90 protein-coding genes and 4 pseudogenes are annotated in these 90,295 nt (G+C 66.8%); 39 read left to right on the forward strand and 55 right to left on the reverse strand.

Translation table 11 applies throughout. The features are described from left to right. From ACIF83_RS10060 to ACIF83_RS10070, 3 genes are all read left to right on the forward strand, one after another. Window positions 1–132: Hsp20/alpha crystallin family protein (locus tag ACIF83_RS10060; RefSeq protein WP_399726269.1), on the forward strand; the 132-nt coding region annotated here is incomplete at its 5' end. Between the two features lie 106 nt (window positions 133–238). Continuing rightward, on the forward strand, window positions 239–634 hold the full coding sequence (locus ACIF83_RS10065) for a DUF2267 domain-containing protein (protein ID WP_390774530.1): 396 nt from the start codon (window positions 239–241) through the stop codon (window positions 632–634). A gap of 70 nt (window positions 635–704) precedes the next feature. Then, a complete protein-coding gene (locus tag ACIF83_RS10070) occupies window positions 705–1,142 on the forward strand; it encodes a DUF2267 domain-containing protein (RefSeq protein ID WP_399725240.1) in 438 nt (145 codons plus the stop codon). Between the two features lie 630 nt (window positions 1,143–1,772). Here ACIF83_RS10070 and ACIF83_RS10075 read toward each other — a convergent pair. The 3 genes from ACIF83_RS10075 to ACIF83_RS10085 all read right to left on the reverse strand — a co-directional run bounded on the left by ACIF83_RS10075 (window position 1,773) and on the right by ACIF83_RS10085 (window position 4,392). After that, window positions 1,773–2,213 carry a GNAT family N-acetyltransferase gene (locus ACIF83_RS10075; protein ID WP_393472764.1) on the reverse strand — a complete coding sequence of 147 codons (441 nt, stop codon included), beginning with the start codon at window positions 2,211–2,213 and terminating at the stop codon, window positions 1,773–1,775. 514 nt (window positions 2,214–2,727) lie between these two features. After that, on the reverse strand, window positions 2,728–3,654 hold the full coding sequence (locus ACIF83_RS10080) for a recombinase family protein (RefSeq protein WP_399725244.1): 927 nt from the start codon (window positions 3,652–3,654) through the stop codon (window positions 2,728–2,730). A gap of 366 nt (window positions 3,655–4,020) precedes the next feature. After that, a complete protein-coding gene (locus ACIF83_RS10085) occupies window positions 4,021–4,392 on the reverse strand; it encodes a hypothetical protein (RefSeq protein WP_393472772.1) in 372 nt (123 codons plus the stop codon). Between the two features lie 85 nt (window positions 4,393–4,477). Between ACIF83_RS10085 and ACIF83_RS10090 the strand changes: the two genes are divergently transcribed. Further along, entirely contained in the window at window positions 4,478–5,155 is a 678-nt protein-coding gene (locus tag ACIF83_RS10090) for a helix-turn-helix domain-containing protein (protein WP_399725247.1), read from the forward strand. 488 nt (window positions 5,156–5,643) lie between these two features. Here the strand turns inward: ACIF83_RS10090 and ACIF83_RS10095 are convergent. Beyond that, window positions 5,644–6,654 (reverse strand): annotated as a pseudogene (locus ACIF83_RS10095) (ABC transporter ATP-binding protein); the annotation flags it as partial. Between the two features lie 74 nt (window positions 6,655–6,728). On the opposite strand from ACIF83_RS10095, the gene ACIF83_RS10100 reads away from it, so the two are divergent. Then, window positions 6,729–7,769, forward strand: a complete 1,041-nt coding sequence (locus tag ACIF83_RS10100) for a tyrosine-type recombinase/integrase (protein ID WP_399725250.1) — start codon at window positions 6,729–6,731, stop codon at window positions 7,767–7,769. 281 nt (window positions 7,770–8,050) lie between these two features. Here the strand turns inward: ACIF83_RS10100 and ACIF83_RS10105 are convergent, their stop codons facing one another. From ACIF83_RS10105 to ACIF83_RS10115, 3 genes are all read right to left on the reverse strand, one after another. Further along, window positions 8,051–8,698 (reverse strand): hypothetical protein, encoded by a 648-nt coding sequence (locus ACIF83_RS10105; RefSeq protein ID WP_399725253.1) that lies wholly within the window; start codon window positions 8,696–8,698, stop codon window positions 8,051–8,053. Further along, complete coding sequence (locus tag ACIF83_RS10110) at window positions 8,673–9,164, reverse strand: DNA (cytosine-5-)-methyltransferase (RefSeq protein WP_399725256.1); 492 nt, start codon at window positions 9,162–9,164, stop codon at window positions 8,673–8,675. Before ACIF83_RS10110 ends, ACIF83_RS10105 begins: the two co-directional genes overlap by 26 nt. Window positions 9,165–9,234: 70 nt before the next feature. Further along, the gene (locus ACIF83_RS10115; RefSeq protein WP_399725259.1) at window positions 9,235–9,696 is read right to left on the reverse strand and encodes a DNA cytosine methyltransferase; all 462 of its coding nucleotides are present in this window, start codon (window positions 9,694–9,696) and stop codon (window positions 9,235–9,237) included. Between the two features lie 1,085 nt (window positions 9,697–10,781). Here ACIF83_RS10115 and ACIF83_RS10120 point away from each other — a divergent pair. From ACIF83_RS10120 to ACIF83_RS10225, 22 genes are all read left to right on the forward strand, one after another. After that, window positions 10,782–11,096, forward strand: a complete 315-nt coding sequence (locus tag ACIF83_RS10120; protein WP_399726272.1) for an HNH endonuclease — start codon at window positions 10,782–10,784, stop codon at window positions 11,094–11,096. Window positions 11,097–11,497: 401 nt separating this feature from the next. Continuing rightward, window positions 11,498–11,941, forward strand: coding sequence for a phage terminase small subunit P27 family (locus tag ACIF83_RS10125; protein WP_399725263.1), 444 nt, complete (start codon window positions 11,498–11,500; stop codon window positions 11,939–11,941). Window positions 11,942–11,966: 25 nt separating this feature from the next. Beyond that, window positions 11,967–12,182, forward strand: coding sequence for a hypothetical protein (locus ACIF83_RS10130; protein ID WP_399725266.1), 216 nt, complete (start codon window positions 11,967–11,969; stop codon window positions 12,180–12,182). A 171-nt stretch (window positions 12,183–12,353) separates the two neighbouring features. Next, window positions 12,354–12,602, forward strand: a complete 249-nt coding sequence (locus ACIF83_RS10135) for a hypothetical protein (protein WP_399725269.1) — start codon at window positions 12,354–12,356, stop codon at window positions 12,600–12,602. 120 nt (window positions 12,603–12,722) lie between these two features. Then, window positions 12,723–12,899: a hypothetical protein gene (locus ACIF83_RS10140; protein ID WP_399725272.1), complete on the forward strand. Its 177-nt coding sequence runs from the start codon at window positions 12,723–12,725 to the stop codon at window positions 12,897–12,899. Between the two features lie 101 nt (window positions 12,900–13,000). Further along, entirely contained in the window at window positions 13,001–13,213 is a 213-nt protein-coding gene (locus ACIF83_RS10145) for an HNH endonuclease (RefSeq protein ID WP_399725275.1), read from the forward strand. Between the two features lie 61 nt (window positions 13,214–13,274). Next, a complete protein-coding gene (locus ACIF83_RS10150; protein WP_399725278.1) occupies window positions 13,275–15,020 on the forward strand; it encodes a terminase large subunit in 1,746 nt (581 codons plus the stop codon). Between the two features lie 195 nt (window positions 15,021–15,215). Beyond that, window positions 15,216–16,538 carry a phage portal protein gene (locus ACIF83_RS10155; protein WP_399725281.1) on the forward strand — a complete coding sequence of 441 codons (1,323 nt, stop codon included), beginning with the start codon at window positions 15,216–15,218 and terminating at the stop codon, window positions 16,536–16,538. Further along, window positions 16,528–17,211 (forward strand): HK97 family phage prohead protease, encoded by a 684-nt coding sequence (locus ACIF83_RS10160; protein WP_399725284.1) that lies wholly within the window; start codon window positions 16,528–16,530, stop codon window positions 17,209–17,211. The genes ACIF83_RS10155 and ACIF83_RS10160 overlap by 11 nt, the downstream gene beginning before the upstream one ends. Before the next feature lie 26 nt (window positions 17,212–17,237). Beyond that, window positions 17,238–18,425 carry a phage major capsid protein gene (locus tag ACIF83_RS10165; protein WP_399725287.1) on the forward strand — a complete coding sequence of 396 codons (1,188 nt, stop codon included), beginning with the start codon at window positions 17,238–17,240 and terminating at the stop codon, window positions 18,423–18,425. Window positions 18,426–18,709: 284 nt separating this feature from the next. Then, window positions 18,710–19,543, forward strand: coding sequence for a hypothetical protein (locus tag ACIF83_RS10170; RefSeq protein WP_399725289.1), 834 nt, complete (start codon window positions 18,710–18,712; stop codon window positions 19,541–19,543). After that, window positions 19,540–19,962 (forward strand): hypothetical protein, encoded by a 423-nt coding sequence (locus ACIF83_RS10175; protein WP_399725292.1) that lies wholly within the window; start codon window positions 19,540–19,542, stop codon window positions 19,960–19,962. Before ACIF83_RS10170 ends, ACIF83_RS10175 begins: the two co-directional genes overlap by 4 nt. 167 nt (window positions 19,963–20,129) lie before the next feature. Then, on the forward strand, window positions 20,130–21,098 hold the full coding sequence (locus ACIF83_RS10180) for a phage tail tube protein (RefSeq protein WP_399725295.1): 969 nt from the start codon (window positions 20,130–20,132) through the stop codon (window positions 21,096–21,098). A 36-nt stretch (window positions 21,099–21,134) separates the two neighbouring features. Beyond that, window positions 21,135–21,599: a hypothetical protein gene (locus tag ACIF83_RS10185; protein WP_399725298.1), complete on the forward strand. Its 465-nt coding sequence runs from the start codon at window positions 21,135–21,137 to the stop codon at window positions 21,597–21,599. Continuing rightward, window positions 21,596–21,931, forward strand: coding sequence for a hypothetical protein (locus ACIF83_RS10190; RefSeq protein ID WP_399725301.1), 336 nt, complete (start codon window positions 21,596–21,598; stop codon window positions 21,929–21,931). The genes ACIF83_RS10185 and ACIF83_RS10190 overlap by 4 nt, the downstream gene beginning before the upstream one ends. A 127-nt stretch (window positions 21,932–22,058) precedes the next feature. After that, entirely contained in the window at window positions 22,059–25,133 is a 3,075-nt protein-coding gene (locus ACIF83_RS10195; RefSeq protein ID WP_399725304.1) for a tape measure protein, read from the forward strand. Further along, on the forward strand, window positions 25,133–28,150 hold the full coding sequence (locus ACIF83_RS10200) for a hypothetical protein (protein WP_399725307.1): 3,018 nt from the start codon (window positions 25,133–25,135) through the stop codon (window positions 28,148–28,150). Before ACIF83_RS10195 ends, ACIF83_RS10200 begins: the two co-directional genes overlap by 1 nt. Window positions 28,151–28,227: 77 nt before the next feature. Then, window positions 28,228–28,767, forward strand: coding sequence for a hypothetical protein (locus ACIF83_RS10205; protein ID WP_399725310.1), 540 nt, complete (start codon window positions 28,228–28,230; stop codon window positions 28,765–28,767). Between the two features lie 13 nt (window positions 28,768–28,780). Continuing rightward, window positions 28,781–29,104 (forward strand): hypothetical protein, encoded by a 324-nt coding sequence (locus tag ACIF83_RS10210; RefSeq protein ID WP_399725313.1) that lies wholly within the window; start codon window positions 28,781–28,783, stop codon window positions 29,102–29,104. Beyond that, window positions 29,101–29,919, forward strand: a complete 819-nt coding sequence (locus ACIF83_RS10215; protein WP_399725316.1) for a C1 family peptidase — start codon at window positions 29,101–29,103, stop codon at window positions 29,917–29,919. Before ACIF83_RS10210 ends, ACIF83_RS10215 begins: the two co-directional genes overlap by 4 nt. Further along, entirely contained in the window at window positions 29,919–30,797 is an 879-nt protein-coding gene (locus ACIF83_RS10220; protein ID WP_399725319.1) for an N-acetylmuramoyl-L-alanine amidase, read from the forward strand. The genes ACIF83_RS10215 and ACIF83_RS10220 overlap by 1 nt, the downstream gene beginning before the upstream one ends. A gap of 7 nt (window positions 30,798–30,804) precedes the next feature. Continuing rightward, window positions 30,805–31,035, forward strand: a complete 231-nt coding sequence (locus tag ACIF83_RS10225) for a hypothetical protein (RefSeq protein WP_399725321.1) — start codon at window positions 30,805–30,807, stop codon at window positions 31,033–31,035. Window positions 31,036–31,160: 125 nt separating this feature from the next. Here the strand turns inward: ACIF83_RS10225 and ACIF83_RS10230 are convergent, their stop codons facing one another. Continuing rightward, on the reverse strand, window positions 31,161–31,373 hold the full coding sequence (locus ACIF83_RS10230) for a hypothetical protein (protein WP_399725324.1): 213 nt from the start codon (window positions 31,371–31,373) through the stop codon (window positions 31,161–31,163). Window positions 31,374–31,741: 368 nt separating this feature from the next. Here ACIF83_RS10230 and ACIF83_RS10235 point away from each other — a divergent pair, with 368 nt between their 5' ends. Beyond that, window positions 31,742–31,969, forward strand: a complete 228-nt coding sequence (locus ACIF83_RS10235) for a GntR family transcriptional regulator (RefSeq protein ID WP_399725327.1) — start codon at window positions 31,742–31,744, stop codon at window positions 31,967–31,969. Window positions 31,970–32,013: 44 nt separating this feature from the next. Here ACIF83_RS10235 and ACIF83_RS10240 read toward each other — a convergent pair whose 3' ends face one another. The 24 genes and pseudogenes from ACIF83_RS10240 to ACIF83_RS10355 form a co-directional block, all read right to left on the reverse strand. Continuing rightward, a complete protein-coding gene (locus tag ACIF83_RS10240) occupies window positions 32,014–32,361 on the reverse strand; it encodes a hypothetical protein (protein ID WP_399725330.1) in 348 nt (115 codons plus the stop codon). Window positions 32,362–32,521: 160 nt separating this feature from the next. Then, window positions 32,522–32,830, reverse strand: a complete 309-nt coding sequence (locus tag ACIF83_RS10245; protein ID WP_399725333.1) for a hypothetical protein — start codon at window positions 32,828–32,830, stop codon at window positions 32,522–32,524. A 90-nt stretch (window positions 32,831–32,920) separates the two neighbouring features. After that, entirely contained in the window at window positions 32,921–33,223 is a 303-nt protein-coding gene (locus ACIF83_RS10250) for a hypothetical protein (RefSeq protein ID WP_399725336.1), read from the reverse strand. Window positions 33,224–34,648: 1,425 nt separating this feature from the next. Further along, entirely contained in the window at window positions 34,649–34,981 is a 333-nt protein-coding gene (locus ACIF83_RS10255; protein ID WP_399725339.1) for an Lsr2 family protein, read from the reverse strand. Between the two features lie 137 nt (window positions 34,982–35,118). Then, window positions 35,119–35,760 (reverse strand): histone-like nucleoid-structuring protein Lsr2, encoded by a 642-nt coding sequence (locus ACIF83_RS10260; protein WP_399725342.1) that lies wholly within the window; start codon window positions 35,758–35,760, stop codon window positions 35,119–35,121. Between the two features lie 372 nt (window positions 35,761–36,132). Next, window positions 36,133–36,294, reverse strand: a complete 162-nt coding sequence (locus ACIF83_RS10265) for a hypothetical protein (RefSeq protein ID WP_399725344.1) — start codon at window positions 36,292–36,294, stop codon at window positions 36,133–36,135. 164 nt (window positions 36,295–36,458) lie between these two features. Continuing rightward, window positions 36,459–37,121: a hypothetical protein gene (locus tag ACIF83_RS10270; RefSeq protein ID WP_399725347.1), complete on the reverse strand. Its 663-nt coding sequence runs from the start codon at window positions 37,119–37,121 to the stop codon at window positions 36,459–36,461. 227 nt (window positions 37,122–37,348) lie between these two features. Continuing rightward, the gene (locus ACIF83_RS10275; RefSeq protein WP_399725350.1) at window positions 37,349–37,804 is read right to left on the reverse strand and encodes a deoxycytidylate deaminase; all 456 of its coding nucleotides are present in this window, start codon (window positions 37,802–37,804) and stop codon (window positions 37,349–37,351) included. After that, entirely contained in the window at window positions 37,770–38,135 is a 366-nt protein-coding gene (locus ACIF83_RS10280; RefSeq protein WP_399725353.1) for an SLOG family protein, read from the reverse strand. The genes ACIF83_RS10275 and ACIF83_RS10280 overlap by 35 nt, the downstream gene beginning before the upstream one ends. A 694-nt stretch (window positions 38,136–38,829) precedes the next feature. Continuing rightward, window positions 38,830–39,531 carry an FAD-dependent thymidylate synthase gene (gene thyX / locus ACIF83_RS10285; RefSeq protein WP_399725355.1) on the reverse strand — a complete coding sequence of 234 codons (702 nt, stop codon included), beginning with the start codon at window positions 39,529–39,531 and terminating at the stop codon, window positions 38,830–38,832. Between the two features lie 99 nt (window positions 39,532–39,630). Then, complete coding sequence (gene nrdJ / locus ACIF83_RS10290; protein WP_399725358.1) at window positions 39,631–41,685, reverse strand: ribonucleoside-triphosphate reductase, adenosylcobalamin-dependent; 2,055 nt, start codon at window positions 41,683–41,685, stop codon at window positions 39,631–39,633. Between the two features lie 10 nt (window positions 41,686–41,695). Beyond that, on the reverse strand, window positions 41,696–42,286 hold the full coding sequence (locus ACIF83_RS10295; RefSeq protein ID WP_399725361.1) for a hypothetical protein: 591 nt from the start codon (window positions 42,284–42,286) through the stop codon (window positions 41,696–41,698). 10 nt (window positions 42,287–42,296) lie between these two features. Beyond that, window positions 42,297–43,064, reverse strand: coding sequence for a hypothetical protein (locus tag ACIF83_RS10300; RefSeq protein ID WP_399725364.1), 768 nt, complete (start codon window positions 43,062–43,064; stop codon window positions 42,297–42,299). Next, a complete protein-coding gene (locus ACIF83_RS10305) occupies window positions 43,064–43,306 on the reverse strand; it encodes a hypothetical protein (protein WP_399725366.1) in 243 nt (80 codons plus the stop codon). The genes ACIF83_RS10300 and ACIF83_RS10305 overlap by 1 nt, the downstream gene beginning before the upstream one ends. Beyond that, on the reverse strand, window positions 43,303–43,950 hold the full coding sequence (locus ACIF83_RS10310; protein WP_399725369.1) for a toprim domain-containing protein: 648 nt from the start codon (window positions 43,948–43,950) through the stop codon (window positions 43,303–43,305). Before ACIF83_RS10310 ends, ACIF83_RS10305 begins: the two co-directional genes overlap by 4 nt. A gap of 13 nt (window positions 43,951–43,963) precedes the next feature. Next, window positions 43,964–44,158, reverse strand: a pseudogene (locus tag ACIF83_RS10315) (CHC2 zinc finger domain-containing protein); the annotation flags it as partial. 385 nt (window positions 44,159–44,543) lie between these two features. Then, entirely contained in the window at window positions 44,544–44,732 is a 189-nt protein-coding gene (locus tag ACIF83_RS10320) for a hypothetical protein (RefSeq protein WP_399725372.1), read from the reverse strand. Continuing rightward, window positions 44,725–45,519: a DnaB-like helicase C-terminal domain-containing protein gene (locus ACIF83_RS10325; RefSeq protein WP_399725375.1), complete on the reverse strand. Its 795-nt coding sequence runs from the start codon at window positions 45,517–45,519 to the stop codon at window positions 44,725–44,727. Before ACIF83_RS10325 ends, ACIF83_RS10320 begins: the two co-directional genes overlap by 8 nt. 14 nt (window positions 45,520–45,533) lie before the next feature. Beyond that, complete coding sequence (locus ACIF83_RS10330) at window positions 45,534–45,815, reverse strand: hypothetical protein (protein ID WP_399725378.1); 282 nt, start codon at window positions 45,813–45,815, stop codon at window positions 45,534–45,536. A gap of 526 nt (window positions 45,816–46,341) precedes the next feature. Continuing rightward, window positions 46,342–47,169 carry a RecB family exonuclease gene (locus ACIF83_RS10335; protein ID WP_399725380.1) on the reverse strand — a complete coding sequence of 276 codons (828 nt, stop codon included), beginning with the start codon at window positions 47,167–47,169 and terminating at the stop codon, window positions 46,342–46,344. Between the two features lie 3 nt (window positions 47,170–47,172). Continuing rightward, on the reverse strand, window positions 47,173–47,421 hold the full coding sequence (locus ACIF83_RS10340) for a hypothetical protein (protein WP_399725383.1): 249 nt from the start codon (window positions 47,419–47,421) through the stop codon (window positions 47,173–47,175). A 574-nt stretch (window positions 47,422–47,995) separates the two neighbouring features. Next, window positions 47,996–48,340 (reverse strand): WhiB family transcriptional regulator, encoded by a 345-nt coding sequence (locus tag ACIF83_RS10345; RefSeq protein WP_399725385.1) that lies wholly within the window; start codon window positions 48,338–48,340, stop codon window positions 47,996–47,998. Window positions 48,341–48,512: 172 nt separating this feature from the next. Continuing rightward, window positions 48,513–48,941: a hypothetical protein gene (locus tag ACIF83_RS10350; protein ID WP_399725388.1), complete on the reverse strand. Its 429-nt coding sequence runs from the start codon at window positions 48,939–48,941 to the stop codon at window positions 48,513–48,515. 339 nt (window positions 48,942–49,280) lie between these two features. After that, a pseudogene (locus ACIF83_RS10355) lies at window positions 49,281–50,222 on the reverse strand (ABC transporter transmembrane domain-containing protein); the annotation flags it as partial. 183 nt (window positions 50,223–50,405) lie between these two features. Here ACIF83_RS10355 and ACIF83_RS10360 point away from each other — a divergent pair. The 3 genes from ACIF83_RS10360 to ACIF83_RS10370 are packed head-to-tail and all read left to right on the forward strand — an operon-like array spanning window position 50,406 to window position 53,678. Then, complete coding sequence (locus ACIF83_RS10360) at window positions 50,406–51,287, forward strand: radical SAM protein (protein WP_399725391.1); 882 nt, start codon at window positions 50,406–50,408, stop codon at window positions 51,285–51,287. A gap of 26 nt (window positions 51,288–51,313) precedes the next feature. Further along, window positions 51,314–51,898 (forward strand): DUF5825 family protein, encoded by a 585-nt coding sequence (locus ACIF83_RS10365; RefSeq protein ID WP_399725394.1) that lies wholly within the window; start codon window positions 51,314–51,316, stop codon window positions 51,896–51,898. 40 nt (window positions 51,899–51,938) lie between these two features. Beyond that, on the forward strand, window positions 51,939–53,678 hold the full coding sequence (locus ACIF83_RS10370) for a hypothetical protein (RefSeq protein ID WP_399725397.1): 1,740 nt from the start codon (window positions 51,939–51,941) through the stop codon (window positions 53,676–53,678). Window positions 53,679–53,825: 147 nt separating this feature from the next. On the opposite strand, the gene ACIF83_RS10375 is transcribed toward ACIF83_RS10370, so the two are convergent. The 8 genes from ACIF83_RS10375 to ACIF83_RS10410 all read right to left on the reverse strand — a co-directional run bounded on the left by ACIF83_RS10375 (window position 53,826) and on the right by ACIF83_RS10410 (window position 64,772). Then, window positions 53,826–55,478: an SWIM zinc finger family protein gene (locus tag ACIF83_RS10375; RefSeq protein WP_399725400.1), complete on the reverse strand. Its 1,653-nt coding sequence runs from the start codon at window positions 55,476–55,478 to the stop codon at window positions 53,826–53,828. A gap of 800 nt (window positions 55,479–56,278) precedes the next feature. After that, window positions 56,279–59,125, reverse strand: a complete 2,847-nt coding sequence (locus tag ACIF83_RS10380; RefSeq protein WP_399725403.1) for a DEAD/DEAH box helicase — start codon at window positions 59,123–59,125, stop codon at window positions 56,279–56,281. A 96-nt stretch (window positions 59,126–59,221) separates the two neighbouring features. Continuing rightward, window positions 59,222–59,803 (reverse strand): sugar kinase, encoded by a 582-nt coding sequence (locus ACIF83_RS10385; RefSeq protein ID WP_393472799.1) that lies wholly within the window; start codon window positions 59,801–59,803, stop codon window positions 59,222–59,224. Next, window positions 59,800–60,945, reverse strand: coding sequence for an ROK family glucokinase (locus tag ACIF83_RS10390; RefSeq protein ID WP_393472802.1), 1,146 nt, complete (start codon window positions 60,943–60,945; stop codon window positions 59,800–59,802). The genes ACIF83_RS10385 and ACIF83_RS10390 overlap by 4 nt, the downstream gene beginning before the upstream one ends. Window positions 60,946–61,062: 117 nt before the next feature. After that, window positions 61,063–61,833 carry an ATP-binding cassette domain-containing protein gene (locus ACIF83_RS10395; RefSeq protein ID WP_393472805.1) on the reverse strand — a complete coding sequence of 257 codons (771 nt, stop codon included), beginning with the start codon at window positions 61,831–61,833 and terminating at the stop codon, window positions 61,063–61,065. Further along, a complete protein-coding gene (locus ACIF83_RS10400) occupies window positions 61,830–62,858 on the reverse strand; it encodes an ABC transporter permease (RefSeq protein ID WP_399725408.1) in 1,029 nt (342 codons plus the stop codon). Before ACIF83_RS10400 ends, ACIF83_RS10395 begins: the two co-directional genes overlap by 4 nt. 8 nt (window positions 62,859–62,866) lie before the next feature. Next, window positions 62,867–63,871 (reverse strand): sugar ABC transporter substrate-binding protein, encoded by a 1,005-nt coding sequence (locus ACIF83_RS10405; protein ID WP_393472811.1) that lies wholly within the window; start codon window positions 63,869–63,871, stop codon window positions 62,867–62,869. 163 nt (window positions 63,872–64,034) lie between these two features. Continuing rightward, window positions 64,035–64,772, reverse strand: a complete 738-nt coding sequence (locus tag ACIF83_RS10410; RefSeq protein WP_393474071.1) for a GntR family transcriptional regulator — start codon at window positions 64,770–64,772, stop codon at window positions 64,035–64,037. A 138-nt stretch (window positions 64,773–64,910) separates the two neighbouring features. Between ACIF83_RS10410 and ACIF83_RS10415 the strand changes: the two genes are divergently transcribed. After that, a complete protein-coding gene (locus tag ACIF83_RS10415; protein WP_398138278.1) occupies window positions 64,911–65,933 on the forward strand; it encodes a Gfo/Idh/MocA family oxidoreductase in 1,023 nt (340 codons plus the stop codon). An 11-nt stretch (window positions 65,934–65,944) separates the two neighbouring features. On the opposite strand, the gene ACIF83_RS10420 is transcribed toward ACIF83_RS10415, so the two are convergent. The 3 genes from ACIF83_RS10420 to ACIF83_RS10430 all read right to left on the reverse strand — a co-directional run bounded on the left by ACIF83_RS10420 (window position 65,945) and on the right by ACIF83_RS10430 (window position 69,219). Beyond that, window positions 65,945–67,135, reverse strand: coding sequence for a cytochrome P450 (locus tag ACIF83_RS10420; RefSeq protein ID WP_393472817.1), 1,191 nt, complete (start codon window positions 67,133–67,135; stop codon window positions 65,945–65,947). Between the two features lie 72 nt (window positions 67,136–67,207). After that, window positions 67,208–67,885, reverse strand: coding sequence for a response regulator (locus tag ACIF83_RS10425; protein WP_393472820.1), 678 nt, complete (start codon window positions 67,883–67,885; stop codon window positions 67,208–67,210). 71 nt (window positions 67,886–67,956) lie between these two features. Then, window positions 67,957–69,219: a sensor histidine kinase gene (locus tag ACIF83_RS10430; protein ID WP_399725414.1), complete on the reverse strand. Its 1,263-nt coding sequence runs from the start codon at window positions 69,217–69,219 to the stop codon at window positions 67,957–67,959. Window positions 69,220–69,398: 179 nt separating this feature from the next. On the opposite strand from ACIF83_RS10430, the gene ACIF83_RS10435 reads away from it, so the two are divergent. Then, the gene (locus ACIF83_RS10435) at window positions 69,399–69,599 is read left to right on the forward strand and encodes a hypothetical protein (protein WP_393472823.1); all 201 of its coding nucleotides are present in this window, start codon (window positions 69,399–69,401) and stop codon (window positions 69,597–69,599) included. Between the two features lie 55 nt (window positions 69,600–69,654). Here ACIF83_RS10435 and ACIF83_RS10440 read toward each other — a convergent pair whose 3' ends face one another. Both ACIF83_RS10440 and ACIF83_RS10445 read right to left on the reverse strand, forming a co-directional pair. After that, window positions 69,655–70,047: a ribonuclease domain-containing protein gene (locus ACIF83_RS10440; protein WP_393472826.1), complete on the reverse strand. Its 393-nt coding sequence runs from the start codon at window positions 70,045–70,047 to the stop codon at window positions 69,655–69,657. Between the two features lie 306 nt (window positions 70,048–70,353). Further along, complete coding sequence (locus ACIF83_RS10445) at window positions 70,354–71,172, reverse strand: AIM24 family protein (protein ID WP_393472829.1); 819 nt, start codon at window positions 71,170–71,172, stop codon at window positions 70,354–70,356. A gap of 100 nt (window positions 71,173–71,272) precedes the next feature. Here ACIF83_RS10445 and ACIF83_RS10450 point away from each other — a divergent pair, with 100 nt between their 5' ends. Next, window positions 71,273–72,022, forward strand: coding sequence for an SDR family oxidoreductase (locus ACIF83_RS10450; RefSeq protein ID WP_399725419.1), 750 nt, complete (start codon window positions 71,273–71,275; stop codon window positions 72,020–72,022). 90 nt (window positions 72,023–72,112) lie between these two features. On the opposite strand, the gene alc is transcribed toward ACIF83_RS10450, so the two are convergent. Both alc and allB read right to left on the reverse strand, forming a co-directional pair. Further along, window positions 72,113–73,243 (reverse strand): allantoicase, encoded by a 1,131-nt coding sequence (alc, locus tag ACIF83_RS10455; RefSeq protein WP_399725422.1) that lies wholly within the window; start codon window positions 73,241–73,243, stop codon window positions 72,113–72,115. Between the two features lie 53 nt (window positions 73,244–73,296). Further along, window positions 73,297–74,634: an allantoinase AllB gene (gene allB / locus ACIF83_RS10460; RefSeq protein ID WP_393472837.1), complete on the reverse strand. Its 1,338-nt coding sequence runs from the start codon at window positions 74,632–74,634 to the stop codon at window positions 73,297–73,299. Between the two features lie 274 nt (window positions 74,635–74,908). Here allB and ACIF83_RS10465 point away from each other — a divergent pair, with 274 nt between their 5' ends. Together ACIF83_RS10465 and ACIF83_RS10470 are read left to right on the forward strand one after the other, a co-directional pair. After that, entirely contained in the window at window positions 74,909–75,703 is a 795-nt protein-coding gene (locus ACIF83_RS10465) for an IclR family transcriptional regulator (protein ID WP_393472840.1), read from the forward strand. Window positions 75,704–75,809: 106 nt separating this feature from the next. Further along, on the forward strand, window positions 75,810–75,944 hold the full coding sequence (locus ACIF83_RS10470) for a hypothetical protein (RefSeq protein WP_398138283.1): 135 nt from the start codon (window positions 75,810–75,812) through the stop codon (window positions 75,942–75,944). Between the two features lie 93 nt (window positions 75,945–76,037). Here the strand turns inward: ACIF83_RS10470 and ACIF83_RS10475 are convergent, their stop codons facing one another. Beyond that, the gene (locus ACIF83_RS10475; protein WP_398138284.1) at window positions 76,038–76,364 is read right to left on the reverse strand and encodes a DUF5955 family protein; all 327 of its coding nucleotides are present in this window, start codon (window positions 76,362–76,364) and stop codon (window positions 76,038–76,040) included. Window positions 76,365–76,494: 130 nt separating this feature from the next. Between ACIF83_RS10475 and ACIF83_RS10480 the strand changes: the two genes are divergently transcribed. Together ACIF83_RS10480 and aceB are read left to right on the forward strand one after the other, a co-directional pair. Next, window positions 76,495–77,103 (forward strand): NTP transferase domain-containing protein, encoded by a 609-nt coding sequence (locus ACIF83_RS10480; RefSeq protein WP_393472846.1) that lies wholly within the window; start codon window positions 76,495–76,497, stop codon window positions 77,101–77,103. Between the two features lie 184 nt (window positions 77,104–77,287). Next, complete coding sequence (gene aceB, locus ACIF83_RS10485; protein WP_398138286.1) at window positions 77,288–78,913, forward strand: malate synthase A; 1,626 nt, start codon at window positions 77,288–77,290, stop codon at window positions 78,911–78,913. Between the two features lie 40 nt (window positions 78,914–78,953). On the opposite strand, the gene ACIF83_RS10490 is transcribed toward aceB, so the two are convergent. The 3 genes from ACIF83_RS10490 to ACIF83_RS10500 are packed head-to-tail and all read right to left on the reverse strand — an operon-like array spanning window position 78,954 to window position 83,768. Next, on the reverse strand, window positions 78,954–82,526 hold the full coding sequence (locus tag ACIF83_RS10490) for an NACHT and WD repeat domain-containing protein (RefSeq protein WP_399725427.1): 3,573 nt from the start codon (window positions 82,524–82,526) through the stop codon (window positions 78,954–78,956). A 52-nt stretch (window positions 82,527–82,578) separates the two neighbouring features. Further along, window positions 82,579–82,857, reverse strand: a complete 279-nt coding sequence (locus tag ACIF83_RS10495) for a SelT/SelW/SelH family protein (RefSeq protein ID WP_399725430.1) — start codon at window positions 82,855–82,857, stop codon at window positions 82,579–82,581. Next, the gene (locus ACIF83_RS10500; protein ID WP_393472858.1) at window positions 82,854–83,768 is read right to left on the reverse strand and encodes a HipA family kinase; all 915 of its coding nucleotides are present in this window, start codon (window positions 83,766–83,768) and stop codon (window positions 82,854–82,856) included. The genes ACIF83_RS10495 and ACIF83_RS10500 overlap by 4 nt, the downstream gene beginning before the upstream one ends. A 272-nt stretch (window positions 83,769–84,040) precedes the next feature. Between ACIF83_RS10500 and ACIF83_RS10505 the strand changes: the two genes are divergently transcribed. Continuing rightward, a complete protein-coding gene (locus ACIF83_RS10505) occupies window positions 84,041–85,255 on the forward strand; it encodes an FAD-dependent monooxygenase (RefSeq protein WP_399725434.1) in 1,215 nt (404 codons plus the stop codon). Here ACIF83_RS10505 and ACIF83_RS10510 read toward each other — a convergent pair. The 4 genes and pseudogenes from ACIF83_RS10510 to ACIF83_RS10525 form a co-directional block, all read right to left on the reverse strand. Further along, window positions 85,252–86,757, reverse strand: coding sequence for an IucA/IucC family protein (locus tag ACIF83_RS10510; RefSeq protein ID WP_399725437.1), 1,506 nt, complete (start codon window positions 86,755–86,757; stop codon window positions 85,252–85,254). The genes ACIF83_RS10505 and ACIF83_RS10510 overlap by 4 nt on opposite strands. Window positions 86,758–86,874: 117 nt before the next feature. Next, the gene (locus ACIF83_RS10515; RefSeq protein WP_399725440.1) at window positions 86,875–87,675 is read right to left on the reverse strand and encodes a CHAT domain-containing protein; all 801 of its coding nucleotides are present in this window, start codon (window positions 87,673–87,675) and stop codon (window positions 86,875–86,877) included. Beyond that, window positions 87,672–90,143: a tetratricopeptide repeat protein gene (locus ACIF83_RS10520; RefSeq protein ID WP_399726276.1), complete on the reverse strand. Its 2,472-nt coding sequence runs from the start codon at window positions 90,141–90,143 to the stop codon at window positions 87,672–87,674. Before ACIF83_RS10520 ends, ACIF83_RS10515 begins: the two co-directional genes overlap by 4 nt. A gap of 45 nt (window positions 90,144–90,188) precedes the next feature. Further along, window positions 90,189–90,275 (reverse strand): annotated as a pseudogene (locus ACIF83_RS10525) (hypothetical protein); the annotation flags it as partial. Between the last annotated feature and the right edge of the window lie 20 nt (window positions 90,276–90,295).

Below are 90,295 nucleotides of genomic sequence, written 5' to 3' on the forward strand. Positions count from 1 at the left end.
CTGGACACCGAGCACATCCAGGCCGACTACGACGCCGGGGTGCTCACCCTGCGCATCCCGATCGCCGAGCGCGCCAAGCCCCGCAAGATCTCCATTGGCGCCGGACCCGGCCGCAAGGAGATCTCCGGCTGAGCCGGACGATGCGGGCCGAACGGCGGAGGAGGACGGGCACCTGATCTCCCCCTCACCCCGTCCTCCGCACCCGACGGGACGGACTCGAAGAAGGGTGGCGATGGACGTGACCCTGCGACAGGAAGCGTTCCTGGAACATGTGAGGGAACGCGGCGAGTACGACAGCCTGCCAGAAGCAGAACGCGCGGCCCGCGTGGTGCTCGCCCTGCTCGGCGCACACCTGGTCGGCGAGGTACGCGCCGAGCTGGCGGCGCGCCTGCCGGAAGACTTTGCCCTGATCCTCCTCAACCCGCTGCAAAGCAGAGAGCCCCTGCCACCGGAGCGGTTCCTGCGCGCGACCGCCGCCTGGATCGAAGGGGCCACCGAGCAGACCGCCGCCTGGGACGTCAGCGCCGTCCTCAGCACCGTCGCCGACGCGGCCGGCGACGACCTGCTGGGCCAGATCCTGCTCCAGCTCCCCGCCGGCTACGACCTCCTCTTCGGCCACCCCCAGCCCGCCTGACCACCCACACCCCGGTGCCCCCCCCGCACAGGCACCACGACCTTCGGCGACAGAAAGGGCAACGACCACAGTGATGACCGACCGGCGTGCACCACTCCAGCACACACCCGTGATGACGTACGAGCAGCTGCTGGAGAAGGTCCGCTACGAAGGCGCCTACCCCACCCGGGAAAGAGCCGAGGAAGCCGTCCGCCTGGTCCTCGCAGGACTCGGACGCCAGCTGACGGGCGACGAACGCGTCGAACTCGCCGCCCGCCTCCCCTTCGAAGCCGCAACGATCCTCACCGTGCAGATCCCCGACACCCAGCCCCTGACCGGCTGGGCCTTCGTCAAAGACCTCGCTACCCGCACCGGCGACAACCTGGGCACCACCCGCTGGGACACCGGATCCGTCCTCTGCGCCGTCGCAGCCCTGGCCGGCCCCGACCTCCTCACCCGCATCCTGCACCAGCTCCCCTCCGGCTACGCCCTGTTGTTCGGCCGCGCCGAACTCACCCAAGCCGCATAGACGGCCAACGTGCTGCTGAACATGCTGAAGTCGGTGGGCCTGTAGGGGCCCTGAGCCTTTACGCTGGGCGGAACCGTCCCGGTGGCGTCCCCCGTGCCACCGGGACGGCTTGCGTGTCCGGGCAACGATAGGGGTCACTTCCTCATCTACGGCCTTGGTGCATCGGTACAGCCGTTGGCGCTGAGATTGATCATGGTCCCGAGCTGAGGGTTCTTACCAGGGTGGCCGAGATCCGCGTTAAAGGGGCATTGGGATGATCTTGTCCTGTGAGTGATCAGCTGAATTCTGGTGTGCGCGGTGGTCGGCTGGCCCGCTTCCTTGAGCGTCGGCGGGAGGTTCGCCGTGAGCGTGGGCCGCGGCGGCGGCCGTTGGATGAGGCGGCACGGCGGGCCGTCGAGGACCTGAGCGGCGTGGGCTGGAGAGCTCGGCCGCCGGCCCGGCGGCGGACTCTCGATGAGGCTGCCGAGCGCGCTGCCGACTGGAGGGCCGGTAGTTACCCAGGTCGGGCGGTGGATGCGTGACCTCTTGGTGTTAAGCGCGTTGAGCCGGGGGACACGTGCTCGTCCCCGCGGCACTCGTGCGAGCGGGCCCCGATCCACCCGGTACTCGGGGCCCGCTGATCAACTGCCGTCAGTGGCGGGGGCGCCAGCGGGTGAAGACGCACTGGTCATCGCCTGCCCCGAGCCGGAACGGCAGGGCGATGCGGTCCAGGGGGAAGGTCTCGCCGGGGGCGTGGACGGTGTAGCCGCACCGCGTGTAGAAGGCGGCCAGATCGCGGTCGGCCTCGTAGGAGCCGTACAGCAGGAAGTAGCCGAGCTGCTGGTGGACCCTGCCAGGCCCCTTGAGCAGGGTGGCGGCGATGCCCTGGCCGCGGGCGTGTTCGGCGACGGCCGGGCCGTGGATCTTCGCGACGAACAGGCTCAAGGCCATGGCCTGCTCGGCCGTGTAGCCGTTGTTCATGGCCATGTCGATGAGGGCGCCGGGCGCGGTGGCGGAGAGCACGCCCACGGTGCGGTCCTGTTCGTCGGCGGCGACCAGCGTCAGGGAGACGGTGGTCAAAACCTCGTTCATGGGCCGGTCTGTGAAGGTGGGAGGCGGCGTCGTGGTACGCCTTCATGCCGCGGCCGAGCCCGGCGAGAATGGCGGAGGACGCCGAGCCGTCCTCGATGGCGGCCCGCAGGACCGGGATGATCCTGACGCCGTCGCCGGTGATGGCCATCAGGGCGTTCGCCGCCTCGACGTCCTGGCCGCGGGCCAGCCGGATGCGGGTGCCGACCGGGCCCTGCCAGCCGGTGCGGACGCGGTCGGCGGACAGCGGCGGCGTTTGCCTGGCCTTCTTGGTCGTCTTGCCCATGGTCTTCGTTCCCCCCTGGTGGTGCCGGCGGCGTACGGCCGCCTGCGCCGAGATGGATCTTGTCCCTGTGGCCGGGCGGCTTACCGCCGGTTTTCGGCTGGATGTTCCTCGTCGGGCTCGTCCTGGTCCTCGTCCTCGCCGGGCTGGGCCAGCGGCCGAACGGCCCGATGGGCTACTCAGGGGTGGCGCCGAGCACGCCGGGGCCCTTCGTACGGTGCGGTGGCAGCGGGATCACGCGTCCTCCCCTTCGTGTCGGGCCTGCGCCAGCAACACCGTCACGACGTCGTTCGTCCTGTCCTCGGTCTGTGCAACGAGCGTGTCCACCACGCCGTTGGTGGCGGGGCCGAGAACCTGCCACTGGAGGCGTTCCATCAGCTCGGGGTCGGTGCCGCTGCCGGGCCCGGTGAGGTCGACCCGGGTCGGCCGGCGCGAGGCGATGATCTCCGGCCCGGCCGGGGCCTGGTTCGCCTCGGCTTCGGCGAGCGCGCGGTAGACGGAGGCGACCGCGGGGTGCTGTCCGGCGTTCTTGCCAGTCTTGATGGTCAGCTTCTTCGCGATGTTTGGGACGGGGACGCCCTTGTCCTTCAGCGCGCGGGCGAAGGTGAGCATGTCGTCGTCGATGACCTTCGGCCGTCCGCCGTGGTTGCCCTTGGCCGCGGCGGTCACCTGCCCCTCCAGGGTCTTCTCCCGGATGTAGTTGCGCTCGAGCTGGGCGGCGGCCAGGACGGCGAAGAACATCGCGCCCATGCCGTTGGGGTCGTAGATGCCGCTGAGCGGGCCGGTGAGGAGTTCGAGCTGGACGCCGGCGGCCTGGAGCTGCCCGGACAGCGTCATCAGCTCGGCGGCGTTGCGGGCGAGGCGCTTGAGCTCGTGGACGGTGAGGATGACCTCCTGGTCAGGGGCTGCCTCCTTGATGTCGTACGCCAGCTTCAGCGCCTTCTCCAGCTCCGGCCGGGTCTTCACCCGGGTGCTGATCTTCTCGGAGAAGATCCGCTTGCAGACCGGCCTGAGCGCGTCGAGCTGGGAGGCGAGTTCCTGCTGCGCGGTCGAGCATCGCGCGTACCCGATCCGGATCGGCTTGGACGCTTCGGCGGCCGGCGCGGCCTCGACGGGCGGGCCCGGCTTCCAGGTGCGTCCCGGCCCCCGGTCCTCGGGCACGAGGACCGGTCCATCGCCCGACCGCGGCGGTCGGGCCGGTTCACGTCCAACACTTCCACGCCACGGGCCGGCAGGTAGCGGGAAAGGGCCGCCCCGAAGGAGCCGGTCCCCTCCCCTCCGGCCCGTCGCACCGTGCCCAGCCCCCTGGCCCACTCCAGCAGTTCGCGGTATCCAGCAGGGGTGGCCGGGAACACCTCGGTGCCCATCACTGCCCCCACCATGGAGAGCACAGCAGCTACGTGAGCGTCCCGGTGCGAGTCCACTCCAGGGGACGTACCGGCCATGCTCGTTCACGCCCGTGCAGGGCGCCTGGCGGGCCGAGCGGCGCCAACATGCGTTGAACATCGGAACGCCCGCTCGAGCCTCTCAGGCGGCCGCCCGTGCGACCGCGACCGCCCAACCGATGTAGACGAGGTTGACCGCCAGCCGGACCGCCGCGCCGACGGGACGTTCCAGCAGGCGCGGCCGATCACCGGATGCCCGCCACAGGGCGTCCAGATGGCAGACCAGATAGCCCGTGATCAGTGCGGCCGCGGCCCAGCCGCCGACCGCCCGGCCTGCCGGTGTCAGGATCCCGGCTCCGACGACGATCTCCGCCGCCCCGCTCGCGGCGACGAGAAGTGGGGCCCGGCCCAGCCAGGACGGCACCAGAGTGCGGAAGTATCCGGGAAACAGGAAGTGACCTATCCCCACGGCGATCAGGAAGACCGCCAGTGCGATGGCAGCGGTAGCATTCATGAACGTGATCGTGGTCCCAACCCGCGCGTGGACGCTTGAACGAAACGATCGCCGACTCCACTTCGCATCCGGTCCAGACGCGACGATGTTCGCCGAGTCCGGCCCGTTCCACGTCACCCTCCACCGCCACCCGGCGTGGAAGGTCGTGCTGCCCCTCGGCGGCCATGTCGAGGTCGGATACGGCACAGGCCGCACCGTCGCGGCGACCGGAGTGATCGTGCCCCCGCAGCTGGCCCACACCTGCGCCGCGTCCGCCGGCTACGTGGCCCTCTTCCTCGACCCCTGGGTGCTGGACCCCGGCCTGGGCCTGGCGCGGCTCGGGGACGGCGCCGCCCGGCGCGTCCTCGCCGTTCTGGGGCACACCGGAACCCCCGGCCTCGGCCCAGGGCCGAACAGCGACCTGGCCGCGGCGCGCGCCGAACTCCTCACCCTCACCAGAGCGGGCCGCCCCTTGGATCCCCGGGTGGCCCACGCGGTGCGGGAAAGTTCACGGGCCGGCTCCGACGTTCCCATCAGCGCCATCGCCGCCGACGTCGGGCTCTCACCGCCGCGGTTGCGCGCGCTCGTTCGCGTCTCGGCCGGCGTCCCGCTCACACGGCTGCGGCGATGGGCCCGGCTGCGGGTGGCCATCGCCGACCTGCCGCGCGAGTCCGCGGCCTCGGCCGCAGCCGGCGCGGGCTTCGCCGACCAAGCCCACTTCACCCGCACCGCCCGGAGCCTTCTCGGGCGCACGCCTGCGTCGATCGGACGTTCCCCCGCCTGATCGACCCCTCCTGGTCACCGCAGGGCCCAGTGTGAACGTGTCTACTCGCTGTGCGACGCGGGGTGACACCTCGTACGCCCGCGAGGCGCGCTTGTCGCGCTCGTGCGATCCCCGTATACCTGGAAGTGGCTGATATCGCCCGGCAATTGCCCGCCGCAGGACCCGACAAAGCACTGGTCAAGGTACCTACCGCTGGGTTGTCGAGCAGACGTTGCCTGGCTGTATGACTCCGGGCGCCTGCGGATCCGTTGGAGCATCGAGTCGGCAACCACGAAGTCTTCTTGTAATTGGTGGGAGCGGCAAACGGGGCGGGCGTTTCGGATCGGTGAGCACCCGCATCATCGTCGACAGCTCCCTCGTTCTCCCGGACCGCGTCAGCCGGTCCAAGAGCAGCGGTCGTTTTCCCCTGGCGCTTCGCGGTTTTCCGCATGCGACGGCCGTATCAGCATGACACCGCCGGCAGGCGAGGATGTCCGTGACCGACTCGGTCACGTGGACCCGGTGCTCGTACGAGCGTGCGACGACATCCTGCGGTTCCCGTCCGGCGCCGGCTCGGCCGGTCCGGGCAGCCCGCCGGGACCGGCTCCTGGGACCGGACGTCCGAGGGCCGACTCGGTGCTCTCGCCGAGGAAGCCGCCCGACTGGTGCTGCCACAGCTTGGCGTAGGCACCGTTCGCCGCGAGCAGCTCCTCGTGGGTGCCCTGCTCGACGACGCTTCCGCGGTCGAGGACGACGAGACGGTCCATGCCGGCGACGGTGCTCAGCCGGTGGGCGACCACGAGTGCCGTCCGTCCGTCCATCAGCCGCCACAGGGCGTCCTGAACGAGGAGCTCGCTCTCCGAGTCCAGCGCGCTGGTCGCCTCGTCGAGCAGCAGGATCGGGGCGTCGCGCAGGATGGCCCTGGCGAGGGCGACACGCTGGCGCTGGCCGCCCGAGAGTTTCACCCCCCGCTCCCCCACCAGAGTGCCGAAGCCGTCGGGGAGTTGGCCGACGAACTCCGTGACGTGAGCTGCCGCGGCCGCGGCGTGGATCTCCTCGTCGGTGGCGCTGGGCCGGGCGAAGGCGATGTTGTCCCGCAGGCTGCGGTGGAACATGGCGGGTTCCTGCGGAACGTAGGCGATCAGTGAGCGCAGGTCGGTCTGGCGCAGCCGGCTGATGTCCTGCCCGCCGATCAGGATGCGTCCGTCGTCGATGTCCGACATCCGCAGCAGGAGCCGGGTGAGTGTGGTCTTGCCGCCGCCGGACCTGCCGACCAGACCGATACGTGCGCCTGCGGGCACGTCCAGGTCGAGTCCCTGGAAAATCGGCTTGGCGCCCGTGTGAGCGAAGGTCACCGCCTCGAAGCGGATGCCGGTGTCCCCCGGTGCGAGCGGTTCGGGTTCCGTCGGGTCGAGCACGGTGGGCGGATCCAGCAGCAGCTCGGTGAACTGCGCGGCCTCGGTCATCGAGCTTTCCAGACGCCGGTAGATCTGGTTGAACTCAAACATAGGTTCAGTGCTAGTATCGCCCCCAGTGAGGGGCCGCTGATCTGTGGTTTCGCGGCAAGCTGCTATTGAACACGGAGAGTCAACAGATGCCGCGTACGGCCACACCCAAACTGAGCTTCGCGAAGGACAGCTTCATACGGCAGCGGGCCGCCGCTTCGCGGTCCCGAGACGTCGGATACGCCTACAAGAGCCTTCTGAGGCGGTTTGAGGCCAACGTGAAGGACTGCCACACGGGCAGTCTCCGACCTCACCACTTCGAAGATTTCTGGTACGGCGAAGGTGGCCTGTCGGACACCTGTAGCTCTCAGACGCTCGGGAAGTACCGCAACGACATGAAGCAATTCCTGAGCTTCGTCTACCGTCGCGAATGGACCACGTACGCCCCTGACTTCCTGCTCGACGGCATACGCGAGAAGACGACCAGGGTCAACCGGAACCGCTACCGCATGACGCGGGCCGAGCTGCGAAGCCTGATCGCCGCGGCCGAGGACCCCCGAGACGTGGCCCTGATCTGTTTCGTGGCCTGTACGGGCGTACGCATCTCGGAAGCCCTCGGCATGCGCATACGAGACGTGAGCTTCAGCAAGTCCGAGCTTTACGTCTACCTGCCGAAGACGAAGCAAGAGGTCACGTACCCGCTCGCGTCCGACCTCGAAGCGGCCCTTCGCGAGTGGCTGACTGCCTACGCGGCGCAGGTGGGGAAGCTCAGTAAGTCGTTCCATCTCTTCCCCGCCTACCACCGGCAACGGTGGATCGAGGGCGGCGGGCGTCTGCCGGCCAACCAGTACAACCCCGAGAACCACATCACCGGGCCCCGGGTACTTCTCGCCCCGATCGCCGAGCGTGCCGGAATCGAGCTAGAAGAGGGTGACGGGTGGCACACCATCCGGCGCAGCTTCGCGCGCATCCTCTATGACGACTGTGTGGCCATGGGTCACGATGCGGCCCTTCGGGTCGTACAGGCGGCCCTCAATCACGCGTCCGTGAAGACGACCGAGCACTATCTAGGCTTGAACCTTGAACGGCAACAGTTCCACCGGCTCATGAAGGGACACGCGTTCCTCACGGCCGATATTGAGCCCGGTAAGATCGTGACCCTTGACGAACGGAGGGCGGCCCGTGGCTAGAGAAGTGATCTTGCGCTGTGACAAGTGCGGCGAGACTGAAGGGGTCGCTACCTTCCTGGTCGCGGTCGACGGGGACGCGCGAGAAGTCGACCTGTGCCCGAAGGACGCTCGGCCTCTGGTGAAGCTCCATGAGCTAGGCCGACCGGCCGAGGCGGCCCCGAAGAGGGGCCGGAAGCGGGCCGTTCACTCCGTGGTCCCCATCGAAGACCTCGGCATCGAAGAGCCGAAGTAGCCCAGGAACGCAAAGAACCCCCGAACCCTGATGGGTCGGGGGTTTCTTGCTACCAAAGGCCATCCGGACCGACGTTCTCGGCATGAACGTCACGATCAATCGGCATGATCACCCCTCGGAACGTGGGGCCGATCTTCACTAGAATCGGTTCCTTGCTGTTGAAGATGCACATGTCTAGGGCCCGATCTAGGTTGCCCTTCCCCTTCGGGACCTTGACTTTTGAGAAGCGCATGAGTAGGGCAGGATCGAACGCGACCAGCTCGGGCAGGGCCAGGGGCCGCCCTTCGAGCCGTGTAAACAGGGTGTCGACCATGCCCCATAGGGCGTCATCGGCCGAGGCCGCAGCGTCCTGCCCAACGGTGGGCGTGTCGTTGTTGCCAGGGCGGAAGATCAGGCCGTCACCGGGGCGAATCTCTAGCTTCCCGAAGCCCTTCTTATCCTTGCGTCCGGCCGTGTCGAGGTCGGCCAGGACGGACCGGTCTACGTGAAGCGTCACACCATCCGCGGGGCCTTCGTAGTCCTCAACGGGCCCTGAATCCTGGCCGATTGCGTACCCGTCCGTTCCCGTGGCCCGTAGGCCGGCGGGGCCCACTTCTATTCGTGCGGTCTTCACCATGGCACGGGCAGGAAGGAAGGCCAGGGCGTTATACGCGGCCCTGGCCATCTCTTCACTAGGCAGCGTCATCGACGCGTGCACTGTCTCTCCTTTCCAGCTCTCCGAGGCAGTGAGCGAACGCGGCGAACGCCTGTTGCGGCACAACTCCGTCCCCAACGGCCTTCAGTTGGTCACCGCGGGTGAGACCTTCAACCTTGCTGATCCATCCGGGCACGATGCCCATAAGCCACTCGGCGAACCGAGGGGCCAGGCGGAGGCCGCCACGCGGCCCGTACTCGACCGGAACGGGCGCAGGTTGCCCGGTGAGGACTTCCCAACGGCGGATGGCGGGGGCGAAGTCTCCCCACCATTCCGAGGGGCTGAAATCTCCGTCGTAGTCGCCCGTAGGGTCGACGTTCAGCAGGAAGCACACTTCGTCTTCGAGGGTCGGCCCGTGGCCGCCCTGTTTCCGCTTCTCCGGATGCTGCGGGGCGCCATTGCGGCCCAGGTTGGCCGTAGGGGTCTTGAGTAGCTTCTCGGTCTTGTCTCGGGGCCATAGTCGGGCCATGGCGGTTACTAGGTCGTCGCCCCCGGCCTCGGGCCGGGCGGCCTTCGCATAGTCCGGTCCTCGGCGGCCGTCAGCAGCCGTAGGGGTCGGCAGGAGCCGCAACGAGAAACCACCTATCGCGGTGGTGGGGGGCACCAGCGGCGGAAGCTCGATAGCACGTCCAGACCGCGTCATACCCGCTCTCGGCCAGGTCCCCGAGTACGCGGTCGATTCCTCGGCTTCGGATTGCAGAGACGTTTTCCAGGAAGACGAGTTTCGGTCGAAGGACGCGAACGGCTTCCGAGACGTTCGCCCAGATACCCGAGCGCGACCCTTCGATACCAACTCTTCTCCCTGCATTGCTGATGTCCTGGCACGGGAAACCGGCCGTGATGATGTCTACGCCCTGGCCTTCGAGCGTCGCCCAATCGATTTGGGTGATGTCCCCGAGGTTCGGCACCCCGGGGAATCGGCGTTCAAGGATCAGGGACTTCTTCGGGTCGTTGTCGGCCACCCATGTAACCCGGCCACCTGTAAGAGCCTCCACGGCCATCCCGAGGCCGCCATAACCGGCGCAGAGTTCCAAGATTCGGGGGGCCGTAGAAGGCCACTTACTCACAGTCGCTCTCGTCTCCCCTGAACAGGTCGGCGAGAATACGCTCTCGTTCCTCGGCGTCGAGCTGGTCGAGGTCTATCGGCTCAGACACAGCCCTTCCATTCCGACCAGAGGTCTTCGAGGGCCAGGGCGATGAACGCGCAAAGCGTCATCAGCCCAGCTATGCACAATCCGGCGAGAATCACGCGACCTCGGCCTTCCGGTAGTTCACGGCGTAGTCGTAAGCCACGTAGGCATCACGAATTCGGTAAGCGGCGGAGCGAAGCTCACGCTTTCCCGTGGCCGAAGCAAGGTGAAGTTGCGTAACGGCTTCTTCGTAGTGGGGAAGCCCCGAGAAAGGGGCGATCATCTGAAGGGCCTTAGCGAGAGTCACTTACTCGCCTTCGCAATCCGAGCCATGGCCGAAACAGCAGGGTTCTTCTTCACCGGAACGGGACTGGTGGTCGAGTAGCGAAGGATTCCGTCCTTCACGTCCACTCGGCCGGCGAAGTCGTACTTGAACGAAGGGGCCCGGTCCTCGGGACCGTTCTTCACGTAGGCATTGGTCGCAGCAACACGCTTCGGGTGAAGGAACATCGAGACTCTCCAGGGCGGTTTAAACGGCTTCCCTCGGCCCCCCTCGGGGCCGGATCAACTGACAGGTTCAATGCTAGGTTGCCTACCCTGACGGAATCAAAGATGCCCAGGTCAGAGGCCAGGGTGTGAGGCCCTGGCCGTCGTAACACCTCTATAGAGAGTGCTAGGGGGTAAGGGGGTCCGGTTGAGTGAGCGGAGCGAGCGAAACCGGGGGGGATCGGGGGACAGAGCATCGGCCTAGGCCGATGAGTACAGAGCGGCCCCTTCAAGGGCCGCTAGTAGAGAGAGCTACTGCGAACAGCCGCGAGAGCGGTGAGAGCAGTAGTAGAAGGGCGCCCCTCGAAGGGCGCCCTATATGGAAGGCTTCTGTAGAAGGAAACTTCTACAGCCAAGGCCCATACAGGGGATGCCCCCTCAGGAAGGGGGTAGCCCCCATGCCTTACACCATGTGCCCTAGGCACAAGAGGCTGCACCCCCTTGGGAAAGGGTGCCCCCTCTGTCAGGGTGCACCCCGTAGAAAGCACCCTTCTAAGAACACCCGTAAAGCGGGTGCCTATGACTATCAGTGGCAGAAGGTAAGGGCTGAAGCTATCGCCCTTCAGCCCTGGTGTTTGTTCTGCGGTAAGACTACTGACCTAACCGGAGATCATATCGTTCCGCTCAAAGAAGGCGGAACGAATAGCCTCGATAACATCAGAGTTCTCTGCCGATCGTGTAACACACGAAGAGAGAACGATTACCGAAAAGGTAAAAGGTACTGACCGTACCTTGCCCTTTCTCGGACGGTCGAGCTTCACGACCAGGCCGTGACAGGCCGAGCCAAACAGGCTCGGCCCTCGGCCTACCCCCTGACTTGTTCGGGCTTGCTTCACCAGACTAATTCGCAAAGACGTTTGCTGGATCAAAGCAAATTCGGACATCTCTTCCATAGGGGGAGATCAAAACTTTTCCGGGCTCCATCCCCGCACCCGCGCCCTTCCCTCGGAAAGAACGCGCGGGGGTTCGTCTGAGTCCGTGGGATTCCGGCTGTCGCCGGATGGCTGCAAATCCACCCGCCTAGGCCGTTGATCAGTGCGGATCGCTCCGCACGGAATACGGAACCGTTTCCCAGCGAAGGGAATTCAAGCTCGAAAGAGGTCACGTCATGTCCGGTCCCCCGCCTATGCCCTCGAAGCTGGTCGAGCTGAAGGGCAATCCTTCGAAGAAGAAGCTCAATGGCGCTGAGCCTGAGCCGACCAGGGGCGCCCCGCGGCCCCCTGCTGACCTGAAGGGCGAGGCTCTGGCCGAGTGGGGCCGGATCGTTCCCGAGCTTGACCGGCTCGGGCTTCTGACGAAGGTTGACCGGGCTTACCTGGTGGCCTACTGCGAGGCTTGGGCGTCCTTCAATGCGGCCCGGGAAGCCGTGGCCGAGTATGGGCCGCTGGTGGCCGGCAGGGACGGTGGAATGGTCAAGAATCCAGCCGCTCAGGTCATGCGTGATGCGGCGGACATGATGTTGAAGTTTGGTTCTCGGTTCGGTCTGTCTCCTAGCGACCGTACGCGGCTGTCTGTGGCCCCGGAATCCGAGGACGGCCCGGACGCACAGGTTTTGTCTTTGCTGTCTTGACAGCTAGCGAGAAGAAATAGGGACCATGGCTCTTACTTACGATGAAGATAAGTTTCAGTGGGCGCAGAATGCGGCCGTTGCCGATCTGACTCACACTGTGGGCACTGCTGACGGCACGGTCGATGATGTGGGCGCCTCTTTCAATCAGACGACCCTGAACAACAACTTCAAGGAACTGTCCGCGAAGGTGAACGCGATTCTTCTCGCGCTGCGGGATTCGTCTGTTCTGGCTCTTGACTGATTAAGCCGGGGGTTGAGTGCACGGGTTGAGCGAAGGGCGGTCGCTCCCCGTGTCGCTCCCCCCTACGGGTACGGAAGGTTTCGACAGTGCGTAAGGCCGCATGCGGAAGCGCACTGGACCACGGTTCGATTCCGTGCGTATCCACAAGACGTTTAAACGAAGGGCATCACAGTGCCGACTCAGCTTGACCAGCGTTACTCGTTTACTTTTGATGATCAGGTGTCGAGTTTCGACATTTTCGTCAACCAGGGAAATCGGACCGCTGACACGGACGCTAAGGCCGTGGCGCTAATGAACGCGTTCTCTGACCTGTTCATCGCGATTATCGGCCGTACGCCGATGATTCAGGTCAGGTTTCAAGACTCGACCTACAGCTACGACACGACCGATATCGGCGTTGTCGGACAGCCTGAAGCGTAAGGAATCTCGTTGTCCAACATTTCCGGCGACGAGCCGTGCGCGGTTCATAAGAACCACACGCCGAGGCCGTACGGCACAGACCTTCACCATGTGTGGCCGAGGGGTATGGGCGGCCCTGACGTGGCCGAGAACAAGGTTCCGGTATGCGCGACCGGTCACCAAAACATTCACCGGCTTCTCTCGAAGCTGGTCGACGGTGACGGCGTCGTGCCGTGGCCGGTCGAGCGGGCTTTTCATCCGGGTGAACGGAAGTATGCCCGGCTTGGCTTCGAGCGGTTCAAGCGCGGTTCTCTGTGAGTGGCCGGCGCCCTCGGCGGCGTCGCCCGGATGGTTGGTTGTCGCGTCGCGAGTACGCGATAAAGCTTCGCTGCGAAGAGTGGGGCGTTCCCTATACGAAGGTGAGTCGCGCGGCGGTCTTCCGCCGTGACGGCTGGGTTTGCCAACTCTGCGGCGAACCTATCGACCGGGGGCTTCGCTTCCCGAACCCCCGCAGTAAGAGCGTTGACCATAAGGTGCCGCTTTCGCACGGCCCGGGAACACCGGGGCATGTCTTCGAGAATTGCCAGGCTTCGCACCTCGGCTGTAATTCCTCGAAGGGCAACCGTGTGTGACTGATTCGTGTTTGTAACACCTCTTTATCTGGCGTAATGACCGGAGCGAAGAGGGGCGAGCGTGAGCGACATTATCCGTTCGCCCTTCGGGCCGATCGATCCCCGTGAGGGCTTCTTTCACTACGACGAGAAGCGTGCAACGCACGCAATCAACTTCATTGAGAAGCTGATCGTCCACACGAAGGGCCGCCATGCCGGCGCGCCCTTCCTTCTCGACCCCTGGCAGAAAACCGAGATCGTTCAGCCGCTCTTCGGCACGGTCATGTGGGATGACCAGTACGAGGAATACGTTCGTCAGTACCGCATTGCGTGGCTCGAAATGGCGCGCAAGAACGGGAAGAGCGAACTACTCTCGGCGTTCGCTCTTCTCGGCCTGGTGGGCGACGGTGAAGAGTCCGCAGAGGTCTACTCGGTAGCGGTCGACCGCGACCAGGCCGGTTTGGTCTACAACACGGCTAAGCGCATGGTCGAGCTGAATCCGATTCTCTCGAAGCGGCTAGAGATCATCGACAGTCGTAAGCGGATCATCGACCGAAAGACGAATTCCTTCTATCAGGTGTTGCCCGGTGACGCTGCGGGCGCCCTCGGAACGAACCCCTCGATGGTTCTCTTCGATGAGGTTCTGACTCAGAAGGACCGGCATCTTTGGGACTCAATGCGTCAGGGCTTCGGTACCCGTCGACAGCCGATCATGATCGCTGCGACCACCGCGGCCTACCGCACGGCGGCTTTCGCCCTTGAAGAGCACGAACACTCGCTTCGTGTTCGCGAGGATCAGAACCTTGACCCTGCCCGTTTCGTGTTCGCGCGGAACGTTCCCGATGACTGGGACTGGAAAGACGAAGGCTCTCCGCCCTCGGCCGAGAACCCGAAGGGTACGGGCTGGTATCTCGCTAACCCTGCTCTCGGTTCCTTCCTGAACATCAACAATCTTCGGGCCGAGGCAATGGAGGCGGCCGAGAAGCCTACGGCTCAGAACAGCTTCCGAGTGTTCCGTCTGAATCAGTGGGTGTCTCAGGCTAACCGGTGGCTCGACATGCACCTTTGGGACGAGAACGGGGCGGCGAAGGTCGAGCGTTCTCGCCTGTTGGGCCGCCCTTGCTTCGGTGGTATCGACCTGGCCGCTACGGGCGACTTCAACGCGTGGCTTCTCCTGTTCCCAGGGTCCCCTACGGACCCTGACGCGGACGGCTTCACGGTGCTTCCCCATTTCTGGGTGCCTCGGCCGGCTGTCGAGAAGCGGTCGAACATGAAGAGCCACTTCGAGGTTTGGGAGCGAGAAGGCTTCCTGACTGTCACTGAGGGGCCTACGACCGACTTCAAGGCCATCTTCCGGCACATTGCGAAGGATGCCGAGGACTTCCGGATTCGGTTCTTCGGCTATGACCCGTGGAACGCTACGCAGCTCGTGAACGAGCTTGAAGAGCAGGGTCTAGCGGCCGTGAAGGTGCCGCAGAGTGCCGCACGGCTCAACGATCCCTGTAAGGCCATAGAAAGCCACCTGGCGGCCCGGGGCCTGTATCACGGCGGCCACCCTGTCTTGCGTTGGATGGCGGATAACGTCGAGCTTGACGTGACCGGTGATGGCCTGGTGAAGCCTTCTAAGGCGAAGTCTGGCGAGAAGATCGACGGTATAGCCGCTCTCGCTAACGCGTTCTTCCTGACGGCCCTTCCGGCCGATGAAGAAGCGCATGTGACCTTCTTCAACTTCAATGAAGAGTATTCCGAGGCCGAGCTAGAGGCCCTTTTGACTCCTGCGAGTAGGCAGGACCGGGAAGAGCGTTTCTTTCCGGATGACGACGATTAGGAGATTCATGGATCGGCCCAATTGGGGCCGCTCTCTCCGTTCTGTCGCGTCTTCCTTTGTCCCGAACGTCTTTCAGGTCGGCAGTCTCGGTTTCCTGGCCGCTTCCGCCTATGACGTTGCGCGCCCTCTTGGGCATCTCGCTATGGCCGTGTGCCTCGGGCTGGTCGGCTACGCGACGGACGGGGGCAAGCGGTCGTGAGTCTGTTTACACGCATCGGTGAGCTTCGGGCTTCGCTCTCGGGTTTCGCTTCGGATTGGGAACGGGACGTTGAACCGCTCGGTTCTCGTACGTCCTCGGGCCGCCGAGTCGGTCGGCGTTCTGCCCTTCAGATGGTTGCCGTATACGCCTGTCAGTCGCTTATTGCGGATGCTGTCGCGTCGCTTCCGGTTGACCACTACACGACGATCAGTGGCCGGAAGGAAACCTTCGACCGGTCCCCGAAGTGGGTTACGCAACCGAACCCCTATCAGACCTCTTACGAGTTTTGGTTCCGGGTGGTCGTCAGTCTCCTGACTGACGGAAACGCGTTCCTCTACACGCTTCGGAATGATCGCGGGGAGGTTCAGGCCCTCTACTGCCTGCACCCCGGTTACGTGTCAATCCTTGACGGCCCCCTAGGGGATAACCGGTACGAGGTGACAGACGACCACGGCGCGGTTCAGGGCGTCTTCGATCGGACTCAGGTTCTCCACATTCCGGCATTCACGGTTCCCGGCATGAGTCGGGGCCTGTCCCCGGTCGACGTGGCGAAGGAAGCTATCGGCCTCGGCCTTACGGCCGAAGAGTTCGGTTCTCGGTTCTTCGAACAGGGAACGACGATGGCCGGCGTCATTGAGCATCCGGGAAGTCCTCGGCCGGACGAAGCGAAGCTTCTTCGCGACATGTTCCGGAAGACCCATGCGGGCGTGAAGAACAGTCACTCGGTCGGTGTTCTGACCGGTGGTGCTCAGTTCAAGCCGATCACGCTTTCCCCGGAACAGGCTCAGTTCCTCGAAACGCGAAGGTTCCAGAAGGCGGAGATTGCCCTTCTCTACAGGGTGCCCGCGTATCTGGTCGATTCCGCGGTCACGTCAACCTGGGGAAGTGGCGTCGAGGAACAGAACAAGTTCTTCGTAGATCAGACGCTCATGCCATGGATTGTTCGTATCGAACAGTCGATATCGACCTTCCTTCTTCCGGGGCTTCAGTACATCCGCTTTAACGTCGACGCTCGACTTCGAGCGAAGACGAAGGAACGCTTCGAGTCGTATCAGATGGCCCTTAACAACGGCTTCATGAACGCGGATGAGATTCGCGCTCTCGAAGACCTCGGGCCGCTCCCGAAGAAGCTCGGTCAGCGGTATTACCGGCCGCTGAATCTCGGCGTTGTCGGCGAAGAGGACAAGAACAAGGTTCAGGCCGGCACCGCTCCCCCGGCACCGCAAGCCCCGACTGATCCGAATGCGGATCCCAACCAAAACCCGAATCCGCAACCCAATCAGTCGGACCAATCCCAGGGGAGCAGTAATGGAGCTTGAGCGTAGGGCGGTCCCTACGGAGTTTGAGGTTCGTTCCGAGGGAAGCTCGTTCAACTTCTACGGCTACGCCTTGAAGTGGGATGCGCGTTCTCAGAATCTCGGCGGTTTTCGCGAGCTGGTCGCACAGGGCGCGACCTCGGACAGTATCCAGCGCGACGATATCCGTGCGCTCTTCAACCATGACCCGAATCTGATTCTCGGCCGGAACCGAAGCAACACGCTTCGGCTGTCCGAGGACAGTACCGGGCTTCACTACGAAGTGGATATGCCGGATACCACGTATGCGCGTGACCTGGCTACCGCTATGGAGCGGGGCGACGTGTCGCAAAGCTCTTTCGGCTTCAAGGTTGCCCCTGGTGGCGATTCTTGGGCCGAGGACGGCGACGGCTTCCCCCTTCGCACGCTGAACAGTATTTCGCTGTTCGATGTTTCGCCGGTTACTTACCCGGCTTATACCGACTCCACTTCTGGTGTTGGTTCTCGCGCGCTTCAGCTTCTCGCTGAGGAGCGCGGCATTCCTGTTGGGCGGCTGGATTCGCCGGATGCGATCCGGGCCGCTATTCGGGGCGAGATCGATGTTCCGGCGCTAAGCGAAGCGCGGACTGTCTTTCCCCGTTACGAGCTTCCTGCCGATCCGGTGGCGGCTCGTGCGGCCCTTTCCGGCCTTCTGTAACCCCTGTAACTAGCATTGGATTAGCAATGGATTTTGCCGCTGTGGCGAATGCTGCGCTCGAAGAGCGCGCGAAGCTGATTGGTGAGCTGCGCTCTATCGAGTCGGACACCGTTCTTTCCGAGGCCGAGAAGCGCGAGCGTGTCGAGAAGATCGACCGTGACGTGACTCGGCTGGAGGCCGAGGCCCGCGACGCGGTTGAGCGTGGCGAGCGTGAGGCCGAGGTTCGTTCCCTGGCGGAGCGTGCGGGCGGCCTGGTCATTCCTGGCCAGACTCCGGAGGCCCGTGGCGGCCAGGTCGACGAGGCGGCCGAGCTGCGCGCCCTGGCTCGTGGTGACCGTCAGGCTGTCGAGTTTGACCTTCGTACCGCGACTTCTGGTACCGCCTCGAATGCCGGTAACACCTTCGCGACTACCTTCGTGGCGCAGGTCATCGAGGCTATGCGTGTGCGTTCGGACTTCTTCAATAAGGCCCGAGTCCTGACCACTTCGAGTGGTGAGACGCTTCAGTACCCGGTGAAGAACGGTCGTCCGACCGCCACTCAGCAGACGGAAAACGTCGCGTACGGCAAGAGTGACGAGTCGTGGACCACCACGAGCATTGGCGCCTATAAGTACGGCATCATTGTTGAGGCTACTAACGAGATCATCGATGACTCTCAGCTCGACATTCTCGGCATTCTCGCGAATGACGCGGGCGAGGCTGTCGCCGATAAGGTGATGGCTGATCTTCTGGTCGGTAACGGCACTTCGAAGCCTTACGGCTGGATCACCCGTTCCACGGGTGCGGTGAACGCGTCGAGCCTGTCGGCGATTACGACTGACAACCTGATCGATCTTCAGCACTCGATTCTGCGCCCGTACCGCAAGGGTGCGGTCTTCATGACCTCGGACACTGCCGTTCAGACGCTTCGCAAGCTGAAGGACAGCACGGGCCGCTACCTCTGGGAGCCGTCCCTTACGGCCGGCGCCAATGACATGCTTCTTGGCACTCCGGTCCTCACTGATCCGAACGTCGTCACTTCGGGTTCCGGCGCGAAGGTCCTGGTGTACGGCGACCCCTCGAAGTACCTGATTCGCCAGGTGAAGAACCTTCGGGTTGTCCGTTCCGACGAGTACGGCTATGACCGTGACGTCGTCGCCTTCAAGGTCACGTGGCGTGGTTCTGGCGACCTGTTCGACACGGCTTCCGTCAAGGCTCTGACCGTTACCGCGTAATGGTCCTCGGCTCGGCCCCTTCGGGGGCCGGGCCGGTCCTGTCTTGAAGGGGTGTCATGAAGGTTCGAATCCTTGTAGGTAACTCGGGTCAGCTCGACGGTAAGCCGTTCCCGAGTGTGGGGGATGTGGTCGACCTGCCTTCAGGTCTGGCCGTGTCTCTCTTGAACGACAAGCGGGCCGAGGTTGTATCCGACAAGCCCGCAGAGACGCGCGAGACGCGCGCTGTAGCGGCCCCCGAGAAGCGGGGCCCGGGTAGGCCGCGGAAGGCCGCGTAAGGGGGCACTGTGCGGTTTCTGAGCGGCAGGGCAGTCAACCTGTCACACGTCTTCCTAGACGACGAGACACCCATGGTCGTCTCTGCCGTGACGGTGACCGTAAAGGACGCTACCGGAGCGACCGTTTACACGGGGTCGGCGACCAGCTCGGGCACGACGTGGTCAGTCACGGTGCCCGTGCAGCCTCAGGGCGTTTACACGGCCTCTTGGGTGGCCGGCACAACGGCCACGGACACGACGAGCTTCGAGGTTGTCGGGGGCTTCCTGTTCACGATCCCCGAGGCCCGGGGCAGTGACGTTGACCTGACGGACACGGCACGCTTCACCACGGCTGACGTGAAGTATTACCGGGGAGTCGTTGAAGACGAGTTTGAGCGGATCACCGGTCGGTCGTTCGTGTCGCGTACGGCCCGTGTCGAGGTCGAGGCCGACGACAGCTCGACTCTACTTCTCGGGTACTTCGACGTGACCGCCCTGGTGGCCATCACCGGCCCCCTCGGGGTCGTTGACCTTACGGGCTGGTCTGTCGACCGCATGGGCATGGTCCGGTCCCCTGCCGAGCTGGTCGACGGTGACCGGTACACGGTCACCTTCACATACGGGCATGACCAGGCCCCCGAGGACGTCAAGCGCGCGGGGTTGCTTCGGCTTCGCTCTCTGCTGACTGCCGAACGATCCGGCATCCCTGACCGGGCTACGGCCTTCGTCGCGGCCGAGGGAGGCAACTTCACGTTGGCGACCCCGGGCCGGAACGGCTATGAGACAGGGATTCCCGAGGTCGACGCGACGCTGAAGCGGTACAAGTTCAGCGTCCTCTATGACGTATTCGGGACGGCCCGGTGAGCACGAACGCGTTTGCCTTTAAGGGTGCCCTTCGGGACATGATCAGGGCTCTTCCAGCTCTCGCCGGTTATCAGGTGACGTGGGGCTATCCGACCCGTTCCCCGGAACGGCGTTGGGTGTTCGTCGGTGAGGTTCAGTGGCCGGACTCGCAATGGGCTACCAATCGGAGTCGCGAAGAGGTCTTTGAGATCAGCGTCGTTGTGAACGCTCAGATATCCGGGGCCACGGCCGAAGAGGTCGAGAACGAGCTTCAGGTGATGGCTGCGGGTATCGAGGACGGCATGAAGTCGAACCCTTCGCTAGGGATTCACTCTGTTGTGTCCTCGGACTTTGTTCCGAAGAAGGTTTCTAGCTTCCCTTCCGATCAGGTCTATGAAGGCCAACTAGAGAGCGTTGTTCGCGTGAAGGCGAGACTTTAAGTGAAGACCCTTGTTTACGAAGGGCCGGAATCCGCTATTGAGGTTCCGGCCCTCGGCATTACTGCCCTGAGGGGTGAGCCTGTCGAGGTCGCTGATACGCGGATAGCGGCGGCGCTTCTTCGCCAGGGATGGCAGGAAGTCAAGGCGAAGAAGGAGACGGCTAAGTAATGGCCACGATCTTTGATCAGTATTTCGGTGTTGCCGACGAGTCGGTTTACGGCACGGCGGTTGCCCCGACGAAGTTCTATGCTTTCGAGTCGGAGGGCATCGAAGGCAAGTATGAGCGGATCGATTCCGATGCGATCCGTACCGGTGCCAGGGTTCTTCGGTCCGACCGTTTCGCGGTTAACCCGAAGGGCGCCGAAGGTGACGTGAAGCTCGAAGTCCTGTCGGCTGGATTCGACTTCTGGCTGAAGCACATGCTTGGGACCGTATCCGCGGGTGCCCCCTCGGGTGGCTTCACTACGTACACGGCAACCCTCGGCGACCTGAACGGCAAGAGCTTTACGGCTCAGGTTGGCCGAGTCGACAACGCCGGCACCCTGACCCCGTTCACCTACGAGGGTGGCAAGGTCAAGGAATGGGAGATTTCGAACGCGGTCGATGAGCTTCTGAAGCTCTCGCTTACCTGCGACTTCGCCAAGGAAACCATTGGGGCCGGCACGGGGGCTTACGCAACCGCGACGCCTACCTTCGTGGCGAACACGAAGCTTTACAGCTTCAACAGCGGCACGGTGACCGTGGGCGGTTCTTCCTTCGACATCTCCGACTTCTCTCTGAAGGGCACTTCGGGGCTGAAGGATGACCGGTACTTCATTCGGAACACCGGTAAGAAGAGTGAGCCGCTCGAATCCGAGCTTCGCAAGTATGAGTGGTCACTGAAGGGCGAGTTTTCCGGTACGACTCAGATCAACCGGGTTGCGTCGGCTATCGCTTCCGGTGCCGTGGCTCAGATCACGGTTCTCTGGGATGGTCCGGACAGCTCTCAGTTCAAGGTCGATATGCCGTTGGCTCGGTTCGATGAAGGCCCGGTCACGGCCGGTGGCTTCGAGGTCAACGGCCAGGATCTTTCCGGTATCGCACTGACTGATGGCACGGTTTCGCCGGTCACGATCACTTACAAGGCTCTTCAGTAAGCCTTGTAACTAGCATTGAACTAGGGGGGCTGGGTTATGCCTGTTAACGGCTATGGAGCCAATGTTGAGGGGCTAGCCCAGTTCTCCCGCGCTCTAGCGCAAATCGGTGCTGACGGTTTGCGTGATGAGGTGAAGGCAGCGAATTACGACGTTGCCGACAAACTCGCCGAGGCGGCCAAAGAGAAGGCCACGGGCCTTAGCAGGCAGCAGAGGGCGGCGGCCCTTTCATTGAGGGCAACTAGGACACAGAACTATGCGGCCGTTCGGCTCGGTTCTCGTCGTGTGCCTTACGCCCTTGGTGCCGAGTTTGGCGCCGTGAAGCGGACCCGTTCGGGGCGCATTGCCCGAGGTTTCCGCCCGTGGCGAGGAAATCAGTTCAGTGGTTGGGCCGGTGGCCCCGGTTACTTCCTTCATCCTGCTATTCGGGAGAAGGGTCCTGAGCTGATCAACGAATACATGACTCACATTGACCGCATTATGTCGGAGGCATTCCCACAATGAGCACCACCCCTGAGACTGTCGCGCTTCGTATCGACCCGGATTCTCTCACCATCGGTGACCTCGAAGACTTTGAAGAGGTTGTCGGCGCCCCGCTCTATGACGTGCTTCAGCCGAAGCCGGTCTTCGAGGACGGGAAGAAGGTTCTCGATGATGACGGCCGGCCGGTCCTCGAAACGAAGATTTCGAGCAAGGCCCTGAAGGCTCTCATCTGGATTTCTCAGCGGGCCGAGAAGCCCGATTTCACGCTTCAGGATGCGCGCAGTGTTCGCGTGTCCGCTCTTGAACTGGTCGGGGTGGACGACCAGGGAAACGACGGAAAGCCGACCGCCTGAAAGAGCGGGCGGCCTTCTGCCACTTCTACCGCATGAACCCGTTTGAGGTTCGGAAGCTTACGGCTTCCGAGTATCGGGCTTTTGCGGAGTACATGAACGAGTATCACGCGAGTCGGGAGCATCTGTAATGGCGGGCGATCAGAGGACGCTTCGCGTTGTCATTGTGGGCAATGCTTCTCAGGCTCAGCGTGCCCTTCGCGACCTCGGTCGAGACGCTGACAACTTGGGCCGCCGCGCGGGCGGCCTAGGGGGCGTGTTCGGCGGCCTCGGGAGCCGTCTGGCGGCCTTCGGTGCGACGGCGGCGGCGGGTTTCGGTATGGCGGCGGGGGCCGCCGCTGTTTGGGGTATCAAGACTGCCTCGAATATGGAACAGGCACAGATTGCCTTTACGACCATGCTTGGGTCGGCGAAGAAGGCAACTGACTTCCTGGCCCAGTTGAAGAACTTCGCGATTAAGACCCCGTTCGCTACCGAGGACGTAATCAAGTATTCGCAATCCCTGATGGCTATGGGATTCAGCGCGAAGGACGTTATCCCGATCCTGACGCATGCCGGTGACGCGGTCGCCGGCCTCGGTGGTTCCCCTGAGAAGCTTCAGCGTGTCCTTCTTGCCATTGGCCAGATTAAGGCTAAGGGCAAGGTTATGGCCGGTGAAATGCTTCAGCTCACCGAAAACGGCATCGCTGGTTGGCAGATGATTGCCGACCATCTCCATAAGACCGTTCCCGAGGTCATGAAGATGTCCGAGAAGGGGGCTATCTCTGCCGATACCGCTATCGCCGGGCTTATGTCCGGCATGGATAAGCGGTTTGGCGGCATGATGAAGAATCAGTCGACCACGGTTGCGGGTATGTGGTCGACGCTGAAGGACACGGCACAGCTTGCCCTCGGCGACATGATGAAGGCATTTTTTCCGCTGATTAAGGGTGTCCTTCCTAAGATCACTTCGGGGGCTCAGGCTTTCTCGAAGGCTGCGGTTCCCGCGTTTCAGCGAATAGGGGCCGCGGTGGGCCCCGTGGTCGCTGCGCTGAAGGCCGGTTTCCAGGGCAACGTTATGCCGGTGCTTCAGCAGGTCGGCACGTTCGTACGGACTTCGATCATTCCGGCTTTTCAGCAGATAGCCGCGAACGCTATCCCGATTTTCGGGATGATCGGGGGCTTCATACGCGGCTCGCTCATCCCGCTCTTCAAGGATCTAATCCGGATTGCCCTTCCTGTCTGGCAGACGATCGCCACCACGGTAAGCGGTACGGTAATGCCCGCGCTGCGAAACCTTGTGGCAACGGTTATGCCGTACTTTCAGCAGTTCGTTAGCTTCCTGAGAACGCAGATCGTCCCTGTCCTTCAGGGCATGTTTAAACAGGCTCAGCCTGTCATTCAGAAATTCGGCGCGGTTCTCTCGACGGTCTTTCAGGGTATCGGCGTTGCCGTTAAGGTCCTGGCCCCGATCCTGGCCTTCCTTTGGAAGTTCCTCGGGCCCATTGTGATCTCAACCCTTCAAGGACTCTGGTCGGGCATCCTCGGCGTGATCACGGGCGCCCTTGACGTGATTCAGGGTGTCGTGAATGTCTTCATCGGTATCTTCACCGGTAACTGGTCGAAGGCATGGGGCGGCATTAAGTCGATTTTCGTCGGCATCTGGGAATTCATCGTTGGCGCCTTCAAGGTCTACATCTTCGGTCGAGTCTTCTCGATCCTCCGAGGTGGCCTGGCGAAGATTGCGGGCCTTTGGCGGGCCGGATGGACCGGAATCCGTGCTGTGTTCACGGGAATCGTGAACTTTATCAAGGGCGGCGTTTCTGGATGGGTCGGCGGTATCGGCCGGATCATATCGGGCGGCATTAGCCGTGTCCGCTCGGTTTGGTCGGGCGGCTGGTCGGCCATTCGAACCACGGTTTCCGAATACGGTGGCCGAATACTGTCTTACGTCCGGGGTCTCCCCGGGAAGATCAGCGGCTTCTTCCGGGGTCTGCCCGGAAAGCTGGCCGAGATCGGTAAGAACATCATTCAGGGCCTGATCCGAGGCATTAAGGGAGCATGGGGCGCCGTGACCGGCGTTGTCTCGTCGCTGGTCGACAAGATTCCTGGCCCGATTCGAAAGATGCTGGGCATTCACTCGCCTTCTCGGGTTATGGCCGAGATCGGTAAGTTCATCACTCAGGGTCTTGTGGTCGGCATGCTGAAGGGCTCTAAGGGGGTCGAGCGGACCGCGAAGAGACTTCACGAGCTGATCACGAAGGCTTTCAAGGCCGGAAAGATCAGCAAGAGTCACGCGAAGAGCCTTCATGACTACCTGCACAAGGAAGACACGAAGCTCTATCACCTGGCGAAGCAACGCGAGAAGATCGCCGACCAACTGAAGAGGGCACAAGACAAGCTCGACGGCCTGAAGAAGGCTAAGAAGGACATGGCGTCCAACGTGGCCAGTAAGGCACGCGATTACGCGTCCTTCATGGGCGCCTATGACTCGACCGAGTTCGCCGATAACTCGGCGTCGGCCATGCTGGCACGGCTGAAGAAGAAGCTTCACGGGATTATCAACTTCCGGAAGAACCTTCAGACGCTTTCGAAGCGCGGTTTCGGTCGGGGCATCATCGCTCAGATTGCCGGGGCCGGCCCGGACGAGGGCGGCCAGATGGCCGAGGCCCTGTTGAACGCGAACGCGGGTCAGATCAAGGATTTTAACTCGACGTATAACGCGATCAACGATCAGTCGAGCAAGCTCGGAAAGTTCGTGTCGGGTAACTACTACGACGCGGGCATTCACGCCGCTCAGGGTCTCGTTAAGGGTCTGAAGAAGAAGGAATCGGCCATCACGAAGGCAATCAAGCATATTGCCGAGCAGATGGTTAAGACCCTGAAGAAGCAACTCGGGATCAAGAGTCCTTCTCGGGTCTTCATGGGGCTTGGCGGCTTCACTACGGCCGGTTTCGCGAAGGGCATCCGGTCCGGTCACGGCGACGTTCAGCGGGCCGTTGACGAGTTGGCCGGCACGCGGCCTTCGGGTCGGCTTGCTAGGCGCTCCCTGGCTCATTCTGCGGCCTTCCGGGCCGCGGTGGCTGGTGGCCCTGCCCCGAACGTCTACGTGACCGTTCAGGGCAACGTGACGGCCGAGAAGAACCTAGCGAAGGCGATTGCCGTAACGGTGCGAGACGAGATTGTCAGGAACGGTAAGAGGAACGGCGGAAGGACGGGTCTCTAATGGCGGGGATTCCCCCGGTCACTGTTGAAGTGGCGTTTGATGGAGGCCCGTTCTCCACCTCTTACACGTGGTCGGATGTCACGCCATGGGTTGAGGGTTTCAGTGTGAAGCGCGGTCGCTCTTACGAAGTCGACCGTATGGAGGCTGGAACCCTTGACCTGTCGCTAGACAACTCGGACGGCCGTTTCACTCCGATGAAGAACTGGAGTACGGAACTTCTTCCGTCGAACGTGACGAGCGGAACGGAAACCACGAGTGACACGGCCGGTTTCACGCAAGGCACGGGCGTAACGCTCTCGTCGTCCACCAGCACGCCGCATACCGGTGCACGCGCCCTACGGTTTGACGGTGCTTCCACGGTGACGGCCTGGCAGACGATTGCCAGTACGGCGAAGATTCCGGTGAAGGCGAACAACAAGTATCGGGCTGCGGTTTGGCTTCGGAATACTGTCAGTGCCGGTTTTCCTGCCCTGACCATGATTCTTCGCGTCTTCTGGTATGACGCGAATCAGAACTTCATCGCGAACACGATGGTTGATTCATCGACCATCGTGCTAGCCGCTCAGGATGGCACCTATCAGCTATTCGAGGCTATCGGGTTCGCCCCTTCGAATGCCGCTTACGGACAGCTTCAAATTCAGGACCCTACGGCCCCGGGTGCAACGTGGGTCATGTACGCGGATGACTGGTCGTTTACCGAGGTAGCCCCGTATTACCCGAACGTCATTCCTCGGCGGCGCGTACGCGTCCGTACGGCGAACCTTCTCCCGAAGGATACGAGTACGGGCGGGGATATTTCCCAAACCTCGGACAACTTCTCTACGTCACACGTTTCGGGTCAGTCGAATTCGTGGGTTACGGGAACGAAGCTGAGCGGTGCCGGTGCTATTCAGGTGAACTTCGTTCAGACCGGCGATGGCGTGACGGCTTTCAACTCTTCCATTCGGTGCGGTTTCATGAAAACCGACACCTGGGGCGGCTGGGGCGGTGCCTCGGGGTGGACATGGACGCGAACCTATCCGGTGGGCCTGGCGAAGATTGTCGCGGGCACCACCTACACGGCTAGCGGCTATTACCGTAAGGGCGACACCTCGGCGAGCGAAAGCCTGTATGCCCGTATCCGCTGGTACAAGGATGACGGATCCTTCTACAGCTCTAGTAGTTCAGTCACGGTTACGCCCGTGGCTGGTCAGTGGGTACAGTTCTCGGTTACCGCCGTTGCTGGCGGAAGCTCGACTTCAGGCGTCACGTATGCCGGTGTCGAGATCGGCACGGCAGGGTCTCAGGCCGGTACTTTCGGGTTCATCGACCAGCTTCAGCTAGAGGCGGCCTCGGCGGCCTCTGAGTGGACTCCCGGTGGTTCGATCTTCTCGGGTTTCATCGAGAAGTGGCCCGTGAAGATCAATGGCCTTACAGCGGAAGTCACGGCTTCCGGGGTGGACGGCTTCGACCTTCTCGGCACTACCGAGTTTCAGCGGCCTATGCGGCAGCACTATCTAGCGCAAGCCCCATGGGGCTACTGGCCGTTGACCGAGGGGTCTGGGGCAACCACGGTTCAGAACCTGGCCGACGACTTGAAGCCGGCCACCCTGACGGCCTCGAAGTACGGCGGGGCAACCGCGGCCTTCGGGGCGCCTTCCCTGGTGGCCAACGATGACGGAACGTCGTTCTCTCTCACGAACATTGCCACCTCACCCGCGAAGGGCACGGTCGTTGACGTGCTACAGAACGGGCAACGGTCGTTCGCCACTCTGACGGATAAGTTCAGCGTCGCCTTCTGGTGTGCCCCCACGCTGCCCAGCTCGGGCAACACAGGGTCCCTGTTCCGGTCGACGGATGCCACGGCCCGCCGCGCGGTCGAGGTATCCATAGACAGCACGGGCATTCTGACGCTGACTATCGGATATCCGGACGGCGGTCTTAACTCGACCTATTCGGTTTCAACGAACAATCCGGTTTCTACGTCAACGCCGAACTATGTTGTTGTGTCCATCTCGGCCGGTAACGGCACGATCTTTCTCAATGGGTCGTGGGAGGCGGATACTTCGACGTTGAGCGGTACCCCTTCGAGTCCACAGCTTCGACAACCGAAGTATATGACTCTCGGCGGGAATATCGGCGGCCCGTACATTCAGGACTTCACGAGTGGCCGATACGCGCATTTCGCGGTATGGGATCGTGATGTGGGTCCCGAGATTTACGAAGAGCCGTATTTCATCGGCTATAAGTACGGGCTCTATCCGACGTTTTGGGAAGACGAGGTTTCTCGCCTGAGTCGGCTTGTCAAGTATGCGGGGTTCCTGGGGGAAACCGACTTTGACGCCACGGTGACCGGGGTTCAGAACCTCGATTGGGATGAAGGCACTTCGGCTCTTGAAGTGCTTCAGTCGACGGCCGAGGCGGCTTCCGGGTACGTCTTCATGGACGGTGACGGCCGGCTGGTGTATCACTCGCGGAAGCGTCGCCAATCCGGGCCTATCCGGTACACCCTCGGGGACACCACGGGCCTTCCGTATGAGTCTGATCTTGACTTCGAAGTAGACGAAGACCGGATTGTGAACGAAGTGTCGTTTACACGCCCTGGCGGTGCTAGTGGCGTGATCCGTGATCAGACTTCGATCAATACGCATGGCCGGAAGACGAAGAGTGTCGAGCTGAACGTCACCGATGACCAAGAGGTCTTGGATGCGTCTTACTCGACCCTGAATCAGTACAAAGACGCGATCACGCGTTGTGATCAGGTGGTTCTTCGGTCTTCGGCTTCACCGGGTCTTTTCCCGGTCGCTTTGGGTGTTGAGATCGGCGACAAAATTCGGATCGGGGACCTTCCTACTGCGGCCCCCGCGGCCTCGGTTGACTTCTATGTCGAGGCTGTGAGTACCCAGGTTTCTTCCGATGGCGGCACACCGGAATGGGTTACGACTCTTTCTCTGTCTCCTGCTGTCGCTTCGGATGTGTGGATCCTCGAAGACGTCGAGCTTGGACTACTCGATCAGACCACGGATCTTGCCTGGTAATTCCGTTACTGAAGTCCCCGAGGGGGCGGCCTGTCGGCCGCCCCCTTTGGTGTTCCTAGACGACAGATTGGCCACCGATGGCAACCGTTCCTTCTACTCAATCCTTTGTGGCGGGTGAGAAGGTCACGGCTTCGAAGCTGAATGCTTCATCGAAGACCGTGCTTGACTTCCTGATGAATCCGCCGCGTGTAAACGCTTATTTGGGCGGAACCCTTCAGCCGGCTTCCGGTACATCGACTCTTGTCACCTTCGATAGCGAAGCGTGGGACACGGATTCGATGCATTCGACGTCGAGCAATACGAGCCGGATCACGATCAATACGAGTGGTCAGTATCTCGTCTCGTTCTATGCGCGCTTTCCGTCGAACGCGACCGGATACCGTCAGGCGAACCTTCGCCAAAACTCGGCGGGCGCCGCGAATGGTGGCAGCTCGCTTTCGACGGTCTCGGTTGCCGCAGCGAACGGCGCGGCCACATTCGTCGGGCGAACCTTCGAACTGACCTGCGTTGCTGGTGACCATTACGAGCTTTTCGTCACTCAGAACAGCGGCTCGACTCTGACTATGGATAGCGGTCAGCGCGTCACTGCAATGGAATTCCGTTGGCTCGGATCGTAATAAGGGACGCGCGTTGCATCTCGTGAATATCGCCGGATGGCTGTTCGGCGGCCTGGCTTCCCTGGCGGCCCTAGGGGCCGCGTATGTCCGCGTGCGCTCATCCGTGGACGATCAGACGGCGCAGATTTGGAAGGGCGAAGCCGAAGCTCAGAAGGCCCGAGCCGATCGGCTCGAAGCGGCATTGTCCGAGCTTGCCGACCGGGTGGCACGGCTCGAAGCGGAAAACCGGCACCTGTCCGAGCTGGTGACCGGTACGGCCGCTATCGCCGAGCTGAAGACGCTCGTGATCTCCCACCACGAAGAAATAACCTCTCTCCTCCGAACGGATGGTGTGTGACCCGCTTCGCAATGCATGGCCGGCGCGTCGAGCATGACCCGCGTTCTCTGGCCTTTTCTCACGGTGTTCTTCCGCGTTCCGCCGTGAAGTCTGTCGACTGGAAGCGGCGTATTCCGATTCTCGATCAGGGCCAGGTCGGCTCTTGCACCGGTAACGCGACCACGGGCCTTCTCGGAACCGACTCCCTCGGCCGTACGGCGTCCACCACGGTCACTATCTCTGCGGCCGGTGCAGCCGCTTCTAAGGGTGTCTTCTCGGAGGGCGTTTACACGCTAGATGAAGTGTTCGCGCTGAAGGTCTACCGCCTGAACACGATTCTTGACGGCATCCCTGGCGAGTATCCGACCGAGGACACGGGTTCCTCGGGTGTGGCGTGCGGTAAGAGCCTGAAGGCTCTCGGCCTGGCCTCTGGCTATAAGCACGCGTTCAGCATGGACGCGCTGAAGAGCGCGCTTCAGTCTGGCCCGGTACTTCTCGGCCTTCCCTGGCTTAACTCGATGTTCGATACGGCCTCGGATGGCCGTATCAGCGTGAAGGCTTCTTCCGGTGCGGCTGGCGGCCACGAAATCGAGTGCTCTCGGTATGACGCTGAAACCGGTCAGTTCTGGATCCCTAACAGTTGGTCAGAGTCTTGGGGCCTGGCTGGTTGGGCGTACTTTTCCGAAGCCGATTTGGCCTACCTACTTTCGCAACAGGGTGACGTGACGGTGCCGACTCTCGCGGCCCCTACCCCTGCCCCTACTCCTGCCCCGGTCGACGCTGACAAGGAACTTGCCGCGGCGGCCCGTAAGTGGCTTTCCTCGAAGGGTCTCTAATGGAATTCATTCAGGCACGATGGTACGGCCCTGGCCGGTCGACCCCTATCCGCGTAATCGTCATTCATGACATGGAGGCCCCCGAAGGGCCTCTTACCGCCGAGAACATCGCGCATTGGTTCGCAACTATGCCGGACACGAACAAGGCTTCGGCTCACGTGTGCGTCGATAACGACTCGGCCGTTCGTTGTGTCGCCGATGGTGACCGGGCCTGGCATGCCCCGGGGTGCAACGGTGACGGCCTCGGTTTGGAGATTGCGGGTTACGCCCGGCAGTCTCGCGCCGAGTGGCTCGACCAGTACAGCAAGGGTGCTCTAGAGCAGGCTGCGAAGGTCACCGCGGATTGGTGCCGGAAGCACAACATTCCGGCCGTGAAGCTCACCGTGGCCGAGCTGGTCGCCGGTAAGCGCGGGATCGTCGGCCATCGGGACGTGTCGGCGGCCTACAGGCAGACGAACCACACGGACCCCGGGCCCGAGTTCCCTTGGGACTACTTCTTGGGGCGTGTAAACGCGATCCTGACTCCCCCGGCCCCTGCCCCTGTCCCTGCCCCGGCCCCGGCCCCGAGGCCGGCACCGGTCCCTGCCCCGACTCCCGCGAAGCCGAAGCCCGCTAAGTACGTCCCCCCGGCCTTCCCGAAGGGTCTTCGACCCAACTCGGCGAAGCCTTCGGCTCGTTCGCTTCAGCGTGCCCTGAAGGCCACTGGATACATGAACAAGTCTGTTCCCGAGTCGGACAACTACGGCCCGAAGACTCAGTACGGGGTCGGGCTGTTCCATCGGAAGCACCCGCAGTACGCGGCTCAGGGTTCTACCTGGGACGTGGCTATCGGGCCCAAGGGTTGGGCCGCGCTCTTCACTCTCGCCTACGGGAAGTAAGGAACCAATGAACTTCGTCAAGACTCATCCGGCCCGCGTGTACGCGGCTGTCGTGGCCGTCCTCGGCCTGGTGGCCGCTCTCGGTATCGACGTGCCCTCGGCTCAGATTCTCGGTGTCGTCTCGGCCGTCCTCGGCCTGGTCGGCGGTGAGGTTGTTCAGCGTGTCGAGAACGGCAAGACCGCCGATGCTCTTCTGACCCCTTCGCCCGGTCACTTCAACCTGGCCGACGAAGGCTGATCTAGCCCGTAGGGGTGGTGGCCGGCGTGCCTCCGACCGGCCCCTTCAGCACACCCCACACGGGCAAGACGAACCCCCCGCACCCTTCAGGGTGGCGGGGGGCTTTCGTCGTCTCTACGGGCCTTCTAGCCCTTCGGCTCGGTAATGGCGTAGTCCGTGAAGATTCTCCTGTACCTGTTATGGCCCGTTGCCGCCGTGTGGTTGCTCATCCATCGAATGGCAGGCATCTCGCCGGTCATGCTCCCCGAGGCCGCACCACAGTTCTTCTCGTCGCCGAACACGCACTCGACGTACCACGTCAGTTCGCCGGTCGGGTCCTGGCGAGTCAGGTACTCCACGTACCGGAAGACGCTTCGGGGGGTCACTCCGCGGCCTTCCCTTCGAGGACGGCGGCCAGGGCCTCGGCCACGTCCGCACGGCATCCCCCAAGCTCGACCATGGGGGTTCCGTTGACGGGCCACCGACCGGCCAGGGAAGGGATAGTGATTCCGTGCGCTTCGAGAGCGCGCTTCAGTCGGACGGCCGCCTGTAGGCCCTTGTCGTACGCGACCCCGGTCGTTCCATCCATGTTCTCGGTAGGCATGGCGCCCCTTCTCGACTCTCGCTGACAGTGAAGGACCATGGTACAGCGTGCTACACCCGCGGGCACCGTGTTGCGCCATGCGACCGCTCGCCGCGCATGCCATACCTACCTAGCGTTTGGCGTATGGAGCTAGCCGAGAACCGCCCGAAGTGGGAACAGGTCGCCGAGGTCATCGCGGCCCGCATCCGGGCCGGCCAGTACGGCCCGGGTACCCGCGTTCCGTCTGTCCTTCAGCTTCAGGCAGAGTTCGGTATCGCCACGGTCACCGGTCAGAAGGTCATGCGTTCTCTGCGCGAACAGGGCTTGATTGAGACTGTCTCGGGCATGGGTAGCTTCGTGGTCGAGCAGTAGGCCAGGAACGCCGAAGGGGCCCCCGTAGGGGCCCCTTCTTTGTGTTACAGGCAGCTGTGGAGGTCTCGACGGAAGAGCGACTTCAGTTCCGTGTATCGAAGTCCCGTCATGTCGACTACCGCCTGAGTGTCGTCAGTCTGGAAGTTCTCCAGCTTCCACAGAGTGAAGAGCCGCTTCTCTTCGGCGGCGGCCTTCGCTCCTGCCACTCGCTTGGCTTCTTCCTTGACCTTCTTCTGAGTCCACCCGGAAGCCTTAGCGGCGCAAGTGGTTCCGAAGTAGTGGTCCTGGTCGTCGTTCCCGTCCGCGTCAAGCTCGATCATCTGAACCGTTCCGCGAAGCTCGGGCTTCCCGCAAAGCTCACACTCGGTGATCTGGTCGGTGAAGCCACCCATACGGAAGACCTTCATTCCCGTTTCCCCTCTTGAGTTATCAAGCTCGGCCCCTTCTCGGGGCCGCTCTCTTGCTGACAAGAGAAACGTAGCACGTTTAAACGGTCCGGGTCAAATGCTAGGTTCAAGGGAAACGAAAACGGCCCCCGAAGGGGCCGCTCTCTCAGCAGGTGCAACCGGGCATCATCTCTTCGCGGGTGAACCGGTCGGGGTTACCCGACTCGCACTCTTGAAGCCGGTCGAAGAGCCGCTGAAGGCGGCCCTCGGCGTCCTCGCACCATTCGGTGAGGTTCTTCTTCCGCCACTCGGAGCGAAGCCGGTCGGCCCGCTTACGAGACTGGCGAATGTCCTCGGCCAGGTTCTGAAGCATGTACGTTCCCCAGGTTCGCGGGCAACGGACGGTAGGCGAGTTCATGTCGTCCACCTGGCAGCAGTAGCCGAGGTTAAGAACCGTCTCGACAATCGCGCTCATGTCTTCCCCTTTTGAGTTTTCATCCGGCCCGGGGGCCGGTCTCTTGCTGACAGGGAAGACTCTAGAGCGTTTACACGCTCAGGTCAAATGCTAGTTTCCCTTCTCCTCCTGCGCCCTGTCCCACTCGGCCACCTGCCACGCGTCGACACGGACAATGGCCGCGTCAACGGCCACCAGGGCGTAAGCGTCGCGCACGGCTCGGCCGGCCGTAGCGGCTACGTCATACAGGGTCGGCACTCGCACGGTCATGGTCCATTCGCTCACGTCCGGCCACAGTTGAGCCGTGGCCCCGTAGTCGACCAGGGCCCCGGTAACGGTGTCGAGCTGGTCAGGGTTCACGGCCAGGTCGAAGCGGGGGTGACGCACTCGGACAACGGCCTGATATTCGCGCATGGTTTAAACTCTCTCTCTTGCTGACACGGTGAAGGGGGCCGGTTTCCCGGCCCCCTAGGGTGAGGCTACAGAGCCCCGAACCGCTTCGCTACGGCTTCATTGTTTCTCTGCCCTCGGCCCCCGGTGTTCCGGGATATCCACTCGGCAGGCTTCGAAGGGTCATCCGGGAAGCACAGCCATCCGTGATTGCGTCGCTCGACCCGGTATCCCTGAGCCTCGATTGCCTTCGCCAGGCCCTCGGGGTCTCGTCTCACCTTTGCCATCTCTTCGCCCTTCCTGCCGTTCTTGCTGACAGGTGGGACGTTACTAGCATTGAACCTGTCTTGTCTAGTCGCTTCGCGTCCATAGCTAGCTTGTGGTTGCTGTTGTCTGTTGTCTTTGCGTTTTTCCATGCCTCGGGTGCCTAGATCGGGTGGAGCGGAGTGGACCCCCCCTTGAAGCAAGCAATAGGCCCCCCAATCAAGGAGGTTGCTCACTTCAAGAGGGGAGCCTGTATCAGTCGTACTCGGTACGCCTGAGTCGGTATGTCGCTTACAGGACCGGTTAAGGGAATTAGCCTCACCGCAGGGCCGGGAAGTGTGGTCAGAGCCAGGGGCCGCATGCCCGTTCCCTCTGCGGGAACATCGGTCCGGGCCTGCCTTCACCCGATCTGTCTGCCACTCGGTAAGCCTCTTTTTTTCTCTACCTCCCGCGGCTACCGGGGTCGGTCTTTTGGTGAGGCAGAGCCGTTCTCTTACTGCCAACTGGTCTGGACTCCCCCGGTCGTTACTCGGGGGCCGCAGGGCGGTTTCGTGGGACCGCTCTCCCTCGGCATGTCGTTTCCCTGGGGTGCCATCCCCCGGGCCGTCCTACGCGGCCACGGCCCAAGATCGGCCGTGCAGAGCAGGACGTTACTTGTATTGAACCTGGGAAGCAAGCTGGGTCAGGGTGACGGAGGCCACTCGTTTAAACGAGATACATAGCTAGCTTCAGGCCACGCATAGCGGCCGGCACTCCGGAAGGGCTTCAGGGGGCCCTGTGAGGCCCGAGGGCGGCGGCCCGCATCATTGGCCGCGCCCGGCCGTTCAGTCCCTCCTAGGCCCGTTTCCTGGCCACAGCGACACCCATGCGGGGCCACTCTTGCCGTGCCACGGCTTCCCGTCGGCCAGGGCCGTTCGGCCATCGGCCCGCATGCGCCGTTTCAGGTCCTCACAAGCCTCGGTCAAGAGGCGGTACCGGAAGGAATCTTCGGCGATTGCATTCACTTGCAGAACGTGAGACAGGGAGACATCTAGGGTTTCGCATGCGTGGTCTATGTCCGTCATAAGGCCGGAAGCCTGGCCTTCCTGCTCGCTTCCCCAAGACATGTAGACAGTCATGCTTCCACTCTCGGACACGACAACGGCCCCCGCCAAAGCGGGGGCCGTGTGGTCGGGCTGGTGGCCGCTACGCGGCGGCCTGGTCGTACGCGTTCAGGACTTCACCGGGGACTCGGCCACGGTCGGACAGGTCAGGCCAACCGTTCTCGCGGGCCCAGGTGCGAACCTTCGCCAGGTCCCGAGTCGGGCCGGTCGAGCCGATCCGGCGAACCGCTACGCGCCCCCCAGAGGTCTTACGGGCGGCCCCGAGGAACGGGGCCAGGGCGTCACGCAGCGCGGCCGTGTGAGCATCGTTCAAGTCGATCTCATACTCTCGGCCGTCAAGGCCGAAGAGAACGGTCTGAGAAGCCTCGGAACCGTCAAGGTCATCGATCAGCTTTACTTCGACCTTCTGAGCCATGTTCGTTCTTTCCTTCGGAAATTCGATTACGTTCGGGGACTTCTTACCAGCGTGACAACTACAGTCACAAGAGATTCCGCTTACCGTGCGGACGGGGCACGTTTCGTGGTGCCCCGTCATGCACCATCCGAGCTTGCTCACGCTTCGATCAGTTCTCCGCCGTGCGCCCTGGCGTACGCCTTGAGAACGGCCTCGGGAATGCGTCCGGTGTCCTTCACCGTGTAGCCGTTCTGACGGCCCCACGTGCGGATGATCGCCCCCGCATCCGTGGCCGAGCTGATAGCGGTCTTCTCGGCCGAGGCCGCGAACATCGGGGCCTGTACGGCCGGAGCTTCCCAGGGGTCCCAGGGGGCATCCGGCAGGGGCTCTTCGTCCTGGTCGAGGTCGACCAGCTCGGCGACCAGCTCGGGCCGCTCACGCTTCTTCAGCATGTGCGAGAGAAGGTGGACGGCCAGGGGGACGGCCAGGGAGGGAACCCCTCGGGTGACGGGCCCCGGAACGGTGTCCGGTCGAGAGTTGGCCCAAAGGCTGTAGGCGAAGAACAGGGCGGCCAGGGTCCACGGGTAGGCCGTGGCCTTCCATCCGAAGTCACGAAGCCGGTAGGCCGCGAACGTGGCGATCGTGACGAAGCCTTCAACTATGAGCGGGTATATCGGGCTCAGGGTGCCGTTCCCGTTGCTGCCGAGGTAGACGGCCCGCAGGGCTTCGTAAGACAGGGTGAAGGCCCCCGCACCTATGCCGGCCACGACCACCGCGGCGGCCTTATCGCTCGCGTGCATGTTGCCCCTTCCGGAATTCTTGCTGACAGCAAGGGAATCTAGCAGTGTGTCAGGTTCAAAGCAAGTTGTTTCGGATCGAAACCTAGCTTCAGGATCGAGAAGGGCCCCCCTTTCGGGGGGCCCGGTCGACTACTTGCCGACCTTCACCCACGCGAAGCGGTGAGCGTGGTGAATGTTCCCGTCGCAATCCTTGTGCCAGACACACACGAGCTTGAAGCGGGGGTCTCCGAAGTGCATGTTCTTCCTTCCCGGGGGCCGGGCTTTCCGGCCCCCTTCTCTTGCTGACAAGAAGAACTCTAGCCGTTTAAACGGCTCAGGTCAAATGCTAGTTTCGAGGGAAGAAGAAGGCCCCCCGAAGGGGGCCCGGTCGCGCTACCGCGCGAAGCTCACCACACAGTCAAAGATGTGGGTCGGGTACTCGCGGTGAAGGCGAGTAACTTCGTCCTCCATCGCGGATGCGCCCTTAACGGTGGTGAGAAGAACCATCTCACCGTTGGCGCGGGCCGTGATGACGATCTGGAAGTTGCGGTTCATTGTCTTCCCCTTCAGGTTGTGCACCGGGTTTTTCCCGGTGTCTCTTGCTGACAAGGAAGACAGTACCTGTTTAAACGCCCTGGGTCAAATGCTAGCTTCAGCTCGGCCGGCCTCTGTGGCCTAAAACACGAAAGGCCCCCCGAAGGGGGCCGTCCGAGGGGCTGTTAGGCGACTTCCATCACCGTTCCGAAGGGACAGACCGGCATTCCAACCTCAATCCACTTCGCGGTGGTCCGGACGACGTACCCGCCGCACTCGCACTCGGAAGAGCACTGAACCTTAATCATCCGGGTGCCTTGCTTCTTCGGGCCCGAGGAAACCGGGCCGTCCTCGGGGTCGTCCTCGGGAGTCTCGGGCTTCGGCTCTTCCTTCGGCTGAAGGGGCTTACCCATCGGGTACAGGGTGGCGTGCGAGTAGGGACCGATTCCGTTCGCCAGGTCCCGAAGCTTCTCGGTCAGTTCGGGAGTGGCCACGGTGGCAGTCATCTTGCCAGTGAGGCCGAGAGCCTTAGCGGCCTTCGCGAAGGCCCCCTTGTGGCCGCTCTTGCAGTCATCCGCAGCGTGAATCAGCTCGTGAATCAGGACGTCGAGGACGCGGGCCGCGTTGTTGATCTCCGGAGAGATGAAGATGTGAGGCGTACCGTCCTCGGAGGCGACCGAGTTCCAGCACTGACCGAGGATCGTGGCGCTCTCGCGCTTCGCGCCGTAGCCGAAGCCGACCGACACGTGAAGCTTCTCCGGAAGCGGAAACTCGATCTTCTCGAATTCCGGGCGGAGAGCGTCAATCGCCAGGTGAAGCCACTCTTCGCGGGTGATCGTGCGGGCCATGGTGTTTCCCCTTCCTATCCCGGCCGGGCTTTCCGGCCGGTCTTGCTGACAGGAAGAACGTTACTAGCATTGGACCCGCTGCGCAAGTGTTTAAACGGGCTAGATTCACTGCTAGTATCAGGGCACGAAAACGGCCCCCCTTCACGGCGGATGGGGGGCCGTCTGCACCGGACCTTCAAAAGTGTCAGCAAGAGAAGGGGAAGGGTGCAGGGTCGACAGTACAGGACTCACCCTGACGGAATCCATTCGCCACCGGGCCACACGACACGGCCCACACGGGCCGCCGTGATCAGCGTGCGGCAGCTCGGGCACGGTTCGCGCGTCACGTACAGCGTGGCGCCCTGGCGGTGCTCCCTAGGGGTGAAGCGGACACAGTTCCGCTCGGCATGGTCAGAGACACAGTTTGAGTAATCGGAGTTAGGGGCGCACTCCGCGGTGGTCAGTTGGCCCCGAGGACAGGCGCCCTCGGACAGGCATCCGGGGACCCCTGGCGGGGCCCCGTTGTAGCCCGTGCCCACGATGACCGGTAGGCCGGCCACCGGGCCAACGGCCACCATTACGGCCCCGACCAGAGAACGGGTGCAGTCCGCCCGAGCGGCTACGGCCTCGGCGATCCCTAGAAAGTAGTCGTCCCACCCGGGCCGAGGATCAGGCACGGAACCTCCGCACCGGGATACCCGCACGCTCGGCCAGGTCGGCCGTCATCGTGGCGCCCTTGCTACCGCCCCGGATGAAGGCGAGGCATACGTCAGGGTCGGCCTTGACCATCTCAGCGTTGCGACGGAACCCCGCACCCTTGCCGTACCGGAGCCACTCGGCCGGATACCGGGCTATGTGCATCCCGAGACGCTTCGCGTACCGGTCGGCCAGGAAGTCAGCCCCGGTAGGGCACGCCCCATGGATCAGGACGGCGTCACCGGGGGCGCACTTCATCTCGTACAGTTCACGGAAAATGGCACGCTCTAGCGTGCGAATATCAAGCCATGTGCGGCTTCCGGTTACGAGAATCTTCAAGACTGGATCGGCCAGAGGTGCGGCATCTGATCGGCCGGAATCGGATAGGGGCCAGTCCATATACAGACTCGGTGCTTGTGGTGAGTCTCAGGGTCCCGAACCTTGATGCACCGGGTACCGGGGTCCTTCGGCTTCGCCTCGGCCTGCCCGGTGGCGCCGAGGATGGATACGGCCACCAGGGCCGCCGTTACGGCAATCTTTTTCACGGGAATCGAACCTCTTTACGGGTCGTGCGGTGAAGGGTGTTCTCGAAGTCATCGAGAAGCATTTCCCACGCCATGGCCTGAGCGGCCTCGGTCGAGTGGGAGTCGTGCACCCAGAAGTGAACGGTCTTCGAGCTACCGGGGACGCCGAGACGCTGGGGGCGGTACGTGCTGCGTCGTATGTCGGTCGAGAAGTCGTCATCCCAACGAATGGGGAACCGCTGGTCGAGAACGTCGACCGGTCGAGAGCTACTGATGATCTGCCCGTGAAGCGGGCCCCCTACTGCAAGACCGCGCATCACTTCTTTGCCTTTCCGTACTGGTCGCAAACCCACACGGGCGTAATCGTGGTGTAAGTGCTCTTACCGGTCGAGTGGACGACCGGAATGAAGTCGTAATGCCCCTTCAGGCACGGCCTGTCGTCGCATCCGACGATCCCGATAGTGGCTAGCAGCATCGCCACGAGGGCGACGACAACGCGCTTCAGTCGGCTACTCATAAGGCTTCTCCGGTATGTCCTGAACCGAGTTCGGGGCAATGTTGCGAAGGTGGCCGAGGACTAGGCCGGCGAACTCCCGAATCTCCGCATCGGCGGCCATGTGGTGCCGCTTACCGAGGACGTCACGCCAGGCTCGGAGATTCCCGGTCACCAGGAAGTCAACGGGGGTGGCATTCGGCAGAACGCCTCGGGCCGCTTCGCGGGCTTGCTTACGGCTGAAGCCCTGGCCTTCGAGCATCGAGACATAGGCCCGGTACGCGTCGAGCGCACACCGGTACTCGATTTGAAAGTCACGCGTCAGCTTGGCATTGTCCCGCATGGCCGGAGGAATGACCGGCTCAGGATGGCTCTTCGTCTGGTCGACGTACCGCTGAGATTCGACCGAGAACGAGAGAAAGCGGTGCCGTTCCAACTCCAAGAGAAGGGCCCGGGAAACCCCTTCGACGTAGAAGGAAGCCGAGGCGTGTTCCAATACGCTGAAGTGACCTTGACGGATGATGTTCGCGAGATAGTCGCTGTTCGCCGCGGTGGCGGGGTTCGGTTTCGACCAGCTCTTGTAACAGGCTCGACCAGCAAACTCGCCGACAAAGTCAGCATCCGTTACGGCCCGTTCGGGGCTGTCGGGGGTTGCATCCCAATCGATGCCCTCGGGGAAACCGATAACGGCCGTTGTAGAGACAGGGGTGACCTTCAAGGGGATTCCTTCGGGGAGTGAGAGAAGAGGGGCCGGGGAGTCGTCCGGCCCCTCTGTGTTCCTATTATCGAGCCTCTAGGGTGACGGATTCAATGCTAGTTACTTCACGGGGCAAGCCCCGGAAGCGCACGCTTCGTCGTAGGAAGATTCAACGGTCTTCGCGGCGGCCTCTTCGTATTGCTCGGCCGTGATCCGCTCGTAAGGCGACTGTTCGCGGCTCAGGTCGGGGAACACGGTGGTTCCCTTCAGTACGGGAAGCCACTTCTTCAACGTCGCCTCGGCCTCGGCCTGGCCGAGGACACCGGGAACCACGTTCACGGTGAAGCTCACCGCGTTGTCGGCATAGTTCTTCTGGTACATGGCCTGAAAAGCGAGCATGTCTGCAAAGCTGATCTCATCGGCAGACTCGACCAACTCGGCAGGAAGGCCGAGTTCTTCGACTTCCTGAACGAGCTTTTCCTTCGTCGGGAACTCCACTACAACCGTGTTCCCGCTCTTGTCGTACACGTCCGTCTCGACGTTGTACCCCTGAGCGAAGAACGCGTTTACACGCTCCGCCTGAACGGGGTCGACCAGGCTGAACCGTACGCGACGGATGAAGTGCCGAGCGTAGATCGGGTGGATTCCCTCAGTGACACCGGGCATCTTCGCGATAGTGCCCGTGGGGGCAACGGTGGTCGTCTTGACGGGGGTTGGAATCCTGAGATCGTGGCAGAACTCGGCGGCGGCGGCCTTTACTTCGTTGTGCATGACGCGAAGCTCGAAGGGGAAGCGGAAGAAGCTCGGGGCCTTCGAGTAGCGGATCCCTTGCTTCGCTAGGTAGCCCTGAACGCCGAAGTGACCAACACCGATACGGCGGTTACGGGCCAGGGCCTCACGCTGCTTAGGGTCGTTCACGTCGCCGAAGGTCGCCCGAATCAGGAACCGCGCCATGAGGCGGTGCGCTTCAAGAATCCCTTCTAGGTCGGGTTCGCCGGCCGAGCTGGTCGGCGCGAACGCGTCGAGGTTGACGTGTCCGAGGTTGCAGTTTTCCCACGACTCTAGGGCGATTTCGCCGCACGGGTTAGTGGCAATAACCGGGTTAGGCTCCCCCTGATTCGACAGGCTGATATTCCAGTAACCGGGCTCCCCGTTGTCGAGCATTCCGGCGACTACGGCCGTGTGTACGGCCTTAGCGTGTTCGCGGCCATCGTTCAGAGCCTCAATGAACCGATCATCGATAACCGTGCTGATATTCGTGGTCCAGTGCTTACCGGTATCGGCCTTACAGCGGATGAAGTCGAAGATGTGCGGGTCGTCCCACTCGACCATGGCCATTCGAGCCGAACGGCGGTTTCCGCCCGAGACGACACACTCGGCGATGGCGTGGTCTATCTCCATGGCTTCGAGCGGATTCAGCGGCCACCCAAGCTCGGCCGCGCCGTTCATGACCTCGGCAACGTCGAGCATCATCCGGGCCAGGGGTCGAGGCCCCGAGGCCGTACCGCCGAACGTCCGCAACGGCTCACCAGCGGCACGGACGCGCGACACGTCGTAAACCCTGTCGACGTGCTTCACGTCCTCGGCCATGAACGTATCAATCAGGTCGACCAGGGCGTCAGACCAGCCTTCCCGACTGTCCTCCACCGGGTAGGCCCCACCCCACTCGTGCGAGTAGTCCCCGGACAGCACACCCGCGGCCTTCATAGCCGCGTAATCCGGATGCCCAGGGTCACACACGATATGAACGTTCAGGGCCCTTCCAGGGGCCCCGTACGGCTCTAGGAACCGCGAAGAGTAGTTCGCCCCGACTCCCCCACCTTCCATCAACCGCATGAATGTAAATTCGAAGTGAGTCGACAGTCTCTCGCCCCACCCGGAAACGTGACAGTTGAAGAGGTATTGCCTACCGGGCACGCCCGAGGCCCAGAGGTGGCGGCCGGCGGGCAACACCTTGAAGTCGTACATGAGCTGAATCAGCTTCTCTCGCTCACCGGGCTTCCGGTGCTTCTCCGGTACGAGAGAAAGGTTCCCGTCGACCACCCGAGTAACAGTGTCGAGCCACGTTTCACGTTGGCCGCTCGGCTTCACACGCTGATAGGTGCGCTCATAGACAGTCTCGCCGGTAGGGCCAAACTTCGGGGCATGGTCGATATTCAAATGATGTTCCTTCATCTTGTTACGTTTAGGCCGTGGCACCGATTCGCCGAGGACCGGGCCCCTCGTGTGCCTTAGCTTCTTCCTGACGCTTCACGACACCGTTATTCAGGAATCGCGTTACCTTGTCGACAGCTCGGGACAGGCGCATAGCCTCTGCGGGGGTCAGGGTCTCGCCCATCTCGTATCGCTTCGCAATAACCTCGGCATCGGCCAGGGCCAGGGCCGAATAAGCCCGGTCAAGGTCCCATAGGGCAACCACGGTTCCGCCCGAGGTGACCGAGATACCGTCATCCTTCGTCGGTGCCTTCTCCCACATTTCCGGCTGAAAGAACGCGTTCTCGAAGAGGCTGCGAACCTCGGAGGCCGTGTAAACGTACTCGGCCGAGTGATAGATATACGCGTAACGCTCTCGGCCCGCGTACCGTACGGCCCTCTTGCGGAAGTTCTTTCGAAGCTGTCCTTCGGGATAGTCGGCGTTCTCGTACGTCGACCGGTTTTCGAGGACGTACAGAAGGACTTCCTGTCGAATGTCCTCGGCTTCAATGCCCGGATATTCGGCGGCGACTCGCTGAGCGACGCTCTCGGCAATCTTGTGAATCTTCGGCCAATCCAGCACTGTCTACCCCCTAGGCCTTCTGGCCGTAAGTCTTGCCTTCGACAACGAACGTCCCGTTCGGGCGGATGAACACCGGGCTAGGGGTCACTCGGTTCTTCTCGACGTAGAGAATTCCGAAGCCCTGTTGCCAATTGGCGTGACCAGCCTTCAGATAGTGGGCACTCTTCAAGTCCATTAGGTTTCCGACCTCGAAGCCGAACCGCTCTCGCGTCAGCTTCGAATTCACGGCCATGTGCTCGTGCTGAATGCCGAGCTTGTGAGTGTGGCCGCACACCACGGAATAGCCCCACTTACGGGCGAGAGCCATAGCGGTTCCGCCCGGAATCCTCGAAGAGGCCCCTTCGTCCCCGTGAGCGATGAGCCACCCGGGGGCAATCTCGTACGGCTCTTCGTGATAGTCGATTCCGTACTTCGCGAAGTCGAGAAGGGTCGGCACTTCGAGGGCCTTCAGCCCCATAAGGCCCGGAGCACGGTTCCTGACGTACGTTAGGGGCCGGTCCATGTGGTTGGATCGCTCGACGTCCACGGGGCCGCCGTAGACGGACCGGAGGGGCTTCCCGAAGACGCGACCGAAGGCGTCACAGTGCGACTGAAGGTCCCCGCGGTACTCACCTTCCATTCCTCGGTTCCATCGGGATATCTGGGGGAAGTCGACTTCATCCCCGACCGAGTGAACTTCGTCAGGCTGATACTGGCCGATGAAGTCGAGGACGTTCCGCAACGCGCGCTTGTCGTGATACGGAATTTGCATGTCGGACAGAACAACGATGCGCTTCACTAGCTGAGGCCCCTCTCTCGAAGGGCCTCTTCGAGTCGCTGAAGTCGGATATCGGTCATGGCCGCGTAGACGGCCAGGTCTTGAGCCTCTTCTCTGGCGTACTGGATCAGGCCGAGAAGCGGCATGGTTTCGAACTTCTGTTGGTCGCCTTCGCTGTACTGTTCGGCGCCAACTCCCATGACTCGGGCCTGGCATTCACCGATGAACTCGGTCACGTACTCGGCTAGTTGCGCGGGGGTCACGCGTTGATCTCCAGTTGTGCTAGAAGGGCTTCGGGGCCGTTGGCCAGGACGTAGGAATTCACGTCGTGTCCGGCCGGCATAGGGCTTATTCGGGCGTTCTTAATCTGTTCGGCTACCTTCTCGGCGAACTCCATCCCCTGCCCCTTGTCGTCCTGGTCGGCGAGGATGAAGACCGCTCGATAGCCCTTGAAGGCTCGGGCGAAGTACGACTTCCATGCGCTTACACCAGCGATCCCAACGGCAGGGATTCCGGCCAGGGTGGCCGCTATGGCGTCGAATTCGCCTTCACAGATGGCTACGTGATCCGAGGGGATCAGAAGCGCATTCGCGTTGTAGATTCGCGGGGGGTCACCGGGAACGGACCGGTATTTCGGGCCGTCCCCGTCCCCGAGTCGCCGGAACCGAACCGTGACGACCCCGGACCGAGTGAGGTAAGGGACCGAGAGCATTCCTCGGGCCGTCTCATGCCCCGGCAAGGGGCTTTCGACGTATCCCAGCCTGTAGAAGGCTGCGTTGTCCTCGGACAGGCCCCTCTTCTTCAAATACGCCACGGCGGCGGGGTTTCTCGTTAGGGCCGCTTCGTACCTGCCCGTAGCTTCTTCCAAGAAGCTTTTCTGTGCAGGATCGGGTACAAGCGAAGTCACGGCAACCTTCCTGATCGGCGATTACGTCGAAGCTGTCGCCCGAGATATCGCAAGCGAAGCACCGGAAACGGTTCTCTTCGGTGCACACGGAAGCCGAGGCGTTACGGTCTTCGTGAAACGGGCACTTCATCTTCCGGAAGCGTGATCCTTCGGGAACGTCAGTCGCTCCGTAGGCTTCTAGCACTTCCGCAATCGGGGGCTTTTCCATCCGCCCTCCCTTACAGGTTCAATGCTAGTTTCCGAAGGGTGACGGAATCAAAGGTTGTCCGTATATCCGGCTTCCCGGAGAAGGGCGGTCCCGTCCTGAAGGGTGAGGATCATTGCCCACTCTCCGACTCGGGCCGGCCCGTACCCGTCCGGCCGGACCACCAGGAACGGCAATGCGCCCTCGGCGTTCGTCGTGGCCTGACGAAGGAATCCGGGAAGGTCGAGCTGTCGACGGCCCTTAACCTCGGGTGCCAGGCCAGGCATGTTCAGAAGGTCTACGCCCTGTTGCCCTGCACCGGCAGGGGTGACGTACGTCCACCCGTGCCGTTTAAACCAGTCCGCGGCTATGCGCTGAGTCTCGTATCCCCGGTGCTTCCGATGCTGGCTCACACGGCCCCCACGTCACCGGCGAGGAACGAAGCAAGCTGAACGATGTCTTCCGGCTCGGGGCTTATCGCCCCATCGTTCATGAGTAGCGTCCGGGCGGTCTTCCATATGTCGATCCGGCCCGCAACGAACCGATCCTGTTCGGCCCGGTCGTCGGCCGTCATCTCATCGAATATGGCTTCAGCCATCGAGTCTCATCCTTTCCATGTCAGCATCTAGATAGAGAGTCATCGCGCCGGAAGCGTCAGCCTTCCCGGTGCGGTTCTTCACTACGGAAACGCCCATCTGTCGAGAGCCGTCGTCTCCGATCCGGTGAAGGGTCAGGATCATTTCGGGGACACGGCCGATCTGCCCCTTAATCTGGGACAGGGGTACAGGCTGATTACCGTCGTTGCTGTCGCCCTTCACGTGGTGCAGAGCGACCACACAGGCGCCCGTTTCCCGGGCAAGCTCGTGAAGGTACTCGCACACCTTCTCCAGGGCGACGTAAGAGGAACTGTCGCCTTCAGCATCCGGCACCACATTGGAAAGGTTGTCGACAATGATCAGCTCGGGCCACATGCCGTAGGTGACGGCGAAGGCTTTCAGCTCGGCTTCGAGGTCATCTATCGAGAGCGTCGCGGTGAAGTCCCAACGAAGGTGATCGAAGCCGTCTAGCTGCGCTTCTACCGACTTCGTGTTGCCCTTCTCTAGGGCGTTCTCGATATCCCGCGTCGACCAGCCGGAGACGTTCGCAGCACATCGAACGAACATGGTTTGGGGGTCGGTGTCCGCGGAGAAGTAGAAGGCCGGCACACGGGCGTGAAGCGCGAGACCCATACTCAGGGCCGATTTACCGACACCGGGGGCCGCCGCAATGATGGTGAACTGTCCTCGGCGGAAGTGAACGGTGTTGGCCGCGAAGGTCTTAAAGAGGGTAGGGAGGGGTTCGCCGGTCTTTCCAGCATCACCCTTGGCTCGGACAATCGTGTACAAGGGCGATTCTCCGGTTAGGCCGTACGAAGGGCCCGAACGCGAATGCGGCCGTCCCACTCGGGATTACGAGCGATCATGGTTCGGGCGTAATGGGCCCGGAAGTCGTTGTTCAGCTTGAACTCATCGTGACTCGCGGTCTTGATGGACTGGTTCCACCGGAGAACTTCACAGAGAAAGCCGATGCCGACCGAGGGCTTACCCGACTCAAACCAGGACTCGGCCAGGGCTTCAAGCTCGGTCAGAACGTGAGGGTTGTCAGCGTGGAAGCGACGGAAGCGGGCTTCGATCGAGGGCACGTTTAAACTCCGTTTCTGGGCATGAGAAGGGCGCGTTGGTCGGCCTTCGGCCTGGCAGTCGCGCCCCTGCCAATCGCTACGCGGTAGCGGCTACTGAATGAACTCCAGGGAGCACGCGTCCGGGGTTCCCTGGGGGGCCGGGCAGGCCCACGCCTTCCACGTTCCGGGCTTGTTCCGGTACGGCTTCTCAAGGAACCGCTTCGTACCGTGCGGGCACGTGGGGGCCTGGCCGTGAGGCGTCGAAGCCTGGCCACCCCCGCGACCCTGAGCGGCGCCCTGGCCGCCGTTCTGGCCGCCCCTGTCGTAGTTACCGGGGTGCTCGACCGGACGCGCCCCGAGCTGCGCCCCAAGGATCTCTTCGGCTCGGAGGGCGGTAACGGCCTCACCGATCAGGGCCGAGATACCGCTCTTCGTGTAACCGTCGAGAAGGTCGACCAACTCGGTCTGAGATTCGGCCTTAATGACTACCCAGGTAGCGTCATGGCCGCCGTGGCTCTTCAGGGTCACGGAAAACTTCTCGGCAGACTCAGACATTCACACTCTCTTCGTAGGGGTACTGGCGTGCGTCGACACCGTTGAAGTCGCAGAATCGGCGCACAGTGCAAGTCCGGCACGCATCACCGGGGTTGGGGAGGAACAGGCCGGCCTTCACGGCCTGGTCCATCTGCCGGAACCATCGCTCGACCTTCGGCCGGTCGTAGTCCTGAAGGTTCCAAGGCTTCGTGGGTTCATTGTTCTTCGCCATGAAGAAATCGCCGAAGCCGGGCTTCACGCCGAACAGGTCATCTAGGGCGTGGTCATAGACGGCCAACTGAAAGGCCGTGTCAGGGAGTTTGGTTCCGGTCTTCAGGTCCCTTACTCGAAGGTGGCCGTCCGGGTACTCCACAACTTGATCAATGAAGCCCTTCACGGTCACTTCTCCGAGCTGGAGAGTGAACGGAAGCTCGATGGCCGGCATGCCTTCTACCGGCTCCCAGATTCGTTCGGGGGCTTCTATCGCGTACTCAAAGTACGCTTCTACCTGATCGCGTCCGCGCTCTCTGCGCTTCTTAATGTCCGTCTCGGGCTTCGTCACTCCGCCCGTGAGCCATCGGGAAGTGTCCGGCTCGATGGCCAGGGCCGCGGCGTACTCGCGTTCCCATGCCTCTTCGAACCACTCTCCGAGCTGGTCGGGCCCGAAGGCCCGGTTGCTCTTCTCCCACTTCTCGACGGCTTCATGGAAGGCCGTTCCCTGAATGAACCATGCCGCTTGATTCTGGGGGGCCTTCGCTACCTTCTCCAGCCGGTAAGCCTCACCGCACCGGACGAAGGACGTGTATTGAGAGACGGACCGGTGAACTACCGGTGCCGTCACTCGTCACTTCTCCAGAGGGGTCGGATTGCCTTCGGCCAGGTTGGCGGTTTCGCCGAGAAGGGCCGCCGTAAGGATCATGTCCGTGAGCTTCGGAATGGCCGCGTTGGACAGGCGCACGGTCGCGCCGTGAACGACCAGCTCGACTACGACACGACCGAGGCCGTTGTCATACACGGGGCGAACGGTGATGGCTCGGCCGTCAACGTCGGTGAAGTTGGCGGTAGGGGTGGTGTCGGTCCTGAACGCGTCCACGCTGGCTCCAATGCTAGGTTCGGGGCAGTAAGAAGGGGCACCCGGGAAGGCGCCCCTAGGTTCATATGAAGTTTGCTGAGCGGTAAGGCTCTAGTCGAAGAGCCAATAGGCGCTGGTGAATTCGTCTTCGTGGCCGCATCCGAGGGTGTGACTCGGCCAACCCTTCAGGGGTACGGCTCGTATCGGGATCAGGTCCCGAGCCATGTCGTAGTCGAACCCGTCAACATGCTGCGGACAGTACGAGATTTCGAGTCGAGTCCCGTTCATGTACCGCACTCGGGCCACAGAGGCCACTTGAGGCATGTCGAAGAGTATGTCAATGCCCTGAAGGTCGACCCCTGCACTGTCGAGGTCAAGGCCGGTAGAGCTGTCTATGGGAATCATTCTGCTGTCGCTACCTCAAAGGTCGTTCCACACACGACACTCACATTCCCCCCTCAGGTCCCCCAGCCTGTGAATGAGGTAAGAAAAGACTAAGCGGTAGCTTGCGTTCCGCATACGCCACAGGGGGCCGCTAGCCGATCTTTTGCCAATCGTTGACTCTCAACCCGTGACGTTTTGAGGCCGCCGCGCGCTAGGCGGCCAAACCCGTAAGCCTCCGAAGCCTGTTGGCGAGCGTCATCCGGGGGATGTCCAGCTCACGCGCCATGGCGGAGATCGAAACCCCGTCCCGGTGCATCTCTCGGATGCGGTTATTCGTCACTTCTTCCAACATGATCAGGCGGAAGTGTCGTGCATTCCGACGATCTTCGGGGGTCGTTCCGCCCCACACGCCGAACTCTTCACTTTCGCCATGCTCGGCACACCGGATACGCGCCGGGCACGTGTCGCACGCGGCCTTCGCCTCGGCGATCATCTTCGGACTCTCGCTGAACCACTTGTCGGGGTTACCTGCACAGGGATTCAAGGTGCCTCGCATTGCTGGGGGGTGCTTGGGCTTTCATCCGGAGGGCTTCGTTCCGCCCCCCTGACAAGCTCAATCTTGCCTCCGACCCCCTGACGGAGTCAATGCTAGGTTCCGACCATAGGTTCAGGGCACAAGAAAGGCCGCCCCCCTGCGGGTGGGGACGGCCCTGCGGTACGCGACCAGGTCACACGACGCGCGGAACCTGGCTCTTCTTCACCTTCGAAGTGTCGTCCGCGTCCTCGGGACTGCACCGTATGACAGCGTCTCCGTCCTCGGGACGGCGCTTCGAGTAGTAGAAGCCACCCGTGACCGGGCTAGCGGGGTTCGGCGGCATTTCGCGGTCGTAGCACACGACAACATCGGCGCCCTTCAGCTCCTCCAACCACCGGTCAACTTGGCGGTTCTTAGCCTCAGGGATGCTGTCCCCTTGCTCTCGACGGCTCAGGTACCGCAGCAGGACGGCCGGTCGAGCGTGAGAGTGATCCCTCTTCACCTTCCAAGGGAGGTACTTCGAGTGATCGGGGCGAGTCTTGACGCCACCAGCGTCGCGCAACTGCCAGTAGACGGCCCCTTCAGTGGTGCCGTACTGAGAGGCAATGTCCGCGTAGGTCATGCCTCGCTCGCGCAGTTTCAGTAGAACGCTGTTGTCAGGCAGCTTCCTGGGGGCCGGCATCGTTCCTCTTCCATGGGCCGTCTTCGATCTTGCTAACGGTACCGAGGTACCCGATTGACTGTCAACGATCCTGGCTAGTAGCAACTACTAACCAGCTTCAATGAAACTATACGCACAGTGAGCGAAGAAGGGTTGCGCCACCCAGGTAGAAACCTAGCTTCGAGCTAGTCACATATCGTTCGAACGTTCGAAGGTGGGTGTTCGGAAGCGGGTTGCGGGGCCCCTTCAGACGGGGCAGACTACCCCGTAAGAGCCACGTTTCCGCAGGTCAGAGCCCCGAATCTGGTTGAACTCGAACATGATCTGGGTCGCGTTGGAGTAGTAGGTGAAGGCGACGACGACCTCCTCCACTCCCTGGCCCGAGCCACCGAAGGCGGTGGCGACCAGCAGACCCAGCACGTTGGTCAGCACGGACATGGGGGCGATCAGGGTGTCGACGCGCAGATTGCCGTAGTCCCACGACCTCAGCGTCAGGCGTCGGGAATCCGCGACACGGCTGCGGTGTTCGTCGGCCTCCCGCCCCTCGGCCGCGAACGCCCGGATGGTCTCCATGTTCACGAGGCTGTCGGCAACGTGGCCGGAGACCCGCGCGATCGCCGCCTCACGGTCATTGACGAGCCTCTGCCGGCGACGGATCAGAGGTGTCGCCGCTACCGCGGTCAGCGCGATCATCACAAGAAGGCCGGCGACGAGCATCGGTTCGTAGCTCCACAGCACCACGGCACCGAACACCAGGGGGACGAGACTGCCCACGATCCGGTACGTCACCGTGTCGACGAAATCCTCGAAGCACTTGCCGAAGCTCAGCACCCGTTTGGTCAGGGAGCCGGCGAAGTTGTCATGGAAGAATGCCGCGTCCTTGGCGAGAAGTTCGTCCATGCCGCTCACGTACAGGCGTTCCATGCCGAGGGCGTCCACGCGGTTCAGGCAGTGCTGCCCGACCCGCCACACGGCCTCGGCGAGCAGCAGCGTCACGCCGAAGCCCAGCACGTACGGCAGCGCCGAACCGAGGGTGAGACCGCCGCCGTCGGCGGCCTGTCCTGCCAGTTTGGCGATCAGCAGAGGGGCGACGTAGCGGATGCCGATGTTGCCCGCGGCCGGCAGCAGCAGCGCGGGCAGGGCCAGCCGTCGTAGTCGCAGCAGTTCCCGGCCGTAGCGGCGCAGTGCCAGAACGACCGCACTCCTACCCGGCGTCGGCCCTCGCGTATCTGTTGTCCCCATCACACTCCCGGAGGTTCGGAAGTCCGAAGTGTCCCGTCGGAGAGGTCCTCAGTCCAGGCATTTACCGCGGACCGGCGAGAATCGGACACCGCTGCCGGACTCGGGCCCGCTGCCAGCGGTCCAGGCGCCACCAGCAGCTCTGCCCGGACGCGAAATCCAGCTCCAGCTCCAGCTCTGCTCGACGTGATCTTCTCGGACAACATCATCGACATGCAGTACCTGACCTCGCTGTTGCCCCAGGTCGGGGAACTCGGCTGGGACCTGCGGCTGTTCTTCGAGGTCAAGTCCAATCTGACGTACCCGCAACTACTGCGGATGGCCGACGCGGGCGTCACCCAGATCCAGCCGGGCATCGAGAACCTCAGTACGCGGGTCCTCGGCCTGATGCGCAAGGGCGTCACCGGCTGGCAGAACATCCGGCTGCTGCGCGACTGCCGTACACTCGCGATCTTCCCCAGCTGGAACGTGCTGTACGGCTTTCCCGGGGAAACCTGGGAGGACTACTCGCCGGTGGTCGAGCAGCTGCGGCACCTCTCGCATCTCTTCCCACCGGACCTGTCCACCCGTATCCGGCTGACGCGGTTCAGCCCGTACTTCACCACCCCCGAGCTCGGCCTCGCCAATCGCGGACCGTCCCAACTGCTCTCCAGTGTCTACCAGTTGCCCGACGAACGACTCAACGTCTACATGTTCGACAGCGAGCCGGCTGGTCTCAGTGCCGAGGCCGGGAACCTGCTGGAACAGGCGGTGGCGGACTGGCAGGAGGCGCACCGGGGTGCGCGGCTGGTGGCGCTGGAAGAGGGGGCGGCCCTGCGCATCGTCGACGAACGGGTGCGCAGAGCACCCCGCGAGCACCTGCTCGCCGACCCCCTCGCGATCGACGCCTATCGGGACCTGCTCAAGGGCCGGACCACTGAGGTGCTCACCCGCCGTATGCGGGACGCGGGCCATTCGGGCGCCGAGGAGAGGCTGGCCGAGCTGGTGGCGCAGTGGGAGCAGAGCGGCCTGGTCTACCGGGACGGCGAGCATCTGGTCGCGCTGGCCACGGGATTGGAGTGGTCATGACGCCGCGGCCCGGATCAGCGGCCCCGATGACCGCGGCGGGGGGCACGGCCGCCGCCGAGCGGCGCAAGGGACTGTTCGCCGCCTGGGAACCGGGGTCCCCGCACACCCGCGACCGCCTGGTCCCGGTGGCCCGTACCGGCGCCAGGGGCTTCAGGGTGACCGGCTTCCTCCGCATCGGCCTCCACTCTCCCGAACAGGCCGCCGACCATCTGGCGTTCCTCCGGGACGCCGCGGGGGTCGGCCTGCGAGTCAGCTGGCGCGGGAGCCTCGACGGCATCCCCGACGACCCGTTCCACCATCTCGACCCGCCGCGCGACGAGTCTGGGAAGGCCGCCTGGCCGGTGCCGGCCCGGCCCCTGCTCACGCTGCGCCGCGGACCGGGCTTCGTCCTGGTCGAGGACGGCAGGGACGGCACTCTGACGCAGACGATCGTGGACCGGCCCGACTGGGTCGCGGCACTCACCGAGCCCACGCTCGGCTGCGTCGCGGACGACGCCCTCTCCCCCGAGGCCGCCCGCTCCGTACGGGCCCGCGCCGACCAGGGCCTCTTCGCCGCGATCGGCGACCACTGGCTCGCCCTGCCCGTGCGGTTCCGCTATGCGAGCTCGTAGCCCCCGACAGGCACGACAGACCCGGGAACACCCGCACGCAATGGCGTACGTACCCGCAAAGGCGGACGCCCGTCGCGTAGTCCTCGTCGGGGAGTCCGCCGCACGCGGCTTCCTGCTCGATCCGGGCCTGACCCCGGCCGACGTCCTGCAGGGCGAACTCGCCGACGGTGCCGAGCCGGTGCAGTGCGTCGACCTGGCCAGGACGGGCGCGGGGATCGCGGACCTCGCCGGGCTCGTCGAGAGCCTTCCGCACCTCGACGCGGACGCGGTGGTCCTGTTCGCGGGCAACAACTGGTCCCTGCAGAACCTGACCGTCGCTGATCACGACCGTCTGTCCGAAGGACTCAGAACGCGCGGTCTGACCGGGCTGCGGGACGTCTTCACCCGGCAGATCGTCCTGCCCAGGGTTCGGGCGTTGCTGCGGCGGCTGGAGAAGGCGACCGCAGAGGGGACCGGCTTGGACTTGGTGGTGGTCGTACCGGAGTTCAACCTGTCCGAGTGGCGGCCCGATGCCTCCTGGGACACCACGTTGATGGCTCCGGACGAGGTCGCCGCATGGGCCGAACTGCACGCGGAGATCGAGGAATCGGAGGGCCTCGGGCGATGGTCGGAGGTAGTGGGAGCCTTCGAACGCATGGCTCGGTCGGACGGCGGAACCAGTCCACTGGCGGCATGGGCGCGGGCTCGCGCACATCATGAGCTGGGCGATCACGGCAGCGCCAGGACCGCCTGGGAGGAGGCCCGTGACGCGGTCTGCGGGCTGCTCATCGCACATACCCCCCGCGCCACCGCGCTGGTGCAGGCCGAGCTGTGCGCCTTCGCGCAGCGTGGCGGTCACGCCTTGGTCGACCTGCGTGAGGAACTCGCCGATCCCTCGACCGGCCTCCCCGATCCCGGTTACTTCCTCGACTACTGCCATCTGAGCCCGAGCGGCATGGTCAAGGCGATGCGGGCCGTGGCGCGCTGCCTACGTCCTGCAACGGAGTCGGACACGCGTCCGGTCGGTCCCGACCGTCCCGGAGACCGACGCATCCGAGCCGTCGGGCATCTGCTCTCCGCGTGTCACAGTGCCTGGCTCAGCCAGCCTCCCGATGTGCTGCGGCGTCAGTTGGCGGTTGCCGTCGCCGAGGCCCCCTCCGTCTCGGCCGACATGTCAGACCTGCTGGCCCTGCTGACGAACGGTGTGCCGGCCTGGCTCACGCCCGAGTACGACCGGCTCTGCCGGTGGCCCAACGCCGAGCGCTATTTGAATCCGACAGCGCTGAGCGACTTCGGTTCCCTTGCCAGGACGCCGTTGACCGAGCTGCTGGCGCAGGCGCTCGGCCGTCCAGTCCCGCCTCGGATCGACTCTGCCGATCTGCTTGCCGGGCGCGGCGACAGCGCTCCGCGCATCGTCAACGGCCCGACCCCCGCGTACTTCCGGTCAGCGGCTCCGGTGTTCCGGGCGGCGCTGGATCCGTCCAGGTCGTCCCAGGCCCGACTGCGGTTGATGTATCGCACACCGCAGGCGGCCTCTGACGCGGAGTCCGGCACCTTGGAGTTCGGTGGCCGTGTGCTCGGCCGTATCGCTCCCAGTCCGCACGAGTGGTCGTTGCTGGAGGTGAACCTTCCGGCGGCAACCGGTGCTTCGTCGTCGAACGAACTTGTGCTGCATTGGCCCGCGGTCCAGCATGACGAGACACATTGGCGGCAGCAGGCTTCGGGGATGCTGGCAACCGGGCGGATCCCGCTGCCCGTGCCCGTATTCGGTGAAATATTTGAAGCGCGCGTGCTGGTCTGACGGCCACTCGCCCACGGCCGGCGAAAGACCCGGGTGCCGGGCCACTGCGTCGGGGGGGACAGCCCTTGGGCGTCGGGGGTCGTGACGTCCGGGTCGGTGAGCCTGTCGTTCAGCCTCGTCTCAACGGGGGTGGGGATGGAGCAGGCGTCACAGGTCGTCCGGTGTGCCCAGGCCCGTGAGGGCGCCGACCGGGTCCAGGTCGGGTGTGCCGCGGGGCCACCAGTCGTCCTGGTCCGGCTCCGACTCGTAGGCGTACCAGAGGCCGTCGCGGCCGAGGCGGAGCTGGACATGGCCGCGGGGGTGGGTGAGGCGGTTGCGCCGGGGGCGGAAGGCCGGGAGGTCGGCGGCGAGCAGCAGCGGGCGGGCCCGGTCGAAGCGGCCGGCCGGCGGATCCCACGGCTCCTCCAGGACGGCCAGTCCCTCCGGCCCGCCCTGCCGCCAGGCGGCGACCGCGCGGGCCAGGTCGGCCGTGGTGCGGTCGGTGGCCGCGGCGAGCGTGGCGTACAGGGTGCGGGTGGTGGCGGTCAGGCCGGAACCGGGGCGGGCGGCGGCGAGGCGGACGGCGTCCTGCCACAGGGTCAGTTCGCCGACCGGGTCGCGGCCCGTGGCGAGCAGCGCGTGCGCTCGGGCGGCGGCGTCGGTCGCCAACTGGTCCAGCGCGAAGGGGTCCGGTCCGCCGGGCGCCGCCGGGTAGACCGGGGGCTGCTCGGGGTGCGGCGGCATGGGCAACGGCATGGGCAGCGGCGGGAGTTGACGCGGGGCGAGGGCCTCGGCCGCACGCACGCCGGGCAGGGACCTCGGTGGTCCCTCCTGGGCGGCGCGGGCCGCGCGGGCGGCGCTGCGGCGGGACAGCGCGTCCAGGAGGCCCTTCTCGCCCCGGCCGCGCAGCAGGAGCAGCACGAAGGGATCGGCGTCGAGCAGGCGTGCCGTCTGGTAGCAGAGGGCGGCCGCGTGCTTGCAGGGGTGGCCGGAGTCGGGGCAGCTGCACTGCGGGGCGAGGTCGCGGGGGCCGGGCAGCAGGGGCACACCGCAGTCGGCGAGGGACTGGGGCAACTCCTTGTCCAGCAGCGCCGCGATGTGCCCTGGCCGGTCGGCGGCCGCGTCCAGGAACCGCTCCCAGTCCGCGTCCTTCAGTGTGCGCAGCCGCACCTGCACCCGGTACGGACGCGGACGGCTCCCCCGCACGTACGCCAGCACCAGGCCCGGCGTCACGGTGATCGCGTCCACATGGCCCTGGTCCGCGTAACCCCTGCCGCGGCCCAGCCGCTTGACGTCCAGCGCGCCCTGTTCGAGCGCGTCGACCCAGGCGTTCCCCCACCAGGTCCCGGCGAACGCGGAGTCCGCCGAGGAGCCCTCCCGGGGCGGGAACGCGGGGAACGTACGGCGGAGTTCGGTGTCACGGTGCGGGGTGGCCATCGTGGCGGGGATCTGCGGGGATGCCGGGGGGCGGGGTTCGGTGGGGTCGGCCGCGCGGGCGGTGGTGTCCGTGCCGGTGTCGTCGTCCGTCTCGTCGACCGTGTCGGCCGTGTCGGCGACGGACGGCATGCGGAAGGCATTCGCCAGGAACTGGCGCATGTCGTGGGCGGCTTGGACGCGGGCGGTGATCCGGGATTCGGCGCCGGGGCGTGCGGACACGGGTGTGGCGCCGACGGGCCGCGCCGACGTGCGCCTCCCACGCCGGGACCCTGCCGACTCCGCCTCGGCACGCAGCGCTTCCCGACGGGCGGCCCGGAGGGCTTCCCTGGCCGCGTCGGCGGGGCGTGGGGTGGGGGTGGAGGTGGCGGTCTGCGCCACGTTCATGTCGCCCGCGTGACCGGACTGCGCCGTGGCACCTGACTCGCCCCGGTCACCGGACTCTGCCGTGGCACCGGATTCATCCCGGTCACCGGCCGCTGTGGCACCGGACTCAGCCCCGTCACGAGTCAGCGCGGCGCCATCGGCCCGATCCAGGTCACCGGACTCCGCAGCGGCACCCGAGTCGTCCCCGTCACCAGTCACCGCGGCGCCGCCGACCCGATCCCGATCACCGGACTCAACCACGGCACGGGCCCCAACCCGGTCCCCAGAGATCGCCGCGCCACCGACCCCAGCCCCGACACCCGACTCCGCCGGGACACCGGACCCACCACGGCCACCCGATGCCCCCACCCCACGGGACCCACCACGGCCGACGGATACCCCCGTCCCACGGGACCCACCCCGGTCACCGGAAACCGACATACCACCGGCCCCAGACCAGACACCCGACTCCGCCGAAGCACCGGACTCATCCCGGCCACCAGAAACCGCCGGGCTACCGGCATCCCCGCCCGTGGCCCTGGTCTCGTCCGTGTCGCCGGGCCCGACGGGGTCGCCCGGATCGGCCGTCGCCGCGTCCGCATCCGCATCCCGGCGGGCGGGCACAGCCGACCGGAGTGCGGCTCGCGCGGCGTCCGCGGGCCTCGGCCGCGCGGCGGCGGCCTGCTCGGTCGGGTGCTCCGGCCGCCTCGCCTCCGCGGCCCCGCCCCGCTCGGCCTCCGCCCGCTCCCGTGCCGCCCGCAGGGCCTGTCGGGCCGCGTCGCCGGGGCGGGCCGCGTCGCCGGGGCGCTGTTCCCCGGTCGTCATGAGGACCTCCGCAGGGAGACGAGGTCGGACAGCTCGCGGTCCGTGAGTTCGGTCAGGGCCGACTCGCCCGAGCCGAGGATGGCGTCGGCCAGGGCGCGCTTGGACTCCAGCATCTCGGCGATGCGGTCCTCGACCGTGCCCTCGGTGACCAGGCGGTGGACCTGGACGGGCTGGGTCTGGCCGATGCGGTAGGCGCGGTCGGTGGCCTGTTCCTCGACGGCCGGGTTCCACCACCGGTCGAAGTGGACGACGTGGCCGGCGCGGGTGAGGTTCAGGCCCGTACCGGCGGCCTTGAGGGAGAGGACGAGGACGGGGGTCTCGCCGTCCTGGAAGCGGTCGACCATGCGCTCGCGCTCGGGCACGGGGGTACCGCCGTGCAGGAGGTCCACGGGGACCGCGCGGGCGGACAGGTGGGCGGTGATGAGGCGGGCCATGCCGACGTACTGCGTGAAGACCAGTACGGAGCCGTCCTCGGCGAGCACGGTGTCCAACAGCTCGTCCAGGAGGGCGAGTTTGCCGGAGCGGGCCGGCAGCCGGTCGGCGTGCGTGTCCTCCTTCAGGTACAGCGCCGGGTGGTCGCAGATCTGCTTCAGGGCGCCGAGCAGCTTCAGGACCAGGCCCCGGCGGGCGATTCCCTCCGAGGTCTCGATGGCCAGCATCGACTCGCGCACCACCGCCTCGTACAGCGAGGCCTGTTCCCGGGTGAGGGGCACCGGGTGGTCCGTCTCGGTCTTGGGCGGCAGCTCGGGGACGATGCCGGGGTCGGACTTCTTGCGGCGCAGGAGGAAGGGGCGCACCAGACGGGCCAGACGGTCCACCGCCTCCTGGTCCTCGCCGTTCTCCACCGCGCGCGCGTGCCGGGCGCGGAAGGACTTCAGGGGGCCGAGGAGGCCGGGGGTGGTCCAGTCGAGCAGGGCCCACAGTTCGGAGAGGTTGTTCTCCACGGGGGTGCCGGTGAGGGCCACGCGCGCGGGGGCCGGGATGGTGCGCAGCGCCTTGGCGGTCGCGGAGTACGGGTTCTTCACGTGCTGGGCCTCGTCGGCGACGACCATGCCCCAATGCTGCCCGGCGAGTTGGGCTGCCGTGGAGCGCATCGTGCCGTAGGTGGTGAGGACGAAGCCTCCGTCGAGGCCCTCCAGGGTGCGGTCGGGGCCGTGGAAGCGCCGGACGGGGACGCCGGGCGCGAACCGGGTGATCTCCCGCTGCCAGTTGCCCAGCAGGGACGCGGGACAGACCACGAGGGTCGGCTCGGTGCGGTCCCGCTTCAGGTGCAGGGCGATGAGCGTGATGGTCTTGCCGAGGCCCATGTCGTCGGCGAGGCAGCCGCCGAGCCCGAGGGAGGTCATGAGGTCGAGCCAGGCCAGGCCGCGGAGTTGGTAGTCGCGGAGGGTGGCGGCGAGCCCGGCGGGCGGCGCGGCCGGGCCGAGGCCTGTGGTGAGGCGGTCGCGCAGGGTCGCCAGTGCGCCGACGGGGACGGCCTCGACGCTCTCGCCGTCGACGTCGGCGGTGCCGGTGAGCGCGACGGACAGCGCGTCCACCGGGTCGAGCAGGCCCAGTTCGCGCTTGCGGGCCTTGCGGACCAGGGCCGGGTCGACCAGCACCCAGCGGTCCCGGAGCCGTACGACCGGCCGGTGGGCCTCGGCGAGCGCGTCCATCTCGGCCTCGCTGAGCGGATCCCCGCCGAGCGCCAGCTGCCAGCGGAACTGGAGCAGGTCCTCGCTCTCGAAGAACCCGGTGCCGTCGGTCGCCGAGCCGGGCGCGGGCCGGACCACGGCGGCGGCGGTGAGGTCGCGGGCGAGGTCCCGGGGCCAGTGCACGGCGACCCCGGCGGCGGCGAGCCGGGAGGCCGCCACGCCGAGCAGCTCGCCCAGCTCCTCCTCGGAGAGCGCGAGGACGTCGGGGGTCTCCTGCTCGGCGAGCCGGTCCAGGGGCGGCCACACGCGGGCCGCGCGCCGCACGGCGAGGGCGGCGTCCACGCGCGCGCGTGGCCCGAAGGCCGCGTCGGCGTCCCCCGCCCACAGGGCCGCCGCGTCGGCCACCAGGGTCGGGTCGGCGAGGCTGTGCACCTGGACGATCGCCGCGCCGGCCGCGCGGGCGCCCTCGACGGCACCGGCGTCGAAGACGTCGTACGCGGACAGGTCCAGGCGCAGCGAGATCCGTACGCCCGCGTCCATGCCGGCGGCGACCTCCGCCGCCCAGTCGTGGGCGGCGGGCAGTGCCTGGGGCTCGCGGGCGGCGAAGGGGCGGCCGGCGGTGTGGGGGGCGGCCGGGGTGCGGGGCAGGGTGTCGGCGACCGCGTCCAGGAAGGAGCGGATCAGCGCTTCGGGCTCGGGCAGCCGGAGCGGCCCGGGGTCCGGCAGCGGCACGGCGTGGCCCTCCGGGGGCAGGGCCGCGGCCACCGCGCGCAGGTGGGCGATGTCGTCGGGCTCCAGCGGGCCGGCCCGCCAGGCGTCGTGGCCGCTCGGGGTCAGGCCGGGCAGCAGACGGCCGCGGGCGACCAGTCGCAGCGCGTGCAGGGCGGCGGCTCCCCAGCAGGCCGTGGCCGGGTGGGCGGCCGGGTCGCGGCGGGCCCGGACCAGCAGCGGCAGGGCCTCGGCGAGCGGCAGGGTCAGCGCGGGCACCTGCCTGCGGCGCACGCTCGCTCCGTGGCGTCGTACGACGGTCAGCTCGTCGGTGTCGCTCTCGCCGGGCAGCGGGCCGCCGTCGGGGTCCCAGAAGGCGACGCGGCCCTCGCGCGGGAGGGGCGCGGGCAGGTAGACGGACGCGAGGCGGACCGGAACGAGGTCCCCGGATTCCCGGGAACCTCCCGTGCGCTCGGCCACCACAGCCGTGCCTCCGCTCATACGTCCTGCCACCTCCCGTTCGCGTCTCGGATCAGATGTCCTCGACTCTACGGGCGGGGTCTGACAATCGGCTCCGGCGGCCGGCCGGAGCCCTCGTTACGGGACCGTGCGGGAGACGACGTACACCATCGGATAGTTCGGGTCGGACATGTTGACGACCACGTCCTGGGTGGGTGCCGGGTTCTTCTGCTTGTGGGTGAGACCCGACCAGGGGCCGGGGCCGGTGAAGTTCCAGCCGGAGACCTTCTGGTCGCGGGAGCCGATGGTGATGTGGTCCTTCTTCAGCTCGTCCCGGCGTACGCCCACAGCCCCCAGGAAGCTGTCCAGGCCGGCGCTGTTGGTGCGGAACTGCACGTACAGACGGCTGGTCTTCCAGTTGTTGGTCTCGTAGTAGGCGATGTAGTCGGCGGGGTGCGGGACCGCCACCTGGTAGAGGCGGCGCTGCACCTTCGACGGCCAGCCCGGGGTGAGGCCGGTCGCGGAGTACTTCGCCTCCTTGTCCTTGCCGCTGTTGCGGCTCTGGTTGGCGGAGATCACCAGGTAGCCCGCCGGGACGCCGATGAGCAGCCCGATGATCAGCAGGGTCAGCGCCCTGCGCTTGGCCTTGTGCCGCGGGTCCTCGGCGGGCCTGCGCGGTTCGTCCGGGGGCGCGGCCTGATGGGGCAGCGAGGCGATCATGCGGTGTCCCGGTCGCGGCGGGCCTGGGTGTACCGCTCGTAGCGCTCGTACCGCTCCACCCGGCGCCGCTTGGCCCGCCGGAACCGCCGGGCGACCAGCCGGGCCAGGTCGGCGGCGCCGACCATGCCGGCCTCGGGGCCGAGCTGGGCGCGGGTGATGCGGGCCTCGGGGCGGTAGCCGCGGCCGGTGAGGTGGCGCTTGAAGGCGTCCCGGGCCGGGCCGATGAGCAGGTCGTCGGCGGCGCTGACGCCGCCGCCGATCACGAAGCAGGACGGGTCGAGGGCGGCGGCGAGGTTGGCGATGCCGACGCCGAGCCACTGGCCGATGTCCTGGAGCAGCTCGACGCACATGGCGTCGCCCTCGCGGGCCAGCTCGGTGATCATCGGGCCGGTGATGTCGTCGATGTTGCCCTTGACGTGCTCGATGATCCCGTAGGCCACCGGGGAGTCCGCCGCGGCCAGCTCCTTGGCCTCGCGGACGAGCGCGTTGCCGGAGCTGTACTGCTCCCAGCAGCCGCGGTTGCCGCACGGGCAGCGGTGGCCGCCGGGGACGACCTGCATATGGCCGAACTCACCCGCGACGCCGTACTTGCCGCGCTTGACCTGGCCGTCCTCCAGGATGGCGCCGCCGATGCCGGTGCCGAGCGTGATCATGACCAGGTGGTCCTCGCCGCGGCCGGCGCCGAAGCGCCACTCCGCCCAGGCGGCGGTGTTGGCGTCGTTGTCCACGAGGACCGGGACGGAGAGGCGGCCGGCGAGCCGGTCCCGCAGCGGTTCGTTGCGCCAGGACAGGTGGGGCGCGAACAGGACGCGGTTGCGGTCGGCGTCGACCCAGCCGGCGGCGCCGATGCCGACCGCGTGCACGTCGTGGCGGTCGGACAGGTCCAGGACCAGTTCGACGATGGTGTCCTCGACGACCTTGGGGCTCTTGGACTTGTCCGGGGTCTCCGCGCGGAGTTTCTCCAGGATGTTGCCGTCCGCGTCCACCACGCCCGCCATGACCTTGGTGCCGCCGATGTCGATGCCGACGGTGGGGACACGGGGCGCAGTCAGATGTGACCGGCGTTCCCTGGTGCCGACCGTTCGGAGCACGGGGGCTCGGCGGGAGCCGATGGGGGCGGTGAGGTCGCGGTAGGTGCTCATCGTTTGTCGATTCTGCCGCACGCTCACGCTGAGTGCTGCGCGGGGCGGGGGGAGGAGGTGCGCGATCGTTGCCGGGTGCGGGTGCGTTCCGGTTGATCGCGCAGATCCCAGGGCCCCTTAGGTTCGCTGCAGTTCGTGAACCAGAGCGTCCAGGTCGGATCCCCCTGCCATCTGCTGGGTCAGCTCGTCCAGGGTGATGTCGGCGCGTGTGTGGTTGCCCACCATCGTGCCGCGCCTGAGCAGTACGAAGCGGTCACCGACGAGGTACGCGTGATGCGGGTTGTGGGTGATCAAGACAACACCCAGGCCCTCGTCGCGTGCTGCCGCCACGTACTTCAGGACCACGCCGGACTGCTTGACGCCCAGGGCTGCCGTCGGCTCGTCCAGGACCAGGACCTTCGCGCCGAAGTGGACCGCCCTGGCGATCGCCACGCACTGGCGTTCGCCGCCGGAGAGGGTGCCGATGGGCTGGTCGACGTCGCGGAGGTCGATGCCCATGCGGAGGAGTGCGGTCCGGGTCGTCTCGCGCATGAAGTCGATGTCCAGGCGCTTGAAGGGTCCCTTGCCCTTGCGGGGCTCGGAGCCGAGGAAGAAGTTGCGCCACACCGGCATGAGGGGGACGACCGCCAGGTCCTGGTAGACCGTGGCGATGCCGCGGTCGAGGGCCTCGCGCGGGGAGGAGAGGGTCGTCTCCTCGCCCTCGATGCGCAGCGTGCCGCCGTCGTGCTGGTGCAGGCCCGCGATGATCTTGATGAGGGTGGACTTGCCGGCCCCGTTGTCGCCGAGGACGCAGGTGATCTCGCCGGGGTCGACCTCCAGCGAGACGCCTTCGAGGGCACGGACGGTGCCGTAGTGCTTGCTGACGTCGGCCAGCTGGACGAGAGTCACTTGTCGGCCTCCGTGCGCTTGCGGACCCAGGCGTTCAGCAGGGTCGCGAGGAGCAGCATCGCTCCGAGGAAGAACTTGAACCAGTCGGGGTTCCACTCGGCGAAGACGATGCCCTTGCTCGTCATGCCGAAGAGGAGGGCGCCCACGGCGGAGCCGATCGCGCTGCCGTAGCCGCCGGTGATCAGGCAGCCGCCGATGACGGCCGCGATGATGTAGATCAGCTCGTTGCCGACGCCCTCGCCGGACTGGACGGCGTCGAAGGAGAAGAGCAGGTGCTGGCCGGAGATCCAGGCGCCGAACGCGACGCCCATGTAGAGGCCGATCTTGGTCCCGGCGACCGGGACGCCGACCGCGCGGGCCGCGTCCTGGTTGCCGCCGACCGCGAAGATCCAGTTGCCGGCACGGGTGCGCAGCAGGATCCAGGAGGCGAGGGCGACCAGGCCGAGCCACCACAGGATGGTGACCTTGAAGTCGACGCCGCCGAGAGTGAGGGTCGAGGCGAAGACGGCGCGGGCACTCGGGAAGCCCTCCATGTCGGCGATGGTCTTGGTGGAGACCGTGCCATCGATCAGCTTGGTGAAGCCGAGGTTCATGCCGCACAGCATCAGGAAGGTGCCCAGCGTGACGATGAAGCTGGGCAGCTTGGTGCGGGTGAGCACGAAGCCGTTGAAGGCGCCGATGGCGAGCGTGACCAGGAGCGAGACGCCTACGCCGACCCAGGTGTTCGCCGTCATCTGGTAGCTGAACATCGAGGAGATCAGCGCGGAGGACGTCACCAGGACACCCGCCGACAGGTCGAACTCGCCGCCGATCATCAGCAGGGCCACGGGTACGGCCATGATCCCGATGGTCGAGGAGGCGTACAGGACCGTGCTGAGGCTGGCGGCGCGCAGGAAGCCGTCGGCCGCGAACGCGAAGACGGCGAAGACGGCGAGCGCGCCGACGATCGAGCCCAGTTCGGGGCGGGAGAGCAGCTTCCGCAGCGGCGAGGTCCGCAGAATCCTTTCGTCAGCCGTGCGTTCCACGGTGGCGCTCACCGGGTGCCCCGCTCGGTGTACTCCGCGAGGGCGGCCGCCTGGTCCTTGGTGATGATCTGCGGGCCGGTGAGGACCGGCTGACCGCCGCCGAGGACGTCGCCGTTGTACTTGTACAGCCACAGCAGGTCGACGGCCTGGTAGCCCTGCAGGTACGGCTGCTGGTCCACGGCGAAGCCGAGGGTGCCGTCCTTCAGTTCGGCGGCGACCTTCGCATTGAGGTCGAAGGTGTCGACCTCGGCCTTGCTGCCCGCGTCGGCCTTCGCCTTCACGGCGGTGTCGGCGTAGGGGGCACCGAGGGTGACGACGGCGTCGACGGACTTGTCCGCCTGGAGCTTGGCCTCGATCGCGGACTGCACGTCGGGCATGTTGGTGCCGTTGACGTAGAGCTTCTCGACCTTGCCGTGGAAGGTCTTCGCGACGCCGTCGCAGCGCTGCTCGTGACCGACGTTGCCCTGTTCGTGCAGGATGCACAGGGCGTTCTTCCGGCCGCGCTTGTTCAGCTCCTCGCCGACGGCCTGGCCGGCGATGGTCTCGTCCTGGCCGATGTGGGTGAGGGCGCCGAAGGCCTTGGACTCCTCGGAGCCGGAGTTCACCGTGATCACCGGGATGCCGGCCTTCTCGGCGCGGGCCACGGCGGCCTTGAGGGCGTCGGGCTTGGCGAGGGTGACGATGATGCCGTCGACCTTCTTGTCGACCGCCGCGTCCACCAGCTGGGCCTGCTGCTGGGCCTCGTCGTCGTGCGAGTACAGGAAGTTGATGTTGTCCTTGACGGCGGCCTGCTTGGCGCCGCTCTGCACGATGTCCCAGAAGGTGTCGCCGTCTCCCGAGTGGGTGATCATCGCGAAGGTCCAGCGGGGGGTGTTCACCGCCGCCCTCCCCTGGGCGGCGGCGGCCTTGCGGGCGTCCTCGGCCCGCTTGCCGCCGGTGCTGCTGCACCCCGCCAGGGACACGGAGAGTGCCCCTGCCAGCGCTATGCCTACCAAGGTCCGAAACCGTGCCACGAGGCCGTGCCCTTCTTGCCGTGTCCGTACGTACGCAAGGGGCCGGTGATCCCTCAGCGGCCCCAAACACTCCAGTATCGAACACGGGGAACACTGCTGACCCGACCGGGGACCGCCTCCCCGTCGCATTGTCCGGACATTGCGACGAATGACCGGCGGGCGCTCAGGGTCGTACGAGCAGCTGGAACTCGAAGGAGTAACGGGTGGGGCGGTAGGTGTGGTCGCCGAACTCGACCGCGCGACCGGTGTCGTCGAAGGTGGTGCGCTGCATGGTGAGCAGCGGGGCGCCCTCCGCCTCGGCGAGCCGCTCGGCCTCGGCGGCCGTGGCGCCGCGGGCACCGATGGACTGGCGGGCGCTGTGCAGGGTGATCCCGGCGGAGCGCATCAGCCGGTACAGGCCGGTCGCCTCCAGCTGGCCGGTGTCCAGGTCGAGCAGGCCGGGCGGCAGGAAGTTGACCAGGTAGGCCATCGGTTCGCCGTGGGCGAGGCGCAGGCGTTCGATGCGGTGGACGTCGCTGCCCTCGGCGACGGCGAGCGCTGCGGCGACCTCGGCGGAGGCGGGGACGACGGTGTTCACCAGGACCTTGGTCGCGGGCCGCTGGCCGGCCGCCTCCAGGTCGTCGTAGAGGCTGCTCAGCTCCAGGGGGCGCTTGACCTGGCTGTGCACGACCTGGGTGCCCACGCCCCGGCGGCGGACCAGCAGACCCTTGTCGACGAGGGACTGGATGGCCTGGCGGACGGTGGGCCGGGACAGGCCGAGTCGGGCGGCCAGCTCGATCTCGTTGCCCAGGAGGCTGCCGGGCGTAAGGCTGCCCTGCTCGATGGCGGCCTCCAGCTGCTGGGAGAGCTGGAAGTACAACGGCACCGGCGAACTACGGTCCACGCGGAGGTCGAGCGACACGGTGGGGTCCACATCTGGTTTCGGCACGGGCCCGAGCGTAGCCCCGTGCTCGGTTGACGGGAAGTTGTGTAGACAGATTGTCCAGTTGTTCGGACATTAGTATTGACAGCGAACGGGGTCCACCCTCACTTTGTTTCCATGCGCATCGGGGTCATCGGTACGGGCCGCATCGGCACCATTCATGCGAACACGCTGAGCCGCCACCGTGAGGTCGGATCGCTGATCCTGACGGACGCGGACCCGGCGCGGGCGCAGGGGCTGGCGCAGCGCCTGGGCGAGACGGCGGCGCCGGGGGTGGACGAGATCTTCAAGTGGGGCGTGGACGCGGTGGTGATCACCACGGCCACGGCGGCGCACGCCGAACTGATCGGTCGGGCAGCCCGCTCCGGCCTGCCGGTCTTCTGCGAGAAGCCGATCGCCCTCGACCTGCCGGGCACACTGGACGCGCTCGGCGAGGTCGAGACGGCCGGCACGGTGCTGCAGATGGGCTTCCAGCGGCGCTTCGACGCGGGGTACGCGGGCGCCCGGGAGGCGGTGCGCTCGGGACGGCTCGGGCGGCTGCACACCGTACGGGCGCTGACCTCCGACCAGTCCCCTCCCCCGCCGGAATGGCTGCCGCTGTCCGGCGGACTGTTCCGGGACACGCTGATCCACGACTTCGACGTGCTGCGCTGGGTGACGGGCCGCGAGGTCGTGGACGTGTACGCGACGGGGTCGGACGCCGGCCCCGCGATGTTCCGCGAGGCCGGTGACGTCGACACCGGCGCGGCCCTGCTCACCCTGGACGACGGCACGCTGGCCACAGCGACGGCGACCCGGCTCAACGGCGCCGGCTACGACGTCCGCATGGAACTGGCCGGGGAGCGGGACACGGTCGTGGTGGGCCTGGACGACCGTACGCCGGTCGCCTCCACCGAGCCGACCGGGCCGCCGCCCGCGGACAAGCCGTGGGCCGGCTTCCTGGAGCGGTTCGGGCCCGCGTACGAGGCCGAGTTGTGCGCCTTCGTCGAGGTACTGCACGGTCAGCGGCCCAACCCGTGCGACGGCCGTGAGGCCCTGCAGGCGCTGCGGATCGCCGAGGCCTGCGAGGTGTCCCGGCGGGAGCGCCGCCCGGTGCGACTGACGGAGATCCAGGACCGGGCGCAGCCGTCGTACGGCTGAAGCCGCCTCGCTCACCAGCGCACCGGCAGGGTGCGCATCCCTCTCATCAGCAGGCCCGGCAGCCACTCGCCGGGGGAGCCGTCGAGCGCGAGTCCGGGGGCGCGCTCCAGGAGGGTGCCGATGGCGGTGCGGCCCTCCAGACGGGCCAGGGGCGCGCCCAGGCAGTAGTGGATGCCGTGGCCGAAGGCGAGGTGGCCGCGGGTGTCGCGGCGGATGTCGAAGCGGTGCGGGTCGCTGTAGCGGTCGCCGTCGCGCTGGGCGGCGGTGAGGCCGACGATCACGTGCTCGCCCTGCTCGATCGCCGTGCCGGCGATCTCCAGGCGCTCGGCGGCGTACCGGAACGTGGCGCTCTGCACCGGGCCCTCGTAGCGCAGCATCTCCTCGACGGCGCCGTCCAGGAGGCTCATGTCGGCGCGCAGGGCGGCGAGTTGGTCGGGGTGGGTGAGGAGGGCGAGGACGCCGTTGCCGATCAGGTTGACGGTGGTCTCGTGGCCGGCGATGAGCAGCAGGAAGGCCATGCCGCGCAGCTCCCGCGGGGAGAGCCGGTCGCCGTCCTCGGCGGTGGTGCGGATCAGGTCGCTGAGCAGGTCGTCGGTCGGCCCGGCGGACCGCTTGTCCTCGATCAGCTCGGTGAGGTACTCGCCGAGACGGATGACCGCCTCGTACTCCGTGTCCCCGTTGGTCGGTGCGACCACCTCGGTGGACATCTTCCGGAACTCCGCGCGGTCCATGTCCGGGACGCCGAGGAGTTCGCAGATGACGGTGATGGGCAGCGGGAAGGCGAGCGCGTCGATGAGGTCGGCATGGCCGCGCGGCATCATCTCGTCCAGCAGATCGTCGGTGATCTGCTGGATCCGCGGGCGCAGCCGCTCCACCCGGCGCATCGTGAACGCACGGGTGACCAGGGCGCGCAGGCGGGTGTGCTGAGGCGGATCGGTGGCCAGCAGGTGCTTGCCGATCATGTCCTCGTCCAGGAAGGTCGCGCCGATCTTGGAGCCGTCCTTGGCCAGCCGGGAGTCGGCGAGCGCCGCCCGCGCCTCCTCGTACCCCACCACCAGCCAGGCCTCGTACCCCTCCTCCGCTCCCGGCAGCCGGACGCGGTGCACGGGGCCCTGCTCGCGCAGGCGCGCGTACACCGGATGCGGATCCCGGCGGAAGGCCTCCCCGAACTCACCCAGATCGACCACGTGTTGCCTGTCCATCGCTCCCCTTCCGGACTCCCCCGAGGCCTCCCGGGCACCTCCCGGTGCAGGGACAACGCGCGGGGTGCCCGCTTAGTGCCCGTCCTCGTCGAGAAGTCCCGCGTCGTAGGCCAGCAGGGCGATCTGGACCCGGTTGTTGAGGCCGAGCTTGGCCAGGATCCGCGAGACGTGGGTCTTGACGGTGGCCACGCTCATGAAGAGTTCGGCGGCGATCTGGGCGTTGGCCAGGCCCCGGCCGACCGCGACGGCGACCTCCCGCTCGCGGTCGCCCAGCGTGGCGAGCCGCTCCCGCGCGCGTTCCTGCCGGGAGTCGGCGGCGGTGCCGGCCGCGTGCCGCATCAACTGGCGGGTGACGGCGGGCGACAGCACCGGCTCCCCGGCCACCACCCGGCGCACCGCGTCGACGATCTCGGCGGGCGGGGTGTCCTTGAGCACGAACCCGGCGGCGCCCGCGCGCAGGGCGTGCAGCACCTGCTCGTCTGCGTGGAAGGTGGTGAGCACCACGACCTCGGGTGCGTCCGCCCGCTCCCGCAGACTCCGGGTGGCCGTGAGCCCGTCCACCGACGGCATCCGGATGTCCATGAGCACGACGTCCGGCCGGGTCCGCCGGACCGCGTCCTCGACCTGGTCGCCGTCGGCGGCCTCCCCGACGATCTCGATGTCCCCGGACCCACCCATCATCAGCGCGAGTCCGGCACGCACCAGGGGGTCGTCGTCGACAAGGAGGAGTCTGATCGGAGTCGCAGTCATGGGGGTTACGTAATCACGGGGACGCGGCGTGGTGGGCACGTCCCGGCCAACGGCGGCCGCCCCGCCGCAGCTCAGTCCCCGCCCCACGGCAGCCACCCCCGCACCTCGAACCCCCCGTCCGCCGTCGCCCCGTGCTCCAGGCTGCCGCCGGTCAAAGTGGCGCGTTCGGTCAGGCCGATCAGGCCCTGTCCGGAACCGGGGACCGGCGCAGCGTCGGATTCGGGGGCGGGGTTGCGCACCGTGATCGTCAGGCCGGAGCCGGGGGCGCCGGTGACCCGGACGGTGACGTCGGTGCCGGGGGCGTGCTTGCGGGCGTTGGTCAGAGCCTCCTGAGCGATGCGGTAGGCGGTGCGGCCGACCGAGGCGGGGACGGCGGCCGGGTCGGTGACGCGCTGGTCGAGGGTGACCTTCATGCCCGCCTCACGGCACTCGCCGACCAGCGCGTCCAGCGCGGCCAGCGTCGGCTGCGGGCGGCTCCCGGCCGCGTCGTCGGACTCCCCCGCCCGCAGCACGCCGATGATCTCCCTGAGGTCCTGCAACGCCTCGTGGGCGCTCTCCCGGATGACCCCGGCCGCCCGCGCTATCTCGTCCCGGGGCGCGTCCGGCCGGAACTCCAGGGCTCCGGCGTGCACGCTGAGCAGGGTGAGCCGGTGCGCCAGCACGTCGTGCATCTCGCGGGCGATGGCTTCGCGGGCGAGCCGCTGCGCCTGCTCGGCGCGCAGCCGTGCCTCGGTCTCCGCGCGCCGGGCCCGGTCGCGCAGGCTCAGCGTGAGCTGCCGCTTGGAACGGACGAACTTGCCCCAGCCGATGAGGGAGACGGTGAGCAGCACGGTGAACGCGACGACGCCGGCATAGGGCAGTTCGGGGTCGGGGCGCAGCCAGTAGAAGAGGGGGAGCAGGGCGAGTTCGATGCCGCCGATCCAGGCGACGTGGCGGAAGGGCCGGTGCACCGCGAGGGTGAAGATGACGACCATCCCGGCGCCGCCCGCGGTGTTGGACAGGAACCCGACCGGGATCATCGCCACGGCGAGCCCGACCGGCCACCGGCGGCGCAGCCAGAGCGCCCCGCAGGCGAGGGCGCCCAGCACCTGGTCGAGCACGGCGAGGGAGTACGGCAGTCCGGGTTCCTGGGGCAGGGACTGCGCGGCCGCCAGGCCGAGGACGACGGCCAGCAGGAAGCACGAGAAGTCGACGACCCAGTCGCGCGCGGTGCGCCGCGGCCGGCGGCCCGAGGCCCCGGCGTCCGGCTCCAGTTCGTGCATCAGGGCGGACGGGAACAGCCACCGGCGGCCCGCGAACTCCTGCGGCGCCCGCGCCGGCTCGTCTTTGCTCACGGTCGTCAAATCTACGCAGGATCGGCTCGGGCGACCGGCCCGTGCCGCGGATCGCCGACCAAAGTCGCACCGCCGTGAACTTTCGGTGGTGCCGCCCGGGCGGGACGTCGTTCCTCCGGCAGACATGCCTCGCCCCGCGGCCGATGCGTGGGAGGAAGCCGCGGGGCGAGAGTCGTGCCATGAAACAAGTGCTGGAACTTCTCGGATTCATCGCCCTGGTCCAGGGCGTCATGGGCCTGGTGCACGAGTTCACCCACTGGCACGTGGGTCTCGTGCAGCGGATCGGCTTCCTCGACGGCTACGAGGTCTACGCGAGCGTGGCGCTCCTGCTGCTCGCGTTCGCGTTGTTCGCCGTCGCGGACGGCCGGAAGTCCGGCTGAGCGCGGACCGGACCACCGGCCGGGCGCACCGCTGCCCAGGACCGGACCCTCCGGCTCAGCAGCCGAAGTCGATCAGGTCGAACGTGGCGTAGTGGTCCGAGGTGTAGTAGTCCTCCTGGTACTCCTCACCGGTGACGATGCGCCGGGCACCGCGGGTGGAGGAGCCGGGGGTCTTCACCGTGTACTCGTGGTAGTAGCCGGACGACTGCTTGGGCAGGACGCCTTCACGGTTCGAGAAGACGATGCCGTCCTGCGAGTACGGGAAGGGACCGCCCTGGTCGATGAGGTCCAGGGTGTCGTACGCCTGCGACGGCAGGTCGCTGTAGCAGATGCTGCCGACGGACGCAGCGGCCTCCGCCGTGGTGGCGGAGACGGTGCCGCCCACGAGGAGGGCGGACAGGAGGGCGGCTGCAGCACCGATGCGAGTTGCGCGTGGGGGGAATCTCATGGCTCCATGATGACGCGCGTAGACGTTGGCATGTCAACGACAAAGTTGAAGATTTTCCCGTCAAGTCCGATGAGTTTTCGGGAAGTTAACCTGCCGCGCCTCAGCCCCGGGCGTCTTCGGCGGCCGGCGCCGAGGACGACCGGGAAGGTCACCCATTCGGCACACGAACCCTCGTTGGCTTCCAGGGGAAGCCTGTCGACGCGGCGGACGCCGACAGACGGCATTCGCCCATTCCCGCCAGGCCGCGCTTGAACTCAGCTGAGAGCCCGCAGTTCCGAACCCCGCACACATCCGCAACTCATCGGTTCAGCCCGTGTGCGTCGAGAACAGTCCGCCGGTCGGGCCCTGCTTGTCGCCGCCCTGGGCCTTCTTCAGGGCGTTGGCGAGGCTCTCGATGGTGAGGGACTGCAGGATCACCCTTCCGTTGCCCTCCAGCGTGGCCAGGGACAGGCCCTCGCCGCCGAAGACGGCGTTCATGATGCCCTGGCGGTTGAGCCCGCCGATGCGCTGGACGCCGTACTGGATGCCCTCCTCGAAGGCGACGACACAGCCCGTGTCCACCTCGATCCGGCCGCCGAAGTCCGCCGGGTTCAGGTCGATGAAGTTGCCCGCGCCCGCGATGATCACCGTGCCGTGCCCGGTGAACTTCTCCAGGATGAAGCCCTCGCCGCCGCTCATGCCCGTACGGCCGCCCTGGAAGGCTATGCCGAACTGGACGGTGGACTCGGCGGCCACGAAGGCGTCCTTCTCGGCGAACCACGCGCGCGTGCCGTCCAGCTCCAGGGCGCGCATCTCGCCGGGCAGCACGCCCGCGAAGCCGACCGTGCCCTCGCCGCCCTGGGCGGTGAAGTGCTGGAACGCCAGCGATTCGCCGGCCAGCATGCGCTGGCCGACCTGCATGGCGGTGCCCATGGCCTGGCGCAGCATGCCGCCCATGCCGCCGCCCGAGCCGCTCTGCTGACCGCCGTTGCCGTTGCCCGACGGGCCGGACAGGCGGGTCTCCATGGTCACGTTCGTCGTCTTGAACAGGAACTTCCCCGCCTCGCAGTACACGGTCTGGCCGGGGTGCAGGTTGACGACCGCCATCTGCATGGCGTTGCCGACGATCTCTTGCTGAAGGGTCACGCGGGGACAACGCGGACATGGAGCGAAGAGTTCCGGCGGGGCCGGATTCGGTGTCCGTTCGCCGCCAGCGGACGGCCCTCGTGGCCGCTGGGATGGAGGCATGACGACTCACGGAACTCTGAACGGCAAGGTGGCCCTGGTGACCGGCGGCAGCCGGGGCATCGGGGCGGCGGTCGCCCTGCGGCTCGCGCGCGCGGGTGCGGATGTGGCGGTGACCTATGTGAACGGCAAGGAGGCGGCCGAGGACGTCGTGCGGGCCGTGGAGGCGCTGGGGCGCCGGGCGGTGGCCCTGCGTGCCGACTCGGCGGACGCCGACGAGGCGGCGGGGGCGGTGGAGCGTACGGCGGAGGTGTACGGCGGGCTCGACGTGCTGGTGAACAACGTGGGCGTGGGGCTGCTGGGCCCGCTGCCCGCGCTCACGCTGGAGGAGGTCGACCTGGTGCTCGCGGTGAACGTGCGCGGAGTGTTCCTGGCCTCCCAGGCGGCTGCCGCGCGGATGCCGGCCGGCGGGCGGATCCTCACGATCGGTACGTGCATGACGCAGCGGGTGCCGGGGCCGGGCGGGACGCTGTACGCGACGAGCAAGGCGGCGCTGGTGGGCCTGACGAAGGCGCTCGCGCGGGAGCTGGGGGAGCGTGAGATCACCGCGAACATCGTCCATCCCGGGCCGACGGACACGGACATGAACCCGGCGTCCGGGCCGTACGCGTCCGCGCAGGCGGCGATGACGGCGCTCGGTCGGTTCGGGACGGCGGAGGAAGTGGCGTCCATGGTGGCGTACTTGGCCGGGCCGGAGGCGGCGTACGTCACCGGGGCCGAGTTCGCGGTGGACGGAGGACACGCGGCGTGAGCCTTTTCGGACCACGCCCGTCCTGAGAGGACACGTGGGGCGCACCGGTGCTGTCCCGGCCGGTGCGCCCCACGCGCGCGCGAGGGCGGATCAGCCGCCCAGCTCCTGGTGGCGCGTCGACAGGGCTGCCGCGCCTGCCTCCGTCAGGGTGCCGTACAGCCGCAGGCGGGAGATGCCGCCGTCGGGGAAGATGTCCACGCGTGCGTGCGTGCCGACCGCCGGCTGCGGGAGTACGAAGCGGTGGTTGGTGTCGGGCTGGAGGCGGGTGCGCGGGAGGATCTCGGTCCAGTCGCCGTTCTCGCCGTCCTTGACGGAGACCGAAGCCCAGCCGGCGCTGTTGCCCTTCAGGTAGGCCGTGTCGATCTCGATCGCGCGGATCTGCGACTGGGCGGCCAGCCGGTAGCGGATCCAGTCATTGCCCTGGTCGCGGCGGCGGCGCGTCTCCCAGCCGTCGTCCATCTTGCGCGAACGGCCCGGCTGGATGGTGTTGGTGGCCGGCGAGTAGAAGAGGTTGGAGGCGTCCTCGACCTGGCCGCCGTTCTCCAGCGCGACCACGTCGAAGGTGCCCAGGACCGACAGCCACTCGGGGTCGGGTACGACCTCGCCGTACACGCGCAGGCGCGCGATGCCGCCGTCGGGGTGCTGGTTGACGCGCAGGTGGGTGAAGCACTGTTCGACGGAGACGGCGAAGCCGTTCGCCGCGTGGCCGCCCACCGCCGTGCGCGGGACGAGCGTCGTCCACTTCACGTCGTCGGACAGCAGCTCCTCGGGCGACGGGGAGCCGGGCACCGAGGCACCCTCGACCGACACCGCCTGCGGGTAGTTGCCCCGGAAGTGGGCCGTGTCGACGACGATGCCGCGCACGACACCCGGCGCGCCGAGGCGGACCAGCGCCCAGTCGTGGTCCTCGGCCGTGGGCCAGGGGTGCTCGGCGGAGGCGCCGCGCCGGCGGCGGGTCTCCCAGCCGTCCATGATCTTGCCCTTGTGGCCGAAGTGCTCGGGGTCGAACTCGGCGGCCTCGGGCAGCAGCAGGTTCTCCCGCTGGGCGAAGAACTCGTCGTTGGCGGCGATGACCCCGGCACCGAGCTGCCGGTCGGCGAGGTTGGCGTACTGGGTGAAGGGGAAGTCGGCGGTGCGGTAGTCCGCGTACGGGTCGCCTCCTCCGTAGGGGTTCGCGTCGCCGGTGAAGCTGGCCCAACTCGAATGTTGCTGCGCCGTCACGGTGATCAGGGGTTCCTTTCGGGAGTCGGCGGGATGCGGGTGCGCAGGGTGGCTTACTGAGGGCGGGAGAGCAGTCGGCCCCTCGGCTCGGTGAACTCGCCGTCCGCGACGATGCGCTCGCCGCGCAGCCAGGTGGACTTGACGACGCCGTACAGGGTCTTGCCGGCGTACGCGGTGACCCGGTTGCGGTGCTGGAGGCCGGCCGGGTCGACGGTGAAGGTCTCGTCGGGGGCGAGGACGGCGAAGTCGGCGTCGCGGCCCGCCTCGATGGCGCCCTTGTCGCGCAGGCCGACCAGGGCGGCCGTCCGCGTGGACATCCAGCGGACCACGTCCTCCAGGCCGTGGCCGCGCCTGCGGGCCTCGGTCCACACGGCCGACAGGCTCAGCTGGAGGCCGGAGATGCCGCCCCAGGCGGTGGCGAAGTCGTCGGTCTTCAGGTCGGCCGTCGAGGGCGAGTGGTCGGTGACGACGCAGTCGATGGTGCCGTCGGCCAACGCCTGCCAGAGCAGGTCCTGGTTGGCGGACTCGCGGATGGGCGGGCAGCACTTGAACTCGCTGGCGCCGTCGGGGACTTCCTCGGCCGTGAGCGTCAGGTAGTGCGGGCAGGTCTCGACCGTGACGCGGATGCCCTCGGCCCGGGCGGCGGCGATCAGCGGCAGCGCGTCGCTGGAGGACAGGTGCAGGATGTGCACGCGCGCGTTGAGCCGCCTGGCCTGCGCGACGAGGTTCGCGATGGCCGTGTCCTCGGCGTCACGCGGCCGGGAGGCGAGGAAGTCGGCGTACTTGGGGCCGCCCTGCTGGGGGGCGGCGGCGAGGTGGTGCGGGTCCTCCGCGTGCACGATCAGCAGGCCGTCGAAACCGGCGATCTCCGCCAGGGACTGGGCCAGCTGCTCCTGGTCGAGGTGCGGGAACTCGTCCACGCCCGACGGCGACAGGAACGCCTTGAAGCCGAAGACCCCCGCGTCGTGCAGTGGGCGCAGGTCCTTGACGTTGTCGGGCAGGGCGCCGCCCCAGAAGCCGACGTCGATGTGCGCCTTGTCGACGGCCACCTTCTGCTTCACCCGCAGGTTCTCGACCGTGGTGGTCGGCGGGAGGGAGTTCAGGGGCATGTCGACGAGCGTGGTGATGCCGCCGGCCGCCGCCGCGCGCGTGGCGGTCCAGAAGCCCTCCCACTCGGTACGGCCCGGGTCGTTGACGTGCACGTGGGTGTCGACCAGGCCGGGCAGCAGGACGTGGTCGCCGAAGTCCTCCAGGCGTGCCGTGGCCGGGACCTCGGCGTCGTACGGCAGCACGGCCGTGATCCTGCCTGCGGACACGGTGACCGTGGCGGCCCGTGTCCCTTCCGGAGTGATGACGCGCGTCGAGCGCAGCACCAGTTCAGCGTCGGACACCCGAACCCCTCTCTCTGCCGCCGTTTTACTTCCAGGAAACGGGATTTACACCCACGTAACGGAATTCAACGTTCTGTTGAAGGAGTCTTCACTCCCGCCACCCCGCCGTCAAGAGGCACACTTCTGGACAGAGCCCGACGAGCGCCCACTCTGGACGTTTCCACAAAGCGGAATTATAATTCCAGCAAGCAGAACGTAGCTACGTACAAGCAGGGAGTCAACCGACTGCCGGGTAGGCTTCTGCCCTTCCTGCCAGTCCCGAAAGGAACGCGCCGTGCCGACGTCCAGCGCCAGCACCAACGACTCCGCCAAGTCCTCCGCCAGCGGCGGGGTCCAGTCACTGGAGCGTGCCTTCGACCTGCTCGAGCGAATGGCGGACGCGGGCGGCGAGGTCGGCCTCAGCGAGCTGTCCGCCACCAGCGGACTGCCGCTTCCCACCATCCACCGCCTGATGCGCACGCTGGTGGCCTGCGGCTACGTACGCCAGCAGCCGAACCGGCGGTACGCGCTCGGCCCGCGGCTGATCCGGCTCGGCGAGTCCGCGTCCCGGCTGCTCGGCACCTGGGCGCGGCCGTACCTCGCCAGGCTGGTCGAGGAGACCGGCGAGACGGCGAACATGGCGCTGCTGGACGGCGACGAGATCGTGTACGTGGCGCAGGTGCCGTCGAAGCACTCGATGCGGATGTTCACCGAGGTGGGGCGGCGGGTCCTGCCGCACTCGACGGGTGTGGGCAAGGCGCTGCTGGCCTCCGTGCCCGACGAGGAGGTGCGGGCCCTGCTCGCCCGTACCGGCATGCCTGCGGCGACGGAGAAGACCATCACCACGCCGGACGGGTTCCTGGCCGCGCTGGAGGACGTGCGTCGGCTGGGATACGCCGTGGACGACAACGAGCAGGAGATCGGGGTGCGGTGCCTCGCGGTGTCCGTGCCGGACTCCCCCACGGCCGCCGCGATCTCCATCTCCGGGCCCGCGGGGCGGGTGACGGAGGCGGCGACGGACAAGATCGTGCCTGTGCTGCAGGGGATCGCCGTGGAGCTTTCCCAGGCGCTGGCCAGTTCGGGCGCCTAGCGGAGGGGGCTGCGGATCGTCGGCGGCTGCGGATACGTCGTGGCTTGTCGCGCGGTTCCCCGCGCCGCTGAAGCGCGAGCGCGCCCACCACGACCACCACGAAGGCGTGGGAGTTCAGCACGAGGTCCTGGTGGGCGAAGAACTCGCGCAGCCCCGCGGACTCGTCCAGGAGCAGTACGCCGGCCAGGGCGCCGACGACCGTCACACCGCAGGCCGCGCCCACCATCACGTTTTCGTATGACCACCGACGCGGCGTATCGACAGTGCGGCGGCCTGGAGGAGGCTGCGGCAGCCTTTCGTGGAGGTTGTCAACGAGGGTTGACGGAGGGCCGGTTCATCCGCCCTGCCGGTCGCGCGGCGGCTCCCCGAACAGGTCCACCGCGTCCCGCACCCCCGTCAGCCCGCGCGCCAGTGCGCTGACCGAGCCGATCGCGCCGGCGATCAGTAACAGGGACCTGCGCAGGCGCGGGATCTCCGGCATGCCGTCGGTGGCCATCGCGGCCAGGGTGGCCAGCTCGTCCTCGGCTATGCCCCGGTCGGGGAACTCGGACGGGAGCGCGGCGAGTTCGCGGCGCAGCCGGGACACCGCGGTCCGCAGTTCCGCCACTCTCGGATCCTCGTCGCTGCCGGTCACTGGCCTTTGCCCCAAGCTCCGCAACACAGCCCTCCCCCCTGGCACGCCGTCATGCGCGGGTCAGTAAACGCCACGCCGCCCCGCGGCGCCACAGCGCGGACCGAAATTCAGCCCAAGGGAACCGGCTGCCGCGGCCCGCGTCAGGTATGCAGGACGCATGACGGACAAGCGGGACCATCGTGAGGAGATCGCCGGGCTGCTGCTCGCGGCCGGCGGCGGCAGACGGCTCGGCGGGCGGCCCAAGGCGCTGCTGGAGCACCGGGGACGCCCCCTGGTCGAACACGCGGTCGGGGTGCTGCGTGCGGCCGGATGCGACCGGATCCACGTCGTCCTGGGCGCACGGGCGGACGACGTCCGGGAGCGGGCCGAGCTGGGCGGCTGCGTACTGGTCGACAACCCCGACTGGGCCGAGGGCATGGGCTCCTCCCTGCGCGCCGGGCTCGGCTCGCTCGCCGGTACGGAGGTGCGCGCGGCCCTGGTGAGCCTGGTCGACCAGCCGGGGATCGGGCCGGACGCGGTGGCCCGGGTACTCGGCGCGTACGAGGGCGACACCTCGCTGGTCTCGGCCGCCTACGACGGCGTACGCGGGCATCCGGTGCTCTTCGGCGCGGCCCACTGGGCGGGCATCGCGGCGACCGCCACCGGCGACCGCGGCGCACGCGCCTACCTGAAGGAACACGCCTCGGCGGTCCGTCTCGTGGAGTGCGCGGACGTGGCCGAGCCGTACGACATCGACACGGAGGCCGACCTGAGCCACCTTGAGTGAACGGGGTGGCACCGAGCGCCACCTTGCCTCGACTCAGAGAATCTCGACATCAACAAACCATTGAAGTTCCACGATGAGGAAACTACTATCCACTGTTCAGGAGCGTCCGACCGCACAGCGGGCGCTCACTGTCCTATTCGCGCCACTTGGCACCCGGTGCCACCGCTGAAGGAAGTGACAGCTCATGTCCGCACCAGCGCCGTCCCCGCTGGCCATCGTCGACGCCGAGCCCCTGCCCCGGCAGGAGGAGGTCCTCACCGACGCGGCGCTCGCCTTCGTGGCGGAGCTGCACCAGCGGTTCACCCCGCGCCGTGACGAACTCCTCGCCCGCCGTGCGGAGCGCCGCGCCGAGATCGCCCGCACCTCCACGCTCGACTTCCTCCCGGAGACGGCCGCCGTCCGCGCGGACGACTCCTGGCAGGTCGCCCCGGCCCCGGCCGCGCTGAACGACCGGCGCGTCGAGATCACCGGCCCCACCGACCGCAAGATGACCATCAACGCGCTCAACTCCGGCGCGCGGATCTGGCTCGCCGACTTCGAGGACGCCTCCGCGCCCACCTGGGAGAACGTGATCCTCGGCCAGGTCAACCTGAGCGACGCCTACACCCGCCACATCGACTTCACGGACGAGCGCACCGGCAAGTCGTACGCCCTGCGCCCGAACGAGGAGCTGGCGACCGTCGTCATGCGCCCGCGCGGCTGGCACCTGAACGAGCGCCACCTCGTCGACGCCGACGGCAAGCCGGTCCCCGGCGCCTTCGTCGACTTCGGCCTGTACTTCTTCCACAACGCCCGGCGTCTGCTGGACCTCGGCAAGGGCCCGTACTTCTACCTGCCCAAGACCGAGTCGCACCTCGAGGCCCGCCTGTGGAACGAGGTGTTCGTCTTCGCGCAGGACTACCTCGGCATCCCGCAGGGCACCGTCCGCGCCACCGTCCTGATCGAGACGATCACGGCGGCGTACGAGATGGAGGAGATCCTCTACGAACTGCGCGACCACGCCTCCGGGCTGAACGCCGGCCGCTGGGACTACCTGTTCTCCATCGTGAAGAACTTCCGCGACGGCGGGCCGAAGTTCGTCCTGCCGGACCGCAACGCCGTGACGATGACCGCCCCGTTCATGCGGGCGTACACCGAACTCCTCGTCCGCACCTGCCACAAGCGCGGTGCGCACGCCATCGGCGGCATGGCGGCCTTCATCCCCTCCCGTAAGGACGCCGAGGTCAACAAGGTGGCCTTCGAGAAGGTCCGCGCCGACAAGGACCGCGAGGCGAACGACGGCTTCGACGGCTCCTGGGTCGCCCACCCGGACCTGGTCCCGATCGCCATGGAGTCCTTCGACCGGGTCCTCGGCGACCGGCCGAACCAGAAGGACCGCCTGCGCGAGGACGTCCACGTCGAGGCGGCCGACCTCATCGCGATCGACTCGCTGGACGCGAAGCCGACCTACCACGGGCTCGTCAACGCCGTCCAGGTCGGCATCCGGTACATCGAGGCCTGGCTGCGCGGGCTCGGCGCGGTCGCCATCTTCAACCTGATGGAGGACGCGGCCACCGCGGAGATCTCCCGCTCCCAGATCTGGCAGTGGATCAACGCGGGCGTCGAGTTCGAGAACGGCGACAGGGCCACCCCGGAGCTGGCCCGCAAGGTCGCCGCCGAGGAACTGGACTCCATCCGCAAGGAGATCGGCGAGGAGGCCTTCGCGGCCGGTCACTGGCAGCAGGCCCACGACCTGCTGCTCCAGGTGTCCCTCGACGACGACTACGCCGACTTCCTCACCCTGCCGGCGTACGAGCAGCTGCGCGGCTGACCCCGCCCACGCCCCCGGCGCCACCCGGTGCCGGGGGCGTTCACGTGGACAGCCCGTACCGTCGGCGCTCCTCGGCGGTCAGCGCGCGCAGCTCGTCCGCCGACCGCTCCAGGAGCGCTTCGCACCGCCGGGCGTCCGTGCCGTCGGGCAGCGACCAGGTGTAGCGGCGGTGGTTCTCGCCGATCACGGCGAACGAGCGGCCGTCGCCGGACCAGCGCGCGTCCAGCGGCACCCGGCACTCCAGCCGGGACACCGCCTGGCACTCCCCCGTCTCCGCCCGCCAGAAGGCGACCCACCCGTCCCCCGCGGTCGCGAGCAGGCGTCCGTCGGGGGACCACAGCAGTACGGCGGCCTTCCCGTAGGTGGCGGCGGATCGCACCAGGGGTGCGCCGTCGTCGGCTCCGCAGATCCGTACGGCCGACTCCCCGTCGAGGAAGGCGATCCGACGCCCGTCGGGCGACCAGCAGGCAGCGCCCGCGGTAGCCCCTTCGTCCACGGGGATGTCGAGCAGCCGTCGGCCGGTCGAGGCGTCCCGGACCACCAGGGGGCCCTCTTTCTCGGCGGTCACGAGACGACGGCCGTCGGGGCTCCAGGCCAGCACGTCGGTCCCGCGCTCGATGTCCTCGGTCCGGGCTAGGCGGCTACCCGTCACGGGATCCCAGACCTCGATGCGGTGGGTGACCGTCACGAAGTCATGGCTGACCGTGGCGAGGAGCGAACCGTCCGGGGACCACAGGACGCCGTCAACCATGTCGTACGCCGTGGACGTCGCGGCGGCACAGCGGCCTGCGGCGGGGTCCACGATCTCCACGCGGCCGCCGGCGAAGCAGACCGCCAGCCGGTCCGCCCCCGGCTGCCAGGCGAGCAGCACCGGCTTCGGATCGCGAGCCGTGACGACCTTCCACGGTCCGGCGCCGGTGCCGGGCTCCGTCACGTGGACGGCATCGCCACCCTGCACGACGGCGGCCACCCGCCCCGCTTCCGACGAAACGCTGCGCAGCAAGCCGCCCGGCAGCGGCCGGGGACGCCACGAGCCGTGATCACCGATCCACACGCCGCTGAACCGCGACCGCCAGGCGAAGCAGGTGCTGTCGGCGCGCCAGGCGATCTCCTCGGCGCCCCAGGGGGTACGCAGGCGGCGCAGCAGCGTGTGGTCGGCGACCCGCCACACCGTGATCGCCGCGCTCGCTTCCCGGCCGGCGTCGGACACCGCCACGGCCACCATCTCTCCGTCGGGCGACCAGAAGACACCGCCGGCTTCCACCCCGGTGTCCCACTCGTCCAGGACGGTGCCGTCCTCGGCGGCCCTGATCCGCACGGTACGACGGGACGCCTCCGCGGCTCGTCGGCCGTCCGGGGCCCAGGCGAACCACGAGGTGGTTCCGGGAAGTTCATCGTCCCCCCTGACGATCCGCCAGGCCGGCTCGCCGTCCGGCAGCCGTACGACGCGCAGCTCGTTCCAGGAGAACAGCGCCAGGAGCGAGCAGTCGGGCGACCACGCCGGCGCCTTGATCGGCGGCGCCTCGTAGGAGTGGCGTACCTCTGCGAGCCGTCCCTGCGGCACAGGTGTGAAGTCGATGATGTCGACGCCGCTGCCGGCCAGCTGGGCGGCGGCGCGCCAGCCGTCCGGTGACAGCGCGAACGCCCGGTCTCCGAAGGGACCGGCCGCGCCCGTGGCGGACCAGAACTCGGGAGCGTCGAAGCGTCTTACGGCGAGCATCCCAGGGGTGTCCACCCAGTAGGCGTCCCCGGCGATGCCCGCCCCTCGCAACTCCCCCAGTCCCACGGGCTCCTGGCTGACCAGGTCACCGCGAGCCGTCCAGGTGCACAAGTCACCCTCCGTCCCTGTCGTCCGCAGCTGCCCGCTCCCCGGGTCCCAGCCGAGCGCGAGCACCGTCCCCGCGTGCCCGAGTCCGAGGTTGTCGACCACCGGGCCGTGCCCGATCCCCCACAGGGTGAGAGCCACCTTCTCGGTCGCCGTGAACTCGCGTACGGCGGCCGCCGCGAGCGCCAGCGCCAACTGCCTCTCCCCACGCAGCGCGTAGGCCTGCTGGGCCCGCTCGGCGAGATCGCCGGCACGCTCCTCGGCCGTGGCCTCCGCCCTCGCCCGGGAGGCGGCGACCAACTCGGCGAGCACCGCGGAGACGCCGTGCGACCCGGCCAGTTCCCGTGCCTGGGCGAGCCGCTGCCCGTGCAACAGGTCGTCCGCGGACCGGTCGTTCGCCAGCCAGGCCGCGGCCCGGCGTTCAAGGTCCGTGCTGCGGCGCAGTACACCCTGGTGACGTTCCGTCAGCTCGCGCAGTCGGGGCCAGTGCCGCAGCAGCGCCTCGTGGACGAGGTCGAAGGCCTCGCCCTCGTCGACATCCGTGACGAGGCGGGCCTGGCGCAGGTCCTCGACGACCGCCAGTCCGGCCGCGTCCAGGGAGGGTCGGCGAACGGACTGCCGGGAGAAGCCCCTTTCGTCCCAGGCGACGAACCTCAGGAGCACCGACTCCACCCGCTCTTCGGGGTGTTCGGCGACGAGCCGCGCATAGGCGCCTTCCGCGTACCGGGCGATGGCCTGGGACAGCGGGCCGGTCCGCGCCAGCAGCTCCCGTCCGATGACGTGGTCCGGGCCCGCCGCCTCGTACAGGTCGCGCAGCAACTGGCCGAGCAGGGGCAGGGCGTCGCCCTCGGTGGCCTCGACCACCAGGTCGTCCACCACCTCCTCGGCGATGTCCGCGCCCGCGGCCCGCGCAGGTCCCGCGATGACGGCCCTGGTCTGCCGCGAGGTGAGCGTGCCGAGCGGGAACCGGGTGCGCAGGAGGTCGGCGTACCGCTCCAGCGCGGGGTCGTGCAGGAAGCCGGACGGCAGGGTGAGGACGAGGTGCAGCTGCGGGAGTGCGTGCACCAGCACCCGTAACGTCCCCAGGAACAGCTCGCGTTCGGCGGACGAGGTCATGCGGACGACGTCCTCGAACTGGTCGATCGCGAGGACCATCCGCGCCCGGTTCCCCAGAGCCGCTCGCAGCGCTGCCGGACACACCGTCAGGTCGCCTCCGTCCGAGGCCTCTTGGCGCATCTCGCGCGCAAGTCGTACGACCGGGTCGTCCTGTCGCTCCGTCGCGCGCGGTGTCAGGGCCTGTGCCAGAGCAAGGAAGGGGCTGGAGCCGAGTCGGAGCGGGCCGAGGACCGCCCAGCGGCGACGCCCGAGTTCCGGCAGGACGCCCGCCGCGACGAAGGAGGACTTGCCGCAGCCGGACGGGCCGACCACGGTGAGCACGCGCTGCGCGGGCGAGCGGGCGGCGGTCAACGCGCGCACCGCGTCCCGGATCTCGTCCTCACGGCCGAAGAAGACGTCCGTACGGTCCTCGGCGAAGGCCTCCAGGCCGGGGTACGGGCTGTCGTCCCGCGTCCAGGGCACCCTGCGCCGCTCCCGCCACCGCAGCCCGAGTTCCCGGGCGACCACGGCCGCGACGCCGACCGGAAGCCATACGACGGCGTACCGGTTCACCGCGCGCAGCGGGCCCCACCAGCCGTCCGGGTCCGCGGTGAGGAGGTTGGTGCCGACACCGAAGACCAGTCCGAGAAGCAGCGACGTGAGGTCGAGGCTCGTCCTCCTGGTGCCCTTCACCGGACGCCGGACGCCGGCCGGGCCGATATGCCGGCCGCCGGACGGGCCGACATCACTCGGCGGCCCTGTCCGAGTGGCCCAGCGGCTTCCCCGGGGCCACACGGTCGCGGACGAGGCGCTTGACCGCCGTGGGCTCCGGGAAGCCCTGTTCGCGGCGGTCCCAGACGACCTCGTCGTCCACACGGACGACGAAGACACCCCCGGTGCCGGGCTTGAGCGACAGCTCGGTCAGCTCGGTCTCGAAGGTGATGAGCAGCTCCTGCGCCAGCCAGGCCGCGCGTGGCAGCCAGCGGCACTGGGTGCAGTACTCGATCTGGACGCGGTGGGTCATCCGAGGTGCACCGACCAATCCTGTTCCGCCGCCGGCTTGCCGTGCAGGTCGGGGACCCGCTTGAGCCAGGCCGGGCGGCCCTGCTGGGTCTTCGCCGCGCGGGCGGCCTCCTCGGCCGCGAGTTCCTCACGGCTCGGGAAGTCGGTGGGCAGCCACTCCTGGGACAGCCGGACGCGCGAGAGGAGGTAGTCGACATAGGCGGCGCGGACGTCGTCGGGCGTGGCGAACCCGGCGTCCTCGGCCAGCCAGGGGTCCGGCACCTCGGCGACGACGGCCCGCAGCAGCTCCTCGGTCACGCGGGGGGCCAGTTCGGCGTCGGCGGCCCGGACGTCGGGGCCGTAGTGGCCGAGGGCGTGGTGGCGGAAGTCGTACTTCTTGCCCGGGGTCGTGGTGTCCCAGCGATGGTGGAAGACGAGGGCGGCGCCGTGGTCGATGAGCCACAGGCGCGCGGGCGCGGTGCCGAACGTCGGCCAGACCATCAGGTTGGAGCTGTGCACCGTACGGTCCACGTTGACGGTCAGGGCGTCGAGCCAGACGATCCGGCCGGCCTCCAGAGGGTCCACGGGGAAGGTCTTCGCGATCTCCGGGGTGAAGTCCTTCGCCCCCGACAGGTAGTCCATCCCCAGGTTGACCCCCGCACTGGCGTCGTGCAGATCGCGCACCTCCTGGTGCGGCTCGTCGGCGGCGATGGCCGGGTCGAAGTGCACGAGGACCAGTTCGGGGAAGCGCAGGCCGAGCGCGCGGGCGAGTTCACCGACGATCACCTCGGCGACCAGCGCCTTGTGGCCCTGTGCCGAGCCGGTGAACTTCACGACATACGTGCCGAGGTCGTCGGCCTCGACGACTCCGGGGACGGAGCCGCCGGACCTGAGCGGGGTCACGTATCGAACAGCAGTCACGTCGCGCAGCACACCGGCCAGCGTAAGCGCTCCGCTCGGAGTGCCGCGATGTGCCGTCGATTCTCTGCGGCCCGTTGTGGCTGGTCGCGCCCACGGGCGCAGTCACAGATCGAAACAGTCCCGCAGCCCTTCCGGGCGCTGCCGAACCGCGGCACGCCGGCGGCCCGATCCAGGGCGGGATCCGGCCGTCGGCGCGGATTCCCGGGGCCGGGTGATCGCCTGGCTGGCAGCATGGTCCCGCGCGGCGCGCCGGACCGGCGCCGAGGACGACGAAGGGGCTCGGAATGCGTGGTGGCAGGGTCGCGGTCGTGGGCGGGAGCATCGCGGGATGCGCGGCGGCGCTCGCGCTGGGGCGGGGCGGGACCGAGAGGATCACGGTGTACGAGCGTGCGGCGGGCCGCCTGGCCGACCGCGGAGTCGGGCTCGCCGTACACAACGACCGCTACGCGGAGCTGGAGGCGGCCGGCCATCTCGACGCCTCGATGCCGTGGGTGCGGCTCGTCAGCCGCCGCTGGTACGTCCGGGACGACGCCGCGCCCGACGGCCCGCTGGGCCGTGAGATCGCCGTGATGCCCTTCCCGTTCCGCACCTACAACTGGGGCCCGCTCTGGCGCGCGCTGCGTCACCGGGTGCCGGAGGCGGCCGACTTCCGGACCGGCTCGGCGATCGAAGCGGTCGAGGTGACGCCGGACGGCGCCGAGGTGCACGCGGGCGGGCGCACCGAGCGGTACGACGTGGTGATCGGCGCGGACGGCTACCGCTCGGCCGTGCGTGCGGCCGTATGCGCCGACGTCCGCCCCGAGTACGCCGGCTACCTCGCCTGGCGCGGCGCCTACCCGTCGGCCCGGCTGCGCGACCCGGAACTGTGGGCCGAGGAAGAGTGCGCGTACGTCGTCTTCGAGGGCGGCCATCTCATCGTGTACCGGATCCCGGACGGGACCGACGGCGCACACCGGGTCAACTGGGTCCTGTACACAGCCCCGCCGCCGGGCCTCGACCAGGGCCTCGAGACCCCCACGAGCCTGCCTCCGGGCACGGCGGGCGACGGGCTGCGCGCCCATCTGGCGTACGTCGCCGCCGAGTTACTGCCTCCCTACTGGGGCGACCTGGTACGGGCGACGACCCACGACGAGCTGTTCCTGCAGCCCATGTACGACTTCACGGCGCCCCGTTACGCGGTGGGCCGTGCGCTCCTCATGGGCGACGCGGCCGCGGTCGCGCGCCCGCACACCGGCGCGGGTGCCGTCAAGGCGCTCCAGGACGCCACGGTCCTGGAGTCGGCCCTGACGTCGACGGCGACCTGGTCCGACGCACTGGCCGCGTACGACGCCGCACGCGCGCCCGCCGGCCGGGGCATGGTCGATCTGGGGCGACGGCTCGGCCGAGCCCTGGTCCAGGAGACCCCGAACTGGCGTGCGCTCGACCAGACGGGCCTGGAGACCTGGTGGAAGCAGGCGGACGGGACCGGGGCGTTCGGAGGGCGGGAACTGACGGACTAACCCCTTTCGGCCAGCGGATTCGGCAGTGGCAGATAGCGGGCGTCCGCGCCGTCCGCGGCTGTCCAGCGCAGCAGCAGGTTGGTCTTGCCGGGCAAGGTCGGCGAGGAGAGCAGGGCCGGGATCTCGGGAAGGTCGTGGCGGGCGAGTTCGCGGCGGGCGGCGGGCCACGGGTCGAAGCCGGGGTGGTGTTCGGCGAGGGCGGCGGCGATCTCGCTGAGGTGGTTGACGACCAGGCAGTAGACGAGCCGCTCCCAGCCGGCGGCCCGGGACACGTCCGGCAGGACCTTGGCACCCTCGGCGTCCCGGAACAGCGCCTGCACGGGCGTGCCGGCCGCGTCCACGGCGACCAGCGTGTTCTGCAGATGCGCCTCGATCACGACCCCGTGGGCGTCGAACGCCGTGAGGGCGGGCGGGACCACCTGCCGCAGGTACGCCTCCCACCAGGCGTCCGGATCGGCCGTGGCGGCCGGCGGGCTGCCCTCGAAGCCCTCCGCGAGCCCGGCCGCGAGCAGCGGGGTCGTACCCGGCAGCAGGTGGCCGCGCAGCCCGTCCCGCACGAGCACGGCCAGCTCCTCGAAGGCGAAGGCGGCGGTGCGGTACCCGCGGTCGCTCAGCCAGGCCGCGGGCGGGCCCATGGCGGCGAAGGCGGCGTTGGCGGCCGAGTCGGTGCGGCGCAGTTTCAACAGGTCGTGGCGCCACAGCCGACGGATGTCGTTGGTGATCCGCACGTCCAGGCTGAACTTCAGGAACAGGTCGCGCCGGGGCTCGTACACCGTACGGATCGCCGCCGTGGGCCAGGCGTCGAAGGCGGTGGCGCCGAGCCGGACCAGGCGGCCGTCGGCGAAGGCCGGGGCGAGGTCGCGGCCGACGAGGTCGAGCTGCCAGGGGTGGGCGGGCAGCAGCCGGTAGCCGGGCGGGGCCGTACCGAGGGCGTCCAGGGCGCGGGTGTCGCCCTCCTCGGCCACCTGGTCCTCGCGGACGCCGAGCAGCACCAGCGGGAAGTGCGCGTGGGCCTCGGGGGCGTAGGGCAGCCAGGCCGTGACCGGGCCGCCGCCGCGCGCCTTGGGAGCCGGGTGGTGGGGGTGGCCGGTGATCAGGGAGTGCTCGGAACGCAGGTACGGATCCTCGGGCGCCGTCGCCCCGGCACGGGCGGTGAGCAAGGCGGCGACCACGTCCCGGCTGTCGATCATCTCGGTGGGCAGGTCGCCGTTGGACAGCCCGGTGTGCCGGCGCAGCTCCTCGGCGACCAGTTTGACCAGTTCGGAGTGGCCGAGCCGGTGCCAGTCCCCCGCGGCCTGCACCTCGGGGTCGGCGGGCCGCCGCCCGGGCCGCACCCGCAGCAGCCGGCCGGTCCCGGGCAGCCGGAAGACCGGCCGTGGCCCGGAGGCCGGGTACGGATCGGCGACCTCTCGCAGCAGGCAGTTGAGCAGGGGGGCGGCCGCGTACGCGTCGGCGCGGTGTCCGACGGTGTCGGCGGGGGGCTTGAGGTCCACGCGATCCATTCGTTCTTCGTCCTGGGCCCGAGCGATCAGTATGAATGGCGTCCCTGCCCATCGTGCCCCGAGCTGCCCGCCCGAGGAGCCCCCGTGTACCCGGACGACCGTGCAGGGTCCTGCGGGTTATCCACGCTCTGTGGTTTCCTCCACCTGAATCCACTGAACATTCATGTTTCTGTCGGCGAGTTCGGCGCGCAGGTCTGTTTCCGAGTCCGTCGTGCCGGTGGCCAGGACGGTGTAGCGCTTGGTCCCGGTGCGGCGCGCGAGGAAGGCGGTGGGGTCGGGGATTCGCCCCTGTGCTGGTGGGGGCGGGAGGAAGGCGGGGTGCAGGAGGTGCAGGGCGTCCATGTTCACCGCAGGGCTCTGGCGGAGGACGGGGAGTTCGTTCTCGTCGGCCCCGTACATCCGGATCACCGCCCGTGCGGCCTCGTAGGCCGGGCCCACGGGCATGCCGGCGCCTACGCAGCGGTAGAACTGGGTGGCGAAGGTGATGGCCGTCCGGTCGCTCACCTGCGCGGGGTAGCCGATCGCGCAGCCGGTGACTTCGGCCAGGTCCTGGGCGATGGGGTCGGTGGCGCAGGCGTTGAGCACCACGAGCCGCACCTGCTTGCCGGCGGCGGCCAGGAGGTCGCCCAGTCCTTCGGTGACCAGGGGCGCGTCACCGCCGTCCGGGGTCAGGACGCGCAGGCCGGTGTCGCTCGCATGCCCGGAGAAGTGCAGCACCGTCGGCTCGTGGTCCAGCAGGTGGCCGAGGATGTCCTCGCCCTGCACTGCCTGGGCGGTGTGCAGGGCCAGCCCGTCGCGGTAGCGGGCCTCCCGGATCATGCGGTCGACCTGCCGCTGCTCCTCGCCGGTGTCCGGGCCGCCGAGCCGGGTGGCGACCGCGGACAGCATCAGGACGCCCGTCGGCTGCGGTCCGGTCACTCCTCTGGCGCCTGAACCGGTGCGGCGAGGACCGCCTGGAGGAGTTCACCGAGCGCTGCGGCCCGGGTGGGGCGTGCGGCCATGAGGGCTGCGAGTTCGGCCACCGCTCGGTTTCGTTCGTCCGCATCGGGTGCCTTTGCGCGTGCCGCAGCGCTCAGGATCTGTGCCGGTGCGGGATCTGCGGCCTGCGTTGCCGCATGGACGGCTGCGACGGGGGTGCTTGGCCCGCGGTCGGCGTTCTCGCTGTCGGAACCACCGGTCACAGAAGTGTCGTCGAGGGCCTGGGCTGCCAGCCAGTGCACTGCGGCTGCCCATGGAGCGTCGTACACGCCGTCCTCGATGAACGCGAGCCAGGCGAGCGCCGGTCCATCTGCGGCCTCCAATGCCGTCTGGACACGGGCGTGCAGGGCTTGTCGGTCTTCCAGCAGGTTGTAGGCGGCGTCGATGCCGTCGGCTACTGCCAGCGCCGCGATGGCCCGATGGACGGCGACCACCCGGTCCGCGCCGTCGTTGTCCTCGTCCATAGCGGCCAGCGCTGCGTCCGCGTCGGGGGCGAGCAGGTCGGCCGCGTGCTCGGCCAGGTAGGCCGCCGAGGCCGACCAGCCCTCGCCTTCGGTGCTCGTCCGAATCCAGGCGGTCAGGATTTCTTGCAGTACGAGTGGCCGGTACACCATGTCCACCGGAACGCCGGACACCAGCTGCTCCAGCACTTCGATGTGGAAGTCAGCGTATTCACCTAGCAGCGACCACTCCCGGAGGGCGGTACGGGAGTGGTCGTCGAGCAAGGCAGGGTGGGTGGTGAGGAAGTCTCGTGACTCAACCCAGGTCTTCGTTCTCATCCAGTCTGCGGTCAGCTGGAGAACCGTATCCGTGAGCTCCAGCCAGGACGGCGGTTCGGAGGCGACGCCTTGGTCCGCGCACAGCCGGGTGACGGTTTCACGCACTTCGGGATCGGATTCGACGGCCTCCCGCAGACTCTGCCGGATTTGGAAGATGGTCTCACCGTTGATGGGGTCGGGCGGAGTAAGTAGGCCGCACAGCGCCTCAACGCCGTCGCCCGTCTCGCCGTTCCTCACAAGGAACAGGGCTCGGTGGTAGGCGAGCTCTGCTGCGGCCTGTGGCGGACCGGGCCACTCGGCGATGATCTCCTCGTAGTGCTGAAGGGCTTCCTGACTCCGCCCCGTCTCCGACAGCCGGTTGGCGAGAGTGTTCAGCGCCATGGCCAGGTTGGGAAGGTAGGCGTCAGGACTGGCCTTGGCGAGCCGCCGGTAGATATCGGCGGCTTCCTCGGCCGGCGCCAACGCCTCCTGGCCCCGCCCCACCTCCGACAACCGGTTGGCGAGGTTGTTCAGCGCACCGGCCAGGTTAGGAAGGTAGGCGTCAGGACTGGCCTCGGCGAGCACACGGCGCAGTTGGACGGCTTCCTCGGCCGGCGCCAAAGCCTCCTGGCCCCGGCCGACCTCAGACAGCCGGTTGGCGAGCGTATTCAGCGCACCGGCCAGGTTAGGGAGGTAGGTGTCAGGACTGGCCTCGGCGAGCCGCCGGTAGATATCGGCGGCTTCCTCGGCCGGCGCCAAAGCCTCCTGGCCCCGCCCCACCTCCGACAGCCGAATAGCGAGGTTGTTCAGCGCACCGGCCAAGTTGTCAAGGTAGGCGTCAGGGCTGGCCTCGGCGAGCACGCGGCGCAGTTGGACGGCTTCCTCAGCCGGCGCCAAAGCCTCCTGACGCCGCCCCATCTCCGCCAACCGGACGGCGAGGTTGTTCAGCGCACCAGCCAGGTTGGGAAGATAGGCGTCAGGACTGGCCTCCGCGAGCACCCGATAGATATCGGCGGCTTCCTCGCCCAGGGCCAAAGCTTCCTGCCGCCGCCCCACCCCCGACAGCCGAACAGCGAGGGTGTTCAGCGCCATGGCCAGGTCATCAAGGTAGGCGTCAGGACTGGCCTCCGCGAGCACCCGATAGATATCGGCGGCTTCCTCAGCCAGCGCCAAAGCCTCGTGCCGCCGCCCCACCTCCGACAGCCGAATAGCGAGGTTGTTCAGCGCACCGGCCAAGTCGTCAAGGTAGGCGTCAGGACTGGCCTCAGCGAGCACGCGACGCAGTTGGACAGCTTCCTCAGCCGGCGCCAAAGCCTCCTGACGCCGCCCCACCTCCGACAGCCCGATCGCGAGGGTGCTCAGCGCACCAGCCACGTTGGGAAGATAGGCGTCAGGACTGGCCTCGGCGAGCACCCGGTAGATATCAGTGGCTTCCTCGGCCAGGACCAAAGCATCTTGGCCCCGTCCCACCTCCGCCAGCCCGATCGCGAGGGTGTTCAGCGCACCAGCCAGGTCGTCAAGGTGAGCGTCAGGACTGGCCTCGGCGAGCACCCGGTAGATATCGGCGGCTTCCTCGGCCGGCGCCAACGCCTCCTGACGCCGCCCCACCTCCGCCAGCCCGATCGCGAGGTTGTTCAGCGCACCGGCCAAGTCGTCAAGGTAGGCGTCAGGACTGGCCTCAGCGAGCACGCGACGCAGTTGGACAGCTTCCTCAGCCGGCGCCAAAGCCTCCTGACGCCGCCCCACCTCCGACAACCGGACAGCGAGGGTGCTCAACGCCATAGCCAGGTTGGGAAGATAGG

This window comes from Streptomyces sp. NPDC085866 (assembly GCF_044541035.1).
Taxonomy (GTDB): Bacteria; Actinomycetota; Actinomycetes; order Streptomycetales; family Streptomycetaceae; genus Streptomyces.

Coding starts and splice junctions, on each gene's coding strand:
- ACIF83_RS10075 (WP_393472764.1), bottom strand. CDS start 2,213: ATGAACGAGGTTTTGACCACCGTCTCCCTGACGCTGGTCGCCGCCGAC.
- ACIF83_RS10085 (WP_393472772.1), bottom strand. CDS start 4,392: ATGAATGCTACCGCTGCCATCGCACTGGCGGTCTTCCTGATCGCCGTG.
- ACIF83_RS10090 (WP_399725247.1), top strand. CDS start 4,478: ATGTTCGCCGAGTCCGGCCCGTTCCACGTCACCCTCCACCGCCACCCG.
- ACIF83_RS10100 (WP_399725250.1), top strand. CDS start 6,729: ATGCCGCGTACGGCCACACCCAAACTGAGCTTCGCGAAGGACAGCTTC.
- ACIF83_RS10110 (WP_399725256.1), bottom strand. CDS start 9,164: ATGGCCCGACTATGGCCCCGAGACAAGACCGAGAAGCTACTCAAGACC.
- ACIF83_RS10115 (WP_399725259.1), bottom strand. CDS start 9,696: ATGGCCGTGGAGGCTCTTACAGGTGGCCGGGTTACATGGGTGGCCGAC.
- ACIF83_RS10120 (WP_399726272.1), top strand. CDS start 10,782: ATGTGCCCTAGGCACAAGAGGCTGCACCCCCTTGGGAAAGGGTGCCCC.
- ACIF83_RS10125 (WP_399725263.1), top strand. CDS start 11,498: ATGCCCTCGAAGCTGGTCGAGCTGAAGGGCAATCCTTCGAAGAAGAAG.
- ACIF83_RS10130 (WP_399725266.1), top strand. CDS start 11,967: ATGGCTCTTACTTACGATGAAGATAAGTTTCAGTGGGCGCAGAATGCG.
- ACIF83_RS10160 (WP_399725284.1), top strand. CDS start 16,528: ATGGAGCTTGAGCGTAGGGCGGTCCCTACGGAGTTTGAGGTTCGTTCC.
- ACIF83_RS10165 (WP_399725287.1), top strand. CDS start 17,238: ATGGATTTTGCCGCTGTGGCGAATGCTGCGCTCGAAGAGCGCGCGAAG.
- ACIF83_RS10180 (WP_399725295.1), top strand. CDS start 20,130: ATGGCCACGATCTTTGATCAGTATTTCGGTGTTGCCGACGAGTCGGTT.
- ACIF83_RS10185 (WP_399725298.1), top strand. CDS start 21,135: ATGCCTGTTAACGGCTATGGAGCCAATGTTGAGGGGCTAGCCCAGTTC.
- ACIF83_RS10190 (WP_399725301.1), top strand. CDS start 21,596: ATGAGCACCACCCCTGAGACTGTCGCGCTTCGTATCGACCCGGATTCT.
- ACIF83_RS10195 (WP_399725304.1), top strand. CDS start 22,059: ATGGCGGGCGATCAGAGGACGCTTCGCGTTGTCATTGTGGGCAATGCT.
- ACIF83_RS10200 (WP_399725307.1), top strand. CDS start 25,133: ATGGCGGGGATTCCCCCGGTCACTGTTGAAGTGGCGTTTGATGGAGGC.
- ACIF83_RS10205 (WP_399725310.1), top strand. CDS start 28,228: ATGGCAACCGTTCCTTCTACTCAATCCTTTGTGGCGGGTGAGAAGGTC.
- ACIF83_RS10220 (WP_399725319.1), top strand. CDS start 29,919: ATGGAATTCATTCAGGCACGATGGTACGGCCCTGGCCGGTCGACCCCT.
- ACIF83_RS10225 (WP_399725321.1), top strand. CDS start 30,805: ATGAACTTCGTCAAGACTCATCCGGCCCGCGTGTACGCGGCTGTCGTG.
- ACIF83_RS10235 (WP_399725327.1), top strand. CDS start 31,742: ATGGAGCTAGCCGAGAACCGCCCGAAGTGGGAACAGGTCGCCGAGGTC.
- ACIF83_RS10240 (WP_399725330.1), bottom strand. CDS start 32,361: ATGGGTGGCTTCACCGACCAGATCACCGAGTGTGAGCTTTGCGGGAAG.
- ACIF83_RS10245 (WP_399725333.1), bottom strand. CDS start 32,830: ATGAGCGCGATTGTCGAGACGGTTCTTAACCTCGGCTACTGCTGCCAG.
- ACIF83_RS10250 (WP_399725336.1), bottom strand. CDS start 33,223: ATGCGCGAATATCAGGCCGTTGTCCGAGTGCGTCACCCCCGCTTCGAC.
- ACIF83_RS10255 (WP_399725339.1), bottom strand. CDS start 34,981: ATGGCTCAGAAGGTCGAAGTAAAGCTGATCGATGACCTTGACGGTTCC.
- ACIF83_RS10260 (WP_399725342.1), bottom strand. CDS start 35,760: ATGCACGCGAGCGATAAGGCCGCCGCGGTGGTCGTGGCCGGCATAGGT.
- ACIF83_RS10265 (WP_399725344.1), bottom strand. CDS start 36,294: ATGAACCGCAACTTCCAGATCGTCATCACGGCCCGCGCCAACGGTGAG.
- ACIF83_RS10270 (WP_399725347.1), bottom strand. CDS start 37,121: ATGGCCCGCACGATCACCCGCGAAGAGTGGCTTCACCTGGCGATTGAC.
- nrdJ (WP_399725358.1), bottom strand. CDS start 41,685: ATGAAGGAACATCATTTGAATATCGACCATGCCCCGAAGTTTGGCCCT.
- ACIF83_RS10320 (WP_399725372.1), bottom strand. CDS start 44,732: ATGGCTGAAGCCATATTCGATGAGATGACGGCCGACGACCGGGCCGAA.
- ACIF83_RS10345 (WP_399725385.1), bottom strand. CDS start 48,340: ATGCGAGGCACCTTGAATCCCTGTGCAGGTAACCCCGACAAGTGGTTC.
- ACIF83_RS10350 (WP_399725388.1), bottom strand. CDS start 48,941: ATGACCTACGCGGACATTGCCTCTCAGTACGGCACCACTGAAGGGGCC.
- ACIF83_RS10365 (WP_399725394.1), top strand. CDS start 51,314: ATGACCGCGGCGGGGGGCACGGCCGCCGCCGAGCGGCGCAAGGGACTG.
- ACIF83_RS10370 (WP_399725397.1), top strand. CDS start 51,939: ATGGCGTACGTACCCGCAAAGGCGGACGCCCGTCGCGTAGTCCTCGTC.
- ACIF83_RS10375 (WP_399725400.1), bottom strand. CDS start 55,478: ATGAACGTGGCGCAGACCGCCACCTCCACCCCCACCCCACGCCCCGCC.
- ACIF83_RS10380 (WP_399725403.1), bottom strand. CDS start 59,125: ATGAGCGGAGGCACGGCTGTGGTGGCCGAGCGCACGGGAGGTTCCCGG.
- ACIF83_RS10385 (WP_393472799.1), bottom strand. CDS start 59,803: ATGATCGCCTCGCTGCCCCATCAGGCCGCGCCCCCGGACGAACCGCGC.
- ACIF83_RS10390 (WP_393472802.1), bottom strand. CDS start 60,945: ATGAGCACCTACCGCGACCTCACCGCCCCCATCGGCTCCCGCCGAGCC.
- ACIF83_RS10415 (WP_398138278.1), top strand. CDS start 64,911: ATGCGCATCGGGGTCATCGGTACGGGCCGCATCGGCACCATTCATGCG.
- ACIF83_RS10420 (WP_393472817.1), bottom strand. CDS start 67,135: ATGGACAGGCAACACGTGGTCGATCTGGGTGAGTTCGGGGAGGCCTTC.
- ACIF83_RS10425 (WP_393472820.1), bottom strand. CDS start 67,885: ATGACTGCGACTCCGATCAGACTCCTCCTTGTCGACGACGACCCCCTG.
- ACIF83_RS10435 (WP_393472823.1), top strand. CDS start 69,399: ATGAAACAAGTGCTGGAACTTCTCGGATTCATCGCCCTGGTCCAGGGC.
- ACIF83_RS10440 (WP_393472826.1), bottom strand. CDS start 70,047: ATGAGATTCCCCCCACGCGCAACTCGCATCGGTGCTGCAGCCGCCCTC.
- ACIF83_RS10450 (WP_399725419.1), top strand. CDS start 71,273: ATGACGACTCACGGAACTCTGAACGGCAAGGTGGCCCTGGTGACCGGC.
- ACIF83_RS10480 (WP_393472846.1), top strand. CDS start 76,495: ATGACGGACAAGCGGGACCATCGTGAGGAGATCGCCGGGCTGCTGCTC.
- aceB (WP_398138286.1), top strand. CDS start 77,288: ATGTCCGCACCAGCGCCGTCCCCGCTGGCCATCGTCGACGCCGAGCCC.
- ACIF83_RS10495 (WP_399725430.1), bottom strand. CDS start 82,857: ATGACCCACCGCGTCCAGATCGAGTACTGCACCCAGTGCCGCTGGCTG.
- ACIF83_RS10505 (WP_399725434.1), top strand. CDS start 84,041: ATGCGTGGTGGCAGGGTCGCGGTCGTGGGCGGGAGCATCGCGGGATGC.
- ACIF83_RS10510 (WP_399725437.1), bottom strand. CDS start 86,757: ATGGATCGCGTGGACCTCAAGCCCCCCGCCGACACCGTCGGACACCGC.